Source organism: Streptomyces bullii, from assembly GCF_042657145.1.
Classification (GTDB): domain Bacteria; phylum Actinomycetota; class Actinomycetes; order Streptomycetales; family Streptomycetaceae; genus Streptomyces; species Streptomyces bullii.
On the sequence record NZ_JBHSNY010000002.1, the window covers coordinates 56970 to 168012 of the forward strand.

The following is a 111043-nucleotide window of genomic DNA, read 5'->3' on the forward strand; positions in this document are numbered from 1 at the left end:
CCGACCGGGACACGGCGGTCAAGCGCGCCCACTCCCAGTTCCGCTGGTTCGGCAACGGCTGGAAGGTCAACTCCGAGCTGCCCCACCCGGACGCCTTCGAGTCGGCCACCCAGTTCGTCACGCCTGACGACGTCGCGGAGTCGATCCCGTGCGGCGACGACCCGGAGGCCTTCGTCGAGGCCGTTCGTCCGTACGCCGAGGCCGGGTTCACCGAGATCGCCCTCGTCCACATCGGCGGGGAGTCGCAGCCGGCGTACCTGGACTGGTCCGAGAAGACGCTGCTCCCGGCCCTGCGGGACGCCTTCGGCTGAGCTCCGGCCTCGTCGCACGGGACCGATCCCGGGCTGCGCGTGCGTCGACTCGTTGCGCGGGGGAATCACCCGGAGGGCTGAGCATCATGTGCGGAACGGGGGTACTAGAGGGCGATACGTCGGTTCCCTGCGGAGGCCCTCTCGTGAACTCCTTTGTGCACAAGACCATGGTCGTGCAGCTTCAGGCGGGCGTCACGGACCGCTTTCCGGTGCTCGCCCACCTGAGCTACGACGCGGCGGACCCGTTCGCCGTCACCGTCGTCTTCAGCCATGACGGCCGGGTGCTCGCCCGGTGGCAGCTGGACCGGGAGATGCTCGCGGACGGCCTGACCCGTCCGGTCGGGATCGGGGACGTGCGGATGCGCCCTGAGTCGCGCGGCTCGTGGGAGGAACTGCGCATGGAGTTCCTGGGTGACGCCCACCCCGACGGCGGCCGTCACCACGCCGTGGTGTTCGCGTGGACCGCCACACTCGCGGCCTTCCTGCGCGAGACCTACGAGGTGGTCGCGCCGGGGCGCGAGGAGGTCCGGGTCGACGAGTTCCTGTCGGACGTCATCGCCGGGGGCTGAAACGTTCGGCCCGGGGCGTCGGGGCCGAGGCGTCGCGGACCGAGACGTCGCGGCTGAGACCTTGGGGCGTTGCGTCGCGGCGGTGGCGTCGGGGCCGGAGCACGGGCGAGCTGAGTAGCCGTACTCATGCGGACGGCGCCGCCCCGCCGCCACGATGGGCTCCACCGAGAGGAGCCCGCATGTCCGCCGCGTCCACCGCCCGGGAGCCCGCCCCCTCCCGCCCTGCGCCTCGCCGTCCCCTGCCCGTACTGCTCGCCTGGGCCGTGCCGGCGGTGCTCGTCCTGTCGGCCTGGGGCCCGCACGACGGTCTGACATGGTTCCTGGAGACGGTGTGGGTCATCGTCGGGCTGCCGCTCGTCGTCCTGGTGTGGCGGCGCTTCCCACTGACGGACCTGCTGTGCTGCCTGCTGGCCGCCCACGCGGTCGTGCTGATGGTGGGCGGCCACTACACGTACGCCGAGGTGCCGCTCGGTGACTGGGTGCGCGACACCCTCGGCCTGGACCGCAATCCCTACGACCGGTTCGGGCACCTCATGCAGGGCTTCGTCCCGGCCGTCCTGGTACGGGAGCTGCTGGTGCGCACCTCGCCGTTGCGTGGCAGCCGCTGGCTGGCGCCGCTGACGGCCTGCGCGTGCCTGGCCTTCAGCGCGGTGTTCGAGATGCTCGAGTGGGCGGCGGCCGTGGCCGGCGGGCACGCGGCGGACGCCTTCCTCGCCACCCAGGGCGACGTGTGGGACACGCAGTGGGACATGTTCTGCGCGCTGATCGGCGCGAGCGCCTCCCTGTTGCTGCTCGGCCGGCTCCACGACCGTCAGCTGGCCGCGCTCGGCGTCAGCGCGTCGTGTGACGGTGGCGCAGCCACAGCGGGAACCCGAACCAGCACAGCAGGTACCACGCGACCACGGCGGTGACCAGCCACGGCACGGAGCCGTCGTCGGTGGCCACCCGGAGGATCAGCAGCAGCGAGGCGGTGGTGGTGGCCAGCAGCAGCACCAGCCCGAGCAGCGTCAGCCGGGACGCCCACTGCACCGCCTGCGGTTTCACGCGCCGCCCGGAGACCAGGCGGTGCAGCGACACCGGCGCGATCAGGGCGCCGGTCGCGGAGGCGCCCAGGATGACCGTCGCGAGGTAGATGGCCTGGTCCGTGCCGGACAGATCGTCGTACTTCGGCGTGAAGACGACGGTGAGCAGGAAGCCGAACAGGATCTGCACGCCCATCTGGGCCACGCGGACCTCCTGGATGAGCTCCTGCCACATCCGGTCCGCTCTCTCCTCCTCGGTCTCGTTGCGCCCTCGGCGCCTGCCCCCGCCTTCGGCTGTGTCCGACACCGTGCCCTCCCGGTTCGACCGACCCGCGTTCTTCTTCCCCAGTGGGTTCCCCGTCTGCGGCCGTCCTCCCGGGCCGGCCCGGTTTGAGCGGTCGGCGGCCGGTTACACGGACCGCAGTCATGCCCAGGTTGGAGGAGGTCGTGGGACGTATGTCCGGTACGCAGCTGACCGTGACGCTCAGCGGTGGAGGGGTCGACGACGCACGCGCGGTCGTGCGGGCCCTGGAGGGAGTGTTCGGGGCGCCGGACGAGTTCCCCGCCGACGAGAACGCGACGGTCCACACCGCGACCTTCGACGCCACCGCGGCCGGGTCCGGCCAGGAGGGGGCGGCTCGGCTGTCCGCGCCCGTGACCGTCACCGTCCAGGGCACCCCGGAGGCCGTGCAGCGGGCGAGCGACACCCTCGCCCACTCCTTCACGGCGCAGGACCAGGGCGCCGCCTCCGGCGACCAGGAGCAGGAGAGGCAGCTGCGCCTGGTGCCGTGACCCACGGTGTGCACCAGTGGGATCCCAGCCGGGTCTACCAGCGGGATTCGACCTGGTCCCTGATGCGGCGGTCGTACAGGTCGCGGATCGCGGCGAGCGTCTCGTCGGACAGCTCCGGCAGCCGGGCGGCGGCCGCGTTGGCGCGCGCCTGCTCGGGCGAGCGGGCTCCCGGGATCACGGTGGTGACGCCGGGCTGCTGGATGATCCAGCGCAGCGCCAGCTGGGCGGGGGTGTATCCCTCGGGGGCGAGCCCGGCGAACTCGACGGCCGCCTCGACCCCGGTCTCGTAGTCGACACCGGAGAAGGTCTCGCCCACGTCGAAGGACTCGCCGTGCCGGTTGTAGGTGCGGTGGTCGTCCTCCGGGAAGACGGTGTCCTTGGTGTACTTGCCCGACAGCAGGCCGGAGGCGAGCGGAACGCGGGCGATGATGCCGACGCCGGCCTCGCGCGCGGCGGGGAGCACCTCACGCAGCGGCTTCATGCGGAACGGGTTGAGGATGATCTGCACGCTGGCCACGTTCGGCCGGGCGATCGCGGTCAGCGCCTCCTGGCAGGTCTCGACGCTGACGCCGTACGCGGCGATGCGCTCCTCCTCGACCAGGGTGTCGAGCGCGTCGAACACCTCGTCCGTGGAGTAGACGGGCGTCGGCGGGCAGTGCAGCTGCACCAGGTCGACGCGGTCGACACCGAGGTTGCGGCGGGAACGGTCGTTCCAGGCGCGGAAGTTGTCCAGTACGTAGTTCTCGGGGATCTGGTCGACCCGGCGGCCCATCTTCGTCGCGACGAGCACGTGCAGATCGGGCCTGCCGCTGAGGAACGCGGCGATGGTCTGCTCGCTGCGTCCGTCGCCGTACACGTCGGCGGTGTCGAAGAAGGTCACGCCCGCCTCGGCCGCCGCCTCCAGTACCGCCAGGGCCTCCTTGTCGTCGACGTCTCCCCAGTCGGCCCCCAGCTGCCACGTACCGAGACCGACGACGGATGCGTGCTGGCCCGACCTGTCGAAAGTGCGCTCGTCCATGGCGTCAGTCTGTCACCCGTCACCGGCGGGCACGGCACCGGTCGCTCCGGCCGGCCGCCCGCGGCCGGCTCACTTCTGGGACAGGCGTCCGCGGGCCTGGACCGCGAGGTCAGTCCTCGGGGGTCAGTGTCCGGGCGTGCGCGGTGCGGGCCAGCTTCGGTCCCAGCCAGCGTTTGAGGCGGCGCAGGGAGTCCAGCCGTCCGGCCGCCCGGTCCAGTCGGTAGTACAGCTGGGGCGGGACGTGGGGCAGCAGGGGCGAGTGGCGCTGGCCGAGCAGGGCGAACATCCGCTCCGGGGGCAGGTGAATGTAGCGCGGCAGGTTCTCGTACCACTGGGCGCTGTAGCGGGCCGCGCTCCGCACGGGCAGGAGGGCCGCGCGGCGTTCGCGCTCGTAGTGGGCGAGGGCCTGCGGGAGTGCGGAGTGCGCGCGCAGTGCGCCGGCCAGGGCGATGGCGTCCTCCAGGGCGAGCGTGGTGCCCGCCCCGATGGAGTAGTGCGTGGTGTGGGCGGCGTCGCCGATCAGCACCAGGTTGTCGCGGTGCCAGGTGCGGTTGGTCAGGGTGCGGAAGGTCAGCCAGGGGGCTCCGCCGGAGCCGCCGATGAGGGGGTGGCCGTCCAGGACGCCGGCGAACAGCTTCTCCAGCAGGGCCAGTCCGTCGGCCTGGCTCGCACGGTCGAACCCGAGTCCCGTCCAGGTCCGCGGTGAGCACTCGACGACGCAGGTGCTGCGGTCGTCGGCGTAGCCGTAGCCGTAGCACCAGATCCAGCCGTGCTCGGTCTCCACGAAGGCGAAGGTGAAGGCGTCGAAGACCTTGCTGGTGCCGAGCCAGACGTACCGGTTGCGGCCGGGTGTGAGGCGAGTGCCGAAATGGTCGGCGTGGCGGCTGCGCAGCGCACTGTGCACACCGTCGGCGGCCACCACCAGGTCGGCGTCGGCGGGCAGGGTCTCGGCGGTGATCTCGTGCTCGAAGTCCAGCCGGACGCCGAGCGCGCGGGCCCGTGCGGCGAGGATCTCCAGCAGGCGGTGGCGGCCGATGCCGTGCCCCTGGTCGCCGCTGTGCCGGGTCGTCAGGTCCCGTACGTGGGCGACACCGTCGGTCCACCGCACGGAGTTCTCGTCGAGGGCGCGCGCCGTCTCCGGGTCGTGCTCCTGGAGCCGGTCGAGCAGAGCGCGCCAGTACGTGACGCCCCAGCCGTAGGTCGAGCCCTCGGGGTTGCGTTCGTGGACGGTGATGTCGTGGGAGGGGTCCTGCAGCTTCAGCAGGATCGAGAGGTAGAGGCCGGCGGGCCCGCCACCGACGCAGGCGACCTTCACGCGCACTCCGACAGTTACTCATTGCTTCGACGTGATGACGCAGGGTAGCAGTAGGTACCGACTCGGGTCGGACCTCTTGATCGCGCCATCTTCGCGGCGTGAGGCACCCCACTCGGGAGGGGGAACGTCGCCAAAGATCACTCGAGACAGCGCTTTCCTCGCAAGGAATTTCCCGTTCCGCATACCCCCGAACTCGACCCCGAGCAAGATCATCTTGGTTCAACCTTGCACCACATAGGGGGAATTGCCCGGATCTCGGCCAACCGGCCCGAGGCGATTTCTCCCGTTCCCGGCCGGGCCGGTAGGCATGCGGGATCACCAGCCGAACGAACCCAGGGGGTCCCTGTGCCCGAACTCAGCCGTCGCCGCGCGCTCACCGCCGCGGCCGCCGTCGCGGTGGCCGCCGGCGCCCACAGCGCCGCCGCTCCCTCCGCCTCCGCCCACGGCAGTCGCCACCACGACGGCTCACCCGAGGCCTTCGACGAGGTCTACCGGGGTCGCCGGATACAGGGCCGGCCGGTCACCGGCGGCGGCCATCACCACCACGGCCCGGGATACGCCGTGTTCGTCGACGGGGTGGAACTGCATGTGATGCGCAACGCCGACGGCAGCTGGATCAGCGTCGTCAGCCACTACGACCCGGTGCCCACCCCGCGCGCCGCCGCCCGCGCCGCGGTGGACGAGCTGCGGGGCGCCCCGCTCCTGCCGTTCCCCGCCAACTGACCGCCCCGCCCCCGCAAGACACCGGGAGTATCCGCACATGACCGTCCGCAAGAACCAGGCCGCCCTGACCGCCGACGAGAAGCGGCGCTTCGTCGCCGCGGTCCTGGAGCTCAAGCGCAGCGGCCGCTACGACGAGTTCGTCACCACGCACAACGCCTTCATCGTCGCCGACACCGACACCGGCGAGCGGACGGGCCACCGTTCACCGTCCTTCCTGCCCTGGCACCGCAGATTCCTGCTCGACTTCGAACGGGCGCTGCAGCAGGTGGACGCGGCGGTGGCGCTGCCGTACTGGGACTGGAGCACCGACCGTTCGGTGCGCTCCTCGCTGTGGGCGCCGGACTTCCTCGGCGGCACCGGGCGCAGCCGGGACGGGCAGGTGACGGACGGTCCGTTCGCCGCGTCCACCGGGAACTGGCCGATCACGGTCCGGGTCGACGGCCGTACGTTCCTGCGGCGCTCGCTCGGCGCAGGGGGGCGTCAGCTGCCGACGCCGGCCGATGTCGAGTCCGTGCTGTCGATATCGACGTACGACACGGCACCCTGGAACAGCGCCTCGGACGGTTTCCGCAACCATCTGGAGGGCTGGCGCGGGGTCAATCTGCACAACCGCGTCCACGTCTGGGTCGGCGGGCAGATGGCCACCGGGGTCTCCCCCAACGACCCGGTGTTCTGGCTGCACCACGCCTACATCGACAAACTGTGGGCCGACTGGCAGCGCCGGCACCCCGGCTCCGGCTACCTTCCGGCGGGCGGCACGCGCGACGTGGTGGACCTGAACGAGACGATGAAGCCGTGGAACGACGTACGCCCGGCCGACCTGCTGGACCACACGGCGTTCTACACCTTCGACGCCTGACCGGCGGGCCCCGGGCGCCCGGTCAGGCGCTCTCGGCCGCCGTACGGCACTCCGGGTGTCCCCAGCCCGTCGCGTTCTTGGCGATGGGCTCACCGGCCGCGTAGGAGCGGCCGCACTGGCAGCGGCCGGGGAACTTGGCCTTGATGGTGCGGGAGGAGCCGCCGCGCTGCCGGGAGGTGGGGGCGCGGCGGCGCGACGCCTTCGCCGGCGGTGCGTCCGGGGAGGGCGGCGGCTGCGGGGAGCCGAGGGCGCTGCCCGCCGCCTGCTGCACGGTGGCGGCCTGGCTGGCGGCACGGTCGGCGAAGTCGTTGAGCGGGTCGCCGTCGACCTGGTGGGCGGGGACGTAGCGGAACTCGACGGTGCGGCCGGTGAGCAGTTCGTCGATGCGCACCACGAGGTCCTGGTTGGCGACCGGCTTGCCCGCGGCCGTCCTCCAGCCGTTGCGCTTCCAGCCGGGCAGCCAGGTGGTGACGGCCTTCATGGCGTACTGGGAGTCCATGCGGATCTCCAGCGGCACGTCCGGGTCGGTCGCCGACAGCAGCCGCTCCAGCGCGGTGAGTTCGGCGACGTTGTTGGTGGCCCTGCCCAGCGGCCCGGCCTCCCAGCGGTCCGGGGTCTCCGTCTCGTCGGCGACCACCCAGGCCCAGCCCGCCGGGCCGGGGTTTCCCTTCGAAGCCCCGTCGCACGCGGCCACAACACGTTCACGCATGGGCACGATCATGCCATGGGCGGACGGGGCACCGGCTCACGGAGGCGGGTCAGGAGACGTCCGTCATCCCCGGCATCTCGCCCTCGGTCCTGGTGGTGTCGATCACCGAGAAGTTGGCGCCCTGCGGGTCGGTGAGCGCGGCGAACCGCCCGAACGGGGTGTCCATCGGGCCGAACTGCAGCGTCCCGCCGAGCTTGGTGGCCTTGGAGACCGCCTCGTCGCAGTCGGCGACGCCGAAGTAGACGTTGATGTAGGGCGGCATCTCGGGCGGGAAGTCGTCCGTCATGGTCATCCGGCCGAGGGCGGGTCGTTCACCGAGGTTGTACACGCGGAAGTCCGTCGCGTCGTCCTGCATCTGCTGGACCCGGTAGCCGAAGACGGCCGGGAAGAACGCGTCGGACTTCTCCGGCTCGCGGGTGAAGACCTCGGCCCAGCAGAAGGCGCCCGGTGCGCCCATCTCCGCCTGGAAACCCTCGTGGGTGCCCGCCTGCCACAGGCCGAAGAGCACGCCACCGGGGTCGCGGGCCAGGCACATGGTGCCGAAGTCGCCGACCCGCATCGGCTCCATCACCACCTCGCCGCCCCTCTCGCGGATGCGGGCCGCCGTGGCCGCGGCGTCCTCGGCGGCGAAGTACAGGCACCACTGGGACCTGCCCTCCTGGCCGGGCATGGGCGGGACGACGGCGGCCGCCGCCTTGCCGTCGGCGTAGGCCTCGGTGTAGTCGCCGTACTCCGTCGCGGCCTCGTTGAAGGTCCAGCCGAGGACATCGCCGTAGAAGGTCTTGGCTCCTTCGAGGTCGGTGAACATCGCGTCGGCCCAGCAAGGGGCTCCCTCAGGTTGGACGGCCATGATCGCGCCCCCTCCGGAATCGGGTGGTTGGTCCGTTCCCTCACGCTAGTCATCCGGACGGCGGCTCGCGCGCCGAACGGCCCCGGCCGGCCGCAGACTGGAAACGCGGGGCCGGTCTGCGTCGGGACGGGGAGCGCCATGCCGGACGGAACGATGCGCGCGTGGTCGGTGGTGCGGCCGGGGCCGGTCGAGGAGGGGTCCCTGCGGTGGACCGAGAAGCCGGTGCCGGTGCCCGGGGACGACGAGTTGCTGGTACGGGTGCGCGCCTGCGGGGTGTGCCGTACGGACCTGCACGTCACCGAGGGCGACCTGCCGGTGCGCCGGGTGGGGGTGACGCCCGGGCACGAGGTCGTCGGCGTGGTGGCGGGGGCCGGGGCGGCGGCGAGCGGTTTCTCCGCCGGTGACCGGGTCGGGGTGGCCTGGCTGCGGCGCACCGACGGCAGCTGCGCCTACTGCGCGCGCGGCAGCGAGAACCTGTGCCCGTCGTCGCGGTACACGGGCTGGGACGCCGACGGCGGTTACGCCGAGTACACGACCGTACCGGCGTCGTTCGCCCACCGGCTCCCCCGCGGGGTGGACGACGTCGCCCTCGCGCCGCTGATGTGCGCGGGCATCATCGGGTACCGCGCGCTCAGGCGGGCGGCGCTGCCGCCGGGCGGACGGCTCGGGCTGTACGGGTTCGGGGGCAGCGCCCATCTGTGTGCGCAGATCGCGCTGGCCGAGGGCGCGACCGTGCACGTCATGACGCGGGCCGCCCCCGCGCGGCGGCTGGCGCTGGAGCTGGGGGCGGCCTCCGCGCAGGACGCGTACGCGCTGCCACCGGAGCCGCTGGACAGCGCGATCCTGTTCGCCCCGGCGGGCGAACTGGTCCCGGTCGCGCTGCGCGCCCTCGACCGGGGCGGCACCCTGGCGATCGCGGGGATCCACCTGAGCGACATCCCGCCGCTGCACTACGAGAGCGAGCTGTTCTACGAGAAGCAGGTGCGCAGCGTCACCTCCAGCACCCGCGAGGACGGCCGCGCGTTCCTGGCCCTCGCCGCCCGGCACGGCGTCCACGCCACCACACGTCCGTATCCCCTGTCGCGGGCCGCACAGGCCCTGGCCGATCTCAAGGCGGGAGGCTTGGAGGGGGGGACGGTGCTGGTGAACGACAACGCCTTCTGACGCGTCGTCAAGACACCTGTGGACAGGAGTAGATGGCCGACGCGTGCCTTCCCCCCGGGGGCGGTCTGTGCTTGCCTGGGGAGCCGTTTCGGTGGCCGGGCGGGAGTTGCCGTATGCGCAAGCCGTGGGTCGTGGGACTGGTGCTGGCCGGTGTGCTGCTCGGCGCGTGCGCGGACCCCTCGTCCGCCCCCGAGGAGCCGCCGCCCGCCTCGCCGAGCGCGTCGGCGACCAGGCACCAGCGGCCCGCCGTCTCCCCGAGCGCGAGCGCCGCGCCCGTCGAGGCGCCCACCGTGCTGTACCTCGGGGACTCGCTCGCGATGGAGAACCAGAAGGTGCTCGGGCGGGAGCTGCGCAAGCAGTTGGGCGCGAGGTACACGAGCGCCCCGTACTCGGGGACCACCCTGTGCGACTACCTGGAGGGCACGGCGAAGCGGTCGCTGGTCCCGGCCGGGGACAAGGCGGCCGCGCTGGTGCGGTCGCTGCGGCCGGACGTCGTCGTCCTCCAGTTCTGGGGCAACGCCTGGGGTTACACACCGTGCATGGACGGCATCACGTACGACGCCTCCCGCGCGAAGTACCTCGCACGGTACGAGGCCGACGCGCGCAGGCTCACCGACCAGATCACCGGGGCCGGCGGGCCCCGGCCCCCGAGGATCGTGTGGGTGCTGCAGGGCCCGGACCCCATCACCCCCGACCGGGTCCGGCGCGTGAACGCCCTGTACCGGAGGCAGGCGGCCGCCTCGGGGGGTGTCGTCGCCGACGCCGGCAAGGCGGTGAGCCCGGCCTCGGCCCGCTACACGTGGACGCAGTACCTGCCCTGCACCCGCTACGAGCGGGCCCATCCCGACTACTGCACCCAGCCGGGCCGCGACCGTACGGCGCTGCACCGCGACGACGACTATCTGCACTTCTGCCTGGCTCCCACGACGTCCACGCCGAAACCCTGCCCGGTACGCTCCCCCGGCATCCTGCGCATCGCGCGGGAGATCACCGAAGCCGTTCGGCGGGCGGTGCGTTGACCGCGCGGTGCGGCCGACGGGAGCCCTTGGCGCAGCTCGCCGGGAGGGCGGCCCCGCGCCGTGGACGCCTCACTCGCCCGCGTACGCCCTCTCCAGCTCCGCGATGTCGAGCCTGCCCATCGACAGCATGGCCTCGGTGGCGCGGGCCGCCTTGTCCTGGTCGGTGTCGCTGACCATCTCGATCAGCCGCTTCGGGACCACCTGCCAGGACACCCCGTACTTGTCCTTGAGCCAGCCGCAGGGGCCGGGCTCGCCGCCGCCCTCGGTGAGCTTGGTCCAGTAATAGTCGACCTCCTCCTGGTCGTCGCACTCGATCTGGAAGGAGATCGCCTCGGTGAACTTGAACTCGGGACCGCCGTTCAGCGCGACGAACCGCTGGCCGTTGGCCACGAATTCGACGGTGACGACCGTGCCGGCGGGGCCCGGGCCGGCCTCGGTGTAGCGGACGGTCCGGCCGATGCGGGAGTTCTTGAAGATCGAGACGTAGTGGTGCGCGGCCTCCTCGGCCTGGCCGTCGAACCAGAGGCACGTGGTGAATCCGTCGGTGGTCATGAGGTCCTCCTGGGGCGGTGAACACGGTCACCTGTATCGACCGGCGCCGGCCGGAAAACTCATCGGTCCGACGGTGGGCGACCCGGGCGGGGGCGGGTACCTCCGTACGGCCGCCTGAGGACACGTCACCAGTATCGCGGCCACGACGACGTTCTCGCCCGCCGACCACGGCATCCGTCCCCTCCGCCTCGGCATCCCGCGGAGCGACCTCGACGACCTCCACGACCGTCTCGACCGCACCCGCCGGCCCGACGAGCTGCCGGGCGCTGGGTGGGCGTACGGCGTGCCGCTGGAGTACCTGCGGGAACTCGTGCGGTACTGGCGGCACGACGACGACCGGCGGGCCGCCCAGGCCGGCTGAACGAGTGGCCGCATGCACCTGAACGCTCTGCCCTCGGCGAATCTGCCGCGGGCGTAGAAATCCCCCGACTGACGTGTCATCGGCCGACAGTGGGGACCGCGGCGACATCCGCCGCGTGACGACGAGCGACGTCAAGCAACGACCAGGAGCGCCTATGTCTCCATTCACCGCCGGTTCGGCCCCGGCTCCGCTGCCCCGGGCGGAGGAGGGCGACACCCCTCCGACGCGGTTCGACGACCACCTGGCCGCCCAGTTGCTCGCCCAGCGGATCGTGCTGCTGGGCACCCAGGTCGACGAGGTCTCCGCGAACCGTGTCTGCGCCCAGCTGCTGATCCTGTCCGCGGAGGACCCGCGTACCGACATCAGCCTGGTCATCAACTCCCCCGGCGGCTCGGTCCACGCGGGCCTGGCCGTCTACGACACGATGCGGCTCATCCCGAACGACGTCTCCACGCTCGCCCTGGGTTTCGCCGCCAGCATGGGACAGTTCCTGCTCAGCGTGGGCACCCGCGGCAAGCGCTACGCCCTGCCGAACGCGCGGATCATGATGCACCAGCCGTCGGGCGGGATCGGCGGCACCACCGCCGACATCGAGATCCAGGCGCAGAACCTGGAGTTCACCAAGCGGACCATCGAGCGGATCACCGCCGAGCACACCGGCCAGAGCCCTGAGACCATCTCCCGGGACGGCGACCGGGACCGCTGGTTCACGGCCGAGGAGGCCAGGGAGTACGGCATGGTGGATTGGATCGTGGAGTCGCTCGACGACATCCGCCCGGCCGCGACCCGACGCAGGATGGGACTGCAGTGATGGGCAGCTACACGATTCCGAACGTCATCGAGCGCACCCCGCGGGGAGAGCGGTCCTTCGACGTGTTCAGCCTGCTGCTGAACGAGCGGATCATCTTCCTCGGCACGGAGATCGACGACGGCGTCGCCAACGTCGTCATCGCGCAGCTCCTGCATCTGGAATCGGCGGCACCGGAGAGCGAGATCGCGATCTACATCAACTCCCCCGGCGGCTCGTTCACTTCGCTGATGGCCGTCTACGACACGATGACGTTCGTGCAGGCGCCGATCTCGACGTTCTGCGTGGGTCAGGCGGCGTCCACGGCGGCCGTGCTGCTGGCCGGCGGGGACCCCGGGCGGCGGTTCGTGCTGGAGCACGCGCGCGTGCTGCTCGGGCAGCCGGCCAGCGGCGGACAGCGGGGCACGGCGTCCGATCTGTTCCTCCAGGCCAAGGAGATGGTGCGGATCCGCTCCCAGGTGGAGGAGGTGCTGGCGCGGCACACGCGCCACGACGTGGCGACGCTGCGCGCCGACATGGACCGCGACAAGGTGTTCACCGCGCCGGAGGCGGTGGCCTACGGCCTGGCCGACGAGGTCCTCAGCCGGCGCCTCGTGGGGATCTGAGGCGCCGGCCGGCGTCCGGACGGCGTCAGGCGGCCAGGCAGAGCCCGCCGTGCGAGGTGTGCGAGGCTCGCGAGGAGTGCGGCGAAGCGGAAACGCCCCGGCCCGCGGCGGTGTGCCGCGAGGTGATGCGGACGAGTTCGCCGTGCGCCCGCGCCAGCAGGTCGCCCAGGCTCAGGCCGAGGGCGTGGGCGGCGGCCGCGAGGACCTCCGAGGAGGCCTCCTTGCGGCCGCGCTCCACCTCCGACAGATACGGCATGGAGATCCGGGCGGCGTCGGCGACGTCCTTCAACGTCCGTTCCTGTGTGAGGCGTTCGTTCCGCAGGACCTCACCGACCAGGTCACGCCACAGGGGTTCCCGGGGAGCGGGGGCGGTGGATCCCCGGCCCGGCGGTATGACGGCGGGCCGCGGTGCGGGCGCCCTCCGCTGGGGCGGAGCCGGGCGGTCGGCGGGCTGCGGGCGCAACGGAAGGACGCGGGCTTCGTTCGACGCTTGGTTGGTCACTCCTTCAGCCTAGGAGCGGGCGACGCCGGGGCAAGGGACCGGCATTGCGCCCTGGGTGGAATACGGCGGCGGCCCGTCCCGGCGGTCCTGTTCGCAAGTTGTGACCCGTTCGGGCCAGCGCGGCACCCTCTCCGTCACCGGAAGGCACGGGGGCACGGCAACACTTTCGCGCCTGCCTGCTCATACTGTGGGCATGGTCCGTCAGGACCTGGGTACCCGCAAGCCGGAAGGACCCCGAGCAGATGCCCAGCCGTGACTTTCGTGGGAGAGGTAGAAGGTGATGGACACCGCCGTGATCCGGTCGGAGGCGCAGGTTGTCGAGGAGAACACCGAGGCCAGGACGGGTGACGGACCCCTGCCCGGAGTCGTGGACCCGCGGGCCGTGGCGCCACGGGACGCCAGGGAACTGTCCCGTCAGTTCTTCCAGCGCCTGACGGAGCTCGAAGAGGGCACGCACGAGTACCAGTACGCGCGCAACACCCTCATCGAGATGAACATGTCCCTGGTGCGGTTCGCGGCCGGCCGGTTCCGGGGCCGTGGCGACGACATGGAGGACATCGTCCAGACCGGCATGATCGGCCTGATCAAGGCCATCGACCGGTTCGAGGTGTCGCGCGAGGTCGAGTTCACCTCCTTCGCGCTTCCCTACATCGTGGGCGAGATCAAGCGGTTCTTCCGCGACACCACCTGGGCCGTGCACGTGCCGCGGCGGCTCCAGGAGCTGCGCGTGGAGCTCGCCAAGGCGCGCGAGGAGCTCGCCAGCCGACTGGACCGCGAGCCGACCGTCGCCGAGCTCGCCACGCTGATGAACATCTCCGAGGACCAGGTGATCGAGGGACAGATCGCCGCCAACGGGTACAACTCCTCCTCGCTGGACGCCGCCCTCACCGGCGACGGGCCGGAGAGCGGCGAGGCGGTCCTGGCCGACTTCATCGGTGTGGAGGAGGACGGACTGCGGCTCGTCGAGGACTTCCACTCACTCGCCCCGCTCATGGCCGAGCTCAGTGAACGCGACCGTCAGATCATCCATATGCGGTTCGTCGAGGAGGCCACCCAGGCGGAGATCGGCGAACGGCTCGGCTGCTCACAGATGCATGTCTCACGGCTGATCAAGCGGATCATCACCCGGCTGCGCGAGGGCATGTTGGGCGAGCTCGGCTGCGCCTGAGCACGGTCTGAGGCGTGCGCCCGCTGGGGCGCACGCCTCAGACGCGCCCCGGCGCGGGTCGTCGTGCGTCGTCTGCGCGCGACGGCGTGCGCGCACACGGGGACTTGCTCTGGGAGGCAACGGCGCGCACGGCCGGGGCGTGGTCGGAACGCGGACGGCGCGCGTACCGGGGAGTGGTGGGCAGTCGTGGGGAGTCTCCGGAACGCCACAGCGCGCTCGTACGGCACGGATCAGAGGAAGACGGCAGCCGCCTCGCCCTCGCGGGTGGGACGGCATGTGTGTCTTCGGGGCCGGCAGGCTCGGCCGGGAACGCGCCCGACCGGTCAGGTCGTGAGGCTCAGCACGGCGCGTACGCGTTTGCCGACCGGCACGCGCTCGACGGTGACCTCGTCGGCCAACGCGTGGACGATCTCCAGGCCGTGCCGGCCGATGCGCTCGGGGTTGCGGGGAAATATGCGGGGCAGAGCGGCGCTGCTGTCGTAGACCGCCACCGTCACGGAGGCGTCCGTGCCCTCCAGCTCCAGGATGTACGGCCCGTTGCTGTGCCGGTCGGCGTTGGTGACCAGCTCGCTCACCACCAGCAGGACGGCACCGTCGACGCGGTCGTCGATCGCGGCGCACCACTCGGTCCTGAGCTGGTCGAGGAAGTGCGCGGCGAAGGACCGTGCCTCGGCGATGCATCCCGGCTCGCCGGTGTAGTGTGCCGCCCGCCGCAGCGGTTCCACGGGCACGTCGAAACCAGTCGGTATCACTGCCCCGTCCAGGTGCTCGATCATGCGTTTCTCTCTCGGATGCCGGACTGGCCGGACGCTCTGCATCAGTCCTCGTACCCCGAGCCGGGCTCCGCAGTCCACTCAGAAATGTGTTCGCCGCCGCATGCGTACGGCATCGTCGGGGTCGCGTGGGGCACTCGGGAGGGGCACGGAGCCGGCCGACGGCGGCCGGGTCCGGCTCGCCGGAGGTGCGCGGTGGCCTGGTGGATGTGGCTGGTCGTGGCGGTCGCGGCGGTCACCGCCGTGGCCGTGCTGACGCTCGCCGTGCAGGCCGCCCGGCGGTCGGGGACGGTCGTCGCGGTCCGGCGCCGGCCCGGCGGGAAGGGCGGGCGATGAGCGAGCTGATGGCGGCGCGGAGCCTGACGACCCGGCCGGTGGTCACGCTGGGCGGCGACGCGGTCGCCCAGGTCAAGGACACCGTCTTCGACGCCGCCGCGGGGCGTGTGACGGGATTCACCCTCAGCGGCCGCGGCCTGCTCTCGGGTCCCCTGAAGCAGAGCCTGCCCTGGTCCGGGGTGCACTCCCTGGGGCACGACGCGGTCATGATCCGTGATCCGGACGTCCTGGTGGCCACGGACGCCGTGGTGGCGCGCCGTGAGGCGCTGCGCGGGCGGGTGCTCGGAGCTCAGGTCCTCACGGACGCGGGCACCGAGGTCGGCACGGTGCTCGACGTGGTGGTCGAGGGCGGCACCAGCGGCCGGGTCGTCGGGTTCCGGATCGCCGCGCACCGGTCGCTCGTACCGGGCTCGCGGCGGCACCGGCGCCGGGTGTACGTGCCCCGGGGCGAGACGCTCGCCGTCTCCGGCCGGGCCCTGGTCATCCCCGCGGACGCCACCCGGTACGTCGCCGACGACCTGCCGGCCTTCGTCGCCCGGGTCGGCGCCTTCCACCACTCCCGGAAGGACACGCCGTGATGCTGCTCTCCCAGGCCCGGGGGCTGCCCGTGGTCACGCTGGCGGAGGCGGACGAGATCGGCGCCGTGCGGGCCCTGACCGTGGACGCCGCGTCCGGTGTCGTCACGCACGTCCGTGTCCGGGGCCGGCGGTCCCGCAGGGAGACCGCGCTGCCGTGGGGTGCCCTGCACGCCCTCGGCCCGGACGCCGTGCTGGTCCGCTCGACCACCGCCCCGGACGCGTCCCCGCCGCACCACGACCTGCTCGGCCGCAGGGTCCTCACCGAGGCGGGCGACGAGCGCGGAACGGTTCAGGACGCGGTGTTCGACCCGGGCACCGGCCGCATCGAGGTGGTCCGTACCACACTCGGTGACGTGCCGGCCGACCGGCTGCTGGGGCTGGGCGACTATGCCCTGGTGGTGCGGGCCGGCTGAGTCACGGCGCCCGGGAGGCGGCCAGCGGCCCCGCCGGGCTGGAGGTCTCCTCGTCCGCCGGGGACGAGGTCTCCGTCTCCTGGGACTCGCTCGTCGGGGGCTCCGGCGACGGCGGCTCCGAGGTCGGCGGGGACGGCGAGTCCGGGGACGGCGAGTCCGGGGACGGGCTGTCCGGCGACGGGCTGTCCGGCGACGGCGATTCGGACCGCGGCGAGGCAGGCGTGGACACGCTCGCCGACGGCGTGGTCTTCTCCGGCCTCTTGGTCTCGCGGTCCTTCGTGCCGGTGTCGCCGCGACGCCGCTCGAACCACTCGCCACCGTCGGGGTCGTGGACGACGAAGACCTTGACCACCTGTGGTGCGGGCGTGACCACGACGGTGTTCGAGGGACGGAACGACGGCCACGCGTCACCCGTCCACTTCGGTGCGGTCCGCAGGGCGACCGGCGGGGTCAGCGGGTTGCCGCAGGCGCAGCGCACGCGCGGCACTCCCCGGTCGTCGACCAGGACGGCGGTACCGGCCTGGAGGACGGCCTGGTAGCTGGTCGCGGCGCCGTCGCGGTAGCCGTGGTTGGTGACACGGGTGTCCATGCGCAGCTGGACCGGGGTGAGCGAGCGCAGGTAGGCCGGCACGTCCGACGTGCCGATGCCGAGGACCGAGGCGAAGGCCGTGTTCTTCTCCGGAGCCGCCTCGAGGTAGGTGATCTGCTTCTCGATGTCGCAGCTGGCGACCTTCCGGGTGCCGCCGTACAGCCCGGGTGCCCCGCCCTCCACGGCGCGGACCGCGTTCGGCGGGGCCGACTCGGTGGCCGGGGAGGGGGTGGCCGGCGGGACCGTGCTGTCCTTCGCCGTCGACTCGGTGAACGGGTCGGGTCCGGTCTGCCCGGCGGACTGGAGGAAGATCTCGCCCTCACCCGCGGCCGTCTGGGTGCCTCCTCCGCCGCCGCCACCGGAGCGGCTGAACACGACGGCGAGAAGCACGGCGGCCACGACGACCGTGGCGAGCACCGCGAGGCGGGGCACGGAGCGCCACCACGGCCGACCGGGCTCGGGGGTCCGCCCGTCACCGCCCGGCGGCCGCGGGGGCGGCCCCCCGGAGGGCGGCTGGGACGGTGGCCGGGAGGGGCCCGACAGCGGACCCGAGGGCGGTCCTGTGGGGCGGTCGGACGACGGTGGTTCGACGCTCACGAGCTCTTCTTCCCGCGTGGGTTCTCCGCGGCATCCACACCTTCACACGGATTTCTCTCGATGTGCACCGCTTTCTCCGCTATGTATTCATTGTGTGCGCGGGTGCCATACCGCCCGCAAGCCGACGCGGACGGACCTCCCGGCGGGCGGTTCGCCTGGGTGCTGCTTAGCGTGACAGCGTGACCTCGCGAACCACCTCCGCGCAGACCGTCGCCCGGCACAGCTGGGTGCGAGCCGTGGTCGTGGTGCTGGCGGGGCTGGTCGCCATGGGGGCTGTCGCCGCGCTGGGCCTGTGGGCCGCCGGGGCGGCGGACCTCCCGGAGGGCGCCTTCCCGCGCGTCGTCGCGGCGACCGTCGTCACCTCCGTGGGCGGCTCCGTCGAGCTGGCCGGGGCCGCCGGAGGGCTCGCCGAGACCGACGCCGGTCTGACCGTGATCCCCCTGTCGGTGACGCTCACCGGGGCGCTGGTGATCGCCGCCGGTTTCCTGCGGCCGCTGCGGCACCGGGCGGTGGCGAGCGCCGCGGAGCTGGGCGGCTGGGCGGCCCGGGTCGCCGTGCTGTGGCTGCTGGGACTGCTCGGTCTGGCCCTCGCCGCCCGCCAGACGTTCGAGATCGACCTCGGCGACACGCTCGGCGACATCGGCGACCTGCTCGGGCTGCGGCCGGAGGTGGGTTTCACCACCGACGTGCCCACGACGCTGTTGTTCGGTCTGCTGTGGCTGGCCGGTGTGCTGGTGCTGGCGCTGGTGGTCGCGCGCGGGGCTCCGCTGCCCGGCCGGCTGCTGCGCTTCCAGACGTCGGTGCGGCCGGCCGCGTACGCGATGGTCCTGCTGCTGTTGGCGTACGTCGTGATCGGGGTCGTCGTGGGCCTGGTCGTCGCGGCCACGCGCGGACACGCGGCGGAGACGTTCGCCGTGCTCCTGCTGGGTGTGCCGAACCTGGTCTGGCTCGGGCTCACCATCGGACTCGGCGCCACGTGGAACGGCCGGGTGGAGGGGCCGTTCGGGCTGCCCATGCCGCACGTGCTGGACGAGGTGCTGCGCACCTCGGACGTCTCCGCGCTGAATCTGCGCACGCTCTCCGAGCACGACGGCCGCGTGTGGTGGCTGCTGGTGATCGACGCGGTGCTGCTGCTGGCCGCCGCGTTCGCGATGGCGGCCCGTTCACCGGCGCGCATCCGGGCCTGGCAGCACGCCCTGCACATGGCGGTCGCGCTGGCGCTCACGGTGCTGATGATCTGCCTGGTCGGCCGGATCTCCGCGCACTACGGCCTGTCCGTGCTCGGCATCGGCGACCTCGGCGGCGGGCTCACCGGGGAGCTGTTCCTGCGGCCCCGTCTGTGGTCCGCGCTGGGCCTGGCCGTGCTGTGGGGCCTGGTCACCGGCTTCGCCGGAGCGCTGCTGGCACGGCGGGTGCCCCGGCGGGGCGGCACGGAGGACGTCTGACGGGTGGCCGGGCGGGGGCGGAACGGACCGCGTCCGACGCGTGCCCCGGCGAGACGCCACGGACGGCGTGCGACGCGCGCGGAACGGACCACCGCTGACGCGCGCCCCGGCGAAACGCCACGCGGGCGTCCGCCGGTTGCCTGGGCGGGGGCGGAACGGACCACGTCCGACGGGCGCCCGGCCGGGGGACGCACGGGCGCCCGACGGGACCCCGGCATGACGCGACCCGCGGACGCCCGACGGGACCCCGGCACGACACGACCCACGAACACCCGCGGAAGCCGCCGCACGACACGACCCACGAACACCCGACGGAAAAGCCCGGCAGGGCGAGGCCGACGGCTTCTGCGCCCGCGTTCCTCACACCCCGCCCCCGAAGACCGGCGCGGCCCAGCGGGGCGGCGGCTTCGGCCGGTCGTCGGCGGGATCGGGGACGTGCAGGTCCACGTGCGTGGGGGCGTATCCGCCCGCCGCCCTGCCCGTCGTGGCGTTGCGCAGGGCGGTGACGAAGGCGAGGCAGGACGGGTAGCGGTCCTCGGGGCTCTTGGCCAGGGCCTTGGCGAAGACGGCGTCGACCTGCTCGGGCAGGTCGGGGCGGGTGCGGGTCAGCGGCGGCGGGTCGTCGTACTGGTGGGCCCACAGCAGGGCCATGTCGTCGTCCCGCCGGAAGGGCGGGTGGCCGGTCAGGGTCTCGTGGACGACGCAGGCGAAACCGTAGACGTCGCAGCGTGCGTCGACCGGGCGGCCCGAGATCTGCTCGGGGGCGACGTAGTCGAGGGTGCCGACGAACTGGCCGACCGTGGTGAAGCCGGTCAGGGACAGCGACTTCTTCGTCAGGCCGAAGTCGGTGAGGTAGACGTGCTCCGGGTGGTCGCTGTCGGTACCCCGGGAGACCAGGATGTTGCCCGGTTTGACGTCCCGGTGGACCAGGCCGTGGTCATGGGCGGCGTCGAGAGCGGAGGCGACCTGGGCGGCGACGCGCAGGGCGGTGGCCGGGGGCAGCGGGCCCTCGCGGTCGAGGAGGTGGCGCAGGTCGCTGCCGGCGACGTACCGCATGGCGATGTACAGGATGCCGTCCGTCTCGCCCGCCTCGAAGACGGGCACGATGTGCGGGTGGTCGATCGCGGCGGCGGCGCGGGACTCGTGGGTGAAGCGGCGGCGGAAGGTGTCGTTGCGGGCGAGTTCCGGGGCGAGCAGCTTGAGCGCGACCGTGCGTTCCAGGCGCAGGTCGCGGGCGCGGTAGACGACGGCCATGCCGCCGCGGCCGATCTCCTGCTCGATGCGGTAGCCCGCGACCTGCCGTCCGACGAGTTCGGAGGGCCGGCCCGTGAAGAGGCTGGTGTCGCGGCTCATCCGGTGTCCCCGTCGGGGGTCACGGCCCGGGTGGCGTCGTGCGCCACGACCTGGGTGGGATCGCCGGTGACGACCTGGGTGGGCGGATGACCGGGATCGGCGGCGGCGCGGGGCGGCGTGTCGGTGACGACCTGAGTGGGCGGATGACCGGGATCGGCGGCGGCGCGGGGCGGCGTGTCGGCGGCGTAGGTGCTCAGGCGGGTGCCGTCGGTGTAGACCCACCGCTCGTGGCCGGGGTCGTACAGCCATACGGACTCGCCCTCGACGACGAGGCCGATCCGCAGCCCGTGGGTGCGGGCGCGGAAGGACCCGCCGTCGAGCGCGCCGCGCACCAGGTCCTCGACGGCACGGCGGTAGCGGGCCAGGGCCTCCTCGGCGCGGGCCAGCAGGGGGCGCGGGTCGGCGGTGCGGGCGAGCGGGGCGCCTGCGACGGGCGGGTCCTGCGGTACGGCGACCAGGCAGCGGCCGTCGACCCAGGCCGACCAGCCGTTGGAGCACAGCACGTGCCCCCAGTCACCGAGCCGTTCGACGAGCTGGACCGGCAGCAGCGGGTCGAGGGCGACGGTGGGCCGCTCGGGGTCGGGCGCCTCCCAGGCGGGCATGCCGTGCTGGGGGACGACGTGCGTGGGGCGGAAGCCCGGGGCCGGCGCGGTCGACGGCTGTGTCATCGGATCGCCTACCTCCGCATCACGGCGGGTTCATGGCGGCGCAGCAGCCGGGACACCAGGAATCCGAAGAGCGCCGACAGCACGAGCAGCATTCCGGCGTCCAGCAGCCACACGTCCGCCTCGTGCCGGAACAGGGGGTCGTCGCCCAGTTCGCCGGGCACGATCCGGGCCAGCCCGATGGTGCCGGCCATCGCGGCGAAGGCCCACCGCGAGGGCACCAGCCAGGCGAGCTGCTCCAGGCCCGGCACGCCGTCCAGCTTCAGCAGGGCACCGCAGAAGACGACCTGGACGAGGGCGAGCAGCACCAGCAGCGGCATCGTCACCTCTTCCTTGCGCACCAGCGCGGAGACGACCAGGCCGAGCATCATGGCCGTGAACGCGAGCAGCGCCACGACGACCGTGATCTCGGCCAGGGGCGGCATCAGCACGCCCTCGCCGTCGGGCGCGTTGAGGTCGACCCCGAGCAGGGCGACGACGGTGAGCACCACCGCCTGCAGCACCGTGATCGCGCCCAGGACGACGACCTTGGACAGGAGGTACGCCGATCTGGACAGGCCCACCGCCCGCTCCCGCTGGTAGATCACGCGCTCCTTGACGAGTTCGCGCACGGCGTTGGCGGCGCCGGCGAGCACCGCGCCGACGCACAGGATCAGCAGCGCGTTCAGCGCGGTCTTCCGGGTCAGCTCGCTGCCGGCCAGGGCCCGGCCCATCGCGCCCATGACGAACGGCAGCGCGATCATGATGGCGAGGAAGGTGCGGTCGGCGCTGAGCGCCGCCGTGTACCGGCGGACCAGGGTGCCCAGTTGGGCGCCCCGGCCGCGCGGCCGGGGCGGCCGGGCGATGACGACCGGGCCCGACCGGGGCTGTCTGGGCTGCACTGTGGCGTCGGCCACGTACCGCCGCTGCCAGGGCGAGGCGCGGAACTCCCCCGCCCAGTCCCGGTCCTGGTCGCGTTCGAACGCCTCGAAGGCCTCCGGCCATTCGTCGAAGCCGAAGAAGGCCAGGGCGTCCTCGGGCGGTCCGTAGTAGGCGATCTTCCCGCCGGGCGCGAGCACCAGGAGGCGGTCGCACACGTCCAGGCTCAGCACGCTGTGGGTGACCACGATGACGGTACGGCCGTCGTCGGCCAGGCCGCGCAGCATGTGCATCACCGAGCGGTCCATGCCGGGGTCCAGTCCGGAGGTCGGCTCGTCGAGGAAGAGCAGCGAGGGCTTGGTGAGCAGCTCCAGGGCCACACTGACCCGCTTGCGCTGTCCGCCGGACAGACTGTGCACGGGCTGCCCGGCGCGCTGTTCCAGGCCGAGTTCGCGGATGACCTCGTCGACCCGGGCCCGCCGCTCGGCCTTGGCGGTGTCCTGCGGGAAGCGCAGTTCGGCGGCGTACGACAGGGCTTTGCGGACGGTCAGCTGGGTGTGGAGGATGTCGTCCTGCGGAACCAGGCCGATGCGCTGGCGCAGCTCGGCGTAGTCGCGGTAGAGGTCGCGGCCGTCGTACAGCACTGTGCCGTGGTCGGCGGGCCGCTGCCCGGTGAGGGCGTTGAGCAGCGTGGACTTCCCGGCGCCGCTCGGGCCGACGACCGCGAGCAGGGACTTCTCCCCCACCGGGAAGGAGACGTGGTCGAGCAGCGTCTTGCGGCCCCGGTCGACGGCGACGGTGAGGTCCTGCACGTCGAGGGAGATCTCGCCGGTGTCGACGTACTCCTGCAGCTGGTCGCCGACCAGGCAGAACTCCGAGTGCCCGATGCCGACGATGTCGCCGGGGCCGACGGGGGCGCTGGTGACGGACCGGCCGTTGAGGTACGTGCCGTTGTGGCTGCCGAGGTCGGCGATCTCGTACGTCCCGTCGGGCAGGGCGCGCAGTTCGGCGTGCCGGCGGGAGACGACGAGGTCGTCGATGACGAGGTCGTTGTCGCTGGCGCGGCCGATGCGGACGGTGCGGGCGGGCAGCGGCCGTACGCTCGTGGGCTCGCGGAAGGTGCCCGTCAGGCCGGGCATCGAGACCGCCGAGGGGCGTTCCGGGGCCGGTGCGGAGCGGCCGAGGAGGACGGCGCGCGGGCCGTCGGCCGGATTGCCGAAGCGCAGGACGCTGCCCGGTCCGACGTGCCATTCGTGGACGCGGTGGCCGTCGGCGTAGGTGCCGTTCGTGCTGTTCTCGTCCTCGAGGGTCCAGTGGCCGTCGTCGGGTCGCAGCACCGCGTGGTGCCACGAGACCCGGGCATCGTCGAGGACGATGTCGCTCAACGGGTCGCGTCCGACGCGGTAGTCGCGGCTCGGGCTCATCACCGTGGAGCCGGTCTCGGTCTCCAGGACGAGTTCGGGCGCGGTCGGCGCGACCGGCCGTTCAGCCATGCCAAGATTCTACCGATGTGCCCGGATACACGCCTGATCGGGGGGCGGCGCGGCCGCTGGTCAGGCGACGGGGACGCCGACGGCCGGAGCCATCCGCTGCATGCGCAGGGCGTCGACGGACTCGGCGAGCAGTTCGTACTCGGTGGTGTCGTCACTGGTGGCGATGCGCACCAGCCGCCCGGCGGCCAGTTCCTCGGCGACCGCTTCCTGCCGGGCGGCGTCGGCGCACCAGGCGCGCAGGACGGCGGGCACGTCGGGCACGCTGTCGGCGACGGGGACGAGCGCGCCGGGCGGTAAGTGCTCGGCGTCGGGCTGCGGGTCCAGGCGCTGGGCGATCCAGCTCGCCCGGTCGCGCAACCACCACAGGGCGAGGGCCAGGGTGGGCGCCCGGTAGGTTCCCAGGGGGACGCCGATGCGCCGGCCGCCGCAGACGCCGTACGCGGTGACGTGACACAGGAACTCGTCGTGCACGTTGCCCCTCCCCCGTTGCCCTGCTCGCGTGCCGGCCGGCCTCGTTCGGCCCCGCGGCGCGTGTGCTGTGCGTGAGGGCGCCGTCGCCCTGTGGAAGCGCTCTCGCTGTTGAGTATGTTCACTACTGAAACACTGTCACCATGTTTTTCCGGCCAGTCTCCTGGCATATTCGCCGCCGCCGGTGGCCGAAACCCGGCGGGCGGCGCGCCCCGGGAGAGCCACAAGAGCCCCCGGCGGCTTGAGCCGCATGAGCTCGGAGGCATGAGCCGCATGACGTCGCCGCATGACGTCGGAGGTAATCGACGCCTCCCGGCGGGTGCGGGCATGGTGTGCGCACGGGTCGCCACCACCGCGGTCCGGGCCCTGACCAGCACAGACGACCTCAATGGAGGCTGATCACCCATGTCCGCACCCGCCAACCGATACGAGGACGCCGTCGCCCGCTACTTCGAGGCATGGAACGCGGACGGCCAGGAGGCGCGGGCCAAGGCGGTCGCCGCGGCCTGGACCGCGGACGGCGGCTACACCGACCCGCTCGCCGACGTCAGCGGCCACGACGGGATCGCCGCCCTGATCGCGGCGGCGCGCGAGCGGTTCCCGGGGTTCGTCTTCCGGCTCGCCGGGGGCGTCGACGGGCACCACGACACCGCGCGGTTCTCCTGGGAGCTGGTGAACGAGACCGACGGCTCGGCGCCCGTCGCCGGGTCGGACGTGATCACGCTGGACGAGGCGGGCCGGATCACGTCGGTGCTGGGGTTCCTGGACCGGGTGCCCGCCGGGGCGTGAGGCCGGCCCCGGCGATGAGTTCCGCGCCGTCCGGCGGTCTCTGCTTCGGGCGGTCCTCGCGTGGGGGACCGCCCGAAGCGGAGGACATCATGGCCAGGACCGGACACCTGGAGGCGGAATTCACCGCCGTCCTGCGCAGGAGCCCCGAAGAGGGCGGCTGGACCTATCTCGTCTGGCCGGAGTCCGTCGGCTTCTTCGGCACCCGCGGCCTGGTCAAGGTGCGCGGCACGATCGACGGTCACCCCTTTCGCAGCTCCTTCATGGCGCTGGGCGACGGCACGCACATGCTGCCCGTGAAGGCGGGCATCCGCGCGGCCATCGGGAAGGGGGAGGGCGACACGGTCACCGTCCGGCTGGAGGAACGGCTCGGCTGACGGGAGGAGCCGCTCGGCTGACGACCGGTTCCCGCAGACAGCCGCCGTCTCCGGGAACCGTGGCGCGGTGCCCCTACCGGTTGACGACCGCGTCGATCCGGGCCAGCTCCTCGGCGTCGAAGTCGAGGTTGCGGACCGTGGCCACGCTGTCCTCCAGCTGCTGCGGGCTGCTCGCACCCACCAGCGCGGAGGTCACCCGGCCGCCGCGCAGCACCCAGGCCAGCGCCATCTGCGCCAGGGTCTGGCCGCGCGACTTGGCGATGTCGTTGAGGTCGCGCAGCTTGGCCACCAGGTCCTCGGTGAGCGCGTCGGAGTTCAGGAAGGGGCTGTCGCTGGCCGCCCGGGAGTCCTCCGGGATGCCGTCGAGGTAGCGGGCGGTCAGCACGCCCTGCTCCAGCGGGGAGTAGGCGATGGAACCGGCCTGGAGCTCGTCGAGGGCATCCAGCAGGCCCTCCTCCGGGCGCCGGTCGAGCATCGAGTAGCGCGGCTGGTGGATGAGGAGCGGGGTGCCCAGCTCACCCAGGATGCGGGCGGCCTCGCGGGTCTGCTCCGGGGTGTAGTTGGAGACGCCGACGTAGAGCGCCTTGCCCTGCTGGACCGCCGAGTGCAGGGCGCCCATCGTCTCCTCCAGGGGAGTGTCCGGGTCGGGGCGGTGCGAGTAGAAGATGTCGACGTAGTCCAGGCCCATCCGCTTCAGGCTCTGGTCGAGCGAGGAGAGCAGGTACTTGCGCGAGCCCCACTCGCCGTACGGGCCGGGCCACATGAGGTAGCCGGCCTTGGTGGAGATCACCAGCTCGTCGCGGTAGCGCGCGAAGTCCGTCTTCAGGGCCTCACCGAAGGCGGACTCGGCGGCGCCGGGCGGCGGGCCGTAGTTGTTGGCCAGGTCGAAGTGGGTGACGCCGAGGTCGAAGGCGCGGCGCAGGATGGCGCGCTGGGTCTCGACGGGGCGGTCGGGGCCGAAGTTGTGCCACAGGCCGAGCGACAGCGCGGGGAGCTTCAGGCCGCTGCGTCCGGTGCGCCGGTAGGGCATGTCCGCGTAGCGGTCGGGGTGTGCGGTGTACAACGCGACTCCAGAGAGGTTGGCACACGGGATACGGCTTCGGTGTGACCCGGCGGATCACCGGGGGACACGCGAACCGGTAGACACTCTCGCGCGACCTGCGGGCATCCGTCCAACAGAAGAATCCGATGGAATTCAGCGGCTACGCTTCTCAGTCATGGAACTGCGCCACCTCCAGCACTTCGTCGCGGTCGCCGAGGACCAGCACTTCACCCGGGCGGCGGAACGGCTGATGGTCTCCCAGTCGGGACTGTCGGCCTCGATCCGCACGCTGGAGCGGGAGTTGCAGACGCCGCTGTTCGTGCGCACGACCCGCCGGGTGACGCTCACCCCTGCCGGGCGGGCGCTGCTCGCCGAGGCGGAGCGGATCCTCGCCCAGGTGCGCGCGGCCCACGAGGCGGTGGCCGCGGTGCAGGGCGTGCTGCGCGGCATGCTCGCGGTGGGCACCGAGCAGTGCATCGCCGGGGTCGACGCGGCGAGGCTGCTGGCCGCGTTCCGGCGGCGCCACCCGGACGTGGAGATCTGCCTGCGGCAGGCGGGCTCGGGCGCGCTGGCGGAGGAGGTCGCGGCCGGGCGGCTCGACCTGGCGTTCGGGGTGCGGGTGGAGGCGGACTCCGACCAACTGCGGTCGGTGTCGCTGACCAGTGAGCCGATGACGGTGCTGTGCCACGCCAGCCACCGGCTGGCGGCCGTCGGTGCCGCCGTCACCCCGGAGGAACTGGGCGGCGAGGTGTTCGTCGACTTCCACCCGGACTGGGGTCCGCGCCGCACCACCGACGCCGTGTTCGCCGCCGCGGGCGTACGGCGCAGCGTGGCGCTGGAGGTCAACGACGTGCACACGCTGCTTGACCTGGTGGACGAGAACCTCGGTGTGGCCGTCGTACCGCGGCACTTCGCGCACAAGCGCGCGTCGCTGACGGCCCTGCCGGTGAAGGGCACCGGCGAGGCGGTGTACGAGACGGTCGCCCTGCTGCCGCCCCCGCAGGCCACCAGTCCGGCGGCCCGGGCGCTGATGGCGCTGCTGGACCCCGGCGCGGAGGACGGCGGGGACGCGTGAGGGACGCGGATGCGCGATGGTGGAGCCATGCATGCGAAGGACATCCTCATCGACGGGTACAGCCGCATCCAGGAAGAAGTCCACGCCGCCGTCGAGGGCCTGGACCCCGACGATCTGACCGCCCGCCCCTCCCCCGACGCCAACTCCATCGCCTGGCTGGTCTGGCACCTGACCCGCGTCCAGGACGATCACGTCGCCGACGCCTTCGAGCTGGAGCAGGTGTGGCTGTCCCAGGACTGGCACAAGCGCTTCGCGCTGGGCCTGCCGCGCCATGACACCGGGTACGGCCACAGCCCCGCGAAGGTCGCCAAGGTCCGGGTCGACTCCGGTGACCTGCTGACCGGCTACTACGACGCCGTCCACGAGCAGACCCTCGCGTGCCTGAGGTCGCTGGCCGCCAAGGACCTGGAGCGCATCGTGGACGAGAGGTGGGACCCGCCAGTCACTCTGGGCGTACGGCTGGTCAGCGTCCTGTCCGACGATCTGCAGCACGTCGGACAGGCCGCCTACGTACGAGGGCTGCGTCAGAGCGCGGCCTCGTAGCCGGGCAGGACCACGTCCCGGATGAGCGCCCCTCGCTCGTCGAACGGGATGAACGCGCTCTTCAGGGCGTTCACCGTGACCGTGCGCAGATCCTCGACCGTCCAGCCCGCCTGCTCGACCAGCAACGACATCTCGCGGGTCATGGTCGTGCCCGACACCAGCCGGTTGTCGGTGTTGAGGGTGACCCGGAAGCCGAGGTCCTTCAGCGCGGTGATGGGGTGCTCGGCGATCGAGGTGGCCGCGCCGGTCTGGAGGTTGGAGGTCGGGCACATCTCCAGGGCGACACGGCGGTCGCGGACCCAGCTCGCGAGGCGGCCGAGCTTGCCGGCCTCCAGGTCGGCGATGTCGTCGGTGATGCGCACGCCGTGGCCGATGCGCTGGGCGCCGCACACCTGGAGCGCCTGGTGGATGCTGGGCAGGCCGTGGGCCTCGCCGGCGTGGATGGTGAACGGCACGTTCTCGAGGCGCAGGTGCTCGAAGGCCGCGAGGTGGTCGGCGGGCGGGAAGCCGTCCTCGGCGCCGGCGATGTCGAAGCCGACGACACCGGCGTCCCGGAACGCCACGACCAGGTCCGCGATCTCCCGGGTCCGGTCGAACATGCGCATGCCGCACAGCAGGGTGCCGACCCGCACGGGCGTGCCCGCTGCCGCCGCCTTCGCCATGCCCGCCGCGAGGCCCTCCTGGACGGTCTCGACGACCTCGGGCAGGGTCAGGCCGCCCTTGACCATCAGCTCGGGGGCGTAGCGGACCTCGCCGTAGACGACGCCGTCGGCGGCGAGGTCGAGCACGTACTCCTCGGCGGTGCGCAGCAGGCCCTCGCGGGTCTGCATGACGGCGAGGGTGTGCTCGAAGGTGGCTATGTAGCGCACCAGGTCGCCGGAGTTCGCGGCGTCGTAGTACCAGGCGGCGAGCTCGTCGGGGTCGGTGGTGGGCAGGGTGTGGCCGACCGCGTCCGCGAGTTCCACGACGGTGGCGGGGCGCAGTCCGCCGTCGAGGTGGTCGTGCAGTACGGCCTTGGGGAGGCGGCGGAGGGTCTCGGTGTCGATGCGGGGCGCGGTCATGTGCGGGTCTTTCTGCGGTGTGTCTCGGTGGCGAAGTGTCACTGAGGTGCGGGCTGGAGGAGGTCCCAACGGTTGCCGTACAGGTCCTGGAAGACGGCGACCGTGCCGTACGGCTCGTGGCGCGGCTCCTCCAGGAAGGTCACGCCCGCGGCGGTCATGCGGGCGTGGTCGCGGGCGAAGTCGTCGGTGTGCAGGAAGAAGCCGACGCGCCCGCCGGTCTGGTCGCCGATCCGGGCCCGCTGCGCCTCCGACGAGGCGCGGGCGAGCAGCAGGCCGGTGCCCTGCCCGGGGGTGCCGGGCTCGACGACGACCCAGCGGGAGCCGTCGGGCCGGGACGCGTCCTCGGCGAGCCGGAAACCGAGGGCGTCGGTGTAGAAGCGGATCGCCTCGTCGTAGTCGTCGACCACGAGGCTGACCAGCGCGATGCGTCTCATCGGGACCTCTCGGGCGGGGTGATTGACGGGAGAGGTTATACGTAAAACGCATCGGGCGCCAACCCGGTGCCCGGACCCTGCGAAGACCACCCGGGGGCCCGCCGGAGACCTAGGGCGCGAGTCCGGGACGTAGCGGGTCCCGGGCCGGAGGCGCGGCGATGCACGGGGCGGTAACGTCCCGGCACGAAGATCACCGAGCACCCGCGCGATCCGGCCCGCCGCAAGCGGGACGTCCTGGCCCGCCTGGAGCGCGAGCGCGACATCCGGGTGGCCACGGCGGACGCCGACGGTCTGCCGTACCTCGTCCCGCTGTGGTTCGTCTGGCACGAGGAGGCCGTGTGGCTGTCCACCCGGCTGTCCAATCCGACGGGCCCGGAACCTGCGGGACGGCGGCCGGACCTGGCTGGCGTTCGCAGACACGCGCGATGTGGTGCTGGTCACGGGCCACTCCCCGCTGCAGTGGGCGCTGGCCGGCCGTCACGAGGACACCGTCGAGGCGCTGCTCGCCGCGGGAGGCACTCGCCCGGCCTCCGCCGGCCGCGGCGCAGGCCGGTGACCTCCCGCCTGTCCTTCCCCGTGTGTCACCGGTCTGTCACAGCCGAAGAGCAGGCCACAACGCCGTACGGCGTCGCTTGTCCAACTCAGCGCACGACACGAGCACGACCAACCGACGGGCCAGGCCCGGAGAACTCACGAACAGCGACCGACGGGGGTCCCACCATGATCCGCAGGCGTTCCGCGGCTGTCGCCGCCGCCTCCTTCCTCTTGCTGACCGGCGCCGGCATCACCGCCGCGCCCACCGCCCTGGCGGGCACGCCCGGTGGCACGTACGCCGGTGACCGCAACAGCGACTTCGACGGCGACGGCTACGACGACGTCCTGAGCGGCGCCCCGGGCGGCACCGACGCCGGCCACGTGGGCGCGGGCTACGTCACCGTCCAGTACGGCGCCGCCAACGGCATCGGCACCGCCACCAGCACGCCGAAGGTCCGCACCGCCGTCTTCGGCCAGGCCACCCCGGGCGTCCCGGGCACCGCCGAGGCCGGTGACGGCTTCGGCAGCGCCCTGGCCACCGGCGACCTCGACGCCGACGGGTACGACGACGCCGTCATCGCCGCGCCCGGGGAGGATGTCGGCTCCCTTACGGACGCGGGCCGGGTGACCGTCCTGTACGGCTCCAAGGAGGGGCTGCGCGCCACCCGCGGTGTCACCCTGGGCGCCGCCGCGCCGAGGGCGGGCGCGGGATTCGGCCTGGCCGTCGCCGCCGCCCGGTTCACCGGAGCCACGCCGGGTGACGTCCTGGCCGTGGCCGACCGGCACGGCGTGGACCTGTTCACCTACGGCGCCGGGTCCTTGCAGGGCACGGGCCGTCTCGACACCACCGGCACCCCCGGTGGAGACGCGATCCGCCCGGCGTCCCTGACGAGCGGGGACTACGACGCCGACGGATACGCCGACCTCGTCGTCGCCGGGCGGAGCCTGGAGGAGGACGGCACGGGACGATCGGCCGTCTACACGGGCGGCGCCGGCGGGCTCGCGTACACCCGCGACCTGGGCGGCGGCCCGGCCACCGCCTCCGGAGACATCGACGACGACGGCCACGACGACCTGGTCTTCGGCAGCCCCGACCACCCCGACGACCACCACGAGCCTCTCACGGGTGGCGTCGTCGGCGTGTACTTCGGCGGCGAGGACGGGCTGGAGGGCGTCGACGAGCACGGCACAGCGGCGCAGGTGTGGGCGCAGTACTCCGCCGGTGTGCCGGGCACCGCGGAACTTGGCGACGGCTTCGGCACGGACCTCTCCCTCGCGGACCTGGACGGGGACGGGTACGACGACCTGGCCGTCGGAGCGCCCGGCGAGGACGTCGGCACCGTCGCGGACGCGGGCGCGGTGTGGGTGCTGCGCGGCTCGGCCGGCGGACTGACCGCGGCCGGCGCGCGGTCCTTCGACCAGAACTCGGCGGGTGTGCCCGGCACGGCGGAGAAGGGCGACCGCTGGGGCGGACAGGTCCGGCTGGTGGACACGGACGACGACGGCCGCCACGAGCTGCTGGCCGCGGCGCCGGGCGAGAACACCTCCGACGGGGTCGTGTGGGTCCTGCCCGCCGCTACCACCGGCGTGGTGACCGACGGTTCGTGGTCCTACGGCGGCGGCTCGCTCGGCGCCCCGGGGACCGACGCCCGGTTCGGCGCGGCGATCGACGAGTGAGGTCGCCCATCTGACGAACCCGGCCGCGGTACGGCTCCGCGGCCCTATAGCCCGCGCGACGCCCGAGCGCCCGGCAGCCCGGCACTCCGGCAGATCCCCAGGGAGCCGCACACCCACCCACTCGCCGGACTCCTCCCCACCACGAAGGCGAGCGCACCGGCCCCCGCCGCCGCCGGATCGGCTCCGGCGGCGGTCCGCGCCGGCGGATCGCGTACCGCTCACGCGGTTCGCGGCAGCGCTCATGCATCGCTCCGGCATAGTTTGGATCAGTCAGATCATCCATTCGGCTCGACGCAGAGGGGTGGCAGCGTGCCCGGGGAGCATCCGCAGGTGTACGAGATCCTCGACGACCGCTTCCGCACGGGCAGGTGCCAAGCGGGCGACTCGAGGCTGGAGGCCCTTTTCGAAGGCTGCCGCTGGGCCGAGGGCCCCGTCTACGTCCCGGCCGGCCGGTACCTGGTGTGGAGCGACATCCCCAACGACCGTCTGCTGCGCTGGGACGAGACCACCGGCGCGGTCGGCGTCTTCCGGTCCCCCGCCGGTCATCCCAACGGCAACACCCTGGACAACGAGGGCCGCCTCATCACCTGCGAGCAGGGCAACCGCCGTGTCACCCGCACCGAACACGACGGCTCGGTCACCGTGATCGCCGACCGCTTCGAGGGCAAGAGGCTCAACAGCCCGAACGACGCCGCCGTGAAGTCCGACGGCTCGATCTGGTTCTCCGACCCCGACTTCGGGATCGCCACCGACTACGAGGGCCACCGCGCCGAGAGCGAGATCGGCGCCCGCAACGTCTACCGCGTGGACCCGCGCACCGGTGAGGTACGGCTGGTCGCCGACGGCTTCGACGGTCCGAACGGCCTCGTCTTCTCCCCCGACGAGCGCCGACTGTACGTCTCGGACAGCCGGGCCAACCACATCCGCGTCTTCGACGTCCACGACGACGGCACGCTCACCGGCGGCGAGGTCTTCGCGGCGTGCCGGATCGGCAACTTCGACAACATCCGCTTCGACGACGCCGGCCGGCTGTGGGCGGCCGCCATGCACGGCGGTGTGCACTGCTACGACCCGGACGGCACCCTCCTCGGCCGCGTCCTGGTGCCCGGCACCGTCGCCAACATCCGGTTCGGCGGCGCCAAACGGAACCGCATGTTCATCGCGGCCGACACCACGCTGTACTCCCTCGTCATGTCGGTCACCGGCACTCCACCACTGCCGGCCGCGCGCCCGGACCGCACCCGCCCGTGAGTCCGTCAAGGCGGTCGACGAGGCCCGCCGTTTCCGGCCGTCGCCCGCCGTGCTCCGCTCAACCAGCCTGTCGGCGCAGCCCGTCGAGCCGGTTCAGTTCGTCGTCGGTGAGGCGGAGCGCTCCGGCGGCCACGTTCTCCACGAGGTGTTCGGGGTTGCCGGTGCCGGGGATGGCGAGCACGTGCGGACCCTGGTGCAGGGTCCAGGCCGTGCGGACCTGGGCGGGGCTCGCGCCGTGCGCTCGGGCGACGGCCAGGACCTCCTCGTCGTGTGCGGTGCCGGCGCCGAGCTGCTCACCCTCGCCGGCGACGGCGTACTACGGCACGAAGGCGATGCCCTGTTCGCCGCAGCGACGCAGGAGTTCGTCGGTGGCCGGGTCGGGGCGGTCCAGCGCGTACCGGTTCTGCACGCACACCACCGGGGCGATGGCCTGCGCCTCGGCGAGGTGCCTCGGTTCGACGTTGGAGATGCCGAGATGCCGGATCAGCCCCGCCTGCTTGAGGTCGGCGAGGGCGCCGAAGTGCTCGGCGACGGAGTCCTGGCCCATGCGGCGGAGGTTCACCACGTCCAGGTGGTCGCGGCCGAGCTGGCGCAGGTTCTCCTCGACGTGGCCGCGCAGTTCGTCGGGGCGGGCCGGGGTGGCCCACTCGCCGGAGTGGTTGCGGTGCGGGCCGACCTTGGTGACGATGACCAGGTCGTCCGGGTAGGGGGCCAGCGCGCTGTTGATGAGTTCGTTGGCGGAGCGCAGGGCCGAGAAGTAGAAGGCGGCCGTGTCGATGTGGTTCACACCGAGGTCCCTCGCCGTGCGCAGGACGGCGAGGGACCGGTCGCGGTCGCTGGGCGTGCCGAGGTGGAAGGCGGCGCTGCCCGTCAGCCGCATCGCGCCGAAGCCGAGGCGGTGGACGGGCAGGTCGCCGAGGTTCCAGCTGCCCGAGGACTGCGCGGTGATCGTCTCAGAGCTCATCGGCGGAGTCTCGCACATGCCTCGTACGTGCATGCGAGCGTGCGCGGGCCTCAGCAGTACAGGTTGCCGCCGGGTGACGTACCGAGGATCTGGGTGAACCGCTGGTAGGCGTTCACGCGGCTCTGCACCTGGGCGGGGTTCTTGCCGTCGCACTCCAGGGAGCCGTTGATGCTGCGGATCGTCTGGCCGAAACCCGCTCCGTTGACCATGGCCTGATGGGGGGTCATGGATCCGGGCCCGGTCTGAGTGTTCCAGTACCACAGGGCCGTCTTCCAGGCCACGGCGGCGTCGTTCTGCACCAGCCAGGGGTTGCCCAGCAGGTCGATGCCGAGCGCGTCGCCCGCCGCCTTGTAGTTGAAGTTCCAGCTCAGTTGGATCGGGCCGCGTCCGTAGTAGGCGGCCTGACCGGCGGGGCAGCCGTACGGCCGGCTCCAGTCGCAGTAATGCGGGTAGTTGGCGGTGTTCTGCTCGACCACGTGCACCAGGCCACCGGTCTCGTGGCTGACGTTGGCGAGGAAGGCCGCGGCCTCCTGCTTCCTGACCGTGTCGCTGCCGGTGTTGGCGAAGCCGGGGTAGGCACTCAGGGCCGCGGTGAGACCGCTGTACGTGTAGAACGCATTCCGGTTCGGGAACATCTGGTTGAACTGGGCCTCGCTCACCACGAAGCGGGCGTCGGGCGTCCCCGGGCCGCTGTCACAGGCGTAAGGCTCCCAGTACCAGGTGCTGATGGTCGGGTCGTAGCCCGGGTTGTCGTGCTCGGCGATGTAGGCCTTGCCGTCGGTGTAGCGGACGATGTCGCCGGTGACGTACGGCCTTCCGGCCGTCCAGGCGGGGTAGCTCGAGCACGCGGCGGCGGACGCGGGTGTGGCCGGGAGGAGCACCGGTGCGGTGCCCGCGAGGGTGACTGCGGCCAGTACGGCGGAGATGTGGCGCCTCGACACGGAATCAACTCCTTTGCGCGACACGGCCGTACCCGCACAAGGGCAGGGCGCAGCAGAGCCTTGTGCGCACGCGGCCGGGCGAGCCGGCCACGGCGTGGGCACGGCCGTGGTGGGGGGTGTGGAGGCACACTCAACCGCTTTGGTCTGTACCAGTCAAGGGTGTAGACCAGTCACTCAGGACAGCTCGGGTTCAGGGAGTTCAGGGCATGAGCTCTTGCCGTCGCCGTTCGAGGTAGCCGCGCTCGGCCGGGCTGCGGGTCAGGCTGATCGCGGTCTCGTAGGCCCGGACCGCTTCCCCGGGGCGGCCCAGTCTGCGCAGCAAATCGGCGCGGACGGCGTGGAAGACGTGGTAGCCGTCGAGGCCGAGCGCGTCGACGAGGGCGAGGGCCTGGCGCGGGCCCTCGGTCACGGCGACGGCGACCGCGCGGTTCAGTGCCACGACGGGACTGGGAGCGCGGGCCATGAGCTGGTCGTACAACTGGAGGATCTGGCCCCAGTCGGTGGCCTCGCCGCTCGGCGCGTCGCTGTGGACGGCCTGGATGGCGGCCTGGATCTGATACGGGCCCGGCTGGTTGCGGCGCAGGCAGCGGCGGACGAGCGTCTGCCCCTCGGCGATCAGGGCGCGGTCCCAGCGGGTCCGGTCCTGCTCCGGCAGCGGGACGAGTTCGCCCCGGTCGTTCTCGCGGGCCGCGCGGCGTGACTCGGCGAGCAGCATCAGCGCGAGCAGCCCGGCGACCTCCGGCTCGTCGGGCATCAGCTCGGCCAGCAGACGGCCCAGGCGTACGGCCTCGGCGCACAGCTCCGCGTCGCCCGTGTAGCCCTCGTTGAAGATCAGGTAGACGACGGCGAGGACACCGTTCAGCCGCTCGGCAAGGTCGGCGTCGCGGGGCACCCGGTAGGGAATCCCCGCGTTGCGGATCTTCGCCTTGGCGCGGACGAGGCGTTGCGCCATCGTCGGCTCGGGCACGAGAAAGGCCCGGGCGATCTGGGCCGTGGTGAGCCCGCCGAGCAGCCGCAGGGTCAGGGCGACCCGGGCCTCGAGGGCGAGTGCGGGATGGCAGCAGGTGAAGATCAGACGCAGCCGGTCGTCGCGCACGGGGCCCTCCTCGGGCGGTGCGTCGGGGGCGTGCAGCAGGGCGGCCTCGGCGTGCCGAGCCTGCCGGGAGGACTCGCGGCGCAGCCGGTCGATCGCCCGGTTCCGGGCGGTTGTGATGATCCAGCCGGCCGGGCGAGGCGGCGTCCCGGTCTCCGGCCAGCTCCGCACGGCGATGGTGAAGGCGTCCTGGACCGCCTCCTCGGCGAGGTCGATGTCGCCGAGGAAGCGGACGAGGACGGCGACCGCGCGGCCGTACTCCGCGTGGAAGACCTCGGCGATGTCCCTGTGCTCCACGGTCCCCTCCCGCGGGGCCGGTCAGTCCGCCTCACCCATGAACGGCCGCACCTCGATCGGCAGGGTGGTCGCCAGGGCGGCCTTGCGGCCCCAGGTGAGGGCGGCGTCCAGGTCGGGCGCCTTGATCAGGCAGATACCGCCGAGCGTCTGCTTGCCCTCGGCGTACGGGCCGTCGGTGACCAGGACGTCGCCGTCGCGGGGCCGCACCACGGTGGAGGACTCCGGCCCGTGCAGCCCCCCGGCGAAGACCCAGGCGCCGGCCTCGCGCAGCTCCCGGTGGAAGACGTCCAGGTTCGCGCCGATCTCGGCGAGGACCTCCGGAGCGGGCGGTTCCCCGACGGGCTGCATCACGCTGAGCAGGTAGTACTTCATGACGGCCTCCTTGGCCTCGTGGGGTTCTCTCACCTCCTACACGAACGGCACACCCCCGGTTCGACACCTCGCCTGACCGAACCGCGAGAATTTTTCCCATGACCACCGCGCCCCATGCCCTCGTCGCCCGTGCCCGGAAGCTGGCCCGCGTTGTGCTCTCCCCGCACGCCGAACACGTCGACCAGGAGGGCGTGCCCGCGAGCCACGTCGAGGAGATCAAGCGGTCGGGGCTGCTCGGGGTGGGAGCGCCGGCGCGGTACGGCGGAGCGGACGCGCCGGCCGCCGTGGCGCGCGAGACGGCGGAGATCCTGGCCGGAGCGTGCTGCTCCACGTGGTTCGTCCAGACCCAGCACCACACACCGGTGAAGATGCTCGCCACGTACGACTCTCCGGCCCGGGAGAAGCTGCTGCGTCCGCTGGCGACGGGCGAGTTGCTCGCCGGGATCGCGTACGCCCACGTCCGCTCCTTCCCCCGGGTCCCCGTACGGGCGGTGCCGGAGCGCGGCGGCTGGCGCTTCGACGGCACCGTGCCCTGGTACACCGGCTGGGGCCTGAACGACGTGATGCTGCTGGCCGGGGTGACGGAGACCGGCGAGGTGGTGTTCGCGTTCACCGAGGCGCGCCGGCGGACGGGCCTGCGCCCGTCGCCGCCCATGCGCCTCGCGGCGCTTGCGGCCGCCCGCACGGTGTCCCTGGAACTGGCGGGCCTGTGGGTGCCTCAGGAGGCCGTGGTCGTGCGCGTCCCGCACGACGACTTCGCCCGGATCGACCTGCCGAGGAACACCAACGCGAGCCCGGCCGTCTTCGGGGTGGCCGACGCGGCACTGGACCTGGTGCAGGCGGCACCGGACGGCGCCGAGACCGCGCGTGCGCTGCGGGCCCGGCTCGACGAGGTCCGGCGGGAGGCGTACGCGCTCGCCGACCACCCGGTGCCGCACGAGCGGATCGGGGAGCGGCTGGCGCTCAAGACGCGCGCGTACGACGTGCTGCGCGCGGCGACGACCGCGGCGGTCGTGGCCGGGGGCGGCCGGTCCATGGCGCTGGACAACCGGGCCCAACGGCTGGCCCGCGAGGCCGTGTTCCTGCTCGTGCAGGGGCAGACGGCCGACGTACGCCGGGCCCATCTCGACGCGCTGGCCTCAGGTGGAGCCGGTCCCCTCTGACGCGCACACCGCACCGGAGCGCACCGCGCCCGCGAACGCCCCAGCGCCTGCGCATGCGCTGCGCCTGCGCATGCGCATGCGGATGCGCCTGGAAGGGGCAACCCGGCCGATCTCGGATCCCGGGCCGGAGAGTCGGCGCGGGTGACGCGGCCAACTCCCGGGAGACGCGGGGGAGATCGCCCGGGTTGCCGGGACGGGGCGGTCAGTCGTCGTCCTGCGACGGGACCACCACGAGGAACGCGTCCGACTTCAGGTCCATCACGACCGTCGCGGGCTCACCCTCGGCGCGGCGAGCCGCCGCGTACTCCTCCGCCGGCCACGATCCGCGCGGAGCTCCCGCAGGAAAACGCTCCAACACCTTCGCGCCCATAGCGGCAGACACCTCCAGAATCGACCGATCCACTCGAACCGACTTCTCTCCTCCACATCGGCTGCCCTCGATCGGCCCGAACATGTCGCAGCGCTTCCGACCTCTACACATAAAGGACAAATAAGAGGAGAATCTACAATAAGCGGTTTTCACCGCAACCGGACCGGATGCGGTCAGGCGTGCAGTCGAAGGAGACGAGTCATGGCCGATGTGCAGCCGACCAGAGGCGACATAACCAGCCACCCTGATGCCTACGAAATGCGGGAGCGCTACGCCCGCATGCTCGGCGGTCGCGACGTGGCGCTGGTGGACGGACCGGTGTTCCTGCTCGGTCTGTACTGCGCGGTATCCCCCTGGATAGTCCACTACACGACCAGCCAGCCCTCCCTCGCGCCCCACAACCTCATCGTGGGGATCGCGATCGGCCTGCTGGCCCTCGGATTCACCCGCGCGCCGGAGCGCATGTACGGCCTCAGCTACGCCATGTGCGCCATGGGTGTGTGGATGATCATCGCGCCGTGGATCGTCGGCGCCGACCCGGACGCCGGTGTGATCTGGAACAACGTCATCATCGGCGCCCTGGCCGTGGCCCTCGGGCTGGTCTGCGCCGCTACGGCGGCGAGGAGCGCCCCGAAGCCGTAGGAGGAGCTGGGCACAGACGGGTCCTGGCAGAGCAAGGGAAGCCGGCCAAGGCCGGTCCGCGTACCGCGCGGGCCGGCCGATCTCACGGGATGTGCCGGGCGGGCCAGGGCGTGTGCCCCAGGGGGCGTCCCTGCGGCTCACGCCCGGCTCACCTGTGAGGGACGGGGACGGACTGTCCCGGTCGTCAGCGGGCAGACGCAGGAGTGCGGGGGTCCTCAGGAGAAGGGGCGGAGATGGAGATCGACGGCATCATCAGCGCCATCGTGATCGGCATCGTCATCGGCGTCCTGGGCCGGCTCGTCGTCCCGGGCCGCCAGCGCATCGGCATTCTGTGGACGATCGCTGTCGGCATCATCGCCGCGCTGATCGGCTCCGCGATCGCCGGCGCGTTCGACGTGGCCGACACCAAGGGCGTCGACTGGGTCGAGTGGCTCATCCAGATCGGTCTCGCCGCGCTCGGCGTCGCCGCGCTGGACCGCGCGAAGGCACGCCGCTGACCTGCGGGCACGGTGACCACCCGGCCGCGCTCGGCGTACGGCCCCTCAGTGAGCTGTCGCGCGCAGCGCGGCCAGCCCCGCGCGGCTGGACTCGTACACCGGCACCCAGCCCAGCTCGCGCTCGGCCTTGGCCGTGGACACCCGCAGGGCCGTCGACATCACCGTGTGCGCGTACGACGCCGGCCGCATCAGCCACAGCGGCACGGTCATCGGTTTCGGCACCCCGAGCTCCTCGGCCACGCACACGACATGGGCGCGGAAGCCGAGCGGCGTGCGGTCGGCGATGTTGTACGCCTGACCGGGGCGGCCGCGCTCCACGGCGGCGACCACCGCGCGGGCGGCGTCCGTGAGCTCCACCCACGGCACGACCCGTCCGCGGTCCTCGGGCACCGGCAGCTGCCGCCTGCGCAGCAGGGGCAGCAATGCGTCGGTGCCGCCGGGGCCGTAGAACAGGCCGAAGCGCAGCGCGACACCCTCCAGGCCCGGTGTGCCGCAGGTGAGCCGCTCCTTGGCGCGCATGGCCGCGACGTGCCGCTCCAGCTCCCGGTCGGTGCCACGCGGGCCGAACGGGTCGTCCTCGGTGAGGACGCGGTCGCCGTGGTCCCCGTAGCCGTAGCCGAACACCATCGACTCCGCCACGAAACGGCGTGCCCCGGTGACCTGGGCGGCCTCCACGAGGTGGGCCGTGCCGTCGGTGCGCAACGCGTCGGTGGCGTGCATGTCGCGGTGCCGCAGAGGTGTCTTGCGCAGGGCGGTCGCGGCGTGGATCACGGTGTCGAAGTGGTGACCGTCGACGGCGCGCAGCACCGCGTCGCGGTCCATGAGGTCGGCCCGGATGCCGTTGTCCCGGCCGCGGCCCAGCCCGGTCACCTTGTGTCCCGCCCCGGTCAGGGCGCGGGCGACGTGCCGGCCGAGGACGCCGCTCGCGCCGGCGAGAAGGATGCTCTGGCTCTTCTGGATCGTCGTCATGCCCGTGCGACGGATCGGACGGCCCCGGATGTGACATCGCGGGCCGGGCCCGTGCACGGGGCACGTCTAGGCACGTACACGTACGGCGTCGTGGTGCTCAGCGCGGCGAAGCCGAGGCGTTCCAGGATGGGACGGCTCCGGCTGGAGGCGTCGACCTGGAGGTAGCGGTAGCCGCGGTCCGCGGCGGCCCGGGCCCGGTGCGCCACCAGGGTGCGGTAGATGCCCCGGCCGCGCCAGGCCTCGACGGTTCCCCCGCCCCACAGTCCGGCGAACCGCGTGCCGGGCACCAGTTCCATGCGCGCCGCACTCACCGGCTCGTCGCCGGCCAGGGCCACGACCGCGACCACGGAGTCGGGATCGGCCGTCAGCCGGGCGAGGAGCTGGTGGCGCAGCCATGAGCTGTCCGTGCCGAACGCCTTCTCGTGCACGTCGGCCACGAGATCGACGCCCGCCCGGTCGGTGACGGGCCGGACGCGGATGCCCTCGGGCGGGTCCGCGTCGAGGGTGAGGCCGACGACCTCGCCGATCATCAGCGTCTCCCGCGGCCCGGCGGTGAAGCCGGCCGCGCCGAGCCGCTGTCCGAGGTCCACGGGCCGGTCGTGCCCGTACAGCTTCCACTCGAACTCCAGGCCGAGGCCGGTGAAGTACGCGATCTGCTCGGCGATCGCCGCGTCCGCGCCCGCCTCGTCCAGGTCGGACCACACGACTCCGTTCCAGCCCTGCGCGGAGGCGACCTGACGCACCACCTCGCCCGTGCGCTCGACACGGGCGCCGGGCCCGTCGGGCCGCGCGCCCGCGCGCAGGTCCCGGTCGAAGAGGGCGAGTGTCCCGGCGTGATCCATGGGCTCACTCCAGCATGCGCCGATCCGCCGGACAACGGGTTTGCACCGCCGCGGCGGTGACCGTGGGGGTGATCACCACACCGTGCGGCGGGTCCTGCGCCATGGTCGTGAAGGACGTCGAACTGCGGTAGCGGCGCCATTGCGTGGCGTCGGCGGCCGAGGCTCTTCAGCCATCCCCGACTCGGCCGGCCGTGTGGCGAGCGGGCCGGGGCGGTCTGCCACCCGGCGGGCCGTACCGCCCGAGATGCAGGGCCGAACGGTGGGTGCCTACGATCGACAGGAATCAGACCAGGGGTGAGCCCCCGAACACGGGCCGCCGACCGGGACGCCGACCCGGCTGCCGGGTGATGCCGGCCCGGCTGCCCGGGCGTGACCCGTTGCGTCCGCAGGGCCGAGCGGCCACGGAGGGCGGAGACGGCCATGATCACGCACAACGACGACGTGGACTGGAACCGCTGGCCGGTCGCCGACTACCTCGCGGAGAACTACCGGGAGGTGCATCCCGCGGACGCCGCGGTCATCGCGCACCACTCCGCCTTCTACCGGCGTCTCGCGCCCGGCAGCGTCGCCCGTTCCGTGGAGTTCGGCGCCGGGCCCAACCTGTTCCCGCTGATCCTGGCGTCCGCGGTGAGCCGCCGGATCGACGCCGTGGAGGCGGGGGCGAGCAACGTCGCCTACCTGGAGGAGCAGATCCTCCACCGGCCCGACGCGAGCTGGCTGCCGTTCCACGCGCTGTGCCGGGAGCTCAACCCCGCCGTCCCCGCGACGCTGGCCAAGGCGCTGGCGCCGGTGTACGTCGTCCACGCCGATGTCCGCACCCTGCCCGCCGGGCTGTACGGCCTGGCGTCGATGCACTTCTTGGCCGAGGGCGCGACCGAGGACTTCGCGGAGTTCACCGCCTTCTGCCGCGCCTTCGTCCGCTGTGTCGTGCCCGGCGGGTACCTGGTGGCCGCGTTCATGGAGGACATGCCGACCCACCGGATCGGGCCCGCGTCGCGCTGGCCGGGCTGCCCGGTGGATCCGGACGCGGTGCGGGAGGTGTTCGCACCGCTGACCAGGGAGCTGACGGTCACGCACATCGACCCCGATCCGACGCTGCCGGACTACGGGGACTCCGGGATGGTGCTGCTGACGGGGGTGGCGGGAGCGGTCGCCTGAGCCCTGCCGAGGGAGTGGTCCAAGGCCCCGCCGGTCACCCGGCCGACGGAACCTTCTGTCCGTGGTGTCCCGCCGTGACGCGCCCGGCGTGGCTCACGGGGGGCGGCCGACGGAGTCAGCGAGACGCGGTCGGCGGTGCGGTCGGTCAGCCTTGCCCCCTGGGGCGGAAGCGCCGCCGCAGGACGACTCCTCCCGCGACGAGCGCCGCGCTCGCGCCGAGGACGGGCAGGGTGTGGTCGGCACCCGTGTGGGCGAGGGAGCCCGTCGCGCGCGGCGGGGTGAGCGCCGCCGGCTCGGGTGCGGTACGGGCGCGCGGCGGTGCCGGCGGCTCCGGCCCGTCGGGACGCGCCGGACGGTCGGGGTCGGCGGGACGGTCGGGGCCGGCCGGGCGAGCGGGGCTCTCACCGGGGCCGTCGGAGGAGTCGTTGCCGGTGGAGGCGTTGCCGACGCCGACGACGTCGACGGTGTTGCCGCTGACGTTCACCGGCAGGTGCACGGGCATCTGCACAGCGTTGCCGGAGATCACACCCGGTGAATCCTGTGCCCCGGCCTCGGCGGCCGCTCCGCCGGACGCGCCGTCCCCGTCGTGGTCGGCGCAGCGGTTGCCCGCGGCCGGGTTGAGGAGTCCCACCACGTTCACGGTGTTCCCGCACGCGTTCACCGGGACGTGCGCCGGGAGCTGGACGGTGTTGCCGGAGATCAGGCCGGGCGAGCCGGCCGCGGAGCCGTTCGCCCCGGAGTCGGCGTACGCCGGCAGTGCCACGGCCATCGCGCCCGACGCGGCGGCGACGGCGATCACACCGTTTCGGGTAACCCGTCTCATAGGTTCCCTGCCTTCCAGACATGGTCGCGGGCGCTCGCCCGCACCGGGTAGAACGCGGGCGAACCATCCGAGTTATGGCTTGTCTGCCTTTCACTCCATCGAGCGTCAGGGTTGTCGAACTACCGGTAAAACCCGTCGTATGCGCGGGGCAGGGGACGCGGCACGGTCCCGCCCGTCCGACAGGCGCGGTCTTCGGGGCGCACTTATGGTGAGCGAGGACGCCGGTTCCCGGTCCGCTGTGGGGCGTCCCTGGAGGCATTCATGCTGGCCAAGCTGTCAACGCGACCCCCGGTCGGGCGCTGCGCGGTCACCGGCGCGGTCGCCCTGGTGCTGCTCGGTGCGGGGCTGCCGGCCGCCGGTGACGCGCGGTCCGACCTGACGCGGTTCTACCGCCAGAAAGTCAGATGGTCGGCGTGCGAGGGCGCGGACGTGCCCAGGGAACTGCAGTGCGGCAAGGTCACCGTTCCCCTCGACTACTCCCGGCCCGGGGCGGGCACCCTCGACCTGGCGCTCGCCCGGTACCGGGCCACGGGCACGTCGCGCGGCTCGGTGCTGCTGAACTTCGGCGGTCCCGGCGGCTCGGGCGTGAGCGAACTCGCCCTCGCCGGCGAGGAGTTCATGGGCCTGACGGAGGGCTACGACGTGGTGGCCTTCGATCCGCGCGGCGTCGGCCGGTCCTCGCCGGTCAGCTGCGGCGACGCCTCCGACGACGCCCTGGAGGCGACGGGCGGCGGGGCGAGCTCCGATCCGCAGGCCGTGCTCGGGACGCTGCGCGAGGCGGCCGCCGAGTGCGCCGCGCACTCGGGCCCCGTCCTGCGTCACATAGGCACGGTGAACGCCTCACGCGACCTGGACGTGATGCGCCAGGCGCTCGGCGACAAGAAACTCAACTACCTCGGTTTCTCCTACGGGACGCGCCTCGGTGCGGTGTACGCGGCCCAGTTCCCCGACAAGGTGGGCCGGTTCGTGCTGGACGGCGTGGACACGCTGACCGAACCGCTGGCCGAGCAGGCCCTGGTGGGCGCGCAGGGCCAGCAGACCGCCCTGGAGAACTTCCTCACCTGGTGCACGAAGACCATCACCTGCCCGTTCGGACAGGACCCGCGCGCCGCCCGGGAGCAGGTCGTCCGCCTGGTGCGCTCGCTCGACGCGGAGCCGGTGCCGACGGACTTCGGCAACGAGTTCTCCGGGCAGGACCTCGCGGGCGCCATAGGACAGGGCCTGTACAGCCGGGAGTTGTGGCCCCTGCTGGAACGCGCCCTGGCGCAACTGCTGGAGGACGGCGACACCCGGGGCGTGGAGGCCTTCGGCACCGGCGGCGTGACGCTCCCGGTGCGGCGGAAGGCCGACGGGGGTCTCGTCGACGAGCAGGACGTGCCCCTGGACAACCTGCCGGCGGCGCTGATGGCGGTCAACTGCGCGGACGACCCCGACCGCCCCGCCGCCGGACAGGTCGAGCGCGACCTCGCCCGGTTGCGCGCCAGGTACGAGAAGGCGTCGCCGGTCTTCGGGCGGTACCGGCTCACCCAGATCCTCATGTGCTACGGCCGTCCGAAGGGCACCGACTTCATCCGGGAGAAGGTGAAGGACGTCGACACGCCCAGGATGCTGCTGGTCGGCACCCGCGGCGACCCGGCCACGCCGTACCGCTGGACGGTGGAGACGGCCGAGCGGCTCGGCTCCTCGGCGGTGGTGCTCGACAACCGGGGCGAGGGCCACACCGGCTACGGGTCCTCCGCGTGCGTGCAGCGCAAGGTCGAGGACTTCCTGCTGTACGGCTCCCTGCCGCGCAGCGGCAGCTCCTGCGGCTCCGAGCACGACGCCTGAGGCCTCTGGCCCCTGTCCGTCGTACGGACACGGAGGCCGACGAACTGGCTGCACCAGCCATCTACAGTTCTCGGATGCTCGTGGCGGCCCGCCGGCGCAGCTCCTCGGCGACCTGTTCGGCGTCCGGCACGGAGACGGCCAGACGGGCGTAGGGCTCCGGCCGCCACAGGTCCACGAGCACGACGGGAACGCCTGCGCGCACCGCGGCGAAGTCCCGGCCGAAGGCGTGTCGCCGTTCGCCCAGGCAGAAGCGGCCGGGACGGCAGCGGCCGGTGAGCCGGACGCCGCGCAGGCCGCGCCACCAGTCCGGCTCGACCCGCACCGCCTGCACGTCCGCCAACGGCACCCGCACCTCACGGCACCGGGCCACGAGCCCTTCCCGCCAGGTCAGCCGGACGGCGACGTCCTCTGCGTCGACGATCAGACGTGCCATCGCCGTCACCTCCGCCACCAGCGTGCACCCGTGCGACCGCTCCGGCCAGAGCTCCACCGGTGCGCCACCGGACCGGAGAATTGCCCCAAATGCCCTACAGGCGAATCAGTCCTATGGTGCTGTCATGGAGCACGATCTCAGTCCCGCGACCCTCGCCGAGCTACGGCGTCCGCGCCCCTACCCCGCGGTGTCCGTGCTGACCCCGACGCACCGGCGCGAGCCCTACCACGCCCAGGACCAGGTCCGGCTCCGCAACGCGGTGGCCGAGGCCAAGAAGCAGCTGGAGGCCGATCCCGCGGTCAGCCGGGAACGCCGCGCCGCGGTCACCCGGGAACTCGACCGGGCCCTGACCGAGGTCGACCTGACGCACGCCGAGGACGGCCTGGTGATCTTCGCCGCCCCGGGTGAGCACCAGGTGTGGTCGCTCGCGCGGCCCGTGCCCGAGCGTGTGGTGCTTTCGAACACCTTCCTGACCCGCAACCTCGTCTCCGCGCAGACCGCCGAGCGGCCGTTCTGGGTGCTCTCGCTCGCCGCCGACCGCGTCACGCTGTGGAACGGCGGGGCGGGCCACGTCGTGGAGGAGCGCACCGGCGGCTTCCCGCTGACCAGGAGCGTGGAGAACTTCGACCCCGAACGGGTGGAGCGGATCGGTGACCCGCCGAGCGCCTTCCGTGACGAGAGCACCCGCCGGTTCCTGCGCGAGGCCGACACCGCGATGAGCGCGGTCCTGCGCGACCACCCGCGGCCCCTGTACCTCACCGGCCAGCCCGCCGCCCTGTCCCTGCTGGACGAGGTCGGCAGCGTCGCCCAGCACGCGGTGCACGTCCCGCGCGGCGGGCTCGCGGACGCCGGCCCCGAGACGGTGTGGCAGACCGTGCGTCCGGTGATCGAGGCCGAGGTCCGCAAGAGCGCCGAAACCGTGGCCCGGGCGCTCGAATCCGCCCGGAGCCGCCGGGAGTTCGCGGCGGGTGTCGACGAATTGTGGCGCAGCGCCCGGGAGGGCCGCGTCCGGCTGCTGGCCGTCGAGGAGAACTACCGCATGACGGTGGTCGACGCCGGTGACCACCTGATTCCCGCCCAGAGCGGCGATCTCGACGCCCGCGACGACATCGTGGACGAGATCGTGGAGCAGTGTCTGGCGACCGGCGCCGACGTCCGGTTCGTACCGGACGGCACGCTGGGGGACGCGTCCGGGATCGCCGGGGTACTGCGGTACTGACCGCCGGGCAGCCGACGGAAACTACGCAGCGTGACCGTCCTGACGGACGCGCCACAGGGAACACCGGACCCTCGAACACACGGGTGAGCGCGACACCGACGCGCCCCGCCATCCGCCAAGTCGCGTACCATGCCCACGACTTGATCCGCTCGGCGACGTCCTCCGAACGCACCGCGGAATCATCCCGTGAAGACAGTGGCATATGCCAGAAGCACCGCCCGATCGTGTGTTGCCAAATCCCTTACAGCGCGTCGCGGGCTGTGCGACAGTCGTAGCGGTCCCTCCGTCCGCCTTGGCCGTACCGTTCCCGCATCGGAGTGCCTCATGCCGTCCCACCTCTCCGCGGACCGCCCAGCCGCCCAGCCGCCAGGACGCGGCTCGGTCGACGCGCTCATCTCGCAGGCGCGGCGGCTCAAGGGCGAGGTCGACGCCGTACGGCGCGACGCGCGAGGCGACGGATCGGACCCGCGGGAACGGTGGCAGCGCGCGCTGTGCGACCTGGCGCTGCACCAACTCCACGATCTGGACCAGCACTTGGCACAGCTGCGGGACGGTCCACTGCCCGCGCCCGAGACGGCGCCCCCCGTCCGGGCCGCGGCCCGGCACCCCGCGCTGCTCAGCCGGGTCGGCACCGCGGAGTGGAACCTGCTGACGGACGGGGCCGACTGGTCCGGGGAGCTCTACGCGATCCTGGGCCGCGACCCCGCCGCTCCCCCGCTCACCCTCGACGAACTGCCCTCGCTGGTGCACGACGAGGACCGTCCCAGGCTGACCGCGATGGTCACGGACTGCCTCGTCGACGCCCGGCCCATCGACGGCGAGTTCCGCGTCGTACGCCCGGACGGCGAGATCCGGACCGTGCACATGATGGGCGAACCGGTGCTCGACGCCGACGGCGGCACGGCTTCCATGTGGGCCGTACTGCGGGACGTCAGCGAACTGCGCCGCAGCCAGCGCGTGGAGAGCGAGACCCGTGACTCGCTCGCCCGCCACCGGCGCGACGCGCAGGCCGAGCACCGGCTCGCGGTCGAGTTGCAGGAAGCCGTGCTGCCGCCGTGGCGCGGCTCCCTGCGGCTCCCGCGCCAGGGTCCGCGCACCCTGGACCTCGCGGCCCACTACCTGCCGTCGTCGACGAGCACCCTCATCGGCGGCGACTGGTACGACGCGATCGAACTGCCCGACGGCGAGACACTGCTCAGCGTCGGGGACCTGACCGGGCACGGCGTCGCCGTCACCTCGGGCATGGCCATGCTGCTGGGCGCCGTACGCGGCATGGCGATGGCGGGCACCCAGCCCGGTGCGCTGCTGGCCCTGCTCAACCAGTTGGTGGACGCCACCGCGGAGCCGGCCCTGGGCAGCGCCGTGTGCTGCCGGTACCGGCCCGGCACGCGCACCCTGGTGTGGGCGCAGGCCGGGCACCCCGCCCCGCTGCTGTTCCGCGACGGGACGGGGCGCGTGCTCGACGCGCCGGACGGCGTCCTGCTCGGCGCCACCACGGGCGCCGCGTACGGGCAGGCCGAAGAGACGCTCCGGGTGGGCGACCTGCTGCTCCTCCGCACGGACGGGCTGGTGCCCGGACACGGCGGCACACAGGCCACGGACCTGCTCCTCGACATGGCCGCGCGGTTCGCCGAGGGCCGCACCGCGCAGGACTGCGTACGGATGATCGCCCAGGAGTTCGGCGAGACGGAACGAGCGGACGACGCCTGCTTACTCGTGGCCAGGGTGGCGTCGTAGTCGGAGCGGCCGGGAGAGCCGGCGCACAGTCCCCCTGTGCCTGTGCGCTCATGCCGGTGCGCTGTCGCCTCCCTTCGCCCTCGGCTTCGGCAGGGCCAGTTTGATCTCCTCCCGCAGTTCCTGGATCTTCGGATAGCCGGCGTACTCGGCGGTCAGCCGGTACATCTGGCGCAGCCGGTCCCAGGTGCGACGGGAGGAGTTCGTCCCCATCGACATCAGAGCGAGCCGGGCGTACCGGTCCGCCTGCTCGGGGTCGTCGGCGATGAAGCAGGCGGACGCCATCGACAGATGGTCGAAGATCTTCGACCGCTCCCGTCCGTCGATCCGCAGCTCCAGGGCCCTCTCCGCGTAGTACTGGGCGTGCACGGCCGCGGCCGGCTCGAACTCCGCCAGCGTGCGGTAGGACAGGGCCTGCATGCCGTACAGGTCCGCCTCGTCGAACAGCTGCATCCAGTCCGGTGGTTCCACGTCGCGCTTGTCGGAGACGAAGAGGTCTTCCGCCTTCCCCAGGGTGCGGCGCATCGCCTGCCCCTTGCCCATCGCCGCCTGCGCCCAGGCCTCGATGGTGTGGAACATCGCCCGGGTGCGCGGCAGCACCTCGTCGCCGGAGCCGGACTGGGCGAGCTTCATCAGGTCGAGGGCGTCGTCGGGCCGGCCCAGGTGCACCATCTGGCGGGCCGCGCGGGACAACGCCTCCCCGGCGCGGGGCCGGTCGCCGCCCTCCCTGGCCGCGTGGGCGGCGATGACGAAGTACTTCTGCGCCGTGGGTTCCAGGCCCACGTCGTGCGACATCCAGCCCGCGAGGACCGCGAGGTTGGCGGCGACGCCCCACAGGCGCCGCTGCAGATGGGGTGGGTGCCGGTAGGCGAGCATGCCGCCCACCTCGTTGAGCTGGCCCACGACCGCCTTGCGCTGGAGCCCGCCGCCGCGGGCCGCGTCCCAGGCGCGGAACACCTCGACCGAACGCTCCAGTTCCTCGATCTCCTGCGACCCGATGGGGGCGGCCTCGTAACGGTCGAACCCAGCGGGGTCGGCGTGCAGGGGATTGTCGAGATCGGGAGCGTCGGCAGCCAGGGCAGGGTCGGTGTGCAGCCAGTCGTGCATGGCGCTGCTGAGTGCGGATCCCGCGGTGAGTGCGACACCCGCACCCACCAAGCCGCGTCGGTTGAGCATGAGGTCCATTCCCGTGAATTCGGTGAGGACCGCCGCCGTCCGCTCGGGCGCCCACGGCACTCCGTAGGGAGTGTCCGCACTCCCGCCGCCCTGCCGTTTCCCCGCACGCCCGTGCCGGACCAGACCGAGGTCCTCGATGGTCACGACACGGCCGAGACGCTCGGTGAACAGAGCCGCCAGCACCCGCGGCACCGGATCGCGCGGGATCTCTCCCATGTCGATCCACCGCCGCACCCGGGAGGTGTCGGTCGCCAGCTGCGGGTGGCCCATGGCCGCCGCCTGCTTGTTGACCAGCCTCGCGAGTTCGCCCTTGGACCAGCCGGCCAGGCCGAACAGGTCCGCGAGCCGGGTGTTGGGTTGTCCGCTCACGTAAGCCCCCAGGTTCTCGGCTGAGTTGACAGTAGCCCGGCCACAGTTGCCGGGCGACTATTCGCCAGGGTTCGCCAGGGTGCGCCAGATGGTGTGCCACCGGGCATCGGGTGTCAGGTAGGAAAGCGCCACCCCGACCCGGTCGCCGCCGGGACATTCCCCAGGGTGCTCCCGGGCGGCCGGGCCGGGTGGCGCACGACCTCGCAGGCACACGAAGGGATCTGTATCGCCCATGTACGCAGCATCGTCCTCCGTGTCCGCCCCGCCCCGGTCGCTGCGCCCCCGTCCCACGGACAGCGGCCCCTACCTCGCCCCCGCACGCCAGGCGGCGCCCGTGCTCGGCGCGGGCAGGCCGCGGCGCGCCGCGGGGCCCGGCACCCAACCGCTCAGCGGGAGACTCGACTTGTCCGGTCCCCAGGGCGCCCAGCTGCGCACGGCGATCGCGTCGGTGCACCGGATCTGCCCGGAGTTCGCTCCGGTGCAGGTGCTCCGCCGCAGCGGACGCTCCGTGCTCCTGGTCGGCACGACCGGCCGCAGCACGGCCGTCGCCAAGTGTTTACTGGACCACTCCCCCGTGTGGGCCGAGCGGATCCGCCACGAGATAGCGGCGTACCGCACGTTCGTCCGGCACCGCCCGCCCGCGCGGGCGCCCCGGCTGATCGCGGCGGACCCGGACAACTGCACACTCGTCATCGAGCGGATGCCCGGCCGGGTGGCGGCACTCCAGCGGCACCCGGCGGAGGCACCGCCGCGGGCGGACATCAGGGCGGCACTCGGCGCGATCTGCCGGCTGAACGCCTGGCGGCCGCCGGCGGGCACGTTCGACGCCCCGCTGGACTACGCGGCGCGGATCTCCCGGTACCACGAGCTGGGCCTGCTCACCGACCGCGACATGGGCGACCTGCAGAAGCTGCTGCACGGCATCGCGCACGCGGCCGGGCGGCAGGGCATGGGCCAGTTCTGCCACGGCGACGCACTGCTCTCGAACATCCTGCTCTCACCGGCCGGTCCAGTGCTGGTGGACTGGGAGCACGCGGGCTGGTACCTGCCGGGCTACGACCTGGCGACGCTGTGGTCGGTGCTCGGGGACGCACCGGTGGCGCGGCGGCAGATCAGCCAGATCGCACAGCAGGCGGGACCGGCGTCGCGTGACGCCTTCCTGGTGAACCTGATGCTCGTGCTGACCCGTGAGATCCGCACCTACGAGACGGCCGTGCAGCGTTCCCTGCACGACGCGACCCCGGCGGCACCGGGTACGGCCCATCCTGGTGCTGCGCCGTCCGGCGAGGAACAGCGGCTGCTGCTACGGCGGCTGCACGACGACTGCCAGCTGGCCCGCCGGGCCGTACGCGCGGCCGTCGGCACTCGCTGACGGGGCCGGCGGTCCGCGGTGCGCCTGACAGGGGCGCACCGCGGACCTTCGTGCGGTGACGCGAGGAGGGCGGGGCCGCCGGGCCCCGCCCTCCTCGCGTCCGTGGCTCAGCCCTGCTGGAACAGCTCCGCGGGCAGCGGCTTGAGCAGGGCGTACAGATCGTCGGTGATGGGACGGTCCCAGGCGGCGATGGTCACCAGGACGTTGTCGCTGCGGTCGAACTGCACGCAGGAGATCCGGCTCTCGGAGAGCTTGACGCGGCGCACGATCAGCAGGTTGTCACCCTGCATCACCGGCACGTCCTCGGTGCCGACGACGGTCACCTCCTCGTCGTTCTCCAGGGCCAGCAGCAGCTGGGCCACCTCGAAGGGGACCTGCCCTTCGGGAAGGTCGCGGGCCGGCGAGCCCTCCGGCAGATTGCCGATGATCATCGCGGGGCCTCGGCCGCCGAACAGGTCGTAGCGCAGGAAGACGCCCTGGCAGGTGCCGTCGGGGGCGGGCAGCAGCCCGGCGCCCAGGTTGCCGGGCCAGTCGCCCGGGTCCATGGCCAGTACGTCGAAGTCGGGCCCGGCGGGAGTGGCACTGCGGCGGCGGAGGAACGACATGCCGCCATGGTACGTGCCCGGGCATGTCGTCTGTCGGGTGGGCGGCACTGGTTCCCGCTGTGCGGTGCTCAGCTGCCGCCCGTGGTGGCGGGCCATCCGGGCCGGTTGCCGCAGGACGGCTTGCACCACTCCTGGCGAGGGTGCTCCTCGCGGAAGTACCGCACGCAGCGCGGCGCGTGGCAGGCGCGCAGCCGCTCCGCCGTCTCTCGCGAGGAAAAATGATCACGGCGTGCGCGAGCGCGGCGGTCAGGTCGCCGGTGCCGCGTACGGGCCGCCGGTCCACGGCGGGCACGGCCTCCTGCGGCCAGGTCGGCACGGGGACGGTCGGCTTACGGGCGGCGGCCTCGTTGAGGCGGCGTACGGCCTCGGGTACGGGCAGCAGGCGGGTCGCGTCCGCGGGGCTCGGGTCGGTGGGCCGCACGGCGGGGGCGAACAGGGCGCGGCCGGCGGCCGCAGGTCGCGCACGGCGTCGAGGCCCGCGCCGTCGGCGGTGAAGCGCACGGCGTCGAGGCCCGCGCCGTCGGTGAAGCGCACGGCGTCCGGCGTCGCGTCCCGGTGGGCGCGCACCCAGGCGGTGAAGCGGCTCGGCGAGGTCGTCGGCGACCGCTCCGTGACCGCCGCGGATGGTGAGGGTCAGGTCGAGGGCGATCCGGGCTCCCCCGCTGATCGAGTCCCGCATCCCGCTGCTCACAGGGGTCGCGACGGGGGCGCGGCACGGGGGCGCTGGCTTCCTTGAGCGCCGTGGATCGGGCGCGGTGGTCGGACGCGGTGGATCGGGCGCGGTGGTCGGACGCGGTGGATCGGGCGCGGTGGATCGGGCGCGGTGGTCGGACGCGGTGGATCGGGCGCGGTGGGGTCGTCGGTCAGCCGTCCGCCGGCTGCGGCGGCACCACCGCCACCGGGCTCGCCGCGTGCAGCAGGACGGCCTGGGTGACGGAGCCCATCATGCGGGCCGGCGCCAGCAGGCGCCGCCGGTGGCGGCCCACGACGACCAGCTCGGCGTCCCGCGAGGCGGCGACGAGGTGTCCGGCCGCGTCGCCCGGCGCCACATGGACGTCGGTCCGAACGTCGGGGTGCCGTTCCCGGTGGGGGGCGAGGAAGCCTTCGGCGAGGGCGCTGGTCTCGTTCTCGACGGCTTCCTGGTCGATCACCGGCGGGGGCAGTTCCCCGGGGATCAGCCAGGGCTGCGCGGGCCAGGGGTAGGCGGCGACCACCTGGAGCCGGGCGCCGCGCAGCGCGGCCTCGGTGAAGGCGAAGGCGAGGGTCGCCTCGTCGGGGCTGTCGGCGTGCAGGCCGACGACCACCCGGGGACCGGGCCCGGCAGGCGCCTCGCCGTGGACCTCGCGCCCGGGCCGGGGCACCACGACGACGGGACACTCGGCGTCTCGGGCGCAGGCCATGCCCTTGGAGCCGAGCAGCAGGCTGGCGAAGCCGCCCCGCCCCCGCGAGCCGAGCACCAACAACTGGGCGCTGGAGCCGAGTTCGGGAAGGACCGCGCTCGGCGCGCCCTCCAGTCCGACGTACTCCGTGACCGGCCGGGCCGCGCGCCCTTCCAGCTGGGCGCGGACCGGTCCGAGCACGGGGTCCTCGTCCGTCGGCGGCGCGGCGGCCAGGACCTCGGGCTGTGCCCAGGGGGCGTACTGCCGTACGTGCACCACCCGCAGGGGCGCCGCGCGCCGGCGGGCGGCGTCGAGGGCCCACTCCAGGGCGCGCAGGCTGTCGTCCGAACCGTCGACCGCCGCGATGACCGGCAGGGTGTTCATGGGTTCCTCACCTCCGGAGTACGACCGTTCCCCTCCCGGGGCCAGCCTGGCTCAGGCAGCGGCCCCGGGCAGGTCCCCAGGTCGCGTGTCCGGAAAAACGGGCGGGACACCCCCGGATCGGCCGGTGGATCAGGTGAGGTCGAATTCTCCTTCCCGGGCTCCCGACACGAACGCGCCCCACTCGTCGGGCGTGAAGATCAGAGAAGGGCTCTCCGGGCGGCCACTGTTCCGCATGGCGATGAACCCCTCCACGAAGGCGATCTGGACATCCCCCAGGCCGCGGCTGCTGGACTGCCACTGCGCGTTGCTGAGGTCCAGGTCCGGCTTGTCCCAGCCCGTGAGCGCGCGCTGCTGGGTGGTGCTCTCGGCCACGTCCGTGCTCCTCCCGACTCGTCGTCCGCGGCCAGCCTAGCGATCGGTTCCTGCCCCCGACAGGCCACGTGAGCGGGACCTTGTGACCGTCGTTTCAGGAGTCCGGTGGGTTCATGGTCCGGCGGGTTCAGGAGTCCGGCGGGTCGGATCCCACGAGCCACATGGCGAAGAACTGCGATCCGCCGCCGTAGGCGTGTCCGAGCACCCTGCGGGCGCCGTCCACCTGGTGGTCCCCGGCCTGACCGCGCACCTGGAGCGCCGCCTCCGCGAAGCGGATCATGCCGGACGCGCCGATGGGGTTGGTGGACAGCACACCGCCGGACATGTTCACCGGCAGGTCCCCGTCGAGCTCGGTCACGCCGGACTCGGTGAGCTTCCAGCCCTCGCCCTCGGCGGCGAAGCCCAGGTTCTCCAGCCACATGGGCTCGTACCAGGAGAACGGTACGTAGATCTCGGCGGCGTCGATCTCGCGGCGCGGGTCGGTGATCCCGGCCTGCCGGTAGACGTCGGCCGCGCAGTCCCGGCCGGCGCGGGGCGAGACGAAGTCCTTGCCGGCGAAGAGGGTCGGCTCGCTGCGCATCGCGCCGCCGAGCATCCAGGCGGGCGGGCGTGGTGCGCGGGCAGCTCCGGCGCGGTCGGTGAGGACCATGGCGCAGGCGCCGTCGGAGGACGGGCAGGTCTCCGAGTAGCGGATGGGGTCCCACAGCATGGGTGAGGCCATGACCGTCTCCAGCGTGACGTCTGGCTCGTGGAGGTGGGCGTAAGGGTTCTTCAGGGCGTTGCGCCGGTCCTTGTACGCGACGAGGGCGCCGATGGTGTCGGGCGCCGCGCTGCGGCGCATGTACGCGCGGACGTGCGGGGCGAAGAAGCCTCCCGCCCCGGCCAGCAGGGGCTGCTGGAAGGGGATCGGCAGGGACAGGCCCCACATGGCGTTGGACTCGGACTGCTTCTCGAAGGCGAGGGTCAGGACGGTGCCGTGCACGCGGGCCGCGACCAGGGTGGCGGCGACCAGCGCGGTCGATCCGCCGACCGAGCCGGCCGTGTGGACGCGGAGCATGGGCTTGCCCACCGCGCCGAGCGCGTCGGCGAGGTAGAGCTCCGGCATCATGACGCCCTCGAAGAAGTCGGGCGCCTTGCCGATGACGACGGCATCGACGTCGGACCAGGTCAGCTCGGCATCGGTGAGCGCCCGCTGAGCGGCCTCCCGTACCAGCCCGGCGATCGAGACGTCCCGGCGTGCCGCGACGTGCTTGGTCTGGCCGACGCCGACGACGGCCACGGGCTCCTTGGTCATCGGGGATCCCCTTCGAGTACGGCGACCAGGTTCTGCTGCAGACAGGGGCCGGACGTGGCGTGGGCGAGGGCGCGGTCGGACGCACCCCGGTGGATGCGGGCGGCGGCCTCTCCGATGCGGATCAGGCCGGCGGCCATGATCGGGTGAGCGGCCAGGGCGCCGCCGGACGGGTTGACGCACACGGTGTCGTCGAGTCGGAGGGCCTTGCGCAGGATGACCTCCTGGGAGGTGAAGGGCGCGTGCACCTCAGCGGTGTCGACGGGCCGTTCGAAGGCACCGGCCTGCTCGGCGGCCAGCCGGGTGGACGGCGAGTCGGTCAGGTCGCGCACGCCGAGCGAGTGTGCCTCGACACGGTGGTCGATGCCCCGGATCCAGGCGGGCCGGGCGCACAGCCGGCGGGCCCGCTCCCCCGCCGCGAGGATGACGGCGGCGGCCCCGTCGCCGACGGGCGGGCAGTCGCCGGTGCGCAGGGGCCGTACCAGGTACTCCCCCTGCGGTACGGAACCGCGCAGCTGGGCATGGCAGTTGGCGGTCGCCGCCTCCCGGTTGCGGGTGGCCACGGCGGCGAGTGCGGGTTCGTCCGTCTCGCCCGCGTCGATGAGGGCCTGGGCCTGGAGGGCGGCGAGGGCGACCGAGTCGGGCCACAGGGGGGCGACGTAGTACGGGTCGAGCTGCCGGGTCAGGACGTCGCGCACGGAGCCGGGCGAGGACTTGCCGTACGCGTAGACCAGCGCGGTCTCGGCGTCGCCCGTCAGCACTTTGGTCCACGCCTCGTACAGCGCCCAGGCGCCGTCCATCTCCACGTGGGACTCGGAGATCGGCGGCCAGGCGCCCACGCCGTCGAGGGCGAGGGTGAAGGAGAAGGCACGGCCGGCGAGGTAGTCGCTGGAGCCGGAGCAGGTGAAGTCGAGGTCGGCGGTCCTCAGGCCGGTCCGGTCGAGCACCTCGTGCAGGACCGGCATGAGCATCTCGACCTCGGAGGACTCCTCGCTGCTGCGCCGGTGGGCGGTCTGGGCGAAGGCGACGACCGCGATGGGACGGGTCACAGCAGCTCCTTGTAGGTGTCGTACTCCGCGTCGGGTTCGCCGGTCGGCCGGTAGTGGTCGGGGTAGCGGGCGTCCCGCGTCCACACCGGTTCGACGCGCAGCCCCATCCGCACTTGGTCGTAGGGGATGCCGGCGATGCGTCCGTGCAGTGCGAGGTCGGCGCCGTCCAGGGCGATGTGGGCGTACACGTACGGGACGTCGATGTCGAGGTTCTTCGCCTTGATGTTGACGATGCAGAAGGTGGTCACTGTGCCGCGCGGCCCCACCTCGACCTGTTCGTCTGTGGGCGTCCCACATGTGGGGCACGCACCCCTGGGCGGGACGTACACCTTGCGGCAGCGCGGGCAGCGCTCTCCGACGATCCTGCGGTCGGAGAGCGCGGTGATGTAGCCGGACTGGGCGCGGCCGGGTGAGTAGGTGTAGTCGAGGCGGGCGGGGGCGACGATGCCGGTGACCGGGTCGGTGAACTCGCCGCTGGTGCCCGCGGGTCGGGCCGGGTCGCCGTCGTACGGTTCGAAGCAGGCGATGTCCGTGATGGCGCCGCAGCGCTCCTCGGCCCAGCGGACGCGGACCCGCATACCGGTGTGGACGGCGTCGGGGCCGGGGGCGTCGAGGGCGTGCAGGAGGGCGGTGTCGGCCCCGTCGAGGCGGACCAGGACCCAGGCGAAGGGGGTGGCGAGGGGCTGGCCGCGGCGGGGGGCGTGGTTCCAGGCCCAGGTGGTGACGGTGCCGGTGGGGGCAACCTCGACGAGGTCGCGGAGCTCCTCGGCGGTGCCGGGGTCGTACTCGACGGGTGGGACGAGGGTGCGTCCGTCGCCGGTCCGTACGCCCAGGACGACGCGTTCGCGCAGACCGGTGAGGAAGGCGCTCTGGACGGGGCCGAGGGAGCGGGTGAAGGGGAACTCCACGACCAGGGGGGCTGTGAGGACTTCGGGCACGGTGGCTCCCTCGTCAGGCACGTTTGTAGACGGGCGGTCGCTTCTCCGCGAAGGCGCGGGCGCCCTCCTCGGCGTCGGCGGTGTCGAAGACCGGCCAACCCCGTTCGAGTTCGGCGGCGAGGCCCTCGGCCTCGGTCATGCCGGCGGTCTCGTACACCGACGCCTTGACGGCCTCGACGGCCAGCGGTGCGCAGGCGTTGATCTGTTCGGCGATCTCCAGGGCCTTGGTCAGCGCGGTGCCGTCGGGGACGACGTGGCCGACCAGACCGATGGCGGCGGCCTCACGGGCGCTGTAGGGGCGGCCGGTGAGCAGCATTTCCAGGGCGTGGGTGCGCGGGATCTGGCGTGGCAGCCGGACCGTGGAGCCGCCGATCGGGAACAGTCCGCGCCTCACCTCGAACAGGCCGAAGGTGGCGGACTCGCCCGCGACGCGGATGTCGGTGCCCTGGAGGATCTCCGTGCCGCCGGCGACGCAGTACCCCTCCACCGCGGCGATGACCGGTTTGCGGGGGCGGTGGTGGCGCAGCATCGCCTTCCAGTGCAGGTCCGGGTCGGCCTTGAGCCGGTCCCGGTAGCGCTGTCCCGCCATGCCGTCGCCCGCGAGGGCCTTGAGGTCCATGCCCGCGCAGAACGCGCCGCCGGTGCCGGTCAGCACGACCGAGCGGACATCGTCGTCCGTGTCGGCCTCGATCCAGCCGTCGTACAGACCGACGAGCATGGGCAGCGAGAGCGCGTTCCTCGCTTCCGGCCTGTCGAGGGTGAGCACGAGCGTGGCGCCCTCGCGTCGTACCGTCAGGTGTTCGGTGCCGGCCATCGCCGTCTCCCCTCCGCAGGAACGAGAACAGGTTGCAGGAGGCGTGAAGTCACTTCAAGGGATTTCTGACAGTCAGTCAGATTTCTTCGCCGCCGGCCCTTCACAGTTGTGGTGGCCTTTGCTCTGATGACCGGCGAACCGGTGCGACCCGGACCGCCGAAGGTCAGGAGGAGCGGTGGAGTACAACCTTGCGGACCTGTTCGAGTCGGTCGTCGACGTGGTGCCGGACCGCGAGGCCCTCGTGTACGTCGACCACCCGGGCACCGGCGCGGAGCGCCGTCTGACGTACGCGGAGCTGGACGCCGCCGCCAACCGGGTCGGCCACCACCTGCTCGACAGCGGCCTCCGCCCCGGGGAGCACGTCGGGCTCCACCTCTACAACGGCGTGGAGTACCTGCAGACGGTGCTCGGCTGCCTCAAGGCCCGGCTCGTTCCGGTCAACGTCAACTACCGCTACGTGGAAGACGAGTTGGTGTACCTCTACCGGGACGCGGATCTGGTGGCGCTGGTCTTCGACGCCGAGTTCACGGACCGGGTGACGGCCGCGCTGCCGCGGACGGAGAAGCTGCGGCACCAGATACGGGTGGGACCGCCGGTGTCCGGGGCGTCCGCCCTGGGGTTCGAGGAGGCCGAGGCCGCCGGGTCGCCGCAGCGGGGGTTCGCGCGACGCTCGGGGGACGACCGGTTCATCATCTACACCGGCGGCACAACCGGCATGCCCAAGGGCGTGGTGTGGCGTCAGGAGGACCTCTTCTTCGCGGGGCTCGGCGGCGGCGCGCCGACCGGCGAGCCGGTCAAGAAGCCGGAGGAGCTGGCCGAACGGGTCGCGGCGGGCGGCGACGGCATCACCTTCTTCCCGACCGCCCCGCTGATGCACGGCACCTCCACCCTCACGGCGTTCATCGGTTTCCACTTCGGCCAACGCGTCGTCGTGCACCGCGGGTTCGTCCCGGAGGAGGTGCTGCGGACCGTCGAGAGGGAGAAGGTCAGCAGCGTCTCGCTGGTGGGCGACGCGATGCTCCGGCCGCTCGTCGACGCGCTGAGCGGACCGATGAAGGGCACGGACTGCTCGTCGCTGTTCAGTGTGTCCTCGTCCGGCGCGATCATGTCCGACACGGTGCGACGCCAGTTCCAGGCCCTGGTGCCGCACGCGCTGCTGCTCGACAACTTCGGCTCCTCGGAGTCCGGCTTCAACGGCACGGCGACCGAGGACGCGGGCCCCGAGCGGGGCTTCAGGATCCGTGTGCACTCCCGTACGCGGGTGGTGGACCCGGCCACGCACGAGCCGGTCGCCGTCGGCGAGATCGGCCGGATCGCCCAGTGCGGGCACGTGCCGCTCGGCTACTACAACGACCCGGTGAAGACCGCCGAGACGTTCTTCGAGCGGGAGGACGAGCGGTGGGTGCTGCTCGGTGACATGGCCACCGTCGACGAGGAGGGCGTGGTCACCGTCCTCGGTCGCGGCTCGCAGTGCATCAACACCGGGGGCGAGAAGGTGTACCCGGAGGAGGTCGAGCAGGCCCTGAAGTCCCACCCGGACGTGTACGACGCGCTGGTGGCCGGGGTGCCGGATCCCCGGTGGGGTCATCGCGTGGCGGCCGTCGTGCAGCTGCGCGCGGGAGCGGCGAGGCCGTCCCTGGAGGACATCCAGACGCACTGCCGGAGACGTCTGGCCGGTTACAAGATCCCGCGCCGGCTGGTGATCACGGAGTCCGTGCGGCGGTCGCCGAGCGGCAAGGCGGACTACCGCTGGGCGCGGGAGGTGGCGGTGGCGGCGGACGGGTGAAACCCGTGCGGTGAGGGTTGAACCGAAGGTGACGTGCGGACGTACTGGTGGTGGCAGGCTCGGTCACCGGGCCCTGTTTGCCATGCACATCGCACGACCGCACGGAAGGACCTCCGGGTGTCGCTCTTCACGCGCTCTCGTCAGCTGCCGGACACCACCGAGGGCGGGACCGCCCCGGACGGAGAGTCGGTCGCGGCGAACGCCGTACAGGAGGACACGGACGGCGAGTCGGCCGCATCCGCGCCGGACGCCGGGCCGGAGGAGACGGGCGGCGACGGTACCGCACCGGCCGCCGGACAGGCGGTGGGCTCCGTACGGCCCCGATGGTTCGGCTGGCGGCGGCGTCATCCCCGTGCGGCGCGAGGCGTCGCCGTGGCGACGACGGTCCTGGCCGGGGTTCTCGTCCTGTGCGCGATGCTCCTGCCGAACCGTCTGGAGCGGCTCTCCCTGTGGGCGTTCCTGCGCATCCCCGCCGAGGGCATCCTGCTCGCCGGCCTGCTGCTCGCGCTGCCGCCGAGGCCTCGGCGGGCCGCGGCCGTGGTCTCGGGCCTGTTCCTCGGTCTGCTCACGATCCTGAAGTTCGTCGACATGGGCTTCTACCAGGTGCTGGCCCGGCCCTTCGACCTGGTGCTGGACTGGATCCTGCTGGACGACGCGACGGACTTCCTGAGGGAGACGTTCGGCCGAGGCGGGCAGGTGCTGGCCGTGGCCGCGGTGATCGTCCTGTTCGTCGCCGTGCTCGTGCTGATGACGCTCGCGATGGTGCGGCTGACGAACCTGATGGTCCGCCACCGTCCCGTAGCCGCCCGTACCACGCTGGTCCTCGGCACCGCGTGGATCACCTGCGTCACCCTGGGCGTGGAGGTCGGCGCAGTCCCGCTCGCCACGAAGGGCAACGCCGAGTTCCTGGGCAACCGTGTGGAGCAGGTGCGGGCGGGGCTGAAGGACGCGCGGGTCTTCGAGAAGCAGGCCGCCGTCGACGCCTTCGCCGACACCCCGCCGGACCGGTTGCTGACCGGGCTGCGCGGCAAGGACGTCCTGTTCACCTTCATCGAGAGCTACGGCCGTGTCGCGATCGACGACCCGGCGATGGCCGAGCAGATCGACGCGGTGCTGAAGGACGGCACGTCCTCGCTCCGGGCGGCCGGTTTCGAGTCGCGCAGCGGCTGGCTGAAGTCGCCGGTGACGGGCGCCGGCAGCTGGCTGGCGCACTCCACCTTCCTGTCCGGGCTGTGGATCAAGAACCAGCAGCGGTACCGGAGCCTGACCACCAGCGACCGTATGACGCTCACCAAGTACTTCGGGAAGACGGGCGCCTGGCGGACCGTGGGGATCGTGCCGGGGGTGCGGCGGGCCTGGCCGGAGGGCGAGTTCTTCGGCCTCGACCACATCTACGACTCCGAGCACCTCGGCTACCGCGGCCCGTACTTCAGCTGGACGCCGGTGCCCGACCAGTTCAGCATGGAGGCCTTCGAGCGTCTGGAGCACGGCAGGAAGGACCGTCAGCCGATCATGGCGGAGATCATCCTGGCCTCCAGCCACAACCCCTGGTCGCCCATCGCCCGCATGATCGACTGGGAGGACCTCGGCGACGGCTCGGTGTTCCACCGGATCAAGAAGGAGGGCACCGACCCCAAGGAGGTCTGGAAGGACCCGGAGCGGGTGCGCACCGAGTACCGGCGCGCCATCGAGTACTCCCTGCGCAGCCTCACCGAGTGGGTCGAACGCTACGGCGACGAGGACACGGTGCTCGTCTTCCTGGGCGACCACCAGCCGGTCCCCACCGTCACCGCCGGGGACACCGGCAAGGACGTGCCCGTCACCATCGTCGCCCACGACAAGAAGGTGCTGGAGCGGGTCGCCGACTGGAACTGGACCGACGGACTCAAGCCCGCGCCGGACGCTCCCCGGTGGGGTATGGACAGCTTCCGCGACCGGTTCATGACGGCGTACGGTCCTCGGGGCGGTGCGGCGTCAGGAACTCCTCGACGGCCCTGAGGAACTCCCGCGACCGGGCCCGGTGCACGAGGTGCCCCGCCTCGAGGGTGATGTGCCGGGCGTCGGGAAGGTCTCCGGCGAGCTCGGCGATGTGCTTCTGCGGAATCAGGCTCTCCGGTCCGCCCCCAATCAGCAGCGTGGGCAGGGTGATCCGCTCCATGTAAAGGGCTCGCCGTCACCGCGCGCATGGCAGGCGAGTGGGGTTCCGTCCCAGGCGTGGAAGAGCGGCATGCCGCCGATCCTCACGTGCCCCGGCCCCGGCCGCAACGTGATTCGTCACGGCACGATACGGCGGAGGGAGGGCGGACGGCGGCGTTGCGCTCGGCTCGCTGGTCCACGCCCCAGGTGCCAGGCACTCGCCGAGGCGGTGAAAAAGTGCGGTGCCCGCACTTGCCTGGGACCCGGTCGGCTGGATTACTGATCTCCAGAAGATCGACCGAATGATCGGTCGCCCGGATGGGTGCGGTGGACGAGGGAGGGTCCTCATGGCGGAGGTGGCGGGTCTGCTGGACACGGGCGAGCGGCTCGACGTGGACGCGCTGCGTGCGCTCCAACTGGAGCGGCTGCGTGCCTCGCTGCGGCACGCCTACGACAACGTTCCCTTCTACCGGCGGTCCCTCGACAAGGCGGGCGTCCGTCCGGACGACTGCCGGTCCCTGGCCGACCTGGCCCGGTTCCCGTTCACCACGAAGGCGGACCTGCGCGAGAGCTACCCGTACGGCATGTTCGCCGTGCCACGCCACCATGTGCGGCGCATCCATGCCTCCAGCGGCACCACCGGACAGCCCACGGTGGTCGGCTACACCGAGAACGACCTGTCCATGTGGGCCGACATGGTGGCCCGCTCGATCCGGGCGGCGGGAGGCCGGCCCGGGGACACGGTGCATGTGGCGTACGGCTACGGCCTGTTCACCGGTGGCCTGGGTGCCCACTACGGTGCGGAACGGCTCGGCTGTACGGTCGTCCCGGCGTCCGGCGGCATGACGGCCCGCCAGGTCCAGCTGATCCGGGACCTGGAGCCGGCCGTCATCATGGTGACGCCGTCGTACATGCTCACGCTCCTCGACGAGTTCGAGCGGCAGGGTGTCGACCCGCGCGGCACCTCCCTGCGCGTGGGCGTCTTCGGCGCCGAGCCGTGGACGGAGGAGATGCGGCGCGAGATCGAGGAACGCTGCGCGATCGACGCGGTCGACCTATACGGGCTGTCGGAGGTGATCGGCCCGGGTGTCGCGCAGGAGTGCGTGGAGACCAAGGACGGACTGCACATCTGGGAGGACCACTTCTTGCCGGAGGTCGTGGACCCGGTCACCGGCGAGGTGCTGCCGGAGGGCGAGAAGGGAGAGCTGGTCTTCACCTCGCTCACCAAGGAGGCCATGCCGGTGATCCGGTACCGGACGCGGGACCTGACCCGTCTGTTGCCGGGGACGGCCCGGGTGTTCCGGCGGATGGAGAAGGTCACCGGCCGCAGCGACGACATGGTGATCCTGCGCGGGGTGAACCTCTTCCCCACCCAGGTCGAGGAGATCGTGCTGCGCACGCCCGGTGTCGCCCCGCACTTCCAGCTGCGCCTGACCCGCGAGGGCCGTCTCGACGCCCTGACCGTACGGGCGGAGGCCCGGCCGGACGCGGGGCCCGAGGTCCGGGAGGCAGCCGCCCGGTCCATCCGGGCAGCCGTGAAGGACGGCATCGGCGTGTCGGCCGATGTCGAGATCGTCGAGCCGGAGTCGCTGGAGCGGTCGGTGGGCAAGATCCGGCGCATCGTGGATCTGCGTCCGCGCTAGGAGGACCGACCGCCCTCGGGCCCGGGCACCGGGGTCGTGCTCACCTCGTGAAGCGGTCCCTCAGCTCCCGTTTGAGGATCTTCCCGCTGGCGTTGCGGGGCAGCTCGTCCACGAACAGCACCCGCTTCGGCGCCTTGAAGGAGGGGAGCTTCTCCCGGGCGTGGGCGATAAGTTCCGCCTCGGTGACCTCGCCGCGCGGGACGACGACGGCCGTGACCGCCTCGATCCACCGCTCGTCGGGCAGCCCGATCACGGCGGCCTCGGCGACGGCCTCGTGCGTGTACAGCGCGTCCTCGACCTGCCGCGAGGCGACCAGGACACCACCGGAGTTGATGACGTCCTTCACCCGGTCGACGATGGTGAGGTACCCCTGCGCGTCCCGCACCGCGAGGTCCCCGGAGTGGAACCAGCCGTCGCGGAAGGCCTCGGCCGTCTCCTCCGGCTTGTCCCAGTAGCCCTCGCACAACTGCGGGGAGCGGTAGACGATTTCGCCGGGTGTGCCGTCGGGCACGTCCCTGCCGTCCTCGTCGACCACGCGCGCGTCCACAAACAGCACCGGCCGGCCGCAGGAGTCCATGCGCCCCTTGTGCTCGTCCGGGCCGAGGACCGTGGCCAGCGGACCGATCTCGCTCTGTCCGAAGCAGTTGTAGAACGCCAGCCGGGGCAGCCGCTCCCTGAGCCGCTCCAGGACGGGCACCGGCATGACCGACGCCCCGTAGTACGCCTTGCGCAGACCGCTCAGGTCGCGGCTGGCGAAGTCGGAACGGTTGGAGAGGCCGATCCACACGGTGGGCGGGGCGAAGAGGCTGTCCACGCGGCCCGCCTCGATCAGGTCGAAGAGCCGGTCGCCGTCGGGTCCGTCGAGGATGACGTTCGTCGCGCCGACCGCGAGGCACGGCAGCAGGAAGACATGCATCTGCGCCGAGTGGTACAGGGGCAGCGCGTGCACGGGCCGGTCTCCGGCACTGAGATCGAGGGCGGTGATGGCGCTCAGGTACTCGTGCACCAGGGCGCGGTGCGTCATCATCGCGCCCTTGGGCAGCGCGGTCGTACCGGAGGTGTACAGCAGTTGCGCCAGATCCTCGGTGCGCGGCTCCGGGCCGTCGTACGGGTGTGCGGCGGGCAGCCGTGCCAGCAGGGAGTCGTCGGCGTCCCGCAGCGGCACCGTCCGTACGTCTTTTGGGAGTCGCCCTGCGAGTTGGGGGTCGGCGAGGACCAGGGAGCTGCCGGACTGGCCGACGATGTAGGCGAGGTCGTCGCCGGTGAGGTGCTGGTTGACCGGTACGTGCACCAGGCCCGCGCGGGCGCATGCCAGGAAGCCGATCAGGTAGGCGTCGGAGTTGTGGCCGTAGGAGCCGACCCGGTCGCCCGGGGACAGCCCGTGGCCGAGGAGGACGCTCGCCGCGCGGGAGACGGCGGTGTCGAGTTCCTGGTAGGTCCAGCGGCGGTCGCCGTACTCGACCGCGACGCGCGCCGGCGTGCGCCGGGCGCTGCGCCGCACCACTCCGTCCACCGTGCTGCCGTGTCCGGGCATCGTCATGACAGGAGATCCTCGGTCGAGCACAGGAGGAGGTCAAGACGGGCGCGGGCAGGGCGCGGTGCGTTATCCGGAGCGGCGGGCGCGGGCCGCGCGCCGGTCTCGAGCGACCGCGCCGGCCCACGAGTCCGCGACCAGCGCCCGGCCGAGCCCCGAGCCCCCGACCAGCGCCTGGTCGGCCCCGGGGCAGCGCCGCCTGGCACAAAGCCCTGGCTCCGCTGACACCCGATCAGTGTCGTATGTCGGTCGACACGTTGGTCGCCCACGAGGCCGCCGTCGGGGCCGAGGAACGATACTGAGCCGAATCCCCGCGCCGTACGACCGTTCACCGCCACGGCACTGCCGGGTTCACATACCGGCTGGTACGCTCAACGGCTCCTTCCCTCAACGGCGTTGGGAGGCACGATGCGCACCCGCCCGACACGACTGGTCGTCGCGGCCTTGGCCCTCGTCACCGCCGCTGCCACGCTCCCGGCAGTCGCCGCCGAGCGTCTCAGCCGTCAGGAACGCCCGTCCCACGGCGGTCTGTCCGCCGTCATCCGCTACACGGAGTACGGCATCCCGCACATCGTCGCGCGGGATCACGCCAACCTCGGTTTCGGCACCGGCTGGGCGCAGGCCGCCGACCAGGTGTGCACGCTCGCCGACGGATTCGTGACCGTGCGCGGTGAACGCTCCCGCTTCTTCGGCCCCGATGCGGCCACCGACTCCTCGCTCTCCTCGGCCGCCACCAACCTCGCCAGTGACCTGTACTTCAAGGGAGTACGCCAGGCGGGCACGGTCGAGAAGCTGCTCGCTCAGCCCGCGCCGCGCGGTCCGAGCCGCGCCGTGCAGGACCTGATGCGGGGCTTCGCGGCGGGCTACAACGCCTGGATCGAGCAGAACCGGATCAGCGACCCGGCGTGCGCGGGTGCCCCCTGGGCGCGGCCGGTGACATCCGTGGACGTCGCCGCGCGCGGTCACGCCCTGGCGGTGCTGGGCGGCCAGGGCCGGGTTGTGGACGGCATCACGGCCGCGCGGCCGCCCGCGCGGACCGCCTCGCGGCCCCGGGCCGACGCACACGACCAGGGCGAGCGGGTGGCCCGGGCCGCCCGTGAGTTCCTCGCCGGTGACAGCGCGGGCATGGGCTCCAACGCCGTCGCCTTCAGCGGGGCCACGACCGCGAACGGCCGGGGTCTGCTGCTGGGCAACCCGCACTACCCCTGGCACGGCGGCCGCCGCTTCTGGCAGGCGCAGCAGACGATTCCCGGGAAGCTGAACGTCGCCGGCGCCGCGCTGCTCGGCTCGGTGACCGTGTCCATAGGCCACACCGCACATGTGGCCTGGAGCCATACCGTCGCCACCGGCATCCCCTTCAACCTCCACCAGCTCGCCCTCGACCCGGCCGACCCGACGGTCTATCTGGTGAACGGCAGGGCGGAGCGGATGACGAAGCGCACGGTCACCGTCCGGACGAAGGACGGCGCCCCGGTGACCCGGACGCAGTGGTGGACCCGCTACGGCCCCGTGGTCACCTCGCTGGGCGACTCACTGGCCCTGCCGTGGACGGCCAGGACGGCGTACGCGATCAACGACCCCAACGCCGCCAACCTGCGCGCCGCCGACACCGTGCTCGGTCTCGGCGCGGCCCGCGACACGGACGGTGCCCTGTCCGCCCTGCGGCGGACGCAGGGCCTGCCGTGGGTGAACACGATCGCCGCGGACGCGGACGGCCACACCCTGTTCACCCAGTCGCAGGTGCTGCCCCGCATCACCGACGAGTTCGAACAGCGCTGCTCCACCGCGCTGGGCGAGGTCACCTACCCCTCGTCCGGGCTGGCGGTCCTGGACGGTGCGCGCGGCGACTGCGCGCCCGGAAGCGATCCCGACGCCGTGCAGCCGGGCGTCTTCGGCCCGTCGAGGATGCCGACGCTGAAGGACGCACCGTACGCGGAGAACTCCAACGACAGCGCGTGGCTGACCAATGCCGACCGCCCGATCACGGGCTACGAGCGGATCTTCGGCACCGTCGGTACGGCGCGGACGCTGCGCACGCGGGGCGCGATCGAGGACGTCGCGGCCCTGGCGCGCCGAGGCGGCCTGACCGTGCGGGACCTGTGGCGCCAGCAGTTCGCCGACCGTGTCCCGGCCGGTGACCTCGCCGCGGCCGACGCGGCGAAGGCCTGTGCCGCGCTGCCGGGCGGCACGGCGACGGGCAGCGACGGCAAGGCCGTCGACGTCACTGAGGCGTGCGCCGTACTCGCCGGCTGGGACCGCACTGTCGGCACCGGCAGCCGGGGCGCCCTGCTGTTCGACCGGTTCTGGCGGAAGCTGACGGCGACCGTGCCGGCGGCGCGGCTGTGGAAGGTGCCGTTCTCGGCCACGGACCCGGTCCGCACCCCGCGCGGCCTCGACACGGACGCGCCGGGCTTCGCCAGGGCCCTCGCGGACGCCGTCACCGAACTGCGGGCGGCGGGCGTCCCGCTCGACGCCCGGCTCGGGGACCATCAGTTCGTCGTGCGTGACGGCAGGCGCATCGCCGTGCACGGCGGCACGGAGTCCCTGGGCGTGTGGAACAAGATCGAGCCGGTGTGGGACCCCGGGCACGGCGGCTACACCGAGGTGACGGTGGGCTCCAGCTACGTCCAGGCCGTCGGCTGGGACGGCAGCCGTTGCCCGGTGGCCCGAACGCTGCTGACGTACTCCCAGTCGTCGAACCCCCGCTCGGCGCACCACAGCGACCAGACCCGTCTGTTCTCGCGCGGCGAGTGGGTGAGGTCCCGCTTCTGCGAGAAGGACATCATGTCCTCGCCGTCCCTCAGGGTGGTCCGGGCACGCGAACGCCACTGACCGCCTCGCGCCCCAACGGCCGTCACACCGGCCGGGTCCGGCCCTCCCAGTACGGCTCCCGCAGCCGCCGCTTGTACAGCTTGCCGTTGGGGTCGCGTGGCATCTCGGTGACGAAGTCGACGCTCCTGGGGCGCTTGTACCCGGCGAGCCGGTGGGCGCAGTGGTCGAGCAGGTCGGCCACGAGGGCCGGGCCCGGTTCGTGTCCGGGGGCCGGTTCGACGACGGCCTTGACCTCCTCGCCCCAGTCGGCGTGCGGAATGCCGAAGACGGCGGCGTCGGCGACGGCCGGGTGGGCGAGCAGCACGGACTCGATCTCGGCCGGGTAGATGTTCACCCCGCCCGAGATGATCAGGTCGATCTTGCGGTCGCGCAGGAAGAGATAGCCGTCCTCGTCGAGGTGGCCGAGGTCGCCGACGGTGAAGAAGTCGCCGATGCGGTTCTTCCGCGTCTTGACCTCGTCCTTGTGGTAGGAGAAGCCGCCGGTGGTCATCTTCATGTAGACGGTGCCGAGTCGGCCGGGCGGCAGCCGGTTGCCGTCGTCGTCGAAGACCGCGAGTTCGCTGATGGGCCAGGCCTTGCCGACGGTGCCGGGTTTCTTCAGCCAGTCCTCGGCGGTGGCGAAGGCTCCGCCGCCCTCGCTGGCCGCGTAGTACTCCTCCACACAGGGCCCCCACCAGTCGAGCATGGCGCGTTTCACGTGGTCGGGGCAGGGCGCTGCGCCGTGGATGGCGTGCCGCATGGAGGAGACGTCGTAGCGGGCCTTCACCTCGTCGGGCAGGGCCAGCAGACGGTGGAACTGGGTGGGGACCATATGGGTGTGGGTGCACCGGTGGCGGTCGATGAGCCGGAGCATCTCCTCGGGGGTCCACTTGTCCATCAGCACCAGCCGGTGCCCGATGTGCAGGGACGCGCCCGCGAACTGGAGCACGGCCGTGTGGTAGAGCGGTGAGCAGACCAGGTGCACGTTGTCGTCGAACGGCCGGATGCCGAAGATGCCGAGGAAGCCGCCGAGGTAGGACTCCTCGGGAGGCCTGCCGGGCAGTGGGCGGCGGATGCCGCGGGGGCGGCCGGTGGTGCCCGAGGTGTAGTTCATGACCCAGCCGAGCGTGCGGTCGGCGGGCGGTGATGCCGGTTGCCCGCCGAGGAGTTCGGCGTACGGCCGGAAGCCCTCGACGGTGCCGACGGCGTACCGGTGCGTGGCCGGGAGGCCGGCCTCGTCGGCGGCGTGGCGCGCCGCGCCGGCGAACCGCTCGTGGGCGAGGAGCACCTTGGCGCCGGAGTCGGCGACGATCCAGGCGATTTCGGGCCCGACGAGGTGGTGGTTGACGGGGACGAGGTAGAGGCCGGCCTGGGTGGCTGCCAGGTAGGCGGTGAGGAACTCGACGCCGTTGGGCAGCACGGCCGCGAAGGCGTCGCCGCGTCGCAGGCCCGCGGCACGCAGTCCGTGGACGAGCCGGTTGGCGGCGGCGTGCAGGCGACCGGCGGTCCACTCCTGGCCGTCGGGGGCGGCCAGGACCGCGCGGTCGGGGTCGGCGGTGGCCTGGGCCCAGAAGCCCGCGGGGGCGTCGCTGGTCACCGGGTGCTCCTTCCGGCGATGCGGTTGACGCGGTCGACGGCCTCGGCGAAGCCGCGGGTGAGGTCGTCGAAGACGGCTTGGACACTGCGTTCGCTGGTCATCCGGCCGACGATCTGGCCGACGGGCGTGCCGAGCAGCGGTTCGACCTCGTACCTCTGGACGCGAGAGACGGCGTCAGCGACCAGCAGGCCCTGCAGCGGCATGGGCAGCGGGCCGGGGCCGCTGGCATCGTCCCAGGCGTCGGTCCACTCCGTGCGCAACTGGCGGGCGGGTTTCCCGGTCAGCGCGCGGGAGCGGACGGTGTCGCCCGAGCCGGCCGCGAGCAGCTTGCGGGTCAGGGCGGGCGAGTGCAGATCCGCCTCGGTGGTGGTGAGCCATATGGAGCCCAGCCACACACCCTGCGCGCCGAGGCTGAGGGCGGCGGCCACCTGCCGGCCGCTGCCGATCCCGCCGGCCGACAGGACGGGCAGCGGAGCGACGGCGTCGACGACCTCCGGCGTGAGCACCATGGAGGCGATCTCACCTGTGTGACCGCCGGCCTCGTAGCCCTGCGCCACGACGATGTCGATGCCCGCGTCCTTGTGCTTGCGCGCGTGCCGGGCGCTGCCCGCGAGCGCGGCGACGAGCACGCCCCGGTCATGGGCGCGGGCCACCACGTCGGCGGGCGGGGAGCCGAGCGCGTTGGCGAGCAACTTGATCGGGTAGTCGAAGGCGACGTCGAGTTGGGTACGGGCGACCTGCTCCATCCAGCCCGTGATGCGCCACCCGGACGCCTCCCCCTCGGCGAGTTCGGGCACCCCGTACCGCGCGAGGACGTCCTTGACGAAGCGCCGGTGCCCCTCGGGGATCATCGCCTCGACATCGGCCTCGCTGACGCCTTCGACCTTCTTGGCGGGCATGACGACGTCCAGGCCGTACGGGCGCCCCTCGGCATGGGCCTCGATCCAGTCCAGGTCGCGCTTGAGCTCGTCGGGTGCCGTGTAGCGGACCGCGCCGAGCACCCCGAAGCCGCCGGCCCGGCTGATGGCCGCGGCGACGGTGGGGAACGGCGTGAAGCCGAAGACGGCGTGCTCGACTCCCAGGTGGTTGCTCAGCTCCGTCTGCATGGGCGCAGGATGCCGGAGTCCTCCGGAGGACGGAAGAGGTTGTCTGACACACTGTCAGGTTCGTTGGGGTGTCCGGCGGACATAATCCCGGGGACGTCCGGACGGCTCACGGCTCGGCGGAAGGGGATCCCCGGTGACCGAAGGCGCGGCAGACAGAGCGACCCCGACCGGCGGGCTGACGCGCCGCCACCTCGGCAGGAGCGCGCTGGCCCTGGGCGGCGCCCTCGCGCTGGCCCCGTTACCCGCCGGGCCGGCCGCCGCCACCGCCCCCTCCGCGGAGGGGGCCCGCAAGCCCACCCTCCGGCACGGTTCGGCCGAGCGCGCCGGGCTGCTCCCCGCCCACCTGCGTCAACTGGTCACCGACGCCGAAGCGTTCCTCGGCCCCTCCCCCCGGCACCCCTGGTACGCGGGCGCCGTCCTGCTCGCCGGCCGGGGCGGCACCGTGGCCCTGCACCACCCCATCGGCATGGCGGTGCGCTACCGGGCGTACGACGAGAAGACCGACACCGGCGTCGAGTTCCCGCCCGACCGGCAGATCCCCATGACCGAGGACACCGTCTTCGACCTGGCGTCGGTGTCGAAGCTGTTCACCTCGATCCTCGCCGTGCAGCAGATGGAGCGCGGCGCGCTCGCCCTGGAGGCGCCCGTCGCCTCGTACCTGCCGGACTTCGGCCGGGCGGGCAAACAGGGCGTCACCATCCGCCAGTTGCTCACCCACACCTCGGGGTTCCGCGCCTGGATCCCGCTGTACAAGGCGCCGACGTACGAGGAGAAGATCCGCCTCGTCCTCGACGAGGCGCCGGTCAGCCCGCCCGGCACGACGTACCTGTACTCGGACCTCAACCTCATCTCGCTCCAGCTGGTCCTGGAGAAGATCACGGGCCGCGCGCTGGACGCCCTGCTCCGCGAGGAGATCACCGGCCCGCTCGGTCTCAGCCGCACCCGCTACAACCCGCCCGCCTCCTGGAGACCGGGCATCGCGGCGACGGAGGACGCCCGCGCCCCGTGGTCCGGGCTGGACCGGGGGCTGGTCTGGGGCGAGGTGCACGACGAGAACGCCTTCAGCCTCGGCGGAGTCGCCGGCCACGCGGGCGTGTTCTCCTGCGCGTGGGACCTCGCGGTCCTCGGCCGTACGCTGCTCAACGGCGGCGTCCACGGCCGGGCGCGCATCCTGGCGCCGGAGTCGGTGGAGCTGATGTTCACCGACTTCAACACCGCGTTTCCCGGGGACGAGCACGGTCTGGGCTTCGAGCTGTACCAGCACTGGTACATGGGCGGGATGGCCACCCCGCGCACCGCCGGGCACACCGGTTTCACGGGCACCTCGCTCGTGCTGGACCCGACGACCGACTCGTTCCTGGTCGTGCTCGGCAACTCCGTGCATCCGGTGCGCGGTTGGCGGTCCGGTTCCGCGCCGCGGGTGGCCGCCGCGAACCATCTGGCCCGCGCGGTGCCGGTGCGCCCGGTCCGGGGACGTACCGCCTGGTTCTCCGGACTGGCCTCCGCCACCATCGCGACGCTGACCCTGCCCGCGCTGGACACGTCCTCCGGCGCACGGCTGCGCTGCGCCCTGTGGTGGGACACCGAGCCGCGGTCCGACCTGCTGTTTCTGGAGGCGTCGGCGGACGGCGGCGCCGACTGGCGGCCGGTGCCGTTCTCGACGGTCCGAGGGGACCAGGCACCGCAGGAACACCCGTTGGGTTCGGTCACCGGCTTCTCGGGCCGGACCTGGCACCGGCTCACCGCGCCCCTGCCCGCCGCACGGCAGCTCACCCTGCGCTGGCGCTGTGCGACGGACCGTTCGTACGTCGGCCGCGGGGCGTATGTCGACGGGCTGCGGGTGGAGTCGGCCGACGGCGTCCTCTTCGACGAGGCGCGCCCGGCGGACGCGGCACGCGTCCAGCCCGTGGGCTGGGCGCCGTCGGCCGACTAGGCGGATCCGCGCGACCCCGGCCGGGCGGACGCGCGGCCCGACCGGACGGACGCGCCGCTACTGGTTGAAGACGGCCTTCTGCACCTCGTTCGGGCCGTCGAAGTGGTCCTGCTTCAGACCGTCGAGGCGGCTGACGACCTTCTCGTCGGCCTTGTTCTTGCGGGCCTGCTCCACCAGGTGCTTCTTGTCCGTCGGGTAGTCCATGCCACTGAGGGCCTTCTGCAGGTCGATCGGGCTGAGGTCGGCCATGGCAGCCTCCCGTGGGGGATGTGCGGCCGTCCGCGAAGGGCGGCCGGATCGTACGGGTACCTTCGCTCTGTCGGAGTGCCCCACCCGGCGGGAGCCATTCAGTCTCCCCGTGCCTCCAGCACCGCCATCGCCGCATTGTGCCCGGGCACCCCGCTCACCCCTCCCCCGCGCACCGCGCCCGCCCCGCACAGCAGCACGTTCGCGTGCGGTGTCTCCACGCCCCAGCGGCCGGCGCCCTGCTGGGCGTACGGCCAGGACAGCTCGCGGTGGAAGATGTTGCCGCCCGGGAGCCCGAGGTCGCGCTCCAGGTCCAGCGGGGTCTTCGCCTCGATGCAGGGCCGCCCTTCCGCGTCGGTGGCCAGGCAGTCGGCGAGCGGTTCGGCCAGATGGACGTCGAGCTGGGCGAGGGTCGACTTCAGCAGTTCCTCGCGCACGACGTCGTTGTCCCGCTGGAACAGCCGGGCCGGGGTGTGCAGGCCGAACAGGGTGAGCGTCTGGTAGCCCTGGGCGACCAGCTCGGGGCCGAGGATCGTGGGGTCGGTGAGCGAGTGGCAGTAGATCTCGGAGGGCGGCGCGGCGGGCGGCTCACCGGCGGCGGCCTGGGCGTGGGCGGCCGCGAGCTGCTCGTAGCCCTCGGCGACGTGGAAGGTGCCGGCGAACGCCTCGCGCGGGTCGACGGAACTGTCACGCAGCCTCGGCAGCCGCTTGAGCAGCATGTTCACCTTGAGCTGGGCGCCCTCGGCGGGGGCGGGAGGTGTGTCGCCGGTCAGCGCGGCCAGTTCCCGCGGGGAGGCGTTGACGAGGACGTGCCGGGCGCGGGTGACACCGTCCCCGTCGGCCGTCCGGTACGTGACCTCGGCGGTTCGGCCGTCCGTCTCGATCCGGACCGCCTCGTGGCCGGTGGCGAGGACGGCGCCGGCCGCGCGGGCCGAGGCGGCCAGCGCGTCGGTGAGCGCGCCCATGCCGCCGACGGGCACGTCCCAGGCGCCGGTGCCGCCGCCGATCACGTGATACAGGAAGCAGCGGTTCTGCTTCAGGGAGGGGTCGTGGGCGTCGGCGAAGGTGCCGATGAGGGCGTCGGTGAGGACCACGCCCCGGACCAGGTCGTCCGTGAAGTGCTCCTCGATCGCGACGCCGATCGGCTCCTCGAACAAGGCCCGCCAGGCGTCCTCGTCGTCGACGCGGCGGCGCAGGTCCTCACGGGTGGGAAGTGGCTCGGTGAGGGTCGGGAAGATCCGCTGGGCGATGTGGCCGGTCATGCCATAGAAACGCTGCCAGGCCCCGTACTCGCGGTCGGAGCCGGTGAGCCGGGCGAACGCCTCCCGGGTGCGCCGCGCGCCGCCGCCGACGAGCAGGCCGGTGGGGCGTCCGTGGCGTTCGGCCGGTGTGTAGGAGGAGATGTCGCGGGTGCGCACCCGGAAGTCCAGGCCGAGGTCCCGGACGATCTTGCGGGGCAGCAGACTGACCAGGTACGAGTAGCGGGACAGCCGCGCGTCGATCCCCGCGAACGGCCGTGTCGAGACCGCCGCGCCCCCGGTGCGCTCCAGCCTCTCCAGCACCAGCACGGAGCGCCCGGCGCGGGCCAGGTAGGCGGCGGCGACCAGTCCGTTGTGGCCTCCCCCGACGATGACGGCGTCGTACGTCCGGTCGGTGCGTGGTGCCTCGGGTGTGGTCATGGTTCTTGGTAACACGGGGTGATCCGGGTCGGCCAGAGACGGCCGGAGCACGACGGCAGGGGAACGCGGGGGGGGATGGCAGGGCGGCAGGGGGCGGCACGGCGTCGCCTGGACGGCGTGGCGACGGCCCGAGGAAACGGCACAGCAGCGCGTGAACGGCCAGGCGACGGCGCACAGCGACGCGTGGACGGTGCGGGGCGGCACCCTCAGGAGGTGGCCTGTCGGCGCAGTGCCGCCACCCTGCGGTGCAGCTCGGCGGCCTCCGCCGGGCGGCCGAGCCGCTCCAGGCAGTGGGCCTCGTCGTTGCGGGCGGCGAGGGTGTCGGGGTGGTCCGGGCCGAGGACGCGTTCGCGGGCGGCGGCCACCCGCCGGTACTCGGTGAGGGCCTCCTCCCAGCGGCCCAGCCAGCCCAGGCCGACGGCGACCTCCCGGCGGCTGACCAGGGTGTCCGGGTGGTCGGCGCCGAGGACCCGCTCGCGCGCCGCGCACACGTCGCGGGACTCGGCGAGGGCGTCCTCCCAGCGGCCGAGCCGCCCGAGGCTGACGCCGATGCCGTGGCGGGCGCGCAGGGTGTCGGGGTGCGCGGCGCCCTGGACGCGGGTGCGGTCCTCGACCAGGTCGCGGTACTGCGTCAGGGCTTCGGCGCCGCGGCCGAGGCGGCCGAGGCTGACGCCGATCTCGTAGCGGGCGGCGAGGGTGTCGGGGTGGTCCGGGCCGAGCGCGCGGGCGCGGGCCTCGGCGACCTCCTCGTAGGTGTGCAGAGCCTCGGCCCAGCGGCCCAACCGGCCGAGCGCGTAGGCGACCTCGTAGCGGCTGACGAGGGTGTCCGGGTGGTCCGGGCCGAGCACCCGTGCGCGGGCCTCGGCGACCTCGCGGGCCACGCGGCAGGAGTCCTCCAGGCGGCCGAGCCGGCCGAGGTTGAAGGCGAGGTTGTGCCGGCAGCGCAGGGTGTCGGGATGGTCGGGGCCCATGGTGCGTTCCCGGGCGTCGAGGACCGCCGTGTAGACCTGGTGCGCGTCGAAGGGGCGGCCCGACTGCCCCATCACGTACGCCATTTCCTGGCGGGCGGCGAGCGTGTCGGGGTGGTCGGCACCGAGCACCCGGATGCGGGCTTCGGCGACGTCCTTGTACGCGCGCAGCGCTTCGGCGGCGCGGGCGGTGCGGCTGAGGGTGCAGGCGACCTCGTAGCGGCTGGCGAGGGTGTCGGGATGGTCCGGGCCCAGGAGGCGCTCGCGCTCGGCGGCGACCGTGCGGTGCACCTCGCCCGCCTCCGTCCAGCGCCCCAGGCGCCCCAGGCTCAGGCCCGCGTTGTGCCGGCCGGCCAGGGCGTCCAGGACCTCCGGCGGCGGGGTGGGCCGCTCCTGCGGTACGGGCTCCGGCGGGCGGCCCGTCGCGGGCCGTGCGATCCACTCGCCGGACAGGCCGGCCGCCGGGTCCGGCGGTGTGGTGCGCGGTGCGGCACCGGTCGCCGCGTGCCCGGAGGTCATGCCGCGCGTCCAGGACGGCAGCCGTGCCGCGCGCCCGGGCGCGTCGGGACCGCGCCGGGCCGCCGCCGGGTCGGAGACGGGCCGGGGTGCCGCCGCATCGGGGACGGGCCGGGAGGCCACCAGTTCGAAGCCTGATGGAGACACCATGACGTCGGTGCCGGGCCGGGACACCGCCGCGTCCGGGACGGGCCCGGCCGCCGCCACCGTCGGCACGTACAGCGGTGCGGCGCGGTGCGCGCTGATCCGGCGGGCCAGTTCGCGTGCGTCGTCCGGACGTTGCCCGGGTTCCTTGGCCAGCAGGTCCAGGATGATCCGCTCGAGGTCGCCGGGCAGTTCGGGCCGGTGTCCGCGCGGCGGCCGGGGCGGGGTGTCGCGGTGGCCGATGAGGATCGACCACGCGTCGTCGAGGTCGAACGGCGGCGCCCCCGTGGCGATCTCGTACAGCACGCACCCGAAGGAGTACAGGTCGCTGCGCTGGTCGACGCCGTCGCCGCTGATCTGCTCCGGCGACATGTAGTGCGGGGTGCCCATCGCGACGCCGGTGCCGGTCAGCCGGGAGGTGAAGCCGATGTCGTGGCCGAGGCGGGCGATGCCGAAATCGCAGATCTTCACCGTGCCGTCGCCGAGCCGCACGATGTTGGCGGGTTTCAGGTCCCGGTGCACGACGCCCTGGTCGTGGCAGTAGGCGAGGGCGGCGGTGACCTGCTCGGCGATGTCGACGACCTCGTCGACGGGCAGCGGGTGCCCCTTGTTGTCCTCCAGCAGCTGGCTGAGGTTGCGACCGTCCAGCAGCTCCATCACCAGGTAGAGGACGCCGTCGGCCTCACCGAAGTCGTGGACGACGGTGATGCCGCGGTGCTGGAGCGCGGCGGCCACGCGGGCCTCGCGCCGGAACCGCTCCCGCAGCACCCGGGTGAAGGACTGGTCGTGCTGCTGGCCGAGCGGCTTGAGGCACTTGACGGCGACGTGACGGCCCAGCGACTCGTCCCGCGCACGCCACACCTCCCCCATGCCGCCGCGACCGATCAGGTCGAGCAGCCGGTACCGGCCGTGCATGAGCCTGCTGTCCCCCATCTCGCGCGATCGCTCCCCCCGTTGACGTGCGCTCGCCCGTCCCCCGGCCCGTCCAGTATGGCGGCCCGTCGTCCGCGTGTGTACGGCACCGGACGCGCGGCCGGGCCGCGTCGGCCACGGCGGGCAGGACGTGTTCGGGCGGGCGTCGCGGGCGCCGAGGTGCGGGAACGCCGCGCAACAGGGTGCCCGTGAGACGCGGTGGCCGGGTGACGACGGCCGGTGCGGGGCCGGTCTGCCGTACGGCTCGTGGGCGCACGGTTGCGGGGAGGCGTACGCCAGGTGCGCCACCCGCCGCCCCCGCACCTCGCGCACCGGGACCAGGAGCGGATGCGCCGGCGAACGGAGCGGGACGTCGTCCACATCGCGTGCCTCGGGCCCGACGGCGACACCCTTCGCGTGCGCGGCGTCGACATCCGTCGAGTGCCGGGCGTCGGCGTCCGCCGAGTGCCCCGCCGACACCCTTCGGCCGTCCAGTACTTGAGAATTCACCTAGGCGATGGAAGTTCGGTAAGGCTGCCCTTATAAGCTGACGACCTCCGTCCGCCCCCACGACGGAGGCCCATGTGACACCGCACGACAGGACTTGACATGCGCACCACCTCCCGAGGCCTCATCACGGCGCTCGTCCTCACCCCCTTGCTGGCCGGCTGCTTCGCCCAGGGCGACGGCGCCGGGAGCGCGGGCGCCGCGGCGGGATCGGGCGGGCGGTTGCGCGTCGCCCTGGCCGTTCCGCCGGTGCGGGCCCTGTCCCCGTACAGCAACGACGCCACCGTGCTGAGCAAGCTGTCCGTCGCCGAGGGCCTCACCGCGCTCGACCGGAACGGGGCCGCGGCGCCCGCTCTGGCGAAGTCCTGGAAGCGCGAGAACGACACCACCTGGACCTTCGAGCTGCGCAAGGCAGAGTTCCAGGACGGCACCGAGGTCACCGCCCGGTCCGTGGTCAACGCGCTCGACCACGCGGGCAGGGCCACGCCCAAGCCCCGTGTCCTCAGCGACGTGACGCTCACCGCCCAGGCCGAGGACGCCGACACCGTCACCCTCACCACCAAGGCGCCCGACCCGGTGCTTCCGCTGCGGCTGGCCAGCCCCGCGCTCGCCGTCCTGTCGGCGAAGGCGTACGCGAAGAACGGCACGGTCAGCCCCGTGGGCACCGGCACCGGCCCCTTCCGCATCACCAAGCTGACGGGGAAGACGAAGGCAACCCTCGACCGCTTCGACGGCTACTGGGGCGGCAAGGCCGAGGCACCGGGCATCGACGTCACCTGGATCGCGGACGGCACGGCCCGCGCCAACGCCCTGCGCGGCGGCGACGTGGACATCGCCGAGTGGATCCCCACCGCCCAGGCCGGGCTGCTCGACAAGGACACCCGGCACGAGGTGCCCTCCGTCCGCACCGACAGCCTCCTGCTCAACACCCGAGGCGGTCTCTTCGCCGACGCGGGCCTGCGCGCCGCAGCCCGGGAGGCCGTCGACGGCTCCGCCCTCGTCGACTCCGTCTTCGGCGGGTACGCCGACCCCGCGCAGGGCCTGTTCGGGCCCGCGGTTCCCTGGGCCGCCGGCCAGCGCGTCACGGTGACCGGCCGCGCGAAGGCCGCGACCACCGCGGAGGTCAAGGCCGAGGGCCGGGGCAGGACCTTGCGCCTGGCCACCTACACCAACCGCGCCGAACTGCCGGAGGCCGCGACCGTCCTGCAGCAGCAGCTGGAGAAGGCCGGCTTCACGGTGAAGCAGGACGTGCGCGAGTACACGCAGATGGAGGCCGACCTCCTCGCCGGCCGGTACGACGCCCTCGTCTTCTCCCGGGTCACCCTCCTCGACACCGGTGACGCGGTCGACTACCTCGCCAGCGACTTCACCAGCAACGGCGTCTACAACATCCCCGGGCTGAAGGACCCCGCGGTCGACAAGGCGATCCGGGCAGCCGCCGAGGAGTCCCGCACGGAGCAGCGCCAGGCGAAGGTCATGAAGGCCGAGGCGGAGATCCTGCGCACCGACGCCGTCGTGCCGCTGGTCCACGAGAAGGTCGTGCAGGGCATCGCCACCGATGTCGAGGGCGTGCTCCTCGACCCGCGCGAGCGTTCCCTGGTCGACGTCGGCACGCGCCTGAAGTAACCCCGCATGAGCGTCACACACGCCCTCGCCGCCGCTCGCCCGAACCGCTGGCGGGCGGCGGCCGGCCGCGTCACCGCCGGCGCCTTGCTGCTGACGGCCGTGGCCCTGTTGCCGTGGCTGTCGGGGACCGACCCGGCGCGCACGGTGCTGCGGGCCCGCTCCGCCGACCAGAACCCGACACCCGGCGAACTGGACGCCCTGCGACAGCAGTTGGGGCTGGACGAGGGGCCGCTCGCGCATCTCGCGCACTGGCTGGGGCGCCTGCCCCACGGGGACGCGGGTGTCTCGTGGGTGTCGGGCGAACCGGTCCTGCCGCAGGTGACCACCGCCCTGTCGGTCTCCCTGACGCTGATGCTGGGCGCGCTGCTGGTGACCGTCCTGGTGGCCGGCCTGGTCTGCGCCCGCACCGTCGTACTCGGCGCGCGGCGGCGGCTGCGCCGGGACCGGGCGGCCACCGGGGCCGCCGTGCTGGCCGCGCTGCCGAAGTTCCTGCTCGCCTCCGTGCTGGCCACGGTGTGCGGGGTGTGGTGGGGCTGGTTCCCGTCCAGCGGGTGGGAGGGGCCCCGGTGGATGGTGCTGCCCTCGCTCGCCCTCGGCATACCGTCGGGCGCGATGATCGGCGGACTCCTCGACCAGGCGTTGCCCGCCGCCTTCCACGAACCGTGGGCGCGCACGGCGTACGCCGTCGGTCTGCCGCCCCGTCACATCGCCCGTGACGCGCTGCGCCGGACCCTGCCGGGTGTCCTGCCGCAGCTGCTGCCGAGCGTCGTGGCCCTGGTCGGCGGCGCGGTCGCGGTGGAGCAGATCTTCAACATCCCGGGGCTGGGACGGCTCGCGCTGGACGCCGCCGTCGCCCAGGACCTTCCGGTGCTGCAGACCGCGACGCTGACGCTCGTGCTGCTCGGCGTGGGCGCCGGTGTCCTGATCCGGGCGCTGCGCCACGCGCTCCTCGGCCGGCCGCTCAGGGACGGCGCGCTGCCCGCCCTGCACCGGCCCCTTCTCGCACCCCCGCGCTTTGTGCGCTGGATCGTCCTGTGCTGTGCCGTCTTCCTGCTCGCCCTGGTGACGGCCGGGCTGCTGCGCGACCCGTCGCAGGTCGACACGACGGCACGGCTGCTGCCGCCTTCCCCGGACCATCCCCTGGGCACGGACGCGCTGGGCCGCGACCTGCTCGCCCGGCTGGGTCACGGGGCGCTGCGCACGACGGGCGTGGCCCTCGCGGTGACGGTGGTCTGTGTGATCGCCGGGCTCCTGCTGGGCATGGCGTCACGGGTGAGCGCCGGTCTGACGGAGGTGGTGGCGACCCTGCCCGCCGTCCTCGCGGGCCTGCTCGTCGCCGGGGTGACCGGGCCGTCGGTGTGGGGCGCGGCGGGCGCGGTGTGCGTGGTCGGCTGGAGCCCGTACGCCGCCCAGACCGCCGCGCTGCTCGAACAGGAGCGGGCGAGCGGTCACATCGCCGCGGCCGTGGCGCTGGGCGCCGGACGGCTGTACCTGCTGCGCCGTCATCTGCTGCCCGCGGTCGTCCCGGCCCTGGTCCGCAACGCGCTGCTGCGACTGCCCACCGCCGTCCTGGTGCTGGCCTCGCTCGGCTTCCTGGGGCTGGGCGCGCAACCGCCGGCCCCGGAGTGGGGACGGCTGCTGTCCGAGAACCAGCCGTACGTGGAACTGGCGCCCTGGACCGTGCTCGGTCCGGCCGGCGCGCTGGTGCTGCTCTCGGTGCTGGCCGTGTCGGGGAGCGCGCTGCGGCGGGACACTGCGTGACGCGCGGAGGCAGGGGCGGCCGGCGCCGTGCCGGGAAGCGGTGCCGTGTCCCTTGTTCAGGTGAACTCGCCTGTATTCCTTGGGTGTAGGAGCTTAGGTGTGCCTACCCTCTTGTCGGACTCAAGCAGTCCGGACACGGTGGGCCTGCGACCGGGCCCGATGACCGTCGGGGGTTTCGTATGACGCAGGGACCGGCCAGCGAACGAGGCTCGACGCATGCCGTACGTACCGGCTGGTCACGGGCAGCGGGCGGTTCGGGCAGAACGCTGTGCCTGGGTTCCGCGTTCGCCGCGGCCGTGTGCGGGGGCGTGACGGTCGCTCTGTTCGTCCCGGCCGGCGTCGGGATACCGGCCGCGCACGCCGTGGCCGCGCTGTCTCTCGTGGTCCGGGCGAGGACGGCCGCCGGGAGAGTGCGTCTTCGCCTCACCCTCCTCGCGGTCTCCGTGGCGGCGGGCGGCCTTCACCACCTCGCGTTCGCCCGGCTCTCTTCCTCACGCGCCGACGGTCTGGGCGAGGTGCTGCGCCTGCTGTCGGCGAGCGGAATCGCCCTGTGTCTGGTGCTGGGGGTCGCCGCGATGGTGGTGGCGGCCGCGGACGGCGGCACCACCCTGGTCTGGCTGCGGCGTCTGCTGGACGGCTGGATGGTCGCCGGCTCCCTGCTCGCCCTGTGCTGGATGCTCCTGCTGCATCGCGCCGACCGGAGCGGCGACGCGTACGGTTCGTTCCAGGACCTGGCGCGCGTGGTGACGGACGTCCTCGTGCTGGGACTCGTGGTGGCGCTGCGCTTCTGCCTCAAGCGCGGTGAGCGTGCCGCGACCACGGTCGGCGCCCTCGCCCTCGTCGTGTTGACCGCGAGCGACATGCTGCGCATCCTCCCGCCCGCCGCTGTCAGCTGGGCAGGGATTCCCTGGGCGGCAGCCTGCTCCCTCACCGGTCTGCTCCTCGTCACGGTCGCGCCGTGGCTGGCCGGAGGCACCCGTGTCATGGAGGTCGACCACCACCTCATGCCGGTCATCGGTGTCGTGGCCCCGTTCGTGCCCGTGGCCGTCTGCGTCGTGGCCCTGGGGGCCCACACCATGGTGGGGGGCAGCACCGACATGGTGTTGATGCTGCTGGCGGGCTCGCTGCTCGTCGCTCTCGGCACCCGGCAGGGCGTCATCCACGCCGACCATCTGCGTTTCACGCGCGAGGCCACCACGCGGGAGGCGCATTACCGCACCCTGGTCGACGGCACCCGGGACGTGATCACCATCGTCGGCCTCGACGGCCGCGTGCTCTACGTCAGCCCCGCCGCCTATGACGTCTTCGGGTACCGGCCCGAGGCCCAGGTGGGTGCCCGCCTGTTTCTGTACTGCCATCCGGAGGACCTGACACCGCTGACCCGGGCCGTCGAGGCGGTGCGGCGGGAAGCCGCGTCGGGCCGACGCGGTCCGGGCCGCCGCATGGTGTGCCGGGTCCGCCACGCCGACGGGCGCTGGCGGCACGTCGAATCGTCGGTCAGCCACCACCCCCGGGGCATGATCTTCGTCAGCCGTGACGTGACCGACCGTGTCGTGCGGCAGACACAGCTGGAACGCCTGGCCTTCCATGACGCGCTCACCGGACTGCCCAACCGGGCCCTCTTCGCCGATCGGGTCGCGCATGCCCTGCGGAAGGAGACCACACGCACGGCCCCGCCCGCGGTGCTGTTCGTGGACCTGGACGGCTTCAAGGCCGTCAACGACTCGGCCGGGCACGCGGTCGGCGACATCTTGCTGGTCCACGCGGCACGCCGGCTCCAGACGTCCGTACGGGCCCAGGACACCGTCGCCCGCCTCGGCGGCGACGAGTTCGCCGTCCTCCTGGAGGGAGAGACCGGGACGCGCCCTTCCCGCTCACGGGACGTCGCCGAGCGCGTTCTGGCCGCCTTGACGAGGCCCTACTCCCTCGCGGGCCGCGAGGCGCGCGTCTCCGCCTCCATCGGCATCGCCGTGGCCCTCCCGGGCGTCACACCGCAGGAACTGCTCCGGCAGGCCGACGCAGCCATGTACGAGGCCAAGAGAATGGGCAAGGGCCGCATCCGTCAGCACATCCCTCAGCCGGCCGGGACCCACCACAGCGCCCCGGACCCGGCCCGGACCACGGCGATCCCCCTCCAGGAACCGCCGCAGCCCCAGACGCAGAGCCCACCGCCGGAGCATCGGCACGATGCTCAGGAGCTGTCCGCGGCGCGCGTCCGGACGCCCGCCGCGGACCTGTGTGACACGGACGAGGACCAGGGGCACAGCGAGGCCCTGCCGCAGTGACGCGCCGTTGCCCACCCCACCGCGTACGGGGGTGACCACAGAAAGGGGGGACGAACGGACTGGGGTGGCAGCGGTGCCACAGCCGTGCGCGTGCTTGGTCCTCCCCGGCGAGGCGTGGCGGGCACGACCAAGCGCGGCGGGATACTTCCGCCATGTTCCCCACTCCTGCCTCGCTCCCCTCGGGACGCGGGGGCACGCCCTTCCGCGTGCTCTTCGTCTGCACGGGGAATCTGCACCGTTCGCCTCTGGCCGAGCGTCTGCTCAAGGCCCGACTGGCCGCTTCCGCGGGGGCATCGGCGGAATTCCGGGTGAGCAGCGCCGGCACCGCGGCCCTGGTGGGGACGCCCATGGACCCGGTCGCCGTGACCGTCCTCGCCGAGCTGGGCGGCGACCCCGGCGGGGCGCTCGCCCGCCGGTTGACCGCGGCCCTGGTGGAGGACGCCGACCTGGTGCTGGGCGCCGCTGCCGAGCACCGTGAGGCAGCCGTGCGGCTGTCACCGCTGTGGGCCCTGCAACGGGCCTTCACCCTGCGGGAGTTCGCCCGGCTGCTGCGACCGGACGATGCTGCGGGTGTGACGGAACCCGCCGAACGGGCCGCGGCACTGGTCAGGGGAGCCGCGGCGCGGCGGGGAGCCGACGGCAGCGGGGCGGACGACGATGACGTGGCCGATCCGTACGGCGCACCCCTGCGGGTGGCCCGGCAGGCCGCGGCCCGGATCGCCGAGTCGGTGGACCGGATCGCGGCGGCGCTCCTGGCCACTCCCCCCAACGTGCGCCTCTCCCGCCCGAGTCCCGAGCCTGAGGAGTCCCCGGGCGCGGGACGGCCGCAGGGCCAGGGATGAAGGCCGGCCCGGGCGGTCAGTCGCCGCAGGGCGGGGCCGGCCGCACCGTGTACCGCAAGGGGCTCACCAGCGGCTGGCGCAGCAGCGTCGGGGGACGCTCCGAGGGGCTCTCCAGCAGACGCAGGACCAGGGTTCGCCGGGCACCCGCCGGCAGCTCCAGGTCAAGCGTGTAGACCGGACGGCCGCGCTCGACAGCTCCGTTCACCAGGACCGGCCGTCCGTCCAGTGCGGCCCCGGCCAGCTTCGCCCCCTTGGTCGCGTAGTACGAGACGAGCAGACGGTTGTCACCGGGCCGGGTCCGGTAGGGCGGATGGTCCACCCGCTGGGTGACATACGTCGGGAGCCCGGAGTCCGGCGCACGGTTGGTGAGGCCCACGGTGACGGTGACCTCACGGCCGGCCGGGAGGCACCGGCCAGGCGCCCATTCCAGGCGCCGGTCCAGGTAGTAGTCCAGTTTGGTGCCGGCGGCGTTGTTGACGACCAGTCCGGCGAACGGGCCGGAGGTGTCGGGGAGGGCGCCGCCGAACGGCCGTCGGTGGAGTTCCCGCTGCTCGGACGGGTGGGCGCTCCACACCTTGACCCGTCCCTCCCTCAACTGCCCGCCGAGGGCGGTGAACAACGCGTGCCGCTGCCTCGGATCGTCGGCGGCGCCCAGCAGGCGCTGGGCGACGGCGCGCGCCGCGTCGAGGAAGAATCTCTTGCGCTCACGGGTGTCCGGGTAGGCCGCGTAGCTGCCGCGCTCGGTGAGGTCCACGACGTTGGCGGCGGTGACGTCGGTGCCGTCGGGCAGACGTGCGGGGCCGGAAGCGGTGAGCAGGCCTGCCAGCGCGCCGGGGTCGAGGGCGAGCGCGCCGTCCACCTTCTGGCCCTTGTGCTCCCGCCATGCGGCCGCCCAGATACGGGCCGCGTAGGGGAAGTGCGGACTGAGGTTGGAGTTGACCCACATACGGGTCGGGGCGTTGTGCCCGTGCAACGCGGCGTACTCGTCGCCCAGGTCCACCGCCGCGACGGCCTTCGCCATCTCGGTGTCGTTGCCGAAGGACTCGAACGCCAGTCGTCCCCGGTCCGCGGTGAGCACCGCGAACGCGCCGGGCAACCCGCCGGTGCCCCGCGCCTCGGCGGTGTTCTCGAACACCACGACATACCGCCTCGGGCCCCGTTCTCCCAGCATGGACGGCAGCACACGCGCCGCCGCCGCGACGTCCCCCGTGACGGGCACGAGCCGGTCGAGCTGGGCGGCGAGCCGGGCCCGGGCGCGGTCGACGGCGGGCAGCCAGGTGCTGCGCGGCAGCGCGTCGACCTCGGTACGGACGTCGGAGGCGCTGCGTGAGGCCTGGTCGAGGGCCGGGGCGGCGTGGCGCAGCGCGGAGAGGTTCAGGTGGCCACCGTCTCGTCCCGTGTCTGCGGTGAGTTGGGCGGCGGTGTGCGCGAGAGGGGGAAGCACGTCGTGGGTCAGCCGCTCGGCGGCCTCGGCGGCACCGCGTACCGTCCGGGCAGGATCGCCCAGGACGGGCAGGTATGCGGCGGCGTACCAGGCCGGCCCGCTGGTGAGACGATGCGCCCGGGCGGCATGGGCGGCGGCCGCGCGCACGGCCGCGTCGGCATCCCGCCGGACCGGCGCCCCGGCGGACGCCGTCGCGGAGGGACCCGTGGCGACCTGCTGCCGCAGCAGGTCCAGCGCCCGCTGCGAGGCGAGCAGTTCGTCGCGGGCGAGCACTCCGGTGACGGCGATCCAGCCGGCGCCTGCCAGGGGCACGCCCGCGAGGGCGCCCACCAGCAGCCTGGTCCGGTGGCGGCGGAACCATCGGACCGGGCTGTCGGCGTCGGGTGACGCGGAGTGTTTCGTGAGGCGCGGCAGGCGCATGCTGTGGCCCGGTTCAGCCCTGCTCAGTGCGCGTACGACGGCGCCGTACGACCGTGACCGTCCTGACGGCGATCGCGGCGAGCGCGGCAGCCCCACCCGTCAGCGCCCAGTTCATGCCCGAGCCGGTCTCCGAGGGCCCCGTTCCGGTCGCGTCCCGGCCGCCGCCGTCGTACGCGGCCAGAGCGAGGTCGGCGCTCCGACCCGTTGCGGCGGGGACCGCCCGGCCGTCGGCGGTACCGGGTTTCAGGGAGAGCGTCTTTCCGTTCCCCGTGACCGTGACGGCCCCGGGCTGACCCTCGAACCCGCTCTTCAGCGCGAGCTTCGTCGCCCGGGTCAGATCGCCGCCGGACGCCTCCGTCGCCGCCCGGGCCGGTCGGTGGTGGTTCCCTCCGCCATTCCCGTCTCCGGGAGTCACGGTGACGGGTGCGGAGACGCTTCCCGACTCCTCGCCCGTGAGCGTGAACAGGTAGCGACCGGGCGGGGTGTCCTCGGGGACGATGAAACATCCGATCACGGTGCCCTGCTCGTTGGCGCGGAAGGTCGTCCCGCACTTGGCTCCGTCCGGGCAGCCGTCTCCGCCGCGGGTCGCGCGGCTGAGCACGACCGCCGACTGCGGGACGAGCGTGGCGGTGACCACCTCACCGGGTTGGAATCCCTCGGCCGAGAAGAAGAGCGCTCCACCCGCGGGCACCGTGGCGCTGCTCAACTGGGGTGGATAGGGCTGGTACGCACTCGCGGGGACCGCGGCATAGGCGGACTGCGCGCTCGCCAGGGGGGCGGCGGCAACCAAGGTGACAGCAGTGGCGGCCAAGGCGGCTCGCCACGGCGAAGACTTGGGCATCTAGTTTCCCTCTCACCAGCTATCTCGTGTCCTGGATGGCAGCGCCGCCGCAGAGTTACTGTTGTCTAGCTATATACGGATATCCGACAAGCCGCTAACGCAGGGGATGCCGTCAGCCGCCTAATGGCTCACTCCCCGATCCCGGGAGGCACGGCTCGCTCAGGTGGCGGCGGCTCGCGTCGGCGGGTGTCAGTAGGCGCCGTCGCCGCGCAGTACGGCGGGCAGGGTTCTGACGAGGATGGCCAGGTCCTTCCGGATCGACCAGGTCTCCACATACTCCAGATCCAGACGCACGGCGTCCTCCCAGGCGAGGTCGGATCGGCCGCCGATCTGCCACGGGCCCGTGAGGCCCGGCCGCACCAGCAGGCGACGCCGCGCATCCCCGGTGAACACGGAGTCCTCGACCGGCAAGGGCCGGGGGCCGACCAGCGACATGTGCCCCAGCAGCACATTGACGAGCTGCGGCAGCTCATCCAGGGAGTACCGGCGCAGCCAGCGCCCCACGGGGGTGACGCGGGGGTCGTGACGCATCTTGAACAGCTGCCCGTCGGCGTCGTTGCGGACGGCCAGCGCCGCCCGCAAGCGCTCGGAACCGACCCGCATGGTGCGCAGCTTGAGGAGCTCGAACTCCTTGCCGTGCCGACCTGTACGGCGCTGACGGAACAGGGCGGGCCCCGGGGTGTCCGCCCTGACGGCGATGGCCGCCGCGAGGAGCACCGGCGCCGCCAGCACGAGCAGAACGACGGCCCCCACCACGTCGACGGTCCGTTTGGCCGCCCGCCCCGCCCAGTGCCGGTCGTGTCCCAGGGCCTGTCGACGGCGAGTCAGCTCTCCGGCGGATACCGGCATGTCCGTGCCCCTTCTCCAGGTACGACAGAACGGGTGAAAGGCGCGTGATCGGGAGGTACTTCCGCGCTCGAAAAGTCTGAATTCCCCCTTGACTGATCAATGAATAGAAACACGACGTCTGCCTGAGTTACGGCATCGACACTGCAATGTGCCCCCGCCCACCTGCCTGGGCGGGGCGTGCCGAGAGGACCTGCATGCGTGCGGTAGTGACGGGTGGGGCTGGGTTCATCGGCTCCCACCTCTGCGAGCGCCTGCTCCGCGAGGGCCACGACGTGGTCTGCGTGGACAACTTGCTGACTTCGAGCGTGGAGAACATCGGCCATCTCCTGGGCGAATCCCGCTTCCGGTTCAGCCGTTGGGACATCAGCCAGGGCCTGGACGTGCCGGGGCAGGTGGACGCCGTCCTCCACCTGGCCTCGCCCGCCTCACCCGCGGACTATCTGGCCCTGCCTCTGGAGACGCTGCGGGTGGGCTCGGCCGGAACCTGGCACGCCCTGGATCTCGCCGCCGCCAAGCGCGCCCGGTTCCTGCTGACCTCGACCTCCGAGTCGTACGGCGACCCGCTGGTCCACCCTCAGCCGGAGAGCTACTGGGGTCATGTCAACCCTGTGGGGCCCCGGTCCGTGTACGACGAGGCCAAACGCTTCGCCGAGGCCCTGACGACCGCGTTCCGCGTGCACCGTGGTGTCGACGCCAAGATCGTGCGCATCTTCAACACCTTCGGCCCGCGGATGCGCCCGGACGACGGCCGGGCCATCCCCACCTTCATCCGCCAGGCACTGCGCGGGGAGCCGATCACGGTCACGGGGGACGGCAGCCAGACCCGGTCGCTGTGTTACGTCGACGACGTGGTCGACGGACTGCTGCGGATGCTCGGCAGCAGTCATGGCGGGCCGGTCAACCTGGGCAACCCGCACGAGGTCTCCATGCTGGAGCTGGCCCAGTGGGTCGCCAAGCTGACCAGGACGACCTCCGAGATCACGAGGATTCCGCGCCCCCAGGACGACCCGGAGCGACGGCGCCCGGACATCAGCCTGGCCCGCGAACTGCTGAACTGGGAGCCCACGACTCCGGTGGAGCGGGGTCTGTGCGAGACGATCTCCTGCTTCCGGCTACGCCTGGGGTCGGAGGAACCGGCCGAGCCCGGCAACCGGACCGTCACCTCCGTGCCGAGCGATCGAGCCGGCTCATGACCGCCCCCACCGGCAGCCGGCGAGCGCCCGCGTCTCCCGCCGCCCCCGTGGTCGAGTGTCTGGGCGTTCCCATCACCGCGCACACGCGTGAGAGCGCGGCTCGCCACGTGCTGCACCTCGCCGGCAGGATCCGCGAGATGCGGGAAGCCCGGAGCGCTGCCTCGGACTCCGCGGACACGGCGGACACGGCGGCGACGGCCCAGGGAAGCGATGTCCACCTCTCCAACGCCTACACGCTCGCCCTCGCTCACCGTGACACCAAACTCCGCACCGTGCTGCGCTCGGCCTCCTTGAACCTGCCTGACGGACAGGCAGTCGTCTGGGCCAACCAACTGCTCCACCGTGGGACACCGCTGCCCAGCACCCGCGTCTACGGGCCCGACCTGCTGCTGGACGTGTTCACCCTGAGTCAGGACACCCAGCTCACGCACTACCTGCTCGGATCCACCCCCCAGGTACTGGATTCGCTGCACCGAGAGCTGCGACGCCGTTTCCCGCGAGCCCGGATCGTCGGCACCTGCTCCCCGCCGTTCCGGCCGCTGTCCCCGCAGGAGCTGCGCCAACAGGCCGACGACATCAGGGCCGCCGACGCGGACATCGTCTGGGTGGGGCTCGGCACCCCGAAGCAGGACCAGTGGGCGGCCGACCTGTGCGGCATGCTCCCCGTGGTGGCGGTGGCCGTCGGGGCCGCCTTCGACTTCATCGCCGGCACCAAACCGCAGGCCCCGCCCTGGATGCAGCGCAACGGCCTGGAATGGATGTTCCGCCTGGGCTGCGAGCCGCGCCGGTTGTGGCGCCGGTACCTGTTCGGCAACGCCCGCTTCGTTCGGGGCATCGTGCGGCAGGCGTTCGTCGTCGACCGTCGTGGATGATCGTCAGCCGGCGCTCCTCATCACCGGCCAAGCAGACCGCCGCAGCACCTCGTCCCTGCATCCGGCAAAGGAACCGACTGAATGCAGCAGCAACGCCGCGGTTTCTCCCGACCGTCCCCTGCCGACCCGGCCGGACCGGCGTCGGAGGAGGACACGGCTCATCAAGCGGCCCGCCTCGGTCCGAGCGGTGCCACCTACCGAGTGGCACTGGTGCACAGTTTCTACTCGTCACGCCGGCCCAGCGGTGAGAACGTCGCCGTGCTCGACCAGTCGGAGGCGCTCCGTGCGGCCGGGCACAGCGTCACAGTGATCGGCGCACACACCGACGCGCTGGAAGGTCAGCCGGGATATGCCCTTCGAGCGGCCGTCCGGGTTGGGACGGGGCGCGGCCGGTCGCCGCTGGCCGAGCTCCGCCGTCTGGCTCCCGATGTGGTGCACGTGCACAACCTGTTCCCGAACTTCGGTACCGCCTGGCTGGCGAGCTGGCCCGGCGCGGTCGTGGCCACCCTCCACAACTATCGTCCGGCCTGCGCGGCCGCCACGTTCTTCCGCGGCGGGAGCACGTGCACCGCCTGTCCCGACGGGGATGTCTGGGCAGGACTGCGGCACGGCTGCTACCGGGGGTCACGCGCCGCCACGCTCCCTCTCGCCTGGGCCGGCCGGCATGGTGCCGCAGCGCATCCCCTTCTGCGCCGTGCCGACCGGTTGGTGACACTCTCGGAGCTCAGCCGAAACCTCTTTCTCCGCCTCGGAGTGCCGGAGGAGCGGCTCGCCCTTGTGCCCAACTTCGTGAACGCCGAGCCCACGGCCACGCGGGGGACCACCACTTCGAACCCGTCGCACTCCGGTTCCCCCTGGGTCTACGTCGGTCGGCTCAGCGAGGAGAAGGGCATCCTGTCTCTGCTTCGGGGCTGGCCAGCGAACGAACCGCTGGACGTGATCGGTTCCGGCCCGTTGGAGTCCGCCTGCAAAGCGGCCGCGCCGAGGGGAGTGCGCTTCCTCGGAGCCCTCTCACGTACGGACATCGCGGCCCGTCTGCCTCGCCATGTCGGCCTGATCTACCCCAGCGTCTGCCCCGAGAGCGCCGCCTCGCTCGTCTACCAGGAAGCCCTGGCGGCAGGGTTGCCCGTCCTCGCCCTGGCGGGATCGGCGACTGCGGACAGCGTCCGGCAGACCGGCACAGGTGCTGTTTACACCGAACACCGGCTGCCGCAGGCCCTCTCGGAGGCCCGCTCCCGCTTCCCCGGGCTTCGCGTTCGGTGTCTGCAGACACATGCCCGGTTTTTCACCAGGCAGTCGTGGACGGACGCCATGGCAACCGTTTACGCGAGCGCCGTCCGGCAGGCCGCTCATCGCCGCCTCGGGCTGTGCCGGTGATGCACGGTCCCCTTGACACGCACATCACCGCCCCGACGGCCACTCAGCGTGTCACATACGGAGACCGCGTTCTCCGAAAATAGGATGGCCGCCGGGCTCGTCTCCGGTTGTCGGGCCGCGTACCAAGAGGCATCACAGGGAGATTTCCATTGGCAACCGGACGCCCCACCATTGACATTCTCACGCCGAGTAAGAATTACCGCCGGTTTCTCGAGGACGCGGTGGTCTCGGTGGACCGTCAGGATTATCCTGGCCTCACACACATCGTGCAGGACGGGGCATCCACCGACGGTTCGGTGCGACTCCTGGAGAATTTGTCACGGCGACACCCGCAGTTGGAACACGGAAGTGCGCCCGACGAAGGGCAGTCCGACGCGCTCAACCGGGCCGCGGCGCGTTCCGATTCGGACTGGATCGGCTGGCTGAACGCCGACGAGTTCTACCTCCCGGGCGCCGTGGCGGCGGCAGCCGATGCGATCGCCGCCGAGCCGGAGGCCGATGTGGTCTTCGGGGACTGTGTGTTCGTGGACGCGGACGGCAGGTACCTGCGGCTCCTCCCCGCGCATCGCTTCTCGCGCTTCACCCTGAAGCGGTACGGATGCTTCATCCCGTCCTGCGCCACGTTCGTGCGCCGTCGCCGCGTGACGCAGACGGCCTGGGATCCACGGATGCGCAGGGTCATGGACTGGAACCTGTGGCTCACGCTGGCCGCCCAGGGAGCGCGTTTCCACTACTTGCCCCGTCCACTGGCGGCATATCGCGTACACGACGCCCAGGTCACACAACAACCCACCGCAAAACACCAGGGCGAGTTGGACCTCATGTCCTCGCTGCACGGACTGCCCAGAACGCCACTGGCACGACGCGCCTCCCGACTTGTGGGCATGTCGGCGCACGCCGCCCAGAAGGTGGTGAGCCAGGGATACGTCAGGCAGCTGCGGGCCAACCGACTGGCCCGCGGAAAAGACCTCCGCTGGTGGCTGAACGAAAGCGCACACCGTAACGCCCATCAACTGGTGGAGGGGCCCTGAGATGACACGTTCGGGCTGGAACGGCTACGAAACCCGGTTCGCCGACGAGAAAAGGGTGGAAAGCTACGCCCGCCAGTACGACGAAGGCAGCTACGACGACCACGTGTGGCGACTTGAACGGCCTGTCCTCCTGGACGTTCTCCGGCGGGAAAGAGTACGTCGCGGTCGTCTCAGGGTTCTCGACTTCGCCTGCGGAACCGGCCGCATTCTGCGGGCACTCGAAGAAGTGGCGGACGAACTCACGGGCGTGGACATCTCGGACGAGATGACGAAACGCGCGGCCGAGGCCAGTCCCCAAGCACTCATCAGAACCGGCTGCGTCCTGACCGAGGACCTCCTGGCGGGGCCCTACGAAGCCGCCACTGTCTTCCGGTTCCTTCTGAACGCGCCCGAAGAAGTCAGGCTGCCCGTCCTCCGCAAGATCAGAGAGCACCTGGAACCCGGTGGTCTCCTCGTGCTCAACAATCACGGGCACTCCCCCAGCCTGCGCTCGATCGCCGTACGCGTGCCGAAGAGCAGGCCGGAGCGCCCCAACGAGTTGCGGCACCGGGACGTCGTCGAACTGCTGCACGCCTCGGGATTCCGCGTCGAGGCCCGGCGGGGCTTCTCGGCCTTTCCGCCCGTCCTGCACCGCAATCTGCCCGCCGCCGCCCTGAGAAGGGCCGACGCCGTCGCATGCAGGACGCCTCTGCGGAAGATGACCGGCGGACTGATGGTCGAGCAGTTGTACATGGCGAGGGCCGTGGGATGACGGACGTCGCCGTCGGGCGGTTCACCTGGCAGCGGGGGCTGTTGCGCGCCGGTCCACTGGGGCGGCGTATCGAGTTGCGGAGTACGGGCGGACGGCACGGCACGGCAGCCGCTCGTGTCATCTACCGGCCGCTGCGTCCGGCCGGCCGTGCGGCCGCCTTCTTCGATCAGCTTCTGATGCGCATGAGGCTCGGGCCCAGGGTCGGCGATCCGCTGGCCTTCGTGGGTCCCCTCCTTCGTTCCTTGCCGTCGGACGTCGACGGCATGGCCTTCATGCACTCGTCCACGCCCGGACGGTGCATCGCCGCCCTGTCGGCTTCCGGTCGCCCTCGCTATGTGCTCAAGGTCGGCAGGCGCGACGACCACCGTCTCCAGAACGAAGGGAGGGTCCTGGCCGAACTTCCCTCCCTGGGGCTTCCGTTCCGTGTCCCCGAACTGCTCTTCGCGGACTTCACGGGCGACCACTTCGCGGTGATGAGCCGGGCCTGGCCGAACTGCCGCCAGGCCGACTTGCTGCCTCCCGACGAGCTGCTGGACATCGCGGCGGCCCTCGCCGGTCCGGGCAACGGCAGAGCTTCCATGGCGCACGGCGATCTTGCGCCCTGGAACATCCTGCGCACTCCCCAGGGACTGGGCATCGTCGACTGGGAGAGCGCGTCACCGGCCCGTCACCCCCTGCGGGACGTCATCCACTACCTCGTCCAGGCAGGGGCGCATCTCGGGTGGATCGACGCCAGGAGCGTCGTCCACGAACTGACTGGCTCGCAGGGGACCTTGGCGCGGCTCGCCGACCGTATCAGCTGCCCTCAGCCGGTGGTCGACCATGCGCTTCGCTCCTACTTCAGTTCGGCGCCGGCAGCGAACATCCGACGGGTACGCGCGTTTCGCGACGGCATCGCCTCGCAGCTGGGTCTCACGTCGCCGTAGAGCTACGACGAGCGAACACCCTCCGATGGCACGGCAGCGTCACGCACAGGAAGTGGGCACCGGCGGAGGCGAGCACCGGGCCCGTGGGTCCCATCAGGCGGGCCAGCGGCACCGACGCCGCCAGATTCACGGCGGCCATGAGGACGGCTCGCACCGCCTGGAAACGGAGCCCCGCCGGATCCGAGAGCCACATGGCCACGGGGTAGTTCACCGCGTGGCTGAGGACCAGTGCGGCAAAGGCCGCCATCAGACCTGGTCCGGCGGACGCACGGCCGTGCAGCATCCAACTCGCCACCGTCGGGCCGGCGGTCACCAGAACGACACCGATCGCCAGACCGCCTCCAGTGAAGCAGGCCGTCAGGTTCAGCAGTTGGCGGCGCGGTACGGTCCCCGGGGTGCTGCGGCGGTGCCTGCTGAACACGCGCCACAGGGGCAGCGCCGCCGCCGCCACGAGCGCGGAGGCGGGTGCGTACAGCTGGGCTCCGGCGGAGTAGACGGCCACGGCGACCGAGGTGGTGACGCTGCTCAGGACGAGGCGGTCGGCGCCGTAGGCGACGGCGGAGGTCACCTTGATGACGGCCATCGGCCCGGCGAGTTGAATGATCCGGGTGCTCGGCGACCGGCGAAGCGGGAACAGTACGGCGCGGAGCATGCGCAGGCCCAGCATGCGGCCGGCCAGCAGCAGGCTCGCCGCTCCTGCCGCGCACTGACCGACGAGCACCGAGGCGGCGAAGACCGCCGGGGGCGCGTCACACGCGGCACCGAGCAGGACGACGGTCAGCGCGAGCAGGGCTCCGGCTCCCTGCAGGAGCACGGCGAAGTGGTAGCGGCCCAGGCCCCCGAGCACCGATCCGCCCAGGCTGAGGGGCAGACTGCAGCCGAACAACAGGGCGACGACGGCGACGCAGGCGGCGACATCGGGTCCGGGGGCGCTGTCGACCAGTGACTCGGCGGCCCCGGAGACGGCCGTCAGCACTCCGCAGACGGCGATGGCGGAACCGGCGCACAGAAGGGTCCGGGCACCCGCGGTGAGGGTGCGGAGCATGTGCTCGCGGTCACGGCTGGAGAAGGCGTCGATCACGGCTGCCCCGACGCCGAGTTCGGTCACCGCCAGCAGGCTGGGCAGGGTACTGACCAGGGCGACGAGCGCGTAGCCGGTGATGCCCAGCGTGTCGACGACACTGCGCGCCGACACCAGCGCGGCCGCTCCTCCTACAACCAGCACGACGGTCTTCGCGGCGCACGACCGCAAGACCGCCTGCAGATAGGAGAGGTACCCGATGGGAGACGTGTCAGGGGCGTCGGCCCCCGCGCCTTCCGTGGTCGATGAGCTCATGCCTGTCACTTTGTGGTGCGGTTCCTCAAACAGACGGCTGCCGCGGCCGCCGAGGTGCCGATGTACAACCCGTGCAGTCGGCTCCAGGGAGAGAACAGCAGATCCCACAGCAGCAGGCTCAGAAGGAAGCCGAAGACAAGCGTGAGCGGCCGCCTGGAGTCACTGATCGAGGCGAGAGCGGCGGCGCCCACCAGACCGATGGGAAAGACGAGCCCCGGAAGTGCGAGGATTCCGGTCTCCAGCCACCGCTGGAAGAGAATGGAATGGACGAGAAGCCCCTTGCCGAAGTAGTAGTGCTCCTCGTGAGGGCCTTCGACACCACCGTTGACGGTACGCCACTTCTCGAAGAAGACACTTCGGTCGTGAGCACTCACCTGCGGCTTCACACCCCGCCCGATCACCGGTGAATCGGCCACCAGCGCCAGGGATCCGGCGATCTCGGGCCGGGCTCCGACGACGGCGCCGCCCACGGAATCGGCCTGCCGAACCCACTTGAGCTGCTGTTCCCTGCCGAGGGCACCGTCACCGGCCAACTGCCCGTACACCGAGTAGAGACCCACCAGGAGGCCGCTCAGGACGGCGCCCGCCCATACGCAGCGCGACCAGCGGCGACGACCCGACCGCCGGCCACCCAGTCCCGTGACCACGGTCACGAGCAAGGCGACGCTGGTCACCAGGAACAGCGAACGGAAGCCGGCGAGCAGGTTGAAAAGGGCGATGGCGCCGGTCACCAGGGCGGACAGCGCGAACAGGCCGCGGCCCAGCAGGGCTGCCGCCACCAGGACACAGCACATCGTGACGACGGGGCCCAACGCGTACTTCCATGGATCGACGTGGTAACTGGGCGCCCGGTACAGCAGGTTCGCGGCGATCAGGCCGAGCATCAAGGAGGCGACGAACGTCTTGGCCGTCGCCGAACCCTGGCAGAAGGCCCACACCGCGCCGCAGAAACTCAAGGCGATGGTGACCGGATAGGACAGCGCAAGGCCGACGTTGACAAGCCTGTCTCCCGTGATCAGAGACGTGAGTGCGACGCTGGACATCCACACGAGGAGGAGGGCGAAGACCCAGCGGGCCGTACGCAGCCGCCACGCCACCGGCAGGAAGACTGGTAGGCCGATCACCACGATGTAGTGCGTCAGCGTCAGCCCGCCACGCGGGTGGAAGGACAGCGCGTTGCCCAACCCCAGCAGCGCCGCGGCCGCCAGTTCCGCACGGGACTTCCTCACGTGGACGTCCGTCGCCCTCCTCGGGAGCGCGGTGTGCCGAAGATCTCCTTTCGCGGTGGCCGACCCGACCCGCCGTCCGACCTCGCTGACCGAAGTCCCCGCGGCCGGGTGTACGGGGACAGCGTTCACCGGCTGCCCACTCGCCCATGTACCGCGGCGTCGTCCACGCCCCGCACCGGCCCGAGCGCTGACACCCTGCCAGCTAGCGACGGGGCCGCCAGCAGGACACAGCCACGTCGTGCGCCGGTCTCCTCGTGCGACGGGCAGTCGGGCCAGAAGGGCTCGTACGATCCGACCGCGTCGCCGAGGTACTCGATCGACAGCTCGGTTCCCGCGTACGTGTCGAACCCGTAACCGGGGTCGGCGGGGACCTTGAAGTCGTCGATCACGATCAGCGAGTCCGTCCAGGTCCCGGTGATGATGGCCACCTCTTCGCGGAGCGGCAGATCCGCCTCCCAGTGGGCGTCGAGGTAGAAGAAGACCCGCGACTTGGGGAACGAGGGGTTCGAGCGCAGGTCCAGGAGCGCCTTCCTGGAGTCCGACTTGATCACCCTGATGTCCGAGACGTCACGGAACCGGCGGGCGGCCAGGCGAGCGAACGTGGGCTCCTTCTCCACCGTGTACACCGGGCGCCCGGACACATGCCACAGGAACCGAGTCGTGGCGCCGCGGTAGGTTCCGGACTCGAACACCGCGTCCGGCTGGAGCTCCCGCAGCAGGCAGCGGAACATCTCCTGACGGAACTCCTGTCCGTTCAGGGCGGGCCATGACGGGTAGAGCAACGGGTGGAGCCTGCGGACCCCCGCGATCGGCTTACGCATCAAGCGCCTCAGGGGCATGGCGGCTGTTCGGGCGGTCTGCTCACTGTGCTGCGTTCCCATCGGGGTCCTACTCCCTCGCTCGTTCTGCGTAAGGGCTGCGATCACTTCGCCGCCACCGTCACTTCCTCGCGACCAGCGACTTGGGAAGTCCGGCGAAGCGTTCGATCCAGATGTCGGAGGCGGGGAAGTACGACCGCATCTCGGTCACCGACAGGAGCTCGACTTCCTGGACGTCGCGCACGGCATCCGCACGTCCGGCACGGCGGATGTGCCCGAGCGGCCAGTACTGGGAGACGGCGACCCGGGCGCGGAACGGGAGCCACTGAAGGCCGGGGAACAGCCAGTGCGGTTCGACGGGGAAGTACCGGTAGGGCGTCTGGATCCAGTGGTGGGTCCCCTGGGCGTGCACGGTGTCGGTGAACTGCCGTCGCCGGTAGTGGCCCCCTACGTGCTCCAGGACGGAGTTGGAGTAGACGAGGTCGAATCGCTCAGCCGAGAAGCGGCCCGGCAGGCAGGGACCGCACGCGTCCGCCACGACGGCGGTGATGCCGGGCTCCGCCTCCCGGGCCGTGTGCGGGTCCAGGTTCACGGTCACCACCTGCGCGGGCCTTACGGGTGCGCCGCGCCAGGAAGCGGGGGTCCCGCCCAGGTCCAGCACACGCATCTCGGGCAGGTCGGGGAAGCAGCGCAGCAGTTCTTGCCAGCGTCTGGACCGAGCCGAGTGGGCGAGGGATCCGGGTCTCGAAGGGTCGGCGATCGTCGTCTTCAGCATGCTGTTTCCTCGCTGGCCGCGTATCGGTGCGGCGATGCCGGTCACGCGGGGTTCCTGTTTCTCGCCGGCAGCGCGCCGGGGCCGGACGGAGCAGCGTGTGTCAGGGTCTTGCCAGCTGCAGCGTCGAGGCGGGAGCGGGCGGACTGGTCAGCAGGGCAGGGGCAGACACGGGCGCGTGCGCCGCGGTTTCGGCGTCGACCATGAGACGGGCCAGCTCCGGTGCACGCACGGTCGGACGCCACCCGAGGACCCGCTCGGCCTTGGAGGCGTCACCGACCAGGTCGTCGACCTCGCTGGGCCTCAGGTATCGCTCGTCGAACCGCACGTGGTCCCGCCAGTCGAGCCCGACGTGGGTGAAGCAGTGTTCCACGAAGTCGCGCACGCTGTAGCTCGCACCGGTGGCCACGACGTAGTCGTCGGGTTGCTCCTGTTGCAGCATCAGCCACATCGCCTCGACGTACTCGGCCGCATACCCCCAGTCCCGTCGGGCGTCGAGGTTGCCCAGGTAGACGACGTCCTGCAGGCCCGCCTTGATGCGTGCGGCGGCCATGGCCACCTTGCGGGTGACGAAGGTCGGGCCGCGGCGAGGAGACTCGTGGTTGAACAGGATGCCGTTGACCGCAAACATCCCGTACGCCTCGCGGTAGTTGCGGGTCGCCCAGTATGCGTACACCTTGGCCACTCCGTAGGGGGAACGCGGGTGGAAGGGCGTGCCCTCGTGCTGGGGCGGCGGGGACGCGCCGAACATCTCCGAGCTGGAGGCCTGGTAGAAGCGGCAGGGAAGGCCCGTCGTCCTGATGGCCTCCAGAAGCCGCGTCGTTCCGAGCGCGGTGCAGTCACCGGTGAACTCCGGTTCGTCGAAGGACACGCGCACGTGCGACTGGGCGGCCAGATGGTAGACCTCGTCCGGCCGCAGCCGTTCCAGCAACGCTGCGATCCTGGTCCCGTCCGTCAGATCGCCGTAGTGCAGGAAGAGGCGCGCCTCGGGATCGTGCGGATCGCGGTAGAGATGGTCGATGCGCTGCGTGTTGAAGGTCGAGGCGCGGCGGACGACACCGTGCACCACGTACCCCTTCTGCAGCAGCAACTCCGCGAGATAGGAACCGTCCTGACCGGTGATGCCGGTGATGAGCGCCGTCTTGACCGTCACACGCACTCCTTGCCGCGGATTCGGGGATCGAGCTGTCCTGCGCGTCGCGGGGCGGGAACGAAGCCGCCGACCACAGCGACACCCCGGAATGTCACCTCACCCTATGACCCATCATCACTCTGGACCGGTATTGCTCATATGTGTCGCTTTTCGGGCCATATGTCATAGGGTGAGCGGTGCACTCACCGGATCCGATCGGGGACGGACACCTTGGACCTGCGCGACTACCTACGAGTCCTGTCCCGCCGCTGGCGGGTCATCGTGCTGCTGGCGCTTCTCGGGACGGCGGTCGGTGCGCTCACCGCCTATACCGCGACCCCCCGGTACCGGGCCGACGCGGAGCTGTTCGTCTCCGTGCGGCAGGGGTCCGACACGCTCCAGCTCGCCCAGGGAAACGCCTTCACCCAGGCGCGAGTCCAGTCGTACGCGGAAGTGGCGGCGAGCCCGCTGGTGACCCGGCACGTCGTGGAGACGCTGCGCCTGGACATGACGCCGGCTCAGCTGAGCCGGCGGATCACCGCGACCGCGCAGCCCGACACCGTGCTGATCCGGCTCTCCGTCACCGACACCCAGCCGCGCCGCGCCGCGCGGATCAGCAACGCCGTGGCCGATCGCTTCGCCGAGGTGGTCCGCGGCCTGGAACGCCCGGACGACGTCCATGCCTCTCCCGTGCGCCTGAGCGTCACCCAGCCGGCCTCCGTGCCCTCCGAGCCCTCGTCTCCACGCCCGGCCGTCAACCTCGCGATCGGGCTGATGGCCGGTCTGCTCCTCGGGGCCGGGGCCGCCGTGGCGAGGGAGTCAGTGGACCGCTCCGTACGCAGCCTTCAGGCCCTGACCGACCTCCTGGCCGGGCTCGGCGGCCCGCCCGTGCTCGGCAGCATCCCGCAGGACGCACGGGCCGGCCGCCATCCGGTGGCCCTGCGGGACGACAAGCACGGACTGCGCGCGGAGGGTTTCCGGCGGCTGCGCACGAGTCTGCGGTTCGTGGACGTGGACCAGCCGCCGAAAGTCATCGCGGTGACCAGCCCGCTGCCCCGTGAGGGGAAGACGAGTGTCGCTATCAACCTGGCCTCGGCACTGGCCGAGACCGGCGCCTCGGTGTGCCTCGTCGACACCGACCTGCGCCGCCCCTCCGCCGCCTCCGTCCTGGGCCTGGTCCGGGACGCCGGACTCACCACCGTGTTGATCGGCCAGGCCGAGGTGCACCAAGTGCTGCAGTCCGCGGGCTCCTTCTCCGTACTGACCAGCGGGGCGGTACCGCCCAATCCCACCGAGTTGCTCGGCAGCGCCCAGCTGAGGGCCGTCCTGCGTTCCCTCGCCGAGCAGTTCGACCACGTGGTGGTGGACACGGCGCCCGTGCTGCCGGTGGCGGACGCCTCGGTGATCACCAATGCCGTGGACGGCTACCTGCTGGTGGTACGGGCTTCCCGCACCAGCCGCGACCAGGTCGATGCGGCCCTGCGCACACTGCGGCACGTCGGGGCCTCCGTGCTGGGGACGCTGCTGAACATGACGTCGGCCAAGGAGGACGGCGGCACGTACGGCTACGCGTACGAATACCGGCCGCAGCGCCAGACGTCCGGCCGTCTCTCCATGCTGCGCGGCGGCAAACGAGCAAAGCCCGCCGTCGGCGCTCCGGCCGCCCTGCCGACTCCCGGCGGAGAACCACAGGCCGAGGGCGTGGACAGGGACGTGACGCTCGACGGTGAGCCGCACTCCATGACCGCCGAGGGGAGCCCTCAGCGGTGAGCGCCATGACCACGGCGGCGCACGGCGGGACCCGGCACGGGAAGACTCACCGTCCCCTCGACCGTTCCGCGCGGGTGTTCGTGGCCGGAGGCCGTGGACTCGTCGGCTCGGCGGTGTGGCGGCACCTGGTGCGGGAAGGCTTCACCGACGTCGTCGGTCCCGGCTCCGCCCACCTGGACCTGCGGGAGCGGCGAGCCGTCTTCGACTGGTTCGCGGCCACCCGGCCGGATGTGGTGGTGCTGGCCGCCGCCCGGGTGGGCGGCATCAAAGCGAACGCCACCCGTCCCGCGGAGTTCCTCTCCGACAACCTGCGCATCCAGGTGAACGTGCTGGACGCGGCGCTCGAACAGGGAGTGGAACGACTGCTGTTCCTGGGCTCCAGCTGCATCTACCCGAAGTTCGCCGACCAGCCCGTTCGGGAAGAGGCACTGCTGACCGGAGCGCTGGAACCGACCAACGACGCCTACGCCATCGCCAAGATCGCCGGGATCACGCAGGTGCGGGCGGTGCGGCGGCAGTACGGCCTCCCCTGGATCTGCGCCATGCCGACGAACCTGTACGGCCCCGGGGACAACTTCCACCCCGAGCACTCCCATGTGCTGCCGTCGCTGATCCGGCGCTTCCACGAGGCGCGCGAGACCGGAGCGCGGCGCGTGGTGAACTGGGGCACCGGGACCCCTCGCCGAGAGTTCCTGCACGTCGACGACCTGGCCCGGGCCTGCCTGCACCTGCTGGAGCACTACGACGAGGACGGGCCGGTGAACGTCGGCACCGGCACGGACATCACGGTTTGGGAGGCCGCCGAGTTGGTGGCGGAGGTCGTCGGCTACGAGGGTGCCATCGAGTGGGACACGGCTCAGCCGGACGGCACCCCGCGCAAGCTCCTCGACGTCTCACGGCTCACCGCCCTGGGCTGGGTTCCCCGTATCGGGCTGCGAGAGGGACTCGCCGAGACGTACGCCTGGTACGTGGCACACCTCGGTTCCGGCGTCTTGAGACACTGACGCCGGTCCGCGCAGGAGCCGGCGCTTGCCGCGCGGTGATGCGCCCGCCGGCTGTGAGGGGCCGGCCGGAGAGACCGGCCGCGTCCGGTCAGCGCCTGACCAGTCCGGCGAGCGCCGTCCGGTCAGCGTCGTACCCGCGGCATTCCCAGGCCGATCCACGAGATGATCTCGCGCTGGATCTCGTTGTTGCCGCCGCCGAAGGTGAAGATGACCGCCGAGCGGTAGCCGCGTTCGAGTTCGCCGTGCAGGACCGCGCCGGCCGAACCCTCCTTGAGCGTGCCCGGCGCGGCGACGACCTCCATGAGCCAGGCGTAGGCGTCGCGCCGGGCCTCGGAGCCGTACACCTTGACGGCGGAGGCGTCCTGCGGGGTGAGGGTGCCGTCCTGGACGGCGCTGACCATGCGCCAGTTGAGGAGTTTCAGCGCGTCCAGCCGGGCGTGGGTCTGTGCGAGGCGGCGGCGCACCCAGGGCAGGTCGGCGACGCGGCGGCCGTCGGCGAGCTTGGTCTCCATCGCCCAGCGCTGGACGTCGTGCAGGGCGCGGACGGCCATGGTGCCGTGCGCCGCGAGGGTGACGCGTTCGTGGTTGAGCTGGTTGGTGATCAGCCGCCAGCCCTGGTTCTCCGCGCCGACGCGGTGGGCGACCGGGACGCGGACGTCCTCGTAGTAGCTCGCTGTCGTGTCGTGTCCGGCCAGGGTGCGGATGACGGTGCAGGAGTAGCCGGGGTCCGTGGTCGGCACCAGCAGCATGGTGATGCCCTTGTGCGGTGGCGCGTCCGGGTCGGTGCGCACTGCCAGCCACACCCAGTCGGCGGTGTCGCCGTTGGTGGTCCAGATCTTCTGGCCGTTGACGACGTACGTGTCGCCGTCCCGGACCGCCCGGGTCCGCAGGGATGCCAGGTCGGTGCCCGCGTCCGGCTCGCTGTAGCCGATGGCGAAGTCGATCTCGCCGGCAAGGATCTTCGGCAGGAAGTACGCCTTTTGTTCCTCGGTGCCGTACCGCATGATCGTGGGGCCGACGGTGTTCAGGGCCATCAGCGGCAGCGGGACGCCGGCCTGGGCGGCCTCGTCGAAGAAGATGAACTGCTCCATCGCCGTCAGGCCGCGCCCGCCGTACTCCTCGGGCCAGCCCACGCCGAGCCAGCCGTCCGTGCCGAGGCGGCGGACGGTGGCGCGGTAGAACCGCTTCTGGGCGGCCGGGTCGGCGTGCCGGGCGGAGGCTCCGTCGGGCACCAGCTCGGCGAAGTATGCGCGGAGTTCCGTCCGCAGCCGCTGCTGCGCGGGCGTGTAGTCGAGATGCACGGCGCCTCCAGGCTGCCCAGGCGGTCCTGACGGCGCACACGGTAGAACCTGTTTCAGGAATTGGGAATGGCGAAGCGACGCCCGAACAGGGGCGAGGGCCCCCGGTCGTCCGGGGGCCCTGCCGGCGGGTCGAGATGAGCGGTGCGGGACGAAGGGATCAGTGCGGCACGGGAGTCGCCCGTGCCGCCGTGGGTTCCTGTGCGGCGGGCCGGGGCGCGAGCGCCCGTTCCGCCAACGCCCCGAAGATCAGGCCGAAGGCGGTCCACAGGGTCGCCTGGACGGCCAGCGCCGCCAGCCGGAACTGCCAGAGCAGGGTGGCCGGGAACTCCGAGGGGACGTTGTCGTAGGCGGGCAGGAAGGCGTAGGCGAGACCGACGGCGAGGACGAAGAACGCCCCGGCGGCGAGTGTCGCGTTCCAGTGGCCCAGGCGCGGCGCGAGACGCCTGCCCAGGATCACGGTGGCCACGGCCAGCAGCACGCTCAGCACCACCATCAGGAAGTACAGGGCGGTGCGCTGGTCGAGGGTGTCGGGGTCGCCGACGGCCGGCGGGTTGGCCGGGTATTTCAGGAACGGCACGACGTACACGGCGACCAGGCCGGCCGCCGCGAGGAGCAGCGCGCTCGCGCGCGGCCCGAAGGCGCCGATCCGGCCGAGCGCCACGCAGTACGCGAGGGCGGCGATGCCGCCGAAGGCGACGCCGTAGACGAGGACACCGGTGGACAGGCCGGCGGTGGACTGCATCGTGCGGCTGACGATCTCCTCCCCGCCGTGCTCGTGGGCGTGTGCCTCCTCGAAGGCGATCGCCGCGTCGACGCGGGGTTCGCCGAGGAAGTAGGCGACGAGGAGGGCGAGCAGGCCCGCGGCGAGGCCCGCGAGCATGCCGCGCACCAGAAGGGTGCGGACGGTTGCCGAGTTCATGGGCTCGTGGATTCCTTTCCCGCCGTCAGTGGCAGGGGAAGCCGAGCAGGTGGCGGGCGTCGTGCACCCACTCGTGCACGTCCTCCCCGGCCAGCAGGGAGGTGGCGCCCTGTTCGGCGCCGACGAAGTAGAGCAGGACCAGCATGAGGATGCCGAAGAAGACCGCCCAGGGGGCGATCGCGCCGAGCGGCAGCTTGGCGGGGGTGGTGGTAGTGGCCGGCTGGACGGCGGACTGCGCCATGGCAGGACCCCTCCTGGGAAACTCGCGTCCCGAATCGGTGGTGCACGTACGACGGCAGGGGGTCTGACTCACCGGACCCGCACCGAGGGTGCGTGCCCGGCATACAGTGGCGCGACCGTGCCGGAATCCCACCGGCTTCCGCCGTGCCGTCGTGAAGGTCGACGAGACCGTACCGCGTGGTGCGGATCCGGCCAAGGGCGCACGGTGGTCGCGCGAGCGCCCCTGATGGAGCCGATGCGGCCTCAAAGCGCGGTCACAGGAAGGATTTCGAGCCCGGAAGTGGACGGATGACCAGCCGAGTGATGTTGATCTCACCCGCGATCACGGCGGCCCTGCGGGAGGCCCGCTTCGACGACGGCTCCCCACTCGACACCACCGGACTGCGGCAGGCCCAGGCAGCCGCAGGCACCCTCCCGGCGTCCGCGCGGGCATGGGCCTCTCCCTCCGTGCGCTGCCGCGAGACGGCCACCGCACTCGGCCTCGCCGCCGTCGCCGACCCGCGGCTGGCCGGGCTGGACGCCGGACGCTGGCGGGGGGCGACCCTGGCGGAGGTGGGGGCGCGGGAACCGGAGGCGCTGGCCCGGTGGCTGTCGGACCCGGAGTCGGCGCCGCACGGCGGCGAGTCGGTACGGGCACTGTGCGACCGGGCCGCGGCCTGGCTGGACGCGGCCGCGCGCACGGAGGGGCGCACGGTGGCCGTGGTCGAGCCGGAGCTCGTACGGGCGCTGCTGGTGCGGGCCCTCGAAGCCCCGGAGACGGCGTTCTGGCGCACGGACGTCCCCCCGCTGACGGCGGTGGAGCTCAGCGGCCGGGCGGGTCGCTGGAACGTACGCGTGGGACAGCCGCTCGTGGCTTCGAACTGACAGGTCGCTACCCCTGACCTGCACTGCGTCGCATTCCTCCGGCGCGGCCGGCCTTTCGGTGGATCTGCGCATCGCCTGCGTCGGATACGCCAGAAGCGCTGCGGGCAGCGTGGATGCGGATGCCCGCTACACGGGGTCAGGGAGATGGGGTGTGGTGGTCCAGCAAGCGGGTGAGCAACTGCACGAACTGGTCGCGTTCGGCCGGACTCAGCGGCGCGAGCAGTTCGTCGTGGAGGTCGTCCAGGACCTTGTCGAGGCGGCGCAGTTGACGGCGGCCCTGGGTGGAGATCGTGATGATGTTGCGGCGCTGGTCGTCGGGATCCGGCGCCCGCTCGACGAGGTGACGCTCGGCCAGTTCGTTGAGCACGCCGACCATGTCGCTGCGGTAGATGCCGGTGCGCCTGCTCAGCGTTGCTTGACTGCCGGGCCCGTGATCCTGCAGTGAGGCGAGTACGGCGTAGTGCCACTTGCGGGCGTCGGCGCGGATCAGCCCTTCGTTGATCAGCCGGTCCGACCGTGTGGACAGCTGCGACAACAGTCGGCTCGCCCGTCGACGCAGCCTGTCGGGCGTCTTGGGAGCGCTGTCGTCGGACATGTCCGCGGCTTCGGCTCTGGCCATGCCGCCCCTCCTACCCATTGCGTTAGTCCGACTAACGATATACGTTCACTCGCGCCGATACCGTTAGTGCCACTAACGGTAGTAGGGCGAACTTTAGGAAGGAAGATCCGCCATTCCCACCAAGACACTGCAGATTCCCACCCCTGACGGGCAGGCCGACGCTTTCGCCGCCTTCCCCGACCGTGGCGAGCGGCACCCGGGGGTACTGCTGTACTCGGACGCCTTCGGCCTGCGGCCCGTGCTGGAGGAGATGGCCCGCGAACTGGCCGGGCACGGGTACTACGTGCTCGTGCCCAACCTCTACTACCGGCACGGCCCGGCACCGGTGGTCGAGCTTCCTGAGCACATCGGCGAAGAGATCCGCCCCACGGTCGTCTCCCAGCTGATGCCCTTGCTCAAGGCGCACACGACCACCGAACGCGTCCTGCGCGACGCCGACGCCTACCTCAGGTTCCTCACCGCCCAGCCCGAGGTCAGCGCCGGGCCGGTCGCCGTGACCGGCTACTGCATCGGCACCCTCTTGGCGCTGCGCACCGCGCAGGCGCACCCCGACCAGGTGGCCGCCGTCGCCGGATTCCACCCCGGTTTCGTGGTCACCGACGCGCCCGACAGCCCACACCGTCTCGTGCCCCAGCTCACCGCCCAAGTCCACCTGGGCCTCGCGGAAGGCGACCTGTCGCCCGAGGTCATCAGTGAGCTCAACCAGGCCTTGGATGCCGCAGGTGTCGGCCACACCTGCGAGATCTATCCCGGCACCGTCCACGGCTTCACCATGTCCGACACCGACGCTTTCAGCGCCTCCGGGCTGAAGCGCCACTGGGACCGCCTGCTCTCCCTCCTGGACCGCACCCTGGCCAACAGTTGAGGCTCCGGCCCGGAAACCACCTGAAGTACACGGGTCCCCGGCCGTCGGTTCGCAAGACGGCGCTGAAGCAGCGGGCAGGACAGCTTCCTCAGCGTCAGCCGGCGCCGCGGGCCGCGGCGCCGGCTCGACCCCTTCGATCGTCCCGCGGCGGCATCGACGAGCACCGTGACACAGGGCCGAACCCGCCCAGGGACGGATGTCGAGCCACCCTCGGGGTGGGTGGCGAAGCCCTCCTCCCACTCGTCGCGCGCGGCCGGCTCGCGTTACCGACGGTGCCCGCTCCGTACACCGAGGCTCCCGGTGGTCGGAGGGAAAGGGCACACCCCACGCCCGCTGGACCGCGAGCCGGTCGACCACGGGGCCGACCACTTCGGTCGGGGGATCAGACGCACCTCTCCTTCTTGGAGGACAGACGGCGTCCAGCCCTGCGACCGACCTTCTGGTGCCTCAGCCCCCCGTCAGTTCAGGGTCGCGAGGAAGTCCGTGCAGGCCCGGGCGCATGCCCGGCACGCCGCTGCGGACTCCTCCGCGCCCGGGTGGGCGTCGAAGACGTGGGCGCTCTCCAGGCAGACCGAGCGGCACCACTCGACCTGCATGCGGAGGGCGGACTCGTCCACCTGGTTCTGTTCGGACAGGACGCGGCAGGTCGCGTCGCAGACCTCCGCGCACATGATGCCCTTGCGTCGTACGAGTTCCTGGTTCTCGGTGCCGTCAGGATCCACAAGGCTCGCGCGCAGCGCACACGCCCGCGCGCACTCCGTGCACGCCTGCGCACAGGCGAAGCGGTCCTCCAGGAACCGGAACAGCTCCTGCTGGGATGTCGTAGAAGTCACACCGCGCGGGTAGCCCGGCCGATCCCGGTCAAACCGGGTGCTCGCAAGGGTTCGGGGCGGTTTTCCGGCCACTGCGCCGGGCACTCGTCGGGCGCCCGAGACGAGGACGGAGGTGGGTGACATGCCGGGACGTCAGGAGCTTCCGTCGACCCTGGAGCGCTCCTCCCGGGACGCCCAGAACACCTGGATCAAGGCGCACGACTCGGCCGTGGAGCAGTACGGCGAGGGTGAGCGCGCGCACCGGGTGGCCTACGGCGCGCTGAAGCACATGTACGAGAAGGTCGGTGACCACTGGGAGCGCAAGGAGGGCGGCCGCAAGGGCCCCTCGGACCCCCGGTCGGCCCGGCCCCGGCAGCAGGGCGGCCGCAGCGGCGAGGGCGTCGACGAGCAGGCCTCCAAGGAGCACCTCTACGACGTCGCCAAGCGGCTCGGTGTCGACGGCCGGTCGGGGATGTCGAAGGGCGAGCTGCTCGACGCGATCCGCAAGGCGAACCGTTCGCGGACCAGGGCGGCCCGGGAGAGGTGAGCCGGTTCATGGCGAGCGCCGGGGGTACCCGCCTGCCATGAATACCGCATGGATGGAGCTGGCCGCGGGCCGGGGCGCCCTCGGCGTCGGACTGATCGTGGCGGGTGTGGTGGTCGTGGGCCTGCTGCTGGGTGCCTTCGTCCTGGGCATCCGCATCATGCGCCGGGAATCACCGACGCCGCGCCCGGAGGAACACCCCCGCATGCCGGCCGGCGGCCCGGTCCGCGAGACGCGCGAGAACCGGGAGCCCGACGAGGTGCCGAGGAGTGACACCCGTCTGACGCCGCACGAGCTGAAGGGCCACGGCAACATGAGCGACCGGACCAGTGCGACGCAGCAGCGGCCCCGCTGGGACGAGGGAAGCAGCGGCTCCTTCGGCAGCGGCGGCCCGGGCAGCCGCTGACCCGCCCGTCCGGCGGCCCGAGGCACCCCGGTCGTGACACGAGTCCGCACACAGGGATCCGTACACAGGGAAGTGAGAACCATGGCCGACCCCGCCCGCAACACCCTGCCGCTGCCCGACTACGACCATCTGCCGATCGGCGGCCTGGAGAGCCGCGTGCGGTCGCTGTCCGCGGACGAGGTGGAGGAACTGCTGGCGTACGAGCGGTCGCACGCCGATCGTGTGCCGGTGACCGAGCTGCTGGCGAACCGGCTGGAGCAGTTGCGCGCGGGCGCGCAGCCGACGTCCGGCGACCCGGGCGCGATACGGCCCGAACAGAGCGAGGGGCATGCCGGTTCCCCGGTGTCGCCCGCGACGTCGCCGGAGCCGTTCAGCCCGCCGCCGCACGGCACCCCCGACCAGTTCGGCAAGCCGAAGGGTGACCGCACGTAGCGGATGGGAACACTGCGATGAGAAGGGCCCGTGCCACGGCGCGGGCCCTTCTCGTTTCGCCGCTTCCGGGAGTGAGGTGGATCACAGGGCGAAGGTGCATCGTGGTGCGGGGTCCAGCGTCTTCTCAGTGGTGTACGGGGTGATCGGACGCGGGGACGGTGAGGATGGAGCGGTTGCGGGCGGACGGCTTCGACGAGTTCGTGGCTGCCCGGTGGTCGGCGCTGCTCCACGTCGCGCGTCTGCTCACCGGCGGCGACCTGGCAGCGGGCCGAGGACCTGGTGCAGGAGTCCCTGGTCAAGCTGTGGTTCGCCTGGCCCAAGGTCACCGAGCAGGCCCCGGAGGCGTACGTGCGCCAGGTCCTGGTGCGCCTGGCCGCGCGCTCGGCCAGGCGGCGCTGGTGGGGTGAGCGTCCGGTCGAGCAGCTGCCGGACCGGGCCGAGCCGGGCGACGTGTCGTCCGCCGTGGCGGAACGCTCACGCCTGGAGGCCGCCCTGGCGCTGCTGTCGCCGCGGCAGCGGGCCGCGGTGGTGCTGCGCTACTACGAGGACCTGCCCGAGGCCCAGGTCGCCGACGCCCTGGGCTGCCCCGTGGGCACCGCCCGGTCGCACGCCTCGCGCGGGGTCGCCCGGCTGCGTCAGCTCCTGTCCGACGCCGTCAGGCCCGTGGGCTGAGGGGAGAAGCGATGGACGACTTCGAGCGGGAGTTGACGCGGCTGATGCGCGACACCCAGCAGCACGCCCCCTTCGCACCTGAGCACCGGCAGCGGCTGCACGAGGGCATCCGGGCCCGGCGCCGCGCCCGGCTGCTGTGGCGGGCGGGCGGTTCCGCCGTCGCTGCCGCCGGACTCGGCGTCGCGCTCGCCGTGCTGCCCGGCGTACTCACCCGGGCCCAGCCGCCCGCCGATCCCAGGCCGCAGCCCATGACCAGCCCGACGCCCTCCGGCAGCCCGAGCCCCACGGCCCACTCCCCCGACCCGAGCGCGACCACCTCCGGGCCTCCGCCGGCGACCCCGCCCGCCACGTCGAGCAGCGGCACCACGGCCCCAGCGAACCCGGGCGCGCCGACCACCGCCACCCCGCCGTCGGCCACGCCCAGCCAGAGCCGGACCACGACGGCGCCGCCGTCCGCGCCCCCCGCCTCCCCGACACCGACGAAGGCCCCGCCGTCGGCCGTAGGGACGCAGGAGCCGTCCGCCTCGGCCGGCGTGGATCCGGAGGCCACCGAGTAGGCCCACTCCGCCCACCCGCGCGCCCCGGCGCCGCGGGCTCCTCATCCCGTCAGCATCACGGGCGCCCTCGGCATGCCGCGCGCCGGAAAGAGACTGTGAACCAGCCATGAGAACCGCGAGGTGGTCGGCCCCGACCGACCGCCGGAGCTTCGAGCCGTCCCCGGCCCCGGCGGCGTTGCCGCGCCCCGCTGCCCGCCCACCACCCCAACCCGGTCCTCGACGTGGTCGTCCCCGTGTACAACGAGGAGAACGACCTGGAGCCGTGCGTCCGACGGCTCCACGCACACCTCGCGGAAACCTTTCCGTACCACTTCCGGATCACCATCGCGGACAACGCCGGCACCGACCGGACCCCGGTCATCGCCGCCCGGCTGACCGCCGAACTGACCGGCACGGACTGGATCCGCCTGGCCGAGCGGGGCCGGGGCGGGGCGCTGCACGCCGCCTGGTCGCGCTCGCCCGCGCCGGTGCTCGCCTACCTGGACGTGGACCTGTCCACCGACCTCACGGCCCTGCTGCCGCTGGTCGCCCCGCTGATCTCCGGCCACTCGGACATCGCGATCGGCACCCGGCTGGCCCGGGGCTCCCGGGTGGTACGCGGCCCGAAACGGGAGATCATCTCCCGCTGCTACAACGGCCTGCTGCGCGGCACGCTCGCCGTGCGCTTCTCCGACGCGCAGTGCGGATTCAAGGCCGTGCGGCGGGACGTCGCCGAACGGCTGCTGCCGCTGGTGGAGGACCAGGCCTGGTTCTTCGACACCGAACTGCTGGTCATCGCCGAGCGTGCCGGGCTGCGCATCCACGAGGTGCCGGTCGACTGGGTGGACGACCCCGACAGCCGGGTGCGGATCCTGTCCACGGCACTGGCCGACCTGCGGGGCATGGCCCGGCTCGGCCGGGCCCTGGCCTGCGGCAGGCTGCCGCTGGCCGCGCTGCGCCGCTCCGGTGAGGTCGACGGGACGCAGGAGCTGCCGCCGGGCCTGGTCCCCAGTTGCTGCGGTTCGCCACCGTCGGTGTCGCCAGCACCCTGTTCTACCTGCCGCTGTACACCGCGCTCCGCCCGTCGGCCGGGCCGCAGGCCGCCAACGCGCTCGCCCTGCTGGCCAGTGCCGTCGCCAACAGACGGCTCACCTTTCGGTGTGCGGGGCCGCAGGGGTGTGCTGCGGCATCAACTGAAGGGCCTCGCCGCGTTCCTGGTCGGCCTGGCCCTCACCAGCGGTTCGCTGG

At 72.4% G+C, this 111043-nt stretch carries 107 protein-coding genes, 3 pseudogenes and 1 riboswitch (2 of these 111 only partly in view); of the genes and pseudogenes, 56 read left to right on the forward strand and 54 right to left on the reverse strand.

Going from position 1 to position 111043, the window contains the following annotated elements; all coding sequences use genetic code 11:
• The 3 genes from ACFPZJ_RS04430 to ACFPZJ_RS04440 all read left to right on the forward strand — a co-directional run.
• On the forward strand, positions 1-311 hold the end of the coding sequence (locus ACFPZJ_RS04430) for an LLM class F420-dependent oxidoreductase (protein WP_381017472.1). It extends 661 nt beyond the left edge of the window; only the last 311 of its 972 coding nucleotides appear in the window; its start codon lies off the left edge, out of view; it ends in the stop codon at positions 309-311.
• A gap of 143 nt (positions 312-454) precedes the next feature.
• Entirely contained in the window at positions 455-880 is a 426-nt protein-coding gene (locus ACFPZJ_RS04435) for an SsgA family sporulation/cell division regulator (protein WP_381017475.1), read from the forward strand.
• 179 nt (positions 881-1059) lie between these two features.
• The gene (locus ACFPZJ_RS04440) at positions 1060-1791 is read left to right on the forward strand and encodes a DUF2238 domain-containing protein (RefSeq protein ID WP_381017477.1); all 732 of its coding nucleotides are present in this window, start codon (positions 1060-1062) and stop codon (positions 1789-1791) included.
• Here the strand turns inward: ACFPZJ_RS04440 and ACFPZJ_RS04445 are convergent.
• Positions 1712-2209, reverse strand: coding sequence for a DUF6328 family protein (locus ACFPZJ_RS04445; RefSeq protein WP_381017479.1), 498 nt, complete (start codon positions 2207-2209; stop codon positions 1712-1714). The genes ACFPZJ_RS04440 and ACFPZJ_RS04445 overlap by 80 nt on opposite strands.
• Positions 2210-2358: 149 nt before the next feature.
• Here ACFPZJ_RS04445 and ACFPZJ_RS04450 point away from each other — a divergent pair, with 149 nt between their 5' ends.
• On the forward strand, positions 2359-2694 hold the full coding sequence (locus tag ACFPZJ_RS04450; protein WP_381018957.1) for a hypothetical protein: 336 nt from the start codon (positions 2359-2361) through the stop codon (positions 2692-2694).
• Between the two features lie 34 nt (positions 2695-2728).
• Here ACFPZJ_RS04450 and ACFPZJ_RS04455 read toward each other — a convergent pair whose 3' ends face one another.
• Positions 2729-3712 (reverse strand): aldo/keto reductase, encoded by a 984-nt coding sequence (locus ACFPZJ_RS04455; protein WP_381017482.1) that lies wholly within the window; start codon positions 3710-3712, stop codon positions 2729-2731.
• A 109-nt stretch (positions 3713-3821) separates the two neighbouring features.
• A complete protein-coding gene (locus ACFPZJ_RS04460; protein WP_381017485.1) occupies positions 3822-5033 on the reverse strand; it encodes an FAD-dependent monooxygenase in 1212 nt (403 codons plus the stop codon).
• 339 nt (positions 5034-5372) lie between these two features.
• On the opposite strand from ACFPZJ_RS04460, the gene melC1 reads away from it, so the two are divergent.
• Together melC1 and melC2 are read left to right on the forward strand one after the other, a co-directional pair.
• Positions 5373-5750: an apotyrosinase chaperone MelC1 gene (gene melC1 / locus ACFPZJ_RS04465; RefSeq protein ID WP_381017487.1), complete on the forward strand. Its 378-nt coding sequence runs from the start codon at positions 5373-5375 to the stop codon at positions 5748-5750.
• A gap of 37 nt (positions 5751-5787) precedes the next feature.
• The gene (melC2, locus tag ACFPZJ_RS04470; protein ID WP_381017490.1) at positions 5788-6609 is read left to right on the forward strand and encodes a tyrosinase MelC2; all 822 of its coding nucleotides are present in this window, start codon (positions 5788-5790) and stop codon (positions 6607-6609) included.
• Positions 6610-6631: 22 nt separating this feature from the next.
• Here melC2 and ACFPZJ_RS04475 read toward each other — a convergent pair whose 3' ends face one another.
• Complete coding sequence (locus ACFPZJ_RS04475) at positions 6632-7330, reverse strand: ribonuclease H family protein (protein WP_381017493.1); 699 nt, start codon at positions 7328-7330, stop codon at positions 6632-6634.
• Between the two features lie 37 nt (positions 7331-7367).
• On the reverse strand, positions 7368-8168 hold the full coding sequence (locus ACFPZJ_RS04480; protein ID WP_381017496.1) for a VOC family protein: 801 nt from the start codon (positions 8166-8168) through the stop codon (positions 7368-7370).
• 153 nt (positions 8169-8321) lie between these two features.
• Here ACFPZJ_RS04480 and ACFPZJ_RS04485 point away from each other — a divergent pair, with 153 nt between their 5' ends.
• Both ACFPZJ_RS04485 and ACFPZJ_RS04490 read left to right on the forward strand, forming a co-directional pair.
• Positions 8322-9332, forward strand: a complete 1011-nt coding sequence (locus tag ACFPZJ_RS04485) for a zinc-binding alcohol dehydrogenase family protein (RefSeq protein WP_381018958.1) — start codon at positions 8322-8324, stop codon at positions 9330-9332.
• A 113-nt stretch (positions 9333-9445) separates the two neighbouring features.
• The gene (locus ACFPZJ_RS04490; protein WP_381017499.1) at positions 9446-10351 is read left to right on the forward strand and encodes an SGNH/GDSL hydrolase family protein; all 906 of its coding nucleotides are present in this window, start codon (positions 9446-9448) and stop codon (positions 10349-10351) included.
• A gap of 69 nt (positions 10352-10420) precedes the next feature.
• Here ACFPZJ_RS04490 and ACFPZJ_RS04495 read toward each other — a convergent pair whose 3' ends face one another.
• Positions 10421-10903 (reverse strand): VOC family protein, encoded by a 483-nt coding sequence (locus ACFPZJ_RS04495; RefSeq protein WP_381017502.1) that lies wholly within the window; start codon positions 10901-10903, stop codon positions 10421-10423.
• A 133-nt stretch (positions 10904-11036) separates the two neighbouring features.
• Here ACFPZJ_RS04495 and ACFPZJ_RS04500 point away from each other — a divergent pair.
• The 3 genes and pseudogenes from ACFPZJ_RS04500 to ACFPZJ_RS04510 form a co-directional block, all read left to right on the forward strand.
• Positions 11037-11275 (forward strand): annotated as a pseudogene (locus ACFPZJ_RS04500) (epoxide hydrolase N-terminal domain-containing protein); the annotation flags it as partial.
• Positions 11276-11418: 143 nt separating this feature from the next.
• Positions 11419-12075, forward strand: coding sequence for an ATP-dependent Clp protease proteolytic subunit (locus ACFPZJ_RS04505; protein ID WP_381017504.1), 657 nt, complete (start codon positions 11419-11421; stop codon positions 12073-12075).
• The gene (locus tag ACFPZJ_RS04510) at positions 12075-12677 is read left to right on the forward strand and encodes a ClpP family protease (RefSeq protein ID WP_381017507.1); all 603 of its coding nucleotides are present in this window, start codon (positions 12075-12077) and stop codon (positions 12675-12677) included. The genes ACFPZJ_RS04505 and ACFPZJ_RS04510 overlap by 1 nt, the downstream gene beginning before the upstream one ends.
• Positions 12678-12702: 25 nt before the next feature.
• Here ACFPZJ_RS04510 and ACFPZJ_RS04515 read toward each other — a convergent pair whose 3' ends face one another.
• The gene (locus ACFPZJ_RS04515) at positions 12703-13179 is read right to left on the reverse strand and encodes a helix-turn-helix domain-containing protein (RefSeq protein ID WP_381017510.1); all 477 of its coding nucleotides are present in this window, start codon (positions 13177-13179) and stop codon (positions 12703-12705) included.
• A 280-nt stretch (positions 13180-13459) separates the two neighbouring features.
• On the opposite strand from ACFPZJ_RS04515, the gene ACFPZJ_RS04520 reads away from it, so the two are divergent.
• On the forward strand, positions 13460-14347 hold the full coding sequence (locus ACFPZJ_RS04520) for an RNA polymerase sigma factor SigF (protein WP_381017512.1): 888 nt from the start codon (positions 13460-13462) through the stop codon (positions 14345-14347).
• 323 nt (positions 14348-14670) lie between these two features.
• On the opposite strand, the gene ACFPZJ_RS04525 is transcribed toward ACFPZJ_RS04520, so the two are convergent.
• The gene (locus ACFPZJ_RS04525; protein ID WP_381017514.1) at positions 14671-15123 is read right to left on the reverse strand and encodes an ATP-binding protein; all 453 of its coding nucleotides are present in this window, start codon (positions 15121-15123) and stop codon (positions 14671-14673) included.
• Positions 15124-15315: 192 nt separating this feature from the next.
• Between ACFPZJ_RS04525 and ACFPZJ_RS04530 the strand changes: the two genes are divergently transcribed.
• Genes ACFPZJ_RS04530 through ACFPZJ_RS04540 form a run of 3 tightly spaced genes read left to right on the forward strand, consistent with a single transcriptional unit; the run spans position 15316 to position 16447 of the window.
• Positions 15316-15456, forward strand: coding sequence for a hypothetical protein (locus ACFPZJ_RS04530; RefSeq protein ID WP_381017517.1), 141 nt, complete (start codon positions 15316-15318; stop codon positions 15454-15456).
• A complete protein-coding gene (locus ACFPZJ_RS04535) occupies positions 15453-16034 on the forward strand; it encodes a PRC-barrel domain-containing protein (RefSeq protein WP_381017519.1) in 582 nt (193 codons plus the stop codon). Before ACFPZJ_RS04530 ends, ACFPZJ_RS04535 begins: the two co-directional genes overlap by 4 nt.
• The gene (locus tag ACFPZJ_RS04540; protein ID WP_381017521.1) at positions 16031-16447 is read left to right on the forward strand and encodes a PRC-barrel domain-containing protein; all 417 of its coding nucleotides are present in this window, start codon (positions 16031-16033) and stop codon (positions 16445-16447) included. The genes ACFPZJ_RS04535 and ACFPZJ_RS04540 overlap by 4 nt, the downstream gene beginning before the upstream one ends.
• 1 nt (position 16448) lies before the next feature.
• Here the strand turns inward: ACFPZJ_RS04540 and ACFPZJ_RS04545 are convergent, their stop codons facing one another.
• Positions 16449-17633: a DUF6777 domain-containing protein gene (locus ACFPZJ_RS04545; protein ID WP_381017524.1), complete on the reverse strand. Its 1185-nt coding sequence runs from the start codon at positions 17631-17633 to the stop codon at positions 16449-16451.
• A gap of 179 nt (positions 17634-17812) precedes the next feature.
• Here ACFPZJ_RS04545 and ACFPZJ_RS04550 point away from each other — a divergent pair, with 179 nt between their 5' ends.
• Positions 17813-19078 (forward strand): streptophobe family protein, encoded by a 1266-nt coding sequence (locus tag ACFPZJ_RS04550; RefSeq protein WP_381017526.1) that lies wholly within the window; start codon positions 17813-17815, stop codon positions 19076-19078.
• A 360-nt stretch (positions 19079-19438) separates the two neighbouring features.
• On the opposite strand, the gene ACFPZJ_RS04555 is transcribed toward ACFPZJ_RS04550, so the two are convergent.
• From ACFPZJ_RS04555 to ACFPZJ_RS04570, 4 genes are read right to left on the reverse strand one after another with little or no spacing between them, the layout of a single operon-like run.
• Positions 19439-20431: a serine/threonine-protein kinase gene (locus ACFPZJ_RS04555; RefSeq protein WP_381017529.1), complete on the reverse strand. Its 993-nt coding sequence runs from the start codon at positions 20429-20431 to the stop codon at positions 19439-19441.
• Positions 20428-21099 (reverse strand): hypothetical protein, encoded by a 672-nt coding sequence (locus tag ACFPZJ_RS04560; RefSeq protein WP_381017531.1) that lies wholly within the window; start codon positions 21097-21099, stop codon positions 20428-20430. The genes ACFPZJ_RS04555 and ACFPZJ_RS04560 overlap by 4 nt, the downstream gene beginning before the upstream one ends.
• An 8-nt stretch (positions 21100-21107) precedes the next feature.
• The gene (locus ACFPZJ_RS04565) at positions 21108-23447 is read right to left on the reverse strand and encodes an FHA domain-containing protein (protein WP_381017534.1); all 2340 of its coding nucleotides are present in this window, start codon (positions 23445-23447) and stop codon (positions 21108-21110) included.
• 60 nt (positions 23448-23507) lie between these two features.
• Positions 23508-23918, reverse strand: a complete 411-nt coding sequence (locus ACFPZJ_RS04570; RefSeq protein WP_381017537.1) for a hypothetical protein — start codon at positions 23916-23918, stop codon at positions 23508-23510.
• A 402-nt stretch (positions 23919-24320) separates the two neighbouring features.
• Between ACFPZJ_RS04570 and ACFPZJ_RS04575 the strand changes: the two genes are divergently transcribed.
• Both ACFPZJ_RS04575 and ACFPZJ_RS04580 read left to right on the forward strand, forming a co-directional pair.
• A complete protein-coding gene (locus tag ACFPZJ_RS04575; protein WP_381017540.1) occupies positions 24321-24704 on the forward strand; it encodes a nuclear transport factor 2 family protein in 384 nt (127 codons plus the stop codon).
• A gap of 89 nt (positions 24705-24793) precedes the next feature.
• Complete coding sequence (locus ACFPZJ_RS04580) at positions 24794-25078, forward strand: DUF1905 domain-containing protein (protein WP_381017542.1); 285 nt, start codon at positions 24794-24796, stop codon at positions 25076-25078.
• Positions 25079-25151: 73 nt separating this feature from the next.
• On the opposite strand, the gene mgrA is transcribed toward ACFPZJ_RS04580, so the two are convergent.
• Positions 25152-26141: an L-glyceraldehyde 3-phosphate reductase gene (gene mgrA, locus ACFPZJ_RS04585; RefSeq protein WP_381017544.1), complete on the reverse strand. Its 990-nt coding sequence runs from the start codon at positions 26139-26141 to the stop codon at positions 25152-25154.
• A 154-nt stretch (positions 26142-26295) separates the two neighbouring features.
• Here mgrA and ACFPZJ_RS04590 point away from each other — a divergent pair, with 154 nt between their 5' ends.
• Both ACFPZJ_RS04590 and ACFPZJ_RS04595 read left to right on the forward strand, forming a co-directional pair.
• Entirely contained in the window at positions 26296-27195 is a 900-nt protein-coding gene (locus ACFPZJ_RS04590) for a LysR family transcriptional regulator (protein WP_381017547.1), read from the forward strand.
• 27 nt (positions 27196-27222) lie between these two features.
• On the forward strand, positions 27223-27738 hold the full coding sequence (locus tag ACFPZJ_RS04595; RefSeq protein ID WP_381017550.1) for a mycothiol transferase: 516 nt from the start codon (positions 27223-27225) through the stop codon (positions 27736-27738).
• On the opposite strand, the gene ACFPZJ_RS04600 is transcribed toward ACFPZJ_RS04595, so the two are convergent.
• Together ACFPZJ_RS04600 and ACFPZJ_RS04605 are read right to left on the reverse strand one after the other, a co-directional pair.
• On the reverse strand, positions 27720-28799 hold the full coding sequence (locus ACFPZJ_RS04600) for an adenosine deaminase (protein ID WP_381017553.1): 1080 nt from the start codon (positions 28797-28799) through the stop codon (positions 27720-27722). The genes ACFPZJ_RS04595 and ACFPZJ_RS04600 overlap by 19 nt on opposite strands.
• A gap of 38 nt (positions 28800-28837) precedes the next feature.
• Positions 28838-29233: a VOC family protein gene (locus ACFPZJ_RS04605; RefSeq protein ID WP_381017556.1), complete on the reverse strand. Its 396-nt coding sequence runs from the start codon at positions 29231-29233 to the stop codon at positions 28838-28840.
• Between the two features lie 427 nt (positions 29234-29660).
• Between ACFPZJ_RS04605 and ACFPZJ_RS04610 the strand changes: the two genes are divergently transcribed.
• From ACFPZJ_RS04610 to ACFPZJ_RS04620, 3 genes are all read left to right on the forward strand, one after another.
• Complete coding sequence (locus ACFPZJ_RS04610) at positions 29661-29789, forward strand: hypothetical protein (RefSeq protein ID WP_381017558.1); 129 nt, start codon at positions 29661-29663, stop codon at positions 29787-29789.
• A 164-nt stretch (positions 29790-29953) separates the two neighbouring features.
• Entirely contained in the window at positions 29954-31444 is a 1491-nt protein-coding gene (locus ACFPZJ_RS04615) for an esterase (protein ID WP_381017561.1), read from the forward strand.
• A 309-nt stretch (positions 31445-31753) separates the two neighbouring features.
• On the forward strand, positions 31754-32695 hold the full coding sequence (locus ACFPZJ_RS04620) for an SMP-30/gluconolactonase/LRE family protein (protein WP_381017563.1): 942 nt from the start codon (positions 31754-31756) through the stop codon (positions 32693-32695).
• 58 nt (positions 32696-32753) lie between these two features.
• Here ACFPZJ_RS04620 and ACFPZJ_RS04625 read toward each other — a convergent pair.
• The 4 genes and pseudogenes from ACFPZJ_RS04625 to ACFPZJ_RS04640 form a co-directional block, all read right to left on the reverse strand.
• Positions 32754-33659, reverse strand: a pseudogene (locus ACFPZJ_RS04625) (aldo/keto reductase).
• Positions 33660-33709: 50 nt separating this feature from the next.
• Entirely contained in the window at positions 33710-34600 is an 891-nt protein-coding gene (locus ACFPZJ_RS04630; RefSeq protein WP_381017564.1) for a glycoside hydrolase family 19 protein, read from the reverse strand.
• 199 nt (positions 34601-34799) lie between these two features.
• Positions 34800-35990 (reverse strand): RNA polymerase sigma factor, encoded by a 1191-nt coding sequence (locus ACFPZJ_RS04635; RefSeq protein WP_381017565.1) that lies wholly within the window; start codon positions 35988-35990, stop codon positions 34800-34802.
• 21 nt (positions 35991-36011) lie between these two features.
• Positions 36012-36362: a YciI family protein gene (locus ACFPZJ_RS04640; RefSeq protein ID WP_381018960.1), complete on the reverse strand. Its 351-nt coding sequence runs from the start codon at positions 36360-36362 to the stop codon at positions 36012-36014.
• 98 nt (positions 36363-36460) lie between these two features.
• On the opposite strand from ACFPZJ_RS04640, the gene ACFPZJ_RS04645 reads away from it, so the two are divergent.
• The gene (locus ACFPZJ_RS04645) at positions 36461-37525 is read left to right on the forward strand and encodes an acyl-CoA dehydrogenase family protein (protein WP_381017567.1); all 1065 of its coding nucleotides are present in this window, start codon (positions 36461-36463) and stop codon (positions 37523-37525) included.
• A 202-nt stretch (positions 37526-37727) separates the two neighbouring features.
• Here ACFPZJ_RS04645 and ACFPZJ_RS04650 read toward each other — a convergent pair whose 3' ends face one another.
• A complete protein-coding gene (locus tag ACFPZJ_RS04650; protein WP_381017570.1) occupies positions 37728-37895 on the reverse strand; it encodes a hypothetical protein in 168 nt (55 codons plus the stop codon).
• 201 nt (positions 37896-38096) lie between these two features.
• On the opposite strand from ACFPZJ_RS04650, the gene ACFPZJ_RS04655 reads away from it, so the two are divergent.
• Together ACFPZJ_RS04655 and ACFPZJ_RS04660 are read left to right on the forward strand one after the other, a co-directional pair.
• Positions 38097-38537: an SPW repeat protein gene (locus tag ACFPZJ_RS04655; protein WP_381017571.1), complete on the forward strand. Its 441-nt coding sequence runs from the start codon at positions 38097-38099 to the stop codon at positions 38535-38537.
• Between the two features lie 233 nt (positions 38538-38770).
• Positions 38771-39034 carry a GlsB/YeaQ/YmgE family stress response membrane protein gene (locus tag ACFPZJ_RS04660; RefSeq protein ID WP_381017573.1) on the forward strand — a complete coding sequence of 88 codons (264 nt, stop codon included), beginning with the start codon at positions 38771-38773 and terminating at the stop codon, positions 39032-39034.
• Between the two features lie 45 nt (positions 39035-39079).
• Here the strand turns inward: ACFPZJ_RS04660 and ACFPZJ_RS04665 are convergent, their stop codons facing one another.
• The gene (locus ACFPZJ_RS04665; RefSeq protein WP_381017576.1) at positions 39080-40003 is read right to left on the reverse strand and encodes an NAD-dependent epimerase/dehydratase family protein; all 924 of its coding nucleotides are present in this window, start codon (positions 40001-40003) and stop codon (positions 39080-39082) included.
• Positions 40000-40845 carry a GNAT family N-acetyltransferase gene (locus tag ACFPZJ_RS04670; RefSeq protein WP_381017578.1) on the reverse strand — a complete coding sequence of 282 codons (846 nt, stop codon included), beginning with the start codon at positions 40843-40845 and terminating at the stop codon, positions 40000-40002. The genes ACFPZJ_RS04665 and ACFPZJ_RS04670 overlap by 4 nt, the downstream gene beginning before the upstream one ends.
• Before the next feature lie 420 nt (positions 40846-41265).
• Between ACFPZJ_RS04670 and ACFPZJ_RS04675 the strand changes: the two genes are divergently transcribed.
• Positions 41266-42003 carry a class I SAM-dependent methyltransferase gene (locus ACFPZJ_RS04675; protein ID WP_381017581.1) on the forward strand — a complete coding sequence of 246 codons (738 nt, stop codon included), beginning with the start codon at positions 41266-41268 and terminating at the stop codon, positions 42001-42003.
• Positions 42004-42148: 145 nt separating this feature from the next.
• Here the strand turns inward: ACFPZJ_RS04675 and ACFPZJ_RS04680 are convergent, their stop codons facing one another.
• A complete protein-coding gene (locus tag ACFPZJ_RS04680) occupies positions 42149-42826 on the reverse strand; it encodes a chaplin (protein WP_381017584.1) in 678 nt (225 codons plus the stop codon).
• Positions 42827-43087: 261 nt separating this feature from the next.
• Between ACFPZJ_RS04680 and ACFPZJ_RS04685 the strand changes: the two genes are divergently transcribed.
• On the forward strand, positions 43088-44653 hold the full coding sequence (locus ACFPZJ_RS04685) for an alpha/beta hydrolase (RefSeq protein WP_381017587.1): 1566 nt from the start codon (positions 43088-43090) through the stop codon (positions 44651-44653).
• A 61-nt stretch (positions 44654-44714) separates the two neighbouring features.
• Here the strand turns inward: ACFPZJ_RS04685 and ACFPZJ_RS04690 are convergent, their stop codons facing one another.
• Entirely contained in the window at positions 44715-45086 is a 372-nt protein-coding gene (locus tag ACFPZJ_RS04690) for a hypothetical protein (RefSeq protein WP_381017590.1), read from the reverse strand.
• 124 nt (positions 45087-45210) lie between these two features.
• Between ACFPZJ_RS04690 and ACFPZJ_RS04695 the strand changes: the two genes are divergently transcribed.
• On the forward strand, positions 45211-46305 hold the full coding sequence (locus ACFPZJ_RS04695) for a baeRF3 domain-containing protein (protein ID WP_381017592.1): 1095 nt from the start codon (positions 45211-45213) through the stop codon (positions 46303-46305).
• A 324-nt stretch (positions 46306-46629) separates the two neighbouring features.
• A complete protein-coding gene (locus ACFPZJ_RS04700; RefSeq protein ID WP_381017594.1) occupies positions 46630-48042 on the forward strand; it encodes a PP2C family protein-serine/threonine phosphatase in 1413 nt (470 codons plus the stop codon).
• A 48-nt stretch (positions 48043-48090) separates the two neighbouring features.
• Here the strand turns inward: ACFPZJ_RS04700 and ACFPZJ_RS04705 are convergent, their stop codons facing one another.
• The gene (locus ACFPZJ_RS04705) at positions 48091-49584 is read right to left on the reverse strand and encodes a DNA-binding protein NsdB (RefSeq protein ID WP_381017597.1); all 1494 of its coding nucleotides are present in this window, start codon (positions 49582-49584) and stop codon (positions 48091-48093) included.
• A gap of 232 nt (positions 49585-49816) precedes the next feature.
• Between ACFPZJ_RS04705 and ACFPZJ_RS04710 the strand changes: the two genes are divergently transcribed.
• Positions 49817-50956 carry an aminoglycoside phosphotransferase family protein gene (locus ACFPZJ_RS04710; RefSeq protein WP_381017600.1) on the forward strand — a complete coding sequence of 380 codons (1140 nt, stop codon included), beginning with the start codon at positions 49817-49819 and terminating at the stop codon, positions 50954-50956.
• Positions 50957-51063: 107 nt separating this feature from the next.
• Here the strand turns inward: ACFPZJ_RS04710 and ACFPZJ_RS04715 are convergent, their stop codons facing one another.
• The 8 genes from ACFPZJ_RS04715 to ACFPZJ_RS04750 form a co-directional block, all read right to left on the reverse strand.
• On the reverse strand, positions 51064-51561 hold the full coding sequence (locus ACFPZJ_RS04715; RefSeq protein ID WP_381017602.1) for a hypothetical protein: 498 nt from the start codon (positions 51559-51561) through the stop codon (positions 51064-51066).
• Positions 51562-51629: 68 nt separating this feature from the next.
• Positions 51630-51725, reverse strand: a complete 96-nt coding sequence (locus ACFPZJ_RS04720) for a hypothetical protein (RefSeq protein ID WP_381017605.1) — start codon at positions 51723-51725, stop codon at positions 51630-51632.
• 699 nt (positions 51726-52424) lie between these two features.
• Positions 52425-53324: a universal stress protein gene (locus ACFPZJ_RS04725; protein WP_381017608.1), complete on the reverse strand. Its 900-nt coding sequence runs from the start codon at positions 53322-53324 to the stop codon at positions 52425-52427.
• A gap of 129 nt (positions 53325-53453) precedes the next feature.
• The gene (locus ACFPZJ_RS04730) at positions 53454-53696 is read right to left on the reverse strand and encodes a DUF397 domain-containing protein (protein ID WP_381017611.1); all 243 of its coding nucleotides are present in this window, start codon (positions 53694-53696) and stop codon (positions 53454-53456) included.
• A gap of 127 nt (positions 53697-53823) precedes the next feature.
• On the reverse strand, positions 53824-54990 hold the full coding sequence (locus ACFPZJ_RS04735) for a thiolase domain-containing protein (protein ID WP_381017614.1): 1167 nt from the start codon (positions 54988-54990) through the stop codon (positions 53824-53826).
• Positions 54987-56036, reverse strand: a complete 1050-nt coding sequence (locus ACFPZJ_RS04740; RefSeq protein ID WP_381017616.1) for a thiolase domain-containing protein — start codon at positions 56034-56036, stop codon at positions 54987-54989. The genes ACFPZJ_RS04735 and ACFPZJ_RS04740 overlap by 4 nt, the downstream gene beginning before the upstream one ends.
• Entirely contained in the window at positions 56033-56974 is a 942-nt protein-coding gene (locus tag ACFPZJ_RS04745) for a Zn-ribbon domain-containing OB-fold protein (RefSeq protein ID WP_381017618.1), read from the reverse strand. The genes ACFPZJ_RS04740 and ACFPZJ_RS04745 overlap by 4 nt, the downstream gene beginning before the upstream one ends.
• Positions 56975-56987: 13 nt before the next feature.
• Entirely contained in the window at positions 56988-57788 is an 801-nt protein-coding gene (locus ACFPZJ_RS04750) for a crotonase/enoyl-CoA hydratase family protein (RefSeq protein WP_381017621.1), read from the reverse strand.
• 175 nt (positions 57789-57963) lie between these two features.
• On the opposite strand from ACFPZJ_RS04750, the gene ACFPZJ_RS04755 reads away from it, so the two are divergent.
• Entirely contained in the window at positions 57964-59574 is a 1611-nt protein-coding gene (locus ACFPZJ_RS04755; protein ID WP_381017624.1) for an acyl-CoA synthetase, read from the forward strand.
• Between the two features lie 117 nt (positions 59575-59691).
• Positions 59692-61572, forward strand: coding sequence for an alkaline phosphatase family protein (locus ACFPZJ_RS04760; RefSeq protein WP_381017627.1), 1881 nt, complete (start codon positions 59692-59694; stop codon positions 61570-61572).
• On the opposite strand, the gene ACFPZJ_RS04765 is transcribed toward ACFPZJ_RS04760, so the two are convergent.
• The gene (locus ACFPZJ_RS04765) at positions 61514-61732 is read right to left on the reverse strand and encodes an alpha/beta fold hydrolase (protein ID WP_381017630.1); all 219 of its coding nucleotides are present in this window, start codon (positions 61730-61732) and stop codon (positions 61514-61516) included. The genes ACFPZJ_RS04760 and ACFPZJ_RS04765 overlap by 59 nt on opposite strands.
• A 325-nt stretch (positions 61733-62057) precedes the next feature.
• Between ACFPZJ_RS04765 and paaK the strand changes: the two genes are divergently transcribed.
• The gene (gene paaK / locus ACFPZJ_RS04770; protein WP_381017633.1) at positions 62058-63353 is read left to right on the forward strand and encodes a phenylacetate--CoA ligase PaaK; all 1296 of its coding nucleotides are present in this window, start codon (positions 62058-62060) and stop codon (positions 63351-63353) included.
• A 40-nt stretch (positions 63354-63393) separates the two neighbouring features.
• On the opposite strand, the gene ACFPZJ_RS04775 is transcribed toward paaK, so the two are convergent.
• Complete coding sequence (locus ACFPZJ_RS04775; protein ID WP_381017635.1) at positions 63394-64893, reverse strand: acyl-CoA synthetase; 1500 nt, start codon at positions 64891-64893, stop codon at positions 63394-63396.
• A 402-nt stretch (positions 64894-65295) separates the two neighbouring features.
• Between ACFPZJ_RS04775 and ACFPZJ_RS04780 the strand changes: the two genes are divergently transcribed.
• Positions 65296-67719: a penicillin acylase family protein gene (locus ACFPZJ_RS04780; protein WP_381017637.1), complete on the forward strand. Its 2424-nt coding sequence runs from the start codon at positions 65296-65298 to the stop codon at positions 67717-67719.
• Positions 67720-67741: 22 nt separating this feature from the next.
• On the opposite strand, the gene ACFPZJ_RS04785 is transcribed toward ACFPZJ_RS04780, so the two are convergent.
• Positions 67742-69295: an acyl-CoA synthetase gene (locus ACFPZJ_RS04785; protein ID WP_381017640.1), complete on the reverse strand. Its 1554-nt coding sequence runs from the start codon at positions 69293-69295 to the stop codon at positions 67742-67744.
• Positions 69292-70401: an NAD(P)H-dependent flavin oxidoreductase gene (locus ACFPZJ_RS04790; RefSeq protein WP_381017642.1), complete on the reverse strand. Its 1110-nt coding sequence runs from the start codon at positions 70399-70401 to the stop codon at positions 69292-69294. Before ACFPZJ_RS04790 ends, ACFPZJ_RS04785 begins: the two co-directional genes overlap by 4 nt.
• A 133-nt stretch (positions 70402-70534) precedes the next feature.
• On the opposite strand from ACFPZJ_RS04790, the gene ACFPZJ_RS04795 reads away from it, so the two are divergent.
• Positions 70535-72334, forward strand: coding sequence for a serine hydrolase (locus ACFPZJ_RS04795; RefSeq protein ID WP_381017644.1), 1800 nt, complete (start codon positions 70535-70537; stop codon positions 72332-72334).
• Between the two features lie 57 nt (positions 72335-72391).
• Here ACFPZJ_RS04795 and ACFPZJ_RS04800 read toward each other — a convergent pair whose 3' ends face one another.
• The 3 genes from ACFPZJ_RS04800 to ACFPZJ_RS04810 form a co-directional block, all read right to left on the reverse strand.
• A complete protein-coding gene (locus ACFPZJ_RS04800; protein ID WP_381017647.1) occupies positions 72392-72583 on the reverse strand; it encodes a DUF2795 domain-containing protein in 192 nt (63 codons plus the stop codon).
• 98 nt (positions 72584-72681) lie between these two features.
• Positions 72682-74259 (reverse strand): phytoene desaturase family protein, encoded by a 1578-nt coding sequence (locus ACFPZJ_RS04805; RefSeq protein WP_381017649.1) that lies wholly within the window; start codon positions 74257-74259, stop codon positions 72682-72684.
• Positions 74260-74465: 206 nt separating this feature from the next.
• Positions 74466-76820 (reverse strand): serine/threonine-protein kinase, encoded by a 2355-nt coding sequence (locus ACFPZJ_RS04810; protein ID WP_381017651.1) that lies wholly within the window; start codon positions 76818-76820, stop codon positions 74466-74468.
• A 588-nt stretch (positions 76821-77408) separates the two neighbouring features.
• Here ACFPZJ_RS04810 and ACFPZJ_RS04815 point away from each other — a divergent pair.
• The 4 genes from ACFPZJ_RS04815 to ACFPZJ_RS04830 all read left to right on the forward strand — a co-directional run bounded on the left by ACFPZJ_RS04815 (position 77409) and on the right by ACFPZJ_RS04830 (position 83820).
• Positions 77409-78932: an ABC transporter substrate-binding protein gene (locus ACFPZJ_RS04815; protein ID WP_381017653.1), complete on the forward strand. Its 1524-nt coding sequence runs from the start codon at positions 77409-77411 to the stop codon at positions 78930-78932.
• A 6-nt stretch (positions 78933-78938) separates the two neighbouring features.
• The gene (locus tag ACFPZJ_RS04820; protein WP_381017656.1) at positions 78939-80693 is read left to right on the forward strand and encodes an ABC transporter permease subunit; all 1755 of its coding nucleotides are present in this window, start codon (positions 78939-78941) and stop codon (positions 80691-80693) included.
• A gap of 308 nt (positions 80694-81001) precedes the next feature.
• The gene (locus ACFPZJ_RS04825; RefSeq protein WP_381017658.1) at positions 81002-82978 is read left to right on the forward strand and encodes a diguanylate cyclase domain-containing protein; all 1977 of its coding nucleotides are present in this window, start codon (positions 81002-81004) and stop codon (positions 82976-82978) included.
• 152 nt (positions 82979-83130) lie between these two features.
• Positions 83131-83820, forward strand: coding sequence for an arsenate reductase/protein-tyrosine-phosphatase family protein (locus ACFPZJ_RS04830; protein WP_381017661.1), 690 nt, complete (start codon positions 83131-83133; stop codon positions 83818-83820).
• A 16-nt stretch (positions 83821-83836) separates the two neighbouring features.
• Here ACFPZJ_RS04830 and ACFPZJ_RS04835 read toward each other — a convergent pair whose 3' ends face one another.
• The 3 genes from ACFPZJ_RS04835 to ACFPZJ_RS04845 form a co-directional block, all read right to left on the reverse strand.
• Complete coding sequence (locus ACFPZJ_RS04835; protein WP_381017663.1) at positions 83837-85576, reverse strand: DUF4012 domain-containing protein; 1740 nt, start codon at positions 85574-85576, stop codon at positions 83837-83839.
• Positions 85577-85697: 121 nt separating this feature from the next.
• Positions 85698-86390: a hypothetical protein gene (locus tag ACFPZJ_RS04840; RefSeq protein WP_381017666.1), complete on the reverse strand. Its 693-nt coding sequence runs from the start codon at positions 86388-86390 to the stop codon at positions 85698-85700.
• Positions 86391-86714: 324 nt separating this feature from the next.
• Positions 86715-87374: a sugar transferase gene (locus tag ACFPZJ_RS04845; protein WP_381017669.1), complete on the reverse strand. Its 660-nt coding sequence runs from the start codon at positions 87372-87374 to the stop codon at positions 86715-86717.
• A gap of 194 nt (positions 87375-87568) precedes the next feature.
• On the opposite strand from ACFPZJ_RS04845, the gene ACFPZJ_RS04850 reads away from it, so the two are divergent.
• The 6 genes from ACFPZJ_RS04850 to ACFPZJ_RS04875 all read left to right on the forward strand — a co-directional run bounded on the left by ACFPZJ_RS04850 (position 87569) and on the right by ACFPZJ_RS04875 (position 93524).
• The gene (locus ACFPZJ_RS04850; RefSeq protein WP_381017672.1) at positions 87569-88567 is read left to right on the forward strand and encodes a UDP-glucuronic acid decarboxylase family protein; all 999 of its coding nucleotides are present in this window, start codon (positions 87569-87571) and stop codon (positions 88565-88567) included.
• Positions 88564-89439 (forward strand): WecB/TagA/CpsF family glycosyltransferase, encoded by an 876-nt coding sequence (locus ACFPZJ_RS04855; protein WP_381017674.1) that lies wholly within the window; start codon positions 88564-88566, stop codon positions 89437-89439. The genes ACFPZJ_RS04850 and ACFPZJ_RS04855 overlap by 4 nt, the downstream gene beginning before the upstream one ends.
• An 81-nt stretch (positions 89440-89520) precedes the next feature.
• Complete coding sequence (locus tag ACFPZJ_RS04860) at positions 89521-90816, forward strand: glycosyltransferase family 4 protein (RefSeq protein WP_381017677.1); 1296 nt, start codon at positions 89521-89523, stop codon at positions 90814-90816.
• A gap of 149 nt (positions 90817-90965) precedes the next feature.
• Positions 90966-91847, forward strand: coding sequence for a glycosyltransferase (locus ACFPZJ_RS04865; RefSeq protein ID WP_381017680.1), 882 nt, complete (start codon positions 90966-90968; stop codon positions 91845-91847).
• Between the two features lies 1 nt (position 91848).
• Complete coding sequence (locus ACFPZJ_RS04870) at positions 91849-92598, forward strand: class I SAM-dependent DNA methyltransferase (RefSeq protein WP_381017683.1); 750 nt, start codon at positions 91849-91851, stop codon at positions 92596-92598.
• Positions 92595-93524 (forward strand): phosphotransferase, encoded by a 930-nt coding sequence (locus ACFPZJ_RS04875; RefSeq protein ID WP_381017685.1) that lies wholly within the window; start codon positions 92595-92597, stop codon positions 93522-93524. The genes ACFPZJ_RS04870 and ACFPZJ_RS04875 overlap by 4 nt, the downstream gene beginning before the upstream one ends.
• On the opposite strand, the gene ACFPZJ_RS04880 is transcribed toward ACFPZJ_RS04875, so the two are convergent.
• The 5 genes from ACFPZJ_RS04880 to gmd form a co-directional block, all read right to left on the reverse strand.
• Entirely contained in the window at positions 93511-94860 is a 1350-nt protein-coding gene (locus tag ACFPZJ_RS04880; RefSeq protein ID WP_381017688.1) for a lipopolysaccharide biosynthesis protein, read from the reverse strand. The genes ACFPZJ_RS04875 and ACFPZJ_RS04880 overlap by 14 nt on opposite strands.
• 5 nt (positions 94861-94865) lie before the next feature.
• Positions 94866-96089: a type 2 periplasmic-binding domain-containing protein gene (locus tag ACFPZJ_RS04885; protein ID WP_381017690.1), complete on the reverse strand. Its 1224-nt coding sequence runs from the start codon at positions 96087-96089 to the stop codon at positions 94866-94868.
• Positions 96090-96214: 125 nt separating this feature from the next.
• Positions 96215-96871: a class I SAM-dependent methyltransferase gene (locus ACFPZJ_RS04890; RefSeq protein ID WP_381017693.1), complete on the reverse strand. Its 657-nt coding sequence runs from the start codon at positions 96869-96871 to the stop codon at positions 96215-96217.
• A 157-nt stretch (positions 96872-97028) separates the two neighbouring features.
• Complete coding sequence (locus tag ACFPZJ_RS04895; protein WP_381017695.1) at positions 97029-97682, reverse strand: class I SAM-dependent methyltransferase; 654 nt, start codon at positions 97680-97682, stop codon at positions 97029-97031.
• 100 nt (positions 97683-97782) lie between these two features.
• Positions 97783-98832, reverse strand: a complete 1050-nt coding sequence (gene gmd, locus ACFPZJ_RS04900) for a GDP-mannose 4,6-dehydratase (protein ID WP_381017698.1) — start codon at positions 98830-98832, stop codon at positions 97783-97785.
• A gap of 210 nt (positions 98833-99042) precedes the next feature.
• Here gmd and ACFPZJ_RS04905 point away from each other — a divergent pair, with 210 nt between their 5' ends.
• Together ACFPZJ_RS04905 and ACFPZJ_RS04910 are read left to right on the forward strand one after the other, a co-directional pair.
• A complete protein-coding gene (locus tag ACFPZJ_RS04905) occupies positions 99043-100581 on the forward strand; it encodes a tyrosine-protein kinase domain-containing protein (protein ID WP_381017701.1) in 1539 nt (512 codons plus the stop codon).
• Between the two features lie 5 nt (positions 100582-100586).
• Complete coding sequence (locus tag ACFPZJ_RS04910; RefSeq protein ID WP_381018962.1) at positions 100587-101585, forward strand: GDP-L-fucose synthase family protein; 999 nt, start codon at positions 100587-100589, stop codon at positions 101583-101585.
• A 122-nt stretch (positions 101586-101707) separates the two neighbouring features.
• Here ACFPZJ_RS04910 and ACFPZJ_RS04915 read toward each other — a convergent pair whose 3' ends face one another.
• The 3 genes from ACFPZJ_RS04915 to ACFPZJ_RS04925 all read right to left on the reverse strand — a co-directional run bounded on the left by ACFPZJ_RS04915 (position 101708) and on the right by ACFPZJ_RS04925 (position 104046).
• Positions 101708-102886 carry an acyl-CoA dehydrogenase family protein gene (locus ACFPZJ_RS04915; RefSeq protein WP_381017704.1) on the reverse strand — a complete coding sequence of 393 codons (1179 nt, stop codon included), beginning with the start codon at positions 102884-102886 and terminating at the stop codon, positions 101708-101710.
• 157 nt (positions 102887-103043) lie between these two features.
• Positions 103044-103805: a CbtA family protein gene (locus ACFPZJ_RS04920; RefSeq protein WP_381017707.1), complete on the reverse strand. Its 762-nt coding sequence runs from the start codon at positions 103803-103805 to the stop codon at positions 103044-103046.
• A gap of 25 nt (positions 103806-103830) precedes the next feature.
• Complete coding sequence (locus ACFPZJ_RS04925; protein ID WP_381017710.1) at positions 103831-104046, reverse strand: CbtB domain-containing protein; 216 nt, start codon at positions 104044-104046, stop codon at positions 103831-103833.
• A gap of 36 nt (positions 104047-104082) precedes the next feature.
• Positions 104083-104233, reverse strand: a riboswitch (cobalamin riboswitch).
• A gap of 100 nt (positions 104234-104333) precedes the next feature.
• Between ACFPZJ_RS04925 and ACFPZJ_RS04930 the strand changes: the two genes are divergently transcribed.
• Positions 104334-104909, forward strand: coding sequence for a histidine phosphatase family protein (locus ACFPZJ_RS04930; RefSeq protein WP_381017713.1), 576 nt, complete (start codon positions 104334-104336; stop codon positions 104907-104909).
• Positions 104910-105045: 136 nt separating this feature from the next.
• On the opposite strand, the gene ACFPZJ_RS04935 is transcribed toward ACFPZJ_RS04930, so the two are convergent.
• Positions 105046-105528 carry a MarR family winged helix-turn-helix transcriptional regulator gene (locus ACFPZJ_RS04935; RefSeq protein WP_381017715.1) on the reverse strand — a complete coding sequence of 161 codons (483 nt, stop codon included), beginning with the start codon at positions 105526-105528 and terminating at the stop codon, positions 105046-105048.
• Positions 105529-105640: 112 nt separating this feature from the next.
• Between ACFPZJ_RS04935 and ACFPZJ_RS04940 the strand changes: the two genes are divergently transcribed.
• Positions 105641-106393, forward strand: coding sequence for a dienelactone hydrolase family protein (locus ACFPZJ_RS04940; RefSeq protein WP_381018963.1), 753 nt, complete (start codon positions 105641-105643; stop codon positions 106391-106393).
• 458 nt (positions 106394-106851) lie between these two features.
• Here the strand turns inward: ACFPZJ_RS04940 and ACFPZJ_RS04945 are convergent, their stop codons facing one another.
• Positions 106852-107226, reverse strand: coding sequence for a four-helix bundle copper-binding protein (locus tag ACFPZJ_RS04945; protein WP_381017716.1), 375 nt, complete (start codon positions 107224-107226; stop codon positions 106852-106854).
• 121 nt (positions 107227-107347) lie between these two features.
• Between ACFPZJ_RS04945 and ACFPZJ_RS04950 the strand changes: the two genes are divergently transcribed.
• From ACFPZJ_RS04950 to ACFPZJ_RS04975, 6 genes and pseudogenes are all read left to right on the forward strand, one after another.
• Positions 107348-107752: a ChaB family protein gene (locus tag ACFPZJ_RS04950; RefSeq protein WP_381017719.1), complete on the forward strand. Its 405-nt coding sequence runs from the start codon at positions 107348-107350 to the stop codon at positions 107750-107752.
• Between the two features lie 37 nt (positions 107753-107789).
• Entirely contained in the window at positions 107790-108155 is a 366-nt protein-coding gene (locus ACFPZJ_RS04955; protein ID WP_381017722.1) for a DUF6479 family protein, read from the forward strand.
• A gap of 81 nt (positions 108156-108236) precedes the next feature.
• Complete coding sequence (locus ACFPZJ_RS04960) at positions 108237-108587, forward strand: DUF8129 domain-containing protein (RefSeq protein WP_381017724.1); 351 nt, start codon at positions 108237-108239, stop codon at positions 108585-108587.
• A 164-nt stretch (positions 108588-108751) separates the two neighbouring features.
• Positions 108752-109259: pseudogene (locus ACFPZJ_RS04965) on the forward strand (SigE family RNA polymerase sigma factor).
• Positions 109260-109270: 11 nt separating this feature from the next.
• A complete protein-coding gene (locus tag ACFPZJ_RS04970; protein WP_381017727.1) occupies positions 109271-109816 on the forward strand; it encodes a cellulase in 546 nt (181 codons plus the stop codon).
• Positions 109817-110037: 221 nt separating this feature from the next.
• On the forward strand, positions 110038-111043 hold the 5' portion of the coding sequence (locus ACFPZJ_RS04975) for a bifunctional glycosyltransferase family 2/GtrA family protein (protein WP_381017729.1). 164 nt of this gene lie beyond the right edge of the window; 1006 of the gene's 1170 nt are visible here — the first part of the coding sequence; it begins with the start codon at positions 110038-110040; its stop codon lies off the right edge, out of view.

Coding starts and splice junctions, on each gene's coding strand:
- ACFPZJ_RS04440 (WP_381017477.1), top strand. CDS start 1,060: ATGTCCGCCGCGTCCACCGCCCGGGAGCCCGCCCCCTCCCGCCCTGCG.
- ACFPZJ_RS04450 (WP_381018957.1), top strand. CDS start 2,359: ATGTCCGGTACGCAGCTGACCGTGACGCTCAGCGGTGGAGGGGTCGAC.
- ACFPZJ_RS04455 (WP_381017482.1), bottom strand. CDS start 3,712: ATGGACGAGCGCACTTTCGACAGGTCGGGCCAGCACGCATCCGTCGTC.
- melC2 (WP_381017490.1), top strand. CDS start 5,788: ATGACCGTCCGCAAGAACCAGGCCGCCCTGACCGCCGACGAGAAGCGG.
- ACFPZJ_RS04475 (WP_381017493.1), bottom strand. CDS start 7,330: ATGATCGTGCCCATGCGTGAACGTGTTGTGGCCGCGTGCGACGGGGCT.
- ACFPZJ_RS04480 (WP_381017496.1), bottom strand. CDS start 8,168: ATGGCCGTCCAACCTGAGGGAGCCCCTTGCTGGGCCGACGCGATGTTC.
- ACFPZJ_RS04485 (WP_381018958.1), top strand. CDS start 8,322: ATGCGCGCGTGGTCGGTGGTGCGGCCGGGGCCGGTCGAGGAGGGGTCC.
- ACFPZJ_RS04490 (WP_381017499.1), top strand. CDS start 9,446: ATGCGCAAGCCGTGGGTCGTGGGACTGGTGCTGGCCGGTGTGCTGCTC.
- ACFPZJ_RS04495 (WP_381017502.1), bottom strand. CDS start 10,903: ATGACCACCGACGGATTCACCACGTGCCTCTGGTTCGACGGCCAGGCC.
- ACFPZJ_RS04505 (WP_381017504.1), top strand. CDS start 11,419: ATGTCTCCATTCACCGCCGGTTCGGCCCCGGCTCCGCTGCCCCGGGCG.
- ACFPZJ_RS04510 (WP_381017507.1), top strand. CDS start 12,075: ATGGGCAGCTACACGATTCCGAACGTCATCGAGCGCACCCCGCGGGGA.
- ACFPZJ_RS04520 (WP_381017512.1), top strand. CDS start 13,460: ATGGACACCGCCGTGATCCGGTCGGAGGCGCAGGTTGTCGAGGAGAAC.
- ACFPZJ_RS04525 (WP_381017514.1), bottom strand. CDS start 15,123: ATGATCGAGCACCTGGACGGGGCAGTGATACCGACTGGTTTCGACGTG.
- ACFPZJ_RS04535 (WP_381017519.1), top strand. CDS start 15,453: ATGAGCGAGCTGATGGCGGCGCGGAGCCTGACGACCCGGCCGGTGGTC.
- ACFPZJ_RS04555 (WP_381017529.1), bottom strand. CDS start 20,431: ATGAGCCGCGACACCAGCCTCTTCACGGGCCGGCCCTCCGAACTCGTC.
- ACFPZJ_RS04560 (WP_381017531.1), bottom strand. CDS start 21,099: ATGACACAGCCGTCGACCGCGCCGGCCCCGGGCTTCCGCCCCACGCAC.
- ACFPZJ_RS04565 (WP_381017534.1), bottom strand. CDS start 23,447: ATGGCTGAACGGCCGGTCGCGCCGACCGCGCCCGAACTCGTCCTGGAG.
- ACFPZJ_RS04575 (WP_381017540.1), top strand. CDS start 24,321: ATGTCCGCACCCGCCAACCGATACGAGGACGCCGTCGCCCGCTACTTC.
- ACFPZJ_RS04580 (WP_381017542.1), top strand. CDS start 24,794: ATGGCCAGGACCGGACACCTGGAGGCGGAATTCACCGCCGTCCTGCGC.
- ACFPZJ_RS04590 (WP_381017547.1), top strand. CDS start 26,296: ATGGAACTGCGCCACCTCCAGCACTTCGTCGCGGTCGCCGAGGACCAG.
- ACFPZJ_RS04595 (WP_381017550.1), top strand. CDS start 27,223: ATGCATGCGAAGGACATCCTCATCGACGGGTACAGCCGCATCCAGGAA.
- ACFPZJ_RS04600 (WP_381017553.1), bottom strand. CDS start 28,799: ATGACCGCGCCCCGCATCGACACCGAGACCCTCCGCCGCCTCCCCAAG.
- ACFPZJ_RS04605 (WP_381017556.1), bottom strand. CDS start 29,233: ATGAGACGCATCGCGCTGGTCAGCCTCGTGGTCGACGACTACGACGAG.
- ACFPZJ_RS04615 (WP_381017561.1), top strand. CDS start 29,954: ATGATCCGCAGGCGTTCCGCGGCTGTCGCCGCCGCCTCCTTCCTCTTG.
- ACFPZJ_RS04640 (WP_381018960.1), bottom strand. CDS start 36,362: ATGAAGTACTACCTGCTCAGCGTGATGCAGCCCGTCGGGGAACCGCCC.
- ACFPZJ_RS04645 (WP_381017567.1), top strand. CDS start 36,461: ATGACCACCGCGCCCCATGCCCTCGTCGCCCGTGCCCGGAAGCTGGCC.
- ACFPZJ_RS04650 (WP_381017570.1), bottom strand. CDS start 37,895: ATGGGCGCGAAGGTGTTGGAGCGTTTTCCTGCGGGAGCTCCGCGCGGA.
- ACFPZJ_RS04655 (WP_381017571.1), top strand. CDS start 38,097: ATGGCCGATGTGCAGCCGACCAGAGGCGACATAACCAGCCACCCTGAT.
- ACFPZJ_RS04660 (WP_381017573.1), top strand. CDS start 38,771: ATGGAGATCGACGGCATCATCAGCGCCATCGTGATCGGCATCGTCATC.
- ACFPZJ_RS04665 (WP_381017576.1), bottom strand. CDS start 40,003: ATGACGACGATCCAGAAGAGCCAGAGCATCCTTCTCGCCGGCGCGAGC.
- ACFPZJ_RS04670 (WP_381017578.1), bottom strand. CDS start 40,845: ATGGATCACGCCGGGACACTCGCCCTCTTCGACCGGGACCTGCGCGCG.
- ACFPZJ_RS04675 (WP_381017581.1), top strand. CDS start 41,266: ATGATCACGCACAACGACGACGTGGACTGGAACCGCTGGCCGGTCGCC.
- ACFPZJ_RS04680 (WP_381017584.1), bottom strand. CDS start 42,826: ATGAGACGGGTTACCCGAAACGGTGTGATCGCCGTCGCCGCCGCGTCG.
- ACFPZJ_RS04685 (WP_381017587.1), top strand. CDS start 43,088: ATGCTGGCCAAGCTGTCAACGCGACCCCCGGTCGGGCGCTGCGCGGTC.
- ACFPZJ_RS04690 (WP_381017590.1), bottom strand. CDS start 45,086: ATGGCACGTCTGATCGTCGACGCAGAGGACGTCGCCGTCCGGCTGACC.
- ACFPZJ_RS04695 (WP_381017592.1), top strand. CDS start 45,211: ATGGAGCACGATCTCAGTCCCGCGACCCTCGCCGAGCTACGGCGTCCG.
- ACFPZJ_RS04700 (WP_381017594.1), top strand. CDS start 46,630: ATGCCGTCCCACCTCTCCGCGGACCGCCCAGCCGCCCAGCCGCCAGGA.
- ACFPZJ_RS04710 (WP_381017600.1), top strand. CDS start 49,817: ATGTACGCAGCATCGTCCTCCGTGTCCGCCCCGCCCCGGTCGCTGCGC.
- ACFPZJ_RS04715 (WP_381017602.1), bottom strand. CDS start 51,561: ATGTCGTTCCTCCGCCGCCGCAGTGCCACTCCCGCCGGGCCCGACTTC.
- ACFPZJ_RS04725 (WP_381017608.1), bottom strand. CDS start 53,324: ATGAACACCCTGCCGGTCATCGCGGCGGTCGACGGTTCGGACGACAGC.
- ACFPZJ_RS04735 (WP_381017614.1), bottom strand. CDS start 54,990: ATGACCAAGGAGCCCGTGGCCGTCGTCGGCGTCGGCCAGACCAAGCAC.
- ACFPZJ_RS04750 (WP_381017621.1), bottom strand. CDS start 57,788: ATGGCCGGCACCGAACACCTGACGGTACGACGCGAGGGCGCCACGCTC.
- ACFPZJ_RS04765 (WP_381017630.1), bottom strand. CDS start 61,732: ATGGAGCGGATCACCCTGCCCACGCTGCTGATTGGGGGCGGACCGGAG.
- paaK (WP_381017633.1), top strand. CDS start 62,058: ATGGCGGAGGTGGCGGGTCTGCTGGACACGGGCGAGCGGCTCGACGTG.
- ACFPZJ_RS04775 (WP_381017635.1), bottom strand. CDS start 64,893: ATGACGATGCCCGGACACGGCAGCACGGTGGACGGAGTGGTGCGGCGC.
- ACFPZJ_RS04780 (WP_381017637.1), top strand. CDS start 65,296: ATGCGCACCCGCCCGACACGACTGGTCGTCGCGGCCTTGGCCCTCGTC.
- ACFPZJ_RS04790 (WP_381017642.1), bottom strand. CDS start 70,401: ATGCAGACGGAGCTGAGCAACCACCTGGGAGTCGAGCACGCCGTCTTC.
- ACFPZJ_RS04800 (WP_381017647.1), bottom strand. CDS start 72,583: ATGGCCGACCTCAGCCCGATCGACCTGCAGAAGGCCCTCAGTGGCATG.
- ACFPZJ_RS04805 (WP_381017649.1), bottom strand. CDS start 74,259: ATGACCACACCCGAGGCACCACGCACCGACCGGACGTACGACGCCGTC.
- ACFPZJ_RS04810 (WP_381017651.1), bottom strand. CDS start 76,820: ATGGGGGACAGCAGGCTCATGCACGGCCGGTACCGGCTGCTCGACCTG.
- ACFPZJ_RS04815 (WP_381017653.1), top strand. CDS start 77,409: ATGCGCACCACCTCCCGAGGCCTCATCACGGCGCTCGTCCTCACCCCC.
- ACFPZJ_RS04820 (WP_381017656.1), top strand. CDS start 78,939: ATGAGCGTCACACACGCCCTCGCCGCCGCTCGCCCGAACCGCTGGCGG.
- ACFPZJ_RS04830 (WP_381017661.1), top strand. CDS start 83,131: ATGTTCCCCACTCCTGCCTCGCTCCCCTCGGGACGCGGGGGCACGCCC.
- ACFPZJ_RS04845 (WP_381017669.1), bottom strand. CDS start 87,374: ATGCCGGTATCCGCCGGAGAGCTGACTCGCCGTCGACAGGCCCTGGGA.
- ACFPZJ_RS04850 (WP_381017672.1), top strand. CDS start 87,569: ATGCGTGCGGTAGTGACGGGTGGGGCTGGGTTCATCGGCTCCCACCTC.
- ACFPZJ_RS04855 (WP_381017674.1), top strand. CDS start 88,564: ATGACCGCCCCCACCGGCAGCCGGCGAGCGCCCGCGTCTCCCGCCGCC.
- ACFPZJ_RS04860 (WP_381017677.1), top strand. CDS start 89,521: ATGCAGCAGCAACGCCGCGGTTTCTCCCGACCGTCCCCTGCCGACCCG.
- ACFPZJ_RS04870 (WP_381017683.1), top strand. CDS start 91,849: ATGACACGTTCGGGCTGGAACGGCTACGAAACCCGGTTCGCCGACGAG.
- ACFPZJ_RS04875 (WP_381017685.1), top strand. CDS start 92,595: ATGACGGACGTCGCCGTCGGGCGGTTCACCTGGCAGCGGGGGCTGTTG.
- ACFPZJ_RS04880 (WP_381017688.1), bottom strand. CDS start 94,860: ATGAGCTCATCGACCACGGAAGGCGCGGGGGCCGACGCCCCTGACACG.
- ACFPZJ_RS04895 (WP_381017695.1), bottom strand. CDS start 97,682: ATGCTGAAGACGACGATCGCCGACCCTTCGAGACCCGGATCCCTCGCC.
- ACFPZJ_RS04910 (WP_381018962.1), top strand. CDS start 100,587: ATGACCACGGCGGCGCACGGCGGGACCCGGCACGGGAAGACTCACCGT.
- ACFPZJ_RS04920 (WP_381017707.1), bottom strand. CDS start 103,805: ATGAACTCGGCAACCGTCCGCACCCTTCTGGTGCGCGGCATGCTCGCG.
- ACFPZJ_RS04925 (WP_381017710.1), bottom strand. CDS start 104,046: ATGGCGCAGTCCGCCGTCCAGCCGGCCACTACCACCACCCCCGCCAAG.
- ACFPZJ_RS04930 (WP_381017713.1), top strand. CDS start 104,334: ATGACCAGCCGAGTGATGTTGATCTCACCCGCGATCACGGCGGCCCTG.
- ACFPZJ_RS04935 (WP_381017715.1), bottom strand. CDS start 105,528: ATGGCCAGAGCCGAAGCCGCGGACATGTCCGACGACAGCGCTCCCAAG.
- ACFPZJ_RS04950 (WP_381017719.1), top strand. CDS start 107,348: ATGCCGGGACGTCAGGAGCTTCCGTCGACCCTGGAGCGCTCCTCCCGG.
- ACFPZJ_RS04955 (WP_381017722.1), top strand. CDS start 107,790: ATGAATACCGCATGGATGGAGCTGGCCGCGGGCCGGGGCGCCCTCGGC.
- ACFPZJ_RS04960 (WP_381017724.1), top strand. CDS start 108,237: ATGGCCGACCCCGCCCGCAACACCCTGCCGCTGCCCGACTACGACCAT.
- ACFPZJ_RS04970 (WP_381017727.1), top strand. CDS start 109,271: ATGGACGACTTCGAGCGGGAGTTGACGCGGCTGATGCGCGACACCCAG.